The 115,343-nt window shown below is 39.6% G+C and carries 102 protein-coding genes and 1 tRNA gene (1 of these 103 running past the window's edge); 44 read left to right on the top strand and 59 right to left on the bottom strand.

Annotation, left to right across the window (positions count from 1 at the left end):
* A protein-coding gene (locus RIC88_RS03070) for an FG-GAP-like repeat-containing protein (RefSeq protein WP_350215997.1) crosses the window boundary here: on the bottom strand, positions 1-5,757 show its 5' portion. The gene continues 579 nt to the left of window position 1, outside the view; only the first 5,757 of its 6,336 coding nucleotides appear in the window; it begins with the start codon at positions 5,755-5,757; the stop codon falls past the left edge of the window.
* A 75-nt stretch (positions 5,758-5,832) separates the two neighbouring features.
* Between RIC88_RS03070 and RIC88_RS03065 the strand changes: the two genes are divergently transcribed.
* Complete coding sequence (locus RIC88_RS03065) at positions 5,833-8,703, top strand: caspase family protein (RefSeq protein WP_350215996.1); 2,871 nt, start codon at positions 5,833-5,835, stop codon at positions 8,701-8,703.
* A gap of 119 nt (positions 8,704-8,822) precedes the next feature.
* Here RIC88_RS03065 and RIC88_RS03060 read toward each other — a convergent pair whose 3' ends face one another.
* A complete protein-coding gene (locus RIC88_RS03060; RefSeq protein WP_350215995.1) occupies positions 8,823-9,020 on the bottom strand; it encodes a cold-shock protein in 198 nt (65 codons plus the stop codon).
* A gap of 31 nt (positions 9,021-9,051) precedes the next feature.
* Positions 9,052-9,246, bottom strand: coding sequence for a cold-shock protein (locus RIC88_RS03055; protein ID WP_089355841.1), 195 nt, complete (start codon positions 9,244-9,246; stop codon positions 9,052-9,054).
* A 473-nt stretch (positions 9,247-9,719) separates the two neighbouring features.
* On the opposite strand from RIC88_RS03055, the gene RIC88_RS03050 reads away from it, so the two are divergent.
* From RIC88_RS03050 to RIC88_RS03035, 4 genes are all read left to right on the top strand, one after another.
* Positions 9,720-10,166 (top strand): hypothetical protein, encoded by a 447-nt coding sequence (locus tag RIC88_RS03050; RefSeq protein WP_350215994.1) that lies wholly within the window; start codon positions 9,720-9,722, stop codon positions 10,164-10,166.
* A gap of 33 nt (positions 10,167-10,199) precedes the next feature.
* A complete protein-coding gene (locus RIC88_RS03045; protein ID WP_350215993.1) occupies positions 10,200-10,985 on the top strand; it encodes an MBL fold metallo-hydrolase in 786 nt (261 codons plus the stop codon).
* A gap of 69 nt (positions 10,986-11,054) precedes the next feature.
* Positions 11,055-11,492: a transcriptional regulator gene (locus RIC88_RS03040; RefSeq protein ID WP_350215991.1), complete on the top strand. Its 438-nt coding sequence runs from the start codon at positions 11,055-11,057 to the stop codon at positions 11,490-11,492.
* Positions 11,493-11,695: 203 nt separating this feature from the next.
* Positions 11,696-12,088, top strand: a complete 393-nt coding sequence (locus RIC88_RS03035) for a DUF1987 domain-containing protein (protein ID WP_350215989.1) — start codon at positions 11,696-11,698, stop codon at positions 12,086-12,088.
* A gap of 10 nt (positions 12,089-12,098) precedes the next feature.
* Here the strand turns inward: RIC88_RS03035 and RIC88_RS03030 are convergent, their stop codons facing one another.
* The gene (locus RIC88_RS03030; RefSeq protein WP_350215988.1) at positions 12,099-12,368 is read right to left on the bottom strand and encodes a hypothetical protein; all 270 of its coding nucleotides are present in this window, start codon (positions 12,366-12,368) and stop codon (positions 12,099-12,101) included.
* A 377-nt stretch (positions 12,369-12,745) separates the two neighbouring features.
* On the opposite strand from RIC88_RS03030, the gene RIC88_RS03025 reads away from it, so the two are divergent.
* Positions 12,746-13,489 carry a hypothetical protein gene (locus RIC88_RS03025; RefSeq protein WP_350215987.1) on the top strand — a complete coding sequence of 248 codons (744 nt, stop codon included), beginning with the start codon at positions 12,746-12,748 and terminating at the stop codon, positions 13,487-13,489.
* Here the strand turns inward: RIC88_RS03025 and RIC88_RS03020 are convergent.
* The 4 genes from RIC88_RS03020 to RIC88_RS03005 all read right to left on the bottom strand — a co-directional run bounded on the left by RIC88_RS03020 (position 13,486) and on the right by RIC88_RS03005 (position 20,675).
* Positions 13,486-13,950 carry a hypothetical protein gene (locus RIC88_RS03020; protein WP_350215986.1) on the bottom strand — a complete coding sequence of 155 codons (465 nt, stop codon included), beginning with the start codon at positions 13,948-13,950 and terminating at the stop codon, positions 13,486-13,488. The genes RIC88_RS03025 and RIC88_RS03020 overlap by 4 nt on opposite strands.
* A gap of 59 nt (positions 13,951-14,009) precedes the next feature.
* On the bottom strand, positions 14,010-14,855 hold the full coding sequence (locus RIC88_RS03015) for a universal stress protein (protein ID WP_350215985.1): 846 nt from the start codon (positions 14,853-14,855) through the stop codon (positions 14,010-14,012).
* 127 nt (positions 14,856-14,982) lie between these two features.
* On the bottom strand, positions 14,983-17,061 hold the full coding sequence (locus tag RIC88_RS03010; RefSeq protein WP_350215983.1) for an ATP-binding protein: 2,079 nt from the start codon (positions 17,059-17,061) through the stop codon (positions 14,983-14,985).
* 185 nt (positions 17,062-17,246) lie between these two features.
* The gene (locus tag RIC88_RS03005; RefSeq protein ID WP_350215982.1) at positions 17,247-20,675 is read right to left on the bottom strand and encodes an ATP-binding protein; all 3,429 of its coding nucleotides are present in this window, start codon (positions 20,673-20,675) and stop codon (positions 17,247-17,249) included.
* A 251-nt stretch (positions 20,676-20,926) separates the two neighbouring features.
* Between RIC88_RS03005 and RIC88_RS03000 the strand changes: the two genes are divergently transcribed.
* Positions 20,927-22,534: an ABC-F family ATP-binding cassette domain-containing protein gene (locus tag RIC88_RS03000; protein ID WP_350215981.1), complete on the top strand. Its 1,608-nt coding sequence runs from the start codon at positions 20,927-20,929 to the stop codon at positions 22,532-22,534.
* Positions 22,535-22,583: 49 nt separating this feature from the next.
* On the opposite strand, the gene RIC88_RS02995 is transcribed toward RIC88_RS03000, so the two are convergent.
* The 17 genes from RIC88_RS02995 to RIC88_RS02915 all read right to left on the bottom strand — a co-directional run bounded on the left by RIC88_RS02995 (position 22,584) and on the right by RIC88_RS02915 (position 41,462).
* On the bottom strand, positions 22,584-25,328 hold the full coding sequence (locus RIC88_RS02995; RefSeq protein ID WP_350215980.1) for a TonB-dependent receptor: 2,745 nt from the start codon (positions 25,326-25,328) through the stop codon (positions 22,584-22,586).
* A 61-nt stretch (positions 25,329-25,389) separates the two neighbouring features.
* The gene (locus RIC88_RS02990; protein WP_350215979.1) at positions 25,390-26,187 is read right to left on the bottom strand and encodes a hypothetical protein; all 798 of its coding nucleotides are present in this window, start codon (positions 26,185-26,187) and stop codon (positions 25,390-25,392) included.
* A gap of 5 nt (positions 26,188-26,192) precedes the next feature.
* The gene (locus RIC88_RS02985) at positions 26,193-26,660 is read right to left on the bottom strand and encodes a chemotaxis protein CheX (RefSeq protein WP_350215978.1); all 468 of its coding nucleotides are present in this window, start codon (positions 26,658-26,660) and stop codon (positions 26,193-26,195) included.
* The gene (locus RIC88_RS02980; RefSeq protein WP_350215977.1) at positions 26,650-27,024 is read right to left on the bottom strand and encodes a response regulator; all 375 of its coding nucleotides are present in this window, start codon (positions 27,022-27,024) and stop codon (positions 26,650-26,652) included. Before RIC88_RS02980 ends, RIC88_RS02985 begins: the two co-directional genes overlap by 11 nt.
* Complete coding sequence (locus RIC88_RS02975) at positions 27,021-29,627, bottom strand: nitrate- and nitrite sensing domain-containing protein (protein WP_350215976.1); 2,607 nt, start codon at positions 29,625-29,627, stop codon at positions 27,021-27,023. Before RIC88_RS02975 ends, RIC88_RS02980 begins: the two co-directional genes overlap by 4 nt.
* Positions 29,628-29,645: 18 nt before the next feature.
* Entirely contained in the window at positions 29,646-30,008 is a 363-nt protein-coding gene (locus tag RIC88_RS02970) for a response regulator (RefSeq protein ID WP_348277838.1), read from the bottom strand.
* A gap of 80 nt (positions 30,009-30,088) precedes the next feature.
* The gene (locus tag RIC88_RS02965) at positions 30,089-30,685 is read right to left on the bottom strand and encodes a hypothetical protein (protein ID WP_350215975.1); all 597 of its coding nucleotides are present in this window, start codon (positions 30,683-30,685) and stop codon (positions 30,089-30,091) included.
* 82 nt (positions 30,686-30,767) lie between these two features.
* Positions 30,768-31,130: a response regulator gene (locus tag RIC88_RS02960; RefSeq protein ID WP_350215974.1), complete on the bottom strand. Its 363-nt coding sequence runs from the start codon at positions 31,128-31,130 to the stop codon at positions 30,768-30,770.
* A 22-nt stretch (positions 31,131-31,152) separates the two neighbouring features.
* Positions 31,153-31,956, bottom strand: coding sequence for a CheR family methyltransferase (locus tag RIC88_RS02955; RefSeq protein WP_350215973.1), 804 nt, complete (start codon positions 31,954-31,956; stop codon positions 31,153-31,155).
* A gap of 17 nt (positions 31,957-31,973) precedes the next feature.
* Positions 31,974-33,686 (bottom strand): chemotaxis protein CheA, encoded by a 1,713-nt coding sequence (locus RIC88_RS02950; protein ID WP_350215972.1) that lies wholly within the window; start codon positions 33,684-33,686, stop codon positions 31,974-31,976.
* On the bottom strand, positions 33,687-34,721 hold the full coding sequence (gene cheB / locus RIC88_RS02945; RefSeq protein ID WP_350215971.1) for a chemotaxis-specific protein-glutamate methyltransferase CheB: 1,035 nt from the start codon (positions 34,719-34,721) through the stop codon (positions 33,687-33,689). It lies immediately after the preceding gene.
* The gene (locus RIC88_RS02940; RefSeq protein WP_350215970.1) at positions 34,721-35,404 is read right to left on the bottom strand and encodes a chemotaxis protein CheW; all 684 of its coding nucleotides are present in this window, start codon (positions 35,402-35,404) and stop codon (positions 34,721-34,723) included. Before RIC88_RS02940 ends, cheB begins: the two co-directional genes overlap by 1 nt.
* Positions 35,405-35,407: 3 nt before the next feature.
* Positions 35,408-36,154, bottom strand: a complete 747-nt coding sequence (locus RIC88_RS02935) for a ParA family protein (RefSeq protein WP_350215969.1) — start codon at positions 36,152-36,154, stop codon at positions 35,408-35,410.
* Entirely contained in the window at positions 36,154-38,682 is a 2,529-nt protein-coding gene (locus tag RIC88_RS02930) for a methyl-accepting chemotaxis protein (protein WP_350215968.1), read from the bottom strand. The genes RIC88_RS02935 and RIC88_RS02930 overlap by 1 nt, the downstream gene beginning before the upstream one ends.
* 35 nt (positions 38,683-38,717) lie before the next feature.
* A complete protein-coding gene (locus RIC88_RS02925) occupies positions 38,718-39,344 on the bottom strand; it encodes a chemotaxis protein CheW (protein ID WP_350215967.1) in 627 nt (208 codons plus the stop codon).
* 115 nt (positions 39,345-39,459) lie between these two features.
* On the bottom strand, positions 39,460-39,672 hold the full coding sequence (locus tag RIC88_RS02920; RefSeq protein WP_350215966.1) for a cold-shock protein: 213 nt from the start codon (positions 39,670-39,672) through the stop codon (positions 39,460-39,462).
* Positions 39,673-39,743: 71 nt separating this feature from the next.
* Positions 39,744-41,462, bottom strand: a complete 1,719-nt coding sequence (locus RIC88_RS02915; RefSeq protein ID WP_350215965.1) for a DEAD/DEAH box helicase — start codon at positions 41,460-41,462, stop codon at positions 39,744-39,746.
* A 151-nt stretch (positions 41,463-41,613) separates the two neighbouring features.
* Between RIC88_RS02915 and RIC88_RS02910 the strand changes: the two genes are divergently transcribed.
* The 4 genes from RIC88_RS02910 to RIC88_RS02895 all read left to right on the top strand — a co-directional run bounded on the left by RIC88_RS02910 (position 41,614) and on the right by RIC88_RS02895 (position 46,570).
* Complete coding sequence (locus RIC88_RS02910) at positions 41,614-42,030, top strand: DUF2061 domain-containing protein (RefSeq protein ID WP_350215964.1); 417 nt, start codon at positions 41,614-41,616, stop codon at positions 42,028-42,030.
* Between the two features lie 93 nt (positions 42,031-42,123).
* Positions 42,124-42,936, top strand: a complete 813-nt coding sequence (locus RIC88_RS02905; protein WP_350215963.1) for a hypothetical protein — start codon at positions 42,124-42,126, stop codon at positions 42,934-42,936.
* A gap of 68 nt (positions 42,937-43,004) precedes the next feature.
* The gene (locus RIC88_RS02900) at positions 43,005-46,193 is read left to right on the top strand and encodes an ATP-binding cassette domain-containing protein (protein ID WP_350215962.1); all 3,189 of its coding nucleotides are present in this window, start codon (positions 43,005-43,007) and stop codon (positions 46,191-46,193) included.
* Entirely contained in the window at positions 46,190-46,570 is a 381-nt protein-coding gene (locus RIC88_RS02895; RefSeq protein ID WP_350215961.1) for a DoxX family protein, read from the top strand. The genes RIC88_RS02900 and RIC88_RS02895 overlap by 4 nt, the downstream gene beginning before the upstream one ends.
* On the opposite strand, the gene RIC88_RS02890 is transcribed toward RIC88_RS02895, so the two are convergent.
* Genes RIC88_RS02890 through RIC88_RS02880 form a run of 3 tightly spaced genes read right to left on the bottom strand, consistent with a single transcriptional unit; the run spans position 46,556 to position 48,238 of the window.
* A complete protein-coding gene (locus tag RIC88_RS02890) occupies positions 46,556-47,149 on the bottom strand; it encodes a pseudouridine synthase (protein WP_350215959.1) in 594 nt (197 codons plus the stop codon). The genes RIC88_RS02895 and RIC88_RS02890 overlap by 15 nt on opposite strands.
* Positions 47,142-47,507, bottom strand: coding sequence for a VanZ family protein (locus RIC88_RS02885; RefSeq protein WP_350215958.1), 366 nt, complete (start codon positions 47,505-47,507; stop codon positions 47,142-47,144). Before RIC88_RS02885 ends, RIC88_RS02890 begins: the two co-directional genes overlap by 8 nt.
* On the bottom strand, positions 47,507-48,238 hold the full coding sequence (locus RIC88_RS02880) for an MBL fold metallo-hydrolase (RefSeq protein WP_350215957.1): 732 nt from the start codon (positions 48,236-48,238) through the stop codon (positions 47,507-47,509). The genes RIC88_RS02885 and RIC88_RS02880 overlap by 1 nt, the downstream gene beginning before the upstream one ends.
* 42 nt (positions 48,239-48,280) lie before the next feature.
* Here RIC88_RS02880 and RIC88_RS02875 point away from each other — a divergent pair, with 42 nt between their 5' ends.
* A complete protein-coding gene (locus RIC88_RS02875) occupies positions 48,281-48,940 on the top strand; it encodes an alpha/beta hydrolase family protein (RefSeq protein WP_350215956.1) in 660 nt (219 codons plus the stop codon).
* Here the strand turns inward: RIC88_RS02875 and RIC88_RS02870 are convergent.
* The 6 genes from RIC88_RS02870 to rimK form a co-directional block, all read right to left on the bottom strand.
* The gene (locus RIC88_RS02870; RefSeq protein ID WP_350215955.1) at positions 48,937-50,298 is read right to left on the bottom strand and encodes a hypothetical protein; all 1,362 of its coding nucleotides are present in this window, start codon (positions 50,296-50,298) and stop codon (positions 48,937-48,939) included. The two genes, RIC88_RS02875 and RIC88_RS02870, sit on opposite strands and share 4 nt — an antisense overlap.
* A 40-nt stretch (positions 50,299-50,338) precedes the next feature.
* Entirely contained in the window at positions 50,339-51,034 is a 696-nt protein-coding gene (locus tag RIC88_RS02865; RefSeq protein WP_350215954.1) for a TIGR04283 family arsenosugar biosynthesis glycosyltransferase, read from the bottom strand.
* A gap of 63 nt (positions 51,035-51,097) precedes the next feature.
* Positions 51,098-51,466: a hypothetical protein gene (locus RIC88_RS02860; RefSeq protein WP_350215952.1), complete on the bottom strand. Its 369-nt coding sequence runs from the start codon at positions 51,464-51,466 to the stop codon at positions 51,098-51,100.
* Positions 51,463-52,074 carry a tetratricopeptide repeat protein gene (locus tag RIC88_RS02855; RefSeq protein ID WP_350215951.1) on the bottom strand — a complete coding sequence of 204 codons (612 nt, stop codon included), beginning with the start codon at positions 52,072-52,074 and terminating at the stop codon, positions 51,463-51,465. The genes RIC88_RS02860 and RIC88_RS02855 overlap by 4 nt, the downstream gene beginning before the upstream one ends.
* A 5-nt stretch (positions 52,075-52,079) precedes the next feature.
* Positions 52,080-52,925: a non-homologous end joining protein Ku gene (gene ku, locus RIC88_RS02850; protein ID WP_350215949.1), complete on the bottom strand. Its 846-nt coding sequence runs from the start codon at positions 52,923-52,925 to the stop codon at positions 52,080-52,082.
* Between the two features lie 170 nt (positions 52,926-53,095).
* Positions 53,096-53,980 (bottom strand): 30S ribosomal protein S6--L-glutamate ligase, encoded by an 885-nt coding sequence (rimK, locus tag RIC88_RS02845; protein ID WP_350215948.1) that lies wholly within the window; start codon positions 53,978-53,980, stop codon positions 53,096-53,098.
* 208 nt (positions 53,981-54,188) lie between these two features.
* Here rimK and tyrS point away from each other — a divergent pair, with 208 nt between their 5' ends.
* The 5 genes from tyrS (at position 54,189) to RIC88_RS02820 (ending at position 57,783) form a co-directional block, all read left to right on the top strand.
* Positions 54,189-55,466 (top strand): tyrosine--tRNA ligase, encoded by a 1,278-nt coding sequence (gene tyrS, locus RIC88_RS02840; RefSeq protein WP_350215947.1) that lies wholly within the window; start codon positions 54,189-54,191, stop codon positions 55,464-55,466.
* A gap of 81 nt (positions 55,467-55,547) precedes the next feature.
* Positions 55,548-55,910 (top strand): DoxX-like family protein, encoded by a 363-nt coding sequence (locus RIC88_RS02835; protein WP_350215946.1) that lies wholly within the window; start codon positions 55,548-55,550, stop codon positions 55,908-55,910.
* Positions 55,903-56,640 (top strand): DUF2071 domain-containing protein, encoded by a 738-nt coding sequence (locus tag RIC88_RS02830; RefSeq protein WP_350215945.1) that lies wholly within the window; start codon positions 55,903-55,905, stop codon positions 56,638-56,640. The genes RIC88_RS02835 and RIC88_RS02830 overlap by 8 nt, the downstream gene beginning before the upstream one ends.
* Entirely contained in the window at positions 56,631-57,398 is a 768-nt protein-coding gene (locus RIC88_RS02825) for a class I SAM-dependent methyltransferase (RefSeq protein WP_350215944.1), read from the top strand. Before RIC88_RS02830 ends, RIC88_RS02825 begins: the two co-directional genes overlap by 10 nt.
* Positions 57,382-57,783 (top strand): hypothetical protein, encoded by a 402-nt coding sequence (locus tag RIC88_RS02820; protein ID WP_350215943.1) that lies wholly within the window; start codon positions 57,382-57,384, stop codon positions 57,781-57,783. Before RIC88_RS02825 ends, RIC88_RS02820 begins: the two co-directional genes overlap by 17 nt.
* 10 nt (positions 57,784-57,793) lie before the next feature.
* Here the strand turns inward: RIC88_RS02820 and RIC88_RS02815 are convergent, their stop codons facing one another.
* Positions 57,794-58,879, bottom strand: coding sequence for an AI-2E family transporter (locus tag RIC88_RS02815; protein ID WP_350215942.1), 1,086 nt, complete (start codon positions 58,877-58,879; stop codon positions 57,794-57,796).
* Positions 58,880-58,945: 66 nt separating this feature from the next.
* Here RIC88_RS02815 and RIC88_RS02810 point away from each other — a divergent pair, with 66 nt between their 5' ends.
* The gene (locus RIC88_RS02810) at positions 58,946-59,521 is read left to right on the top strand and encodes a hypothetical protein (protein WP_350215941.1); all 576 of its coding nucleotides are present in this window, start codon (positions 58,946-58,948) and stop codon (positions 59,519-59,521) included.
* A gap of 2 nt (positions 59,522-59,523) precedes the next feature.
* On the opposite strand, the gene RIC88_RS02805 is transcribed toward RIC88_RS02810, so the two are convergent.
* Positions 59,524-59,937, bottom strand: a complete 414-nt coding sequence (locus tag RIC88_RS02805; RefSeq protein ID WP_350215939.1) for an OmpA family protein — start codon at positions 59,935-59,937, stop codon at positions 59,524-59,526.
* 138 nt (positions 59,938-60,075) lie between these two features.
* Between RIC88_RS02805 and RIC88_RS02800 the strand changes: the two genes are divergently transcribed.
* From RIC88_RS02800 to RIC88_RS02785, 4 genes are all read left to right on the top strand, one after another.
* A complete protein-coding gene (locus RIC88_RS02800) occupies positions 60,076-63,300 on the top strand; it encodes a WD40/YVTN/BNR-like repeat-containing protein (protein ID WP_350215937.1) in 3,225 nt (1,074 codons plus the stop codon).
* Between the two features lie 59 nt (positions 63,301-63,359).
* Positions 63,360-65,720, top strand: coding sequence for a penicillin acylase family protein (locus tag RIC88_RS02795; protein ID WP_350215935.1), 2,361 nt, complete (start codon positions 63,360-63,362; stop codon positions 65,718-65,720).
* 62 nt (positions 65,721-65,782) lie between these two features.
* A complete protein-coding gene (locus RIC88_RS02790; RefSeq protein WP_350215933.1) occupies positions 65,783-66,607 on the top strand; it encodes a prohibitin family protein in 825 nt (274 codons plus the stop codon).
* Positions 66,608-66,677: 70 nt separating this feature from the next.
* Positions 66,678-67,964 (top strand): citrate synthase, encoded by a 1,287-nt coding sequence (locus RIC88_RS02785; RefSeq protein ID WP_350215931.1) that lies wholly within the window; start codon positions 66,678-66,680, stop codon positions 67,962-67,964.
* Between the two features lie 60 nt (positions 67,965-68,024).
* On the opposite strand, the gene RIC88_RS02780 is transcribed toward RIC88_RS02785, so the two are convergent.
* Positions 68,025-68,519: a nuclear transport factor 2 family protein gene (locus RIC88_RS02780; protein ID WP_350215929.1), complete on the bottom strand. Its 495-nt coding sequence runs from the start codon at positions 68,517-68,519 to the stop codon at positions 68,025-68,027.
* Between the two features lie 91 nt (positions 68,520-68,610).
* Between RIC88_RS02780 and RIC88_RS02775 the strand changes: the two genes are divergently transcribed.
* Positions 68,611-69,006 (top strand): cytidine deaminase, encoded by a 396-nt coding sequence (locus RIC88_RS02775; protein WP_350215927.1) that lies wholly within the window; start codon positions 68,611-68,613, stop codon positions 69,004-69,006.
* 46 nt (positions 69,007-69,052) lie between these two features.
* On the opposite strand, the gene RIC88_RS02770 is transcribed toward RIC88_RS02775, so the two are convergent.
* The 3 genes from RIC88_RS02770 to RIC88_RS02760 form a co-directional block, all read right to left on the bottom strand.
* Positions 69,053-73,819 carry an MBG domain-containing protein gene (locus RIC88_RS02770; protein WP_350215925.1) on the bottom strand — a complete coding sequence of 1,589 codons (4,767 nt, stop codon included), beginning with the start codon at positions 73,817-73,819 and terminating at the stop codon, positions 69,053-69,055.
* 116 nt (positions 73,820-73,935) lie between these two features.
* Positions 73,936-74,439 carry a hypothetical protein gene (locus RIC88_RS02765; RefSeq protein WP_350215923.1) on the bottom strand — a complete coding sequence of 168 codons (504 nt, stop codon included), beginning with the start codon at positions 74,437-74,439 and terminating at the stop codon, positions 73,936-73,938.
* Positions 74,440-74,486: 47 nt separating this feature from the next.
* The gene (locus tag RIC88_RS02760) at positions 74,487-74,855 is read right to left on the bottom strand and encodes a response regulator (protein ID WP_350215921.1); all 369 of its coding nucleotides are present in this window, start codon (positions 74,853-74,855) and stop codon (positions 74,487-74,489) included.
* Positions 74,856-75,154: 299 nt separating this feature from the next.
* Here RIC88_RS02760 and smc point away from each other — a divergent pair, with 299 nt between their 5' ends.
* The 3 genes from smc to RIC88_RS02745 are packed head-to-tail and all read left to right on the top strand — an operon-like array spanning position 75,155 to position 80,272.
* Positions 75,155-78,676: a chromosome segregation protein SMC gene (gene smc, locus RIC88_RS02755; protein ID WP_350215919.1), complete on the top strand. Its 3,522-nt coding sequence runs from the start codon at positions 75,155-75,157 to the stop codon at positions 78,674-78,676.
* 15 nt (positions 78,677-78,691) lie between these two features.
* Complete coding sequence (locus tag RIC88_RS02750) at positions 78,692-79,615, top strand: hypothetical protein (RefSeq protein WP_350215917.1); 924 nt, start codon at positions 78,692-78,694, stop codon at positions 79,613-79,615.
* Between the two features lie 54 nt (positions 79,616-79,669).
* A complete protein-coding gene (locus RIC88_RS02745; RefSeq protein ID WP_350215915.1) occupies positions 79,670-80,272 on the top strand; it encodes a DinB family protein in 603 nt (200 codons plus the stop codon).
* Positions 80,273-80,307: 35 nt separating this feature from the next.
* Here the strand turns inward: RIC88_RS02745 and RIC88_RS02740 are convergent, their stop codons facing one another.
* The 6 genes from RIC88_RS02740 to RIC88_RS02715 form a co-directional block, all read right to left on the bottom strand.
* Positions 80,308-80,481 carry a hypothetical protein gene (locus tag RIC88_RS02740; protein WP_350215913.1) on the bottom strand — a complete coding sequence of 58 codons (174 nt, stop codon included), beginning with the start codon at positions 80,479-80,481 and terminating at the stop codon, positions 80,308-80,310.
* Positions 80,482-80,555: 74 nt separating this feature from the next.
* Positions 80,556-81,071, bottom strand: a complete 516-nt coding sequence (locus RIC88_RS02735; protein WP_350215911.1) for a uracil-DNA glycosylase family protein — start codon at positions 81,069-81,071, stop codon at positions 80,556-80,558.
* Positions 81,072-81,131: 60 nt separating this feature from the next.
* Positions 81,132-82,235 carry a fatty acid desaturase family protein gene (locus RIC88_RS02730; protein ID WP_350215909.1) on the bottom strand — a complete coding sequence of 368 codons (1,104 nt, stop codon included), beginning with the start codon at positions 82,233-82,235 and terminating at the stop codon, positions 81,132-81,134.
* 79 nt (positions 82,236-82,314) lie between these two features.
* Positions 82,315-83,070: a LytR/AlgR family response regulator transcription factor gene (locus tag RIC88_RS02725; RefSeq protein ID WP_350215908.1), complete on the bottom strand. Its 756-nt coding sequence runs from the start codon at positions 83,068-83,070 to the stop codon at positions 82,315-82,317.
* Positions 83,070-84,125 (bottom strand): sensor histidine kinase, encoded by a 1,056-nt coding sequence (locus tag RIC88_RS02720; protein WP_350215906.1) that lies wholly within the window; start codon positions 84,123-84,125, stop codon positions 83,070-83,072. The genes RIC88_RS02725 and RIC88_RS02720 overlap by 1 nt, the downstream gene beginning before the upstream one ends.
* A 7-nt stretch (positions 84,126-84,132) precedes the next feature.
* Positions 84,133-84,552 carry a DUF2141 domain-containing protein gene (locus RIC88_RS02715; RefSeq protein ID WP_350215904.1) on the bottom strand — a complete coding sequence of 140 codons (420 nt, stop codon included), beginning with the start codon at positions 84,550-84,552 and terminating at the stop codon, positions 84,133-84,135.
* 216 nt (positions 84,553-84,768) lie between these two features.
* Here RIC88_RS02715 and RIC88_RS02710 point away from each other — a divergent pair, with 216 nt between their 5' ends.
* From RIC88_RS02710 to RIC88_RS02700, 3 genes are all read left to right on the top strand, one after another.
* Positions 84,769-86,577, top strand: coding sequence for an acyl-CoA dehydrogenase FadE (locus RIC88_RS02710; RefSeq protein WP_350215902.1), 1,809 nt, complete (start codon positions 84,769-84,771; stop codon positions 86,575-86,577).
* Between the two features lie 112 nt (positions 86,578-86,689).
* Entirely contained in the window at positions 86,690-88,120 is a 1,431-nt protein-coding gene (locus tag RIC88_RS02705) for a TonB-dependent receptor (protein WP_350215901.1), read from the top strand.
* A 78-nt stretch (positions 88,121-88,198) separates the two neighbouring features.
* Positions 88,199-89,590, top strand: a complete 1,392-nt coding sequence (locus RIC88_RS02700; RefSeq protein WP_350215900.1) for a sodium-dependent transporter — start codon at positions 88,199-88,201, stop codon at positions 89,588-89,590.
* Here the strand turns inward: RIC88_RS02700 and RIC88_RS02695 are convergent, their stop codons facing one another.
* Positions 89,591-90,400, bottom strand: a complete 810-nt coding sequence (locus RIC88_RS02695) for a hypothetical protein (protein WP_350215898.1) — start codon at positions 90,398-90,400, stop codon at positions 89,591-89,593.
* A gap of 267 nt (positions 90,401-90,667) precedes the next feature.
* Here RIC88_RS02695 and RIC88_RS02690 point away from each other — a divergent pair, with 267 nt between their 5' ends.
* Complete coding sequence (locus tag RIC88_RS02690; RefSeq protein ID WP_350215896.1) at positions 90,668-91,222, top strand: DUF4136 domain-containing protein; 555 nt, start codon at positions 90,668-90,670, stop codon at positions 91,220-91,222.
* Complete coding sequence (locus tag RIC88_RS02685) at positions 91,219-92,637, top strand: Na+/H+ antiporter NhaC family protein (RefSeq protein WP_350215895.1); 1,419 nt, start codon at positions 91,219-91,221, stop codon at positions 92,635-92,637. Before RIC88_RS02690 ends, RIC88_RS02685 begins: the two co-directional genes overlap by 4 nt.
* Positions 92,638-92,640: 3 nt before the next feature.
* On the opposite strand, the gene RIC88_RS02680 is transcribed toward RIC88_RS02685, so the two are convergent.
* Genes RIC88_RS02680 through RIC88_RS02670 form a run of 3 tightly spaced genes read right to left on the bottom strand, consistent with a single transcriptional unit; the run spans position 92,641 to position 94,913 of the window.
* Positions 92,641-93,231, bottom strand: coding sequence for a tetratricopeptide repeat protein (locus RIC88_RS02680; protein ID WP_350215893.1), 591 nt, complete (start codon positions 93,229-93,231; stop codon positions 92,641-92,643).
* A 32-nt stretch (positions 93,232-93,263) separates the two neighbouring features.
* Positions 93,264-94,052, bottom strand: a complete 789-nt coding sequence (locus RIC88_RS02675; protein ID WP_350215891.1) for a DUF3108 domain-containing protein — start codon at positions 94,050-94,052, stop codon at positions 93,264-93,266.
* Between the two features lie 48 nt (positions 94,053-94,100).
* On the bottom strand, positions 94,101-94,913 hold the full coding sequence (locus RIC88_RS02670) for a 2,3,4,5-tetrahydropyridine-2,6-dicarboxylate N-succinyltransferase (protein ID WP_350215889.1): 813 nt from the start codon (positions 94,911-94,913) through the stop codon (positions 94,101-94,103).
* Positions 94,914-94,937: 24 nt separating this feature from the next.
* On the opposite strand from RIC88_RS02670, the gene RIC88_RS02665 reads away from it, so the two are divergent.
* The 7 genes from RIC88_RS02665 to RIC88_RS02635 all read left to right on the top strand — a co-directional run bounded on the left by RIC88_RS02665 (position 94,938) and on the right by RIC88_RS02635 (position 100,998).
* Positions 94,938-96,035 carry a glycosyltransferase family protein gene (locus tag RIC88_RS02665; protein ID WP_350215887.1) on the top strand — a complete coding sequence of 366 codons (1,098 nt, stop codon included), beginning with the start codon at positions 94,938-94,940 and terminating at the stop codon, positions 96,033-96,035.
* 96 nt (positions 96,036-96,131) lie between these two features.
* Complete coding sequence (locus RIC88_RS02660; protein ID WP_350215885.1) at positions 96,132-96,809, top strand: metal-dependent transcriptional regulator; 678 nt, start codon at positions 96,132-96,134, stop codon at positions 96,807-96,809.
* Positions 96,806-97,717: a metal ABC transporter solute-binding protein, Zn/Mn family gene (locus RIC88_RS02655; RefSeq protein WP_350215883.1), complete on the top strand. Its 912-nt coding sequence runs from the start codon at positions 96,806-96,808 to the stop codon at positions 97,715-97,717. Before RIC88_RS02660 ends, RIC88_RS02655 begins: the two co-directional genes overlap by 4 nt.
* Positions 97,714-98,505 carry a metal ABC transporter ATP-binding protein gene (locus RIC88_RS02650; RefSeq protein ID WP_350215881.1) on the top strand — a complete coding sequence of 264 codons (792 nt, stop codon included), beginning with the start codon at positions 97,714-97,716 and terminating at the stop codon, positions 98,503-98,505. The genes RIC88_RS02655 and RIC88_RS02650 overlap by 4 nt, the downstream gene beginning before the upstream one ends.
* A complete protein-coding gene (locus RIC88_RS02645; protein ID WP_350215880.1) occupies positions 98,505-99,791 on the top strand; it encodes a metal ABC transporter permease in 1,287 nt (428 codons plus the stop codon). The genes RIC88_RS02650 and RIC88_RS02645 overlap by 1 nt, the downstream gene beginning before the upstream one ends.
* Positions 99,788-100,630 carry a metal ABC transporter permease gene (locus RIC88_RS02640; RefSeq protein ID WP_350215879.1) on the top strand — a complete coding sequence of 281 codons (843 nt, stop codon included), beginning with the start codon at positions 99,788-99,790 and terminating at the stop codon, positions 100,628-100,630. Before RIC88_RS02645 ends, RIC88_RS02640 begins: the two co-directional genes overlap by 4 nt.
* A complete protein-coding gene (locus RIC88_RS02635; RefSeq protein WP_350215878.1) occupies positions 100,627-100,998 on the top strand; it encodes a hypothetical protein in 372 nt (123 codons plus the stop codon). The genes RIC88_RS02640 and RIC88_RS02635 overlap by 4 nt, the downstream gene beginning before the upstream one ends.
* Here the strand turns inward: RIC88_RS02635 and RIC88_RS02630 are convergent.
* Positions 100,995-101,525 carry an adenine phosphoribosyltransferase gene (locus RIC88_RS02630; protein WP_350215877.1) on the bottom strand — a complete coding sequence of 177 codons (531 nt, stop codon included), beginning with the start codon at positions 101,523-101,525 and terminating at the stop codon, positions 100,995-100,997. The genes RIC88_RS02635 and RIC88_RS02630 overlap by 4 nt on opposite strands.
* A 71-nt stretch (positions 101,526-101,596) precedes the next feature.
* On the opposite strand from RIC88_RS02630, the gene RIC88_RS02625 reads away from it, so the two are divergent.
* Together RIC88_RS02625 and RIC88_RS02620 are read left to right on the top strand one after the other, a co-directional pair.
* Entirely contained in the window at positions 101,597-101,980 is a 384-nt protein-coding gene (locus RIC88_RS02625) for a hypothetical protein (RefSeq protein WP_350215876.1), read from the top strand.
* Positions 101,981-102,045: 65 nt separating this feature from the next.
* Positions 102,046-103,677: a hypothetical protein gene (locus RIC88_RS02620; RefSeq protein WP_350215875.1), complete on the top strand. Its 1,632-nt coding sequence runs from the start codon at positions 102,046-102,048 to the stop codon at positions 103,675-103,677.
* A 22-nt stretch (positions 103,678-103,699) separates the two neighbouring features.
* Here RIC88_RS02620 and RIC88_RS02615 read toward each other — a convergent pair whose 3' ends face one another.
* On the bottom strand, positions 103,700-104,938 hold the full coding sequence (locus tag RIC88_RS02615) for an ABC transporter permease (RefSeq protein WP_350215874.1): 1,239 nt from the start codon (positions 104,936-104,938) through the stop codon (positions 103,700-103,702).
* 60 nt (positions 104,939-104,998) lie between these two features.
* On the opposite strand from RIC88_RS02615, the gene RIC88_RS02610 reads away from it, so the two are divergent.
* Entirely contained in the window at positions 104,999-106,255 is a 1,257-nt protein-coding gene (locus RIC88_RS02610) for an asparagine synthetase B (RefSeq protein ID WP_350215873.1), read from the top strand.
* Between the two features lie 33 nt (positions 106,256-106,288).
* Here the strand turns inward: RIC88_RS02610 and RIC88_RS02605 are convergent, their stop codons facing one another.
* Together RIC88_RS02605 and RIC88_RS02600 are read right to left on the bottom strand one after the other, a co-directional pair.
* Positions 106,289-106,888 (bottom strand): MiaE family protein, encoded by a 600-nt coding sequence (locus RIC88_RS02605; protein WP_350215872.1) that lies wholly within the window; start codon positions 106,886-106,888, stop codon positions 106,289-106,291.
* The gene (locus RIC88_RS02600) at positions 106,888-108,741 is read right to left on the bottom strand and encodes a putative porin (protein ID WP_350215871.1); all 1,854 of its coding nucleotides are present in this window, start codon (positions 108,739-108,741) and stop codon (positions 106,888-106,890) included. Before RIC88_RS02600 ends, RIC88_RS02605 begins: the two co-directional genes overlap by 1 nt.
* 154 nt (positions 108,742-108,895) lie before the next feature.
* Here RIC88_RS02600 and RIC88_RS02595 point away from each other — a divergent pair, with 154 nt between their 5' ends.
* Both RIC88_RS02595 and RIC88_RS02590 read left to right on the top strand, forming a co-directional pair.
* A complete protein-coding gene (locus tag RIC88_RS02595; RefSeq protein ID WP_350215870.1) occupies positions 108,896-109,990 on the top strand; it encodes a Nif3-like dinuclear metal center hexameric protein in 1,095 nt (364 codons plus the stop codon).
* Positions 109,991-109,998: 8 nt separating this feature from the next.
* Complete coding sequence (locus tag RIC88_RS02590; RefSeq protein WP_350215869.1) at positions 109,999-110,796, top strand: zinc ribbon domain-containing protein; 798 nt, start codon at positions 109,999-110,001, stop codon at positions 110,794-110,796.
* A 49-nt stretch (positions 110,797-110,845) separates the two neighbouring features.
* On the opposite strand, the gene RIC88_RS02585 is transcribed toward RIC88_RS02590, so the two are convergent.
* Genes RIC88_RS02585 through RIC88_RS02575 form a run of 3 tightly spaced genes read right to left on the bottom strand, consistent with a single transcriptional unit; the run spans position 110,846 to position 112,997 of the window.
* The gene (locus tag RIC88_RS02585) at positions 110,846-111,400 is read right to left on the bottom strand and encodes a 1-acyl-sn-glycerol-3-phosphate acyltransferase (protein ID WP_350215868.1); all 555 of its coding nucleotides are present in this window, start codon (positions 111,398-111,400) and stop codon (positions 110,846-110,848) included.
* Entirely contained in the window at positions 111,397-112,050 is a 654-nt protein-coding gene (locus tag RIC88_RS02580) for a hypothetical protein (protein ID WP_350215867.1), read from the bottom strand. Before RIC88_RS02580 ends, RIC88_RS02585 begins: the two co-directional genes overlap by 4 nt.
* A gap of 2 nt (positions 112,051-112,052) precedes the next feature.
* Entirely contained in the window at positions 112,053-112,997 is a 945-nt protein-coding gene (locus tag RIC88_RS02575) for an acetyl-CoA carboxylase carboxyltransferase subunit alpha (RefSeq protein ID WP_350215866.1), read from the bottom strand.
* Positions 112,998-113,128: 131 nt separating this feature from the next.
* Here RIC88_RS02575 and RIC88_RS02570 point away from each other — a divergent pair.
* A tRNA-Asp gene (locus RIC88_RS02570) sits at positions 113,129-113,202 on the top strand.
* Between the two features lie 292 nt (positions 113,203-113,494).
* Here RIC88_RS02570 and RIC88_RS02565 read toward each other — a convergent pair.
* Both RIC88_RS02565 and RIC88_RS02560 read right to left on the bottom strand, forming a co-directional pair.
* A complete protein-coding gene (locus RIC88_RS02565) occupies positions 113,495-114,337 on the bottom strand; it encodes a universal stress protein (protein WP_350215865.1) in 843 nt (280 codons plus the stop codon).
* A gap of 7 nt (positions 114,338-114,344) precedes the next feature.
* Entirely contained in the window at positions 114,345-115,259 is a 915-nt protein-coding gene (locus tag RIC88_RS02560; RefSeq protein WP_350215864.1) for a universal stress protein, read from the bottom strand.
* Between the last annotated feature and the right edge of the window lie 84 nt (positions 115,260-115,343).

Below are 115,343 nucleotides of genomic sequence, written 5' to 3'. Positions count from 1 at the left end.
AGACCCTGATTCCGTCCATGTAATAGTTACTTCATCATTATCTGCAACAAGTTCTCCTCCTGAAACAGTCCATTCATAATTCCCTGCAAAACGACTTGGGCTTACAAGGTGGGTTGATGATTCACCCTGACAAATTTCGAAAATTTGTTGCTCAATTTTTGGATCTACATTTATTTCAAAAGATGCTGACTGTGAAGGGCCCATTGTAGCCAGTTGACTATCAAACGATTGCACTGACCATTCGTAACTTCCGTCCGCTAAAGAATCAAGTACAACTTCGGTGGTTGAAATAACTTCATCAATTCTAGTTCCGAGTGGGATTAAGTCCTGACCATCTTTTATCAAAGAGAAAGTGTAGTACAATCCATCTCGAGCAGTTTCTGTATCCAGTGCACGATCCCACGTCAATTTAACCTGATCATTTGTAACCGTATTGGCCAGGTTTTGTGGAATTGTAGGAAACTCATTGGGGTACGGCAGGTTATTATAATGAATGTAAGAAACCGTATCACCCACCGCATCCAAACCACTAATTACAATTTCTAAATTGGTATCTCCATTCACATCGATCCAATGGACAGCTCCAAAACTTATGCCTTCATACTGGATCGGGAAGTCATCAAATTGAAGATCATTGTTTATTAAAATCTCTGTATAGTCTGGATAACTTATCATAATATCCAAATCACCATCGCTATCCAAGTCTCCCATATCTGTGCTGGTTGCACCTATGGCTAGTGGAAAAACATCGAAAATGAAATTGGACCTATTTACATACAAAGTTGCCTGGGTATCTAAATTTAGTGCCATGAAATCCATGTTTCCATCTGCATTAATATCACCGAGATGCGCTTGCGAAAAGGACGTTTCTAACAAAGACCGATTATAAAGAACTGCATTATCATTCCCGACACATAAATTTTCATAAATATTGATCTGAGTATCCTCGGATATAAATACATCGTGTTTTCCATCATTATTTGCATCCATTAATTTGAAATCTAATCCCGGATATGCATCAAAGTAGTCATATGCACCATTTACAGTTTCATACATCCAGACGATGAATGTTGATGGTTCTGCTATGATTAATTCTTTGACACCATCTAATCCCATATCTACTGCTTCTACCCTACTCGCATTGATGCCTGTAATCAATATTTCTCTGCTGCTTTCCGTAGTATTGAAATCATAAATCACCTCAACTGTGGAAGGAGTAGCTAATAGAATATCCATTGATCCGTCATTATTCAAGTCTTCCCACCCGGCATATGTCACACTTGTAAAATCATATGCATTCCGAACAAACTCATCCGCACTCTGATTATAAAGGGCGTAACCGTTAGCCTCTTTTACCAACATGTCATATTGGCCATTTGAATCGAAATCTGCCCCACTCTGGGCATCCATAAAGATTCCATCAAATGGGTTTGTCTTTCGTTCAAAAGTTTCGACCTCAAAACTGAGCTCCTCACTAAATGGGCTTGTAGCATAGCTATTATCGATTGTTTGTACAGCCCAGTAATAAGTACCGTTTTCAAGATTGGTAATGATAAACTGTTCTACATGACCAGCATTTCCCTGATCAATCAGCTTTCGCGATCCATCCGGATGGGAATACGGATAAACAATGGTATCACTTTCAGAGCGTACATAAACATTATAGAATAAACCATTTTCATGTGTTTCGGCATCAAATGCCTTATCCCAATAAATTGTTGCTTCATCAAACTCAACGATTGAAAAAAGATTGCTTGGAGCAGAAGGTGCGGTATTGATTTGACCATCGATTTCTTCAATATCTGCCATAAACCATGAATCATCTCCGTTAAATCCTCCATTTCCTGAAAGCAAATGATTGATTTTACCATCTCCATCAATATCATAATAGACACTCCACGCACTGTAATACTCTAACCTGCCCAGATGACCCGAATTGTAGTATTCTCCATTGGGAGATTGTGGAAAGTAATTACCCTCAGGATTAATTAAATCTGACCTACCATCAACATTCAAATCGATGATTGATAAAGACCCACCCTGTTGACTAATATAAAATGGTTCAGTTAGTGATCCTTCATCGTTTATAGATATGTACCCCTCTCCAACCATATCGATATACTCATCATTGTTATAATCAATGAACTCATCCACTGGAATCGTTCCGGATCTAAGACTCGTTTTTGAGAAATTATCTGGATCAAATCCATCTTTACTCCCATAATAAATTATATAGGCATCATTAATGTCATCAAAGGCAAAAGCATCCAACCAACCATCATTATTGTAATCACCAACTTTTCTTAAAAATCCTTCAATGGGAATGGAATCATATTTGACAAATTTTTCTCCATCGTTGTGATGTGTCATAATCATTATACCTGATTCTCCAAAAGCGTCATCAACTAAATCAATGTCTCCATCTCTGTCAATGTCAACCAGAAAACGTGTTGAAACATTTTGAATTCCATTCGAGTATATCAAGTCGTACTTATAGGAGTTTTCACTTTCCCATAGCGCTATTCGTTGTTGATTCTCTGTTGCGGAAAAATCTTGATAGATGATATCTAAGTGTCCATCATGATTAATATCAGACAAACCGATTATAAAGCTGATACTCCCATCTACTTCTAGTACAGAAGACTCTAAGTTAAGCGACCCATTTATGTTATTTAACAGACTTAGTTGCCCATCCACAACCTGCAATAAATCCATGTCATTGTCATTATCAAGATCTGCTCCTAAGATGTTGCTGAGTTCTATGTAATCATTGGAGTTTATAACGAAATCATAAGTATATTTTTCATGCTTATAAGCGTTCCATTCTGAAAATTCACTACCTGCCAGGGCTTTATTGATTGCCTGCACCCGCCAGACATAATATCCTTCTTTTAGGTTAGATAATTGGTGAATATTTGAAGTTGCTGAATTTCCAGACCTCCAAACTTTTCTGAAACCATCATCAAAAGCCATAGGGTGTATTAATGTCGACTGATTCAAAGAATCATAAAGGGGGGCATACAATACCTCGACATTATAAGAGTCAAAAGGTAAGTCATAATCCCAGGTCAATATGAGTGTGTCAGATTGCATAAATGAGCTCTCATTATATGGTGAACTCACATCTGTAGCAGGATTACTTGTATTTAGGTATTTAGCATTTCCATTAATTGCAACCAAATCAAGATCCAGATCTTGATCCAAATCTGCAAAGCGGATAACACTTGATTCAAACTGTTGAATGATTTCCAAAGCGTTTGCGGAATCATTTTTAATCAGATATGATTGTTTAAAGGCCTCTTCACCGAATAGCAGAATTCGATATCCTGCTATGACGTCAGTGAAGTTATCGTGATCCACATCACCCAGTTCCATATAAAAATCACTCACATGATAACCTGAATTATCATCGACAAATGGCGAAGAGAGAATGGCTTCTGATACTTTTTCAAATTGATTATTTTCATTCTCAAAATATTCAACCAAAAGATCTAAAGTGTATACCCCTTGCTCGATATCAATGGGTGCATAAACCCTGCTGAGTAGAATCATGTCCACATCACCATCATTGTTAAAGTCGGTCAATAAATGTTCATAAGATTCTCTAAAAACATCAGGTGCTAATTCAGGTATTTGGAATCCTGTACTAACGGGATTAAAATTTTCTTCTTGTCTTTGATATAATAAATCGCCATTTAGCAAATGATACATATCATTAATACCATCCATATTCAAATCTCCAAACGCAACATATTCTGAAAAGAAGGAAGATCCTTTAGTATGGGTTAGATAGTCTTTCGGTTCGGATATTTCATTTCTGATAACACCCTGAAAGTATTGATCCTGCCCCATTGGAAAAAGGTCATTAATCCCGTCGAGGTTAAAATCGAAAACATCCATTCCTAGTAAGAACTCATAAGAAACATCTACTTCTTGCTCAAAGAAATTCTGTCCATCGTCATTAATATAAACACCTTGCTCATTCACAATATCCAAGAGCTCATCGTTGGATGTTTCAACAATTTTTGAGATAAGTAAAGCCCGATCCTCAGTATAAGATGTTTCTTCATATTTTCCATCTCTAAATACAAATGCCCGTTCATTATTTAACCCATTGGCATTTCGTAAATCACTGATAACTAATAAGTCGGGATCTCGGTCATTATTAAAATCACCGACAGCAACGTCTTTCTTAAACCTAATATTCTCGTCCTCAATGGATAAAACTGAAATTTCATATGGACTTAGCTTTACAGGAAGCTCCGAAACAATCTCGAAGGTTTTTTCAGTACTAAAGTCCGATAATTGCCCATTTGCTTTAAAGGCCTGAACAGACCAAAAGTACTCGCCAGCAGGAAGTTGCTTCACCTTCACAATCGTGTCGCTTTTAAATCCCGGCCAACTCACTTGGGAGGTGTTATCAGTAAAATTGACGGATGGTTGAATAACATATCCCGTGGGCCCAATAAGCGAAATGTTGTATGCATGTGACGTGTCATTTGGGTAGCTCCACATAAGCGTTACATCATTATTGTCAACCTCAGATGTAAGTGATGCAGGAACTGCAGGTGTAAAGGATGGGTACCCGCCATCATTACGAAGTATTCTTGTTGAGTAATAGTCATTGTCCAGCGATCCGCACACAGCCAAATCCACATTGTTATCTCCGTCAATATCTCCCCAGGCCGCAGCAAAGCGTACCTTAGGTAACAATTCTGCTACATTAAAAGTGAAATCACCAGTGTTTTGATAAACCATTGCTTCTGGCTCATCGCCTGCGGCTTCATTAAGCCCTGTAATAACAAAATCTAATAAGTTATCATTGTTAAAATCAGCTGCTTCAATGTCTCCCCAATATGAGTTTCCTATTGTATCAATCAGGTTAAAATCTCCGGAACTATTAAAGTTATTCTCATAGATATAAACTCCATCAGACTCAGCATCAAAATCATATCCAGAGGCTAGTAAATCTTGATCACCATCATTATCAAAATCACCCCATTCTGTGGCGGGCAAGAACAAAGTTGTGAATTCATATGCTTCATGAAACACACCGTCATCATTTATCAAGAGTTTGGCCACTAATTCACCAAAGGCAGTTTGGCCAAAAATGGAAATATCTAAGTCTCCATCTATATCTACATCTACAAATTTGGCATCTCCATTATAAAGGTTATCTGTGAATTCAATAGGTGTAAAGACATCATTACCATCATTTCTGAACAATCTTGTTTGCACCAGCCCTTCTTCATAACTGGCAACTCCCATCCCAAGTAAATCAAGATCACCGTCGTTATCATAGTCACCAAACTCCAGGTTCCCTCGGTCCATACCAATATTTTCATCGTTCACTGCCACGAAACCTTCACCTGTGTTCTTATAAATGATTAGCTTAATTTTTCTATTACCACTCGCATCTAAATCTTTGGTTAGTCCCGTTACTGCAAAATCCACCAGGGCATCTGAGTTGTAGTCACCAACTGCGAGTGATGGTATGGAAGATAAGCCTTCCAATCCAAGGTTGAAGGCTGGCTTAAAATTCCCAGCTCCATCATTGACACTAATTCGACAAACAGGTTCATTATTATCAAAACCTGTAACAAGTAGATCTAGGTCCCCATCAGAGTCAAAGTCTATGAAAGCTACATCACCAGCTACTTGTGGGATTTCTGCAGTGGTTATATCAGTGAATTGAGCGTACGAAAATTGAATTGAAAGTACAAAAAATAGTATCAGGCAGGATCTTGTAAGTTTCAATGGCTTGGCGGTTAAAACTATAATATTAAGAATATTTTCTAACTTTTCATTCGACAATTCGACAAACCACCAAAGATGAAGAGATATATACTTTGCTTTACCGCCATATTATTTTGCTATTTTGCCATTGCGCAAAATGAAACATCAATCCTCTTAAGTTCTACCGGTCACACAGGTAAAATCAGAGATCTGGGTTTTATATACGGCACTAACGAGCTAGTGAGTGTCAGTGAAGATAAAAGCCTGAGATGGTGGAATATCGAAGAAATGTCGCTTAAAGAAAAAAAATACCTACCTGATATCATTGAGGTATCTGGCTCCAATTATGCCATTGCAATTAATGAAAATTTAAATCTGGTTGCAGTGGGATCTGCCTATAACCCATTAAAAGATTATGCACCTGTAACTATCATAAACAATAGCAATAAATCAATAACCAAAACCTTAAATGTTCACCAAAATAATATTGTTGCGATAGACTTTCATCCTACCGATCCACTGCTTATGAGTGGAGACGAATCTGGAAAATTAGTTTTGTGGGATGTTTCAGATATTCTCTCCCCAACAGAAATCAATACCATAAATCTCTCAGACAAGATTAATGAAATCTCATTTCATCCATCGCAAAATATGATAGCTGTGGCAACAGATACAAAGCTTATTGAAATTATTGAATATGACCTCACAAGCAAAAAACTAAAAAGCAATAAAACAATATCCGGCCATTTCCTTGGGGTTAATAGGGTTTCATTTTCATCCAATGGGAGGTACTTGATTTCAGGTGGACAAGATGGCTATGTCATCATATTTAGTCCGGAAGGAAAGGTACTAAAAAAAATAAGCGGACTTGGTCATGAGATTACGAGTCTAGCCATCTCAGATGATTCTGAAATGGTAATAGCGATGACAAAGGTTAGCGGTATGGGCAGAAGTTATACACTTCCTGAAGGCATTCCCATCGCAGAATTTAACGGTCACAGCAATACCGTTTATGATGCTGTGTTTCTAAAGGTTGAAAACAATAATTACCTGGTAGCTTCAGCTGGGGGTCTCGAAAATGAAATATTGATTTGGAATCCTATCAATGGAACATTGAGTGGAAAAATAGGCAATGGAAGTGCGGCTGTACACAATTTAGAACTTGTTGATAACAAACTACTCATTAATCAAACATCTAACCGACAACAATATCAGTATAGTTTTGATCTAACAGATTTGGTAATTACACCCAATCCTGATAATGTGATTTCAAAAAATAATAATGGAAGCATAAAACAACTCACCCCCTATTTATTAAAGAAAGGGTCAATAAATATTAAGAATGATAAGGATATCGATGGCCGCATTTTAAGCTATTACTCAACTGCTGATGAAAGCATTCTTGTTGGTAGTGATTTTACGCTTAGCCACTACGATAAAAATGGTGGGTATGTGGGCTCTCTTATAGGTCACACAGGTGGCGTTCGATCAATTACATCAAATGAAAAGTACTGGATTACAGGTGGTGAAGATGAGGTCATTCATTTCTGGTTAAAAGAAAAGTATGAAGATGGACCCTTTGCTAGTCTGTATATAAAAGATGATAATGAATGGGTGCTATGGAGTGCAGATGGTTATTTCGCTTCTGCGGGTCAGGGTGCTGATCATTTTGGTTGGCTCAAGCCTTCATCTAATGATTTTCAAACCTTCTTTAATGGAAGCCAATTCTTTTCAATACTCTTTCGTCCTGAGGAAGTACAGCTCTCCCTGGAACAAGGAATATCAGTGGAAAATATATTGAAAGCTCAAGGAGATCGCATTTTTTCAATAAATAACATTCAGAGGCCTGCGGTGGCACTCCTCGAGCACCCTTTTTCAATAGATGAAAATAATCGGAGTTTTTACTTGATTTCTAATGGCGAAGTGTATCAATCGGATGCCGCAAAAATCACCCTTCCTGTAAAAGCAATCGATGGTGGTTCTGGGATCAAAGAAGTAGCAGTCTATCAAAATCAAAAATTAATTAAAAGTCATCAAGTATCTTCCGATGAAAGAACATTGAATTTGGAATATGAAGCAAGTCTTCTCCCCGGCATCAATAAGTTTTCAGTAATAGCAATCAATTTTCAGGGAATTGAATCCCGCCCAGATCAACTTTCAGTGAACTATACTGGTAGTGCAATTGCTACTGGCGATTTGCATGTCTTCAATATTGGTGTGAATAAATACAAAAACACCTCATACAACCTCAATTATGCTGAACCTGATGCTAAAGCTTTCCTTGAGAAAGTTCAGGATCAATCGGGTAATATTTTTGAGAAGGTTTATGCGTATTCAATGTACAATGAGGAGGTCACCAAAGCTAATGTGATTGCGAAGTTTCAAGAAGTGATAGCTAAAGCAAAACCTCAGGATTTATTCATATTTTATTACGCAGGTCATGGAACAGTTGACCTGGAAAGCGAATTCAATGATTACTACTTGGTACCATATGATGTCACTCAGCTTTATGGAAATAATGATATGCTTAAAAAGCAGGCAATATCTGCACAGGAACTTAAAAAAATGTTATCAGAAGTGAGTGCACAGAAGCAGCTTATTCTTTTAGACGCTTGCCATTCTGGTGGAGCTGTAGAACTTTTTGCCATGAGAGCCAGCCCTCAAGAAAAAGCTATTGTCCAATTGGCACGAAGCTCTGGCACGGTTTTACTCTCCGCAAGTGGTACTCAGCAATTTGCTACTGAGTTTGATGAGTTAGGACATGGAGTCTTCACGTATGCCCTATTGCAGGGTCTGAATGGTGATGCAGATGGTGGTAACAAAGATGGGAAAATAACTGTGAATGAACTTAAAGCATACCTGGAAGATCACATCCCTGAACTCTCAAAAAAATATGGTGGATCCGCACAGTTTCCAACTGGTTTTAGTACCGGTCAGGATTTTCCAATAAGCGTAAGACAAAATTGATCATTTCAAACAAGCTATGTTTTTAACGTTGATCATATCAAATCCGGCAATAAAAAAAGGTAACCTTGCCATGCAAAATCACCTTTCTTTATTCGCACAAAGTGTGCAATGATTAAATATTAATCATTAACCAACTCTACGTTGATCGCATTCATTCCTTTCTTACCTCTTTCGGTTTCGAATTGTACTTTGTCATTTTCTCTGATTTCGTCAATCAGACCATTTACGTGTACAAATATGTCTTCGTTTGAATTATCTGGTTTGATGAATCCAAATCCTTTTTCGTTGTTGAAAAACTTAACAGTTCCTTCTTGCATTGTATTATTATTTATTGTTATTGAGTAGTGCTTAATCTATTCGCTCTACATTCACGGCGTTTAAGCCTTTTTTTCCTTCTTCTACTTCAAAAGCAACCATATCATTTTCCATGATCTCATGGATAAGGCCGCTGGTATGAACAAAGATGTCCTTACCGTTATTACTTGGGGTGATGAATCCAAACCCCTTTTCACTGTTGAAAAACTTTACTTTTCCTTCTTGCATTATTGTTTATTGTATTGTTAATGTATTCTATCCTGGTTGATAGTTACCTCTTTCTGTCAAAATCAAAATATTGGTATCCATCGCAATAATGAAGAAAAAACGATCGATTAGGACCTGCGTCTTATCAATTTGAGTGGATACGTTGGGAGGAAATTCTTAAAGGAAAATACTACTTAAACGGATACTACCTACTGTTAGGAACAGCGTACTTACTAAATTATTGGCTCAATTCTTTGATTGAGCAGTGCAAATATAGTTCTTTTATTGAATATAAAATAATTTAAAGCCAGCCTACAGTACTAGTCGTATCGCTTCAATGAATATTTCGGCAAATCTGTTCATTCAAGCGACCAAAAGTCTTCGATTGTACACTATTTGATGTAATTTCATAAATAACCAAATCGTCAATTTTTATGAAATTTTTTACGTCCTCTTTACTCCTTTTATGCATTTTTTGCTCATCCGCCCAAGATGTGGACATAGTCAAAATTGTAGATGCCCTCACCATCAAATGGGATAAGCGTGCGTCAGACCTGGAAACCTACATGGGAATGAAATATTACTGCACGGCTGATAAATACCGTAATGAAACAATTGACCTACTTGATGACATTCATCATTATGATACATTGCTGTACGGCATAGTGACAAGGAAGTACGCTGATACTAAAGACAAAGAAGCTGAAGCTACACTAAAAGATATCATAGAGTTGGAAGCGGAATATACCACGGCAAACTTCAAAGCATTTCTCTCTGAAGAATGTGAAAAATTTGCTGAAATTGAGGAAAAACGTAACGAAGGTGGTTCGTATGCCAAGGATGTGGAGAAGCTTGAAAAGGAACTCGTAAAATATGTAGGCAGTATCACCCAGAGAATTGATCTTATTGATGAACACATTCACCATTTAGATCTTGATTAACATTGCTTCATTTGAGTAAGGGGGCTCTCCTTTATGCTTTTCTTTGCGCTCTTTCTTACACTTATTCCTCCAGACCAGAGATCATTAAATGTTTGGTACCTACACCATAGTGGATGGATGGTAGAGACTGATAACCACCTACTGATATTCGATTACTTTCCTGACGAGCTTAATCAGGAAAACAAAGAGGCTGTCAGTAGCTTATTGAGCCAGATGATTGAGGGTGCAAATAAGCATGTATTATTTATCATCAGTCACGAACATAAGGATCATTACTCAAACGAAATATATCAATGGAAAGATCTGGATCGAGTTCAATATGTATACGGGTGGGACTATAATTCTGAACTTGATTCATATATTTCAGCACCTCCTGACAGCCAAAATGTCACTGTCGGGTCTTTAAAAATAATAAGATCAATCCCAGCGACCGATCTGGGGTCTGGGTTTCTAATTACTGTTGATGATGTTGTTATTTTTCATAGTGGAGATCATGCCCAATGGGCAAGTGAGTATAAAATGCAATTCCGATCCGAGGTTGATAAAGTCGCAGAGTATGATACTAAAATTGACTTGGCGTTTATGCCTATTTCCAGAGGTACATGCGGGGATGTAACTACTGATTTAACCGAAGGGGTTGTTTACACTCTTAATAAGCTAAAACCCCGATTCTTCTTCCCTATGCATGTCAGATGTGTGGACAAAATACAACTCTACCAAAGCTTTACAGATAGCATTAAGGATAGATTTTCTATGGTTCAATTTAGATATGGGACATTTCCTGGTGAAGCTTTCAGCATTAGCATGAAGCAGAAGTAGAAATACTTTCAATTTTTGATTATCAGTATTCCTAAGGATATCTATACCTTTAATAATCATTAGCTGATCATGGACGCTCATCTAGATATTGATAAATTAAATGATGCATACCTCGAAGATGAGGAAAGTTATCAGGGATTTGTAGAGCCACTTGATATTGGTGTGGGTGTATATAATTCAAATGCCTCACCAATTGCCTGTAATTCTGCTGCATACAATTTGTTAGGACTCTCAAAGGAGCAATTTATGGGCAACACCGCAATGGATCCCTATTGGAAAGTAACACATGCAGATGGAAGTAAGTTTGAAATTTATGATTTTCCGATAATAGAAGTCATTACTAACTACAAGCCAAAGTTGGGAGTGATTATGGGGGTATCCAGACCATTGCTAAATGATAAGGTGTGGTTGGAGGTAAATACACACCCAATTCTAAATTCGAACAGTACGATCGCTCACGTCTTTTGTACTTACAAGGATATTACTGATCAGTTTATTGATTATTAATGGGTTAGAAACCGACACCTCTCTGACCTACTATTTTCCTTATCAGGCAAATCTATATTCTATCCTGGCTAACTAGGAATTCAGTGACAAATCATTTATCATAATAGAAGGATAACTAAACGATCAAATTCCCTTATCCAACTAAAAAATTAAATACTTTAAGGAATTTTTAGTCTTTTTAAAGCTGTTAGAGAATGTCACCAATGGAGCCAATCAAAATTCATCCCACCCGAATAACCCCCGCCGTAATTCTTGACCCTTCAAGAGGCATATTTAGAATGTATGGCAGATCAAGTCCTGAGAATTCCGTTCAGTTCTACGAACCGATATTAGATGCATTGTCCAATAAAATGAATGTTCCCAGGGTGGACGTTCGGATTAAGATGGAGTACTTCAATACCAGTAGTTCTAAATGTATTTATGACATACTGAAAGAAATAAAAATTCTTGAGAAAAAAGGAAAGGAAGTGATGGTGCGTTGGTATTATGATGAAGATGATGAAGACATGCTAGAAGCTGGAGAAGATTACAGTGACCTACTGGATCTTCCATTCAGATTCATTGAGTATCATCCTGACGAGCAAAAAACTGCCTGACAGGCTCTTATCACTTCGGACATTCTAATATCTCTCCCATTGTGTTCATCACTAACTGAACATTCCTGACCTTGTTGTAAGCCGCGATCTCATGAAAAGGCCCACACACTACACGATAGCCGCCAAACTGAATATCCTTATAAGTTTTAATACCTAAATCTTTTTCCAAACGATGGGCAAAAGAAGAAGGCATAAAAATCTTTGTCTCTTCTCTGTTTTTAAGCGCTTCCTGGAGAATCATCTGAACCAGTAGTTTGGTAATAACCTGTTGAGCATTCATAAATGTGTGAGTTAGTGATATTGTTCAAATTGTTCTTAATGCTATAGGAAGATAGTGTATTGATCCGCTATTTGAAATACCATAAATCGGGTATTTTGATGAACACCACATTTTGATCGGTGAATATTTCAAACAGCCAATTATCATCTTCTTTTTTACAAATAGGCCATATTTTATCCTATCTGAAGAGACTTCATTCCCACTTTACACGTACGATACATCTAACTCAATTAACCTGGACTATTGATGTAATGGCTCACACTCATCTTTGTAAATATTTTCCGGTAGTTGTGTTTTGCATAACGTTCAACTCATTTGCCCAATACAAAGGTCAGTTAAGCTCACTATTCGTTCCAATAGATGAACCTGTTTCTGTAATGGAAGACAGAAAAATAGATTCCTTTAATCCGCTTGGGCCCAGGGCACGGCAGCTACATGCCGAATCCTACAAAGGAAAGTCCGTTGGTTTAAATGAAAAAGGACTCTGGATCAAATTAAATGACCAGGAATTTTTGTACCGGGATAGGAAGATTTTTACGTTCGAGGAACTGAAATGTGAATACGAAGAAGTGACTCCACGGAAGTACAGCAAGCAGCTTAATAAAACAGTGAAAGCGCTTAACTCCCTCTTTAAAAAATCATCGTATGCCCGGAATCTCATTCAAACACTTCAGAATTCTGAGAATAAATTCACAATATCGATTGTAAAATGTATCCAAAGCTATATGCTGGTGCCCATTTCAAAAGAACGATTTGGAGTACTGAACAACAATGCGTACGCCTTCCAGATATTGGAAAGTGATATGCAGATAGTGGATTATTCACCATTCAATCAAATTGGTAGTGGAGCGGAAATAAGATGGGGACCTAAGCATAAGAAGATTAAGCTAGCCCATGAGTTGGGTCATGCATTTGATGCCAATTTTGGTCTCATGGATGATCGACTGATGCAGGCATACGGATTGATCATTCCTGCCAGAGAAATTCGGGCGTTATATCATGAAAACATGATCAGAAAAGATTTAAAAAGGCCCTTACGATTAGAAGCTAATGATAGTAAGGCTCTTGTCGTGAATCGAATGCCTTACACCTACCCTCTGCCAATACCTGCCCGTTACTAATCTAGCAGTATTACATCCAGAAAAATATCTTGCGGATTAATAGAGTCTGGTTGATTGACATAGCCAAGTACATAGTTTCCCTTAACCCATTCCAGCCAATATTGACCATTATCTTGCATTCCTCCATTAGTTATCGAATCATCTAAGCTGCGATTTCCAGAATAGGTAATTACATCCGCTCCAAACCTGTTTTCATAGTTTAGGGCTGACCCGTAATAAACATTGGAAGAAATGTATAGAATAGCACCTTTTGGGGAGGTGAAGCGATATTCACAAAAGCCATGATCATCTACGGTCTTACTAAGTGTATACTTTTTAGGGACAGATAGCTCAATTTTCGAATAGCCTAAATCAGGCCCGCAATCTTCGAAGTTAAGGGTAATTATAGAGGCGCCCTCATATCTAGACGTTTTACACCCTAAAACAGCCAGGATAACTGCGATGTAAAAATTCCTCTTCATTTTAACAATCTAAAATAAGATGTAATGAACTAAAAACAGCAAATCAGTCAAATAGTACTTTATTGATCAAGGATTTTGTAAACCAGGATCGGAATCTTTGATTCGTTCACCACATCTTCGGCAATTGACCCTCCTATTATGTGGTCGATCCCTTTCTTACCATGTGTTCCTAATACGATCATTCCTGCTTCTTCCTCTTCTGCAAACTTTACGGCACCCTGGTCTGCATAGTCAGCTTCTATTGAGTGAAGGGTAAAATCTTTAAGATGGTTTCTTTCTGCAAAATGCTCGAGCTGCTTTTTAGCTTGGGATTCATCCAGCCAATTGTAAGGCGTCTTTACTTTAACCAGGTGCATTTTCAGGTTTAACATTTCTTGTATGTCTTTGGCATGATTCGCGACCAGATCTTGTTCTTTGCTTAGGTCTGAAGCAAATGCCATGCTCTTGATGTCTTTGAGATGTGTTTCTCCTTTGATGATGAGAACAGGGCAATGTGCATGCCTGATCATCCGCTCAGCATTTGACCCAATGAAAACCTCTTTTAAACCGGAGGCTCCTTTAGACCCCATCACAATCCAGTCGGCTTTTTCTTCAGAAATCAATTTGCTGATATTGGTGAATGCATTTCCAAAATTCATATGTACGGACACTTTCTGGCCCATATCCTGCACGCGTTTGGCCCACTCATCCAGTTTGTTGTGTGTTCCCTTTATAAACTCACCGGTATAAAAGGCCTCCATTCCTGAAGTACTTACTTCCCCAGTAAAGCTCAAATGCCCCACAGGTATTTCTATCACATGAACAAGCACAATCTCACCATTAACTTTTTCACTAAACTCCATAGCAAAATTGAGCGCATGGGATGCCATTTCAGAAAAATCGATAGGAACAAGTATTTTCTTCATGAATTATTGATTTTTAAATTGTCTGATACCACAGGCCTAGTTTCTTATTCAGCTTTTCGATGGGACATCTAAGTTAACTGGTTTTTCTTCTTTTATAAGGTTCAGGTTGGTACCAGGTAGATTAAAATTACTTACAATTCAGTGTGATGGTAAAAGTGGTTCCTTCTCCTTTTATTGATTCTACATCCATCATGCCCTTATGTTCATCAATGATCATCTGTGTGATGAAAAGGCCCAATCCTGTTCCCTCTCCGGGATCCTTAGTTGTATAGAATGGATCAGTCATTTTTTCAACTTCTTTTTTACTCATCCCTACTCCTGAATCAGAAACCTGAACGCAAACTGATTGATCAATATTTTTAGTGGTTATCTCAATGATCCCCTCTTCTTCAATTGCCTGCTCAGCATTGGTAATAATATTGGTGAAAACCTGGTGAAGCTTTCCTTCATTGCCTTTTACTGTAGATTTATGAGCAAGGTATTGTGTTTTAATTTCAATTTTCTTTTTACGAAACCTATTTGTTAAGAGTGTGAGGCTGTTTTGCAGTACCTCATGAATATTGCATGTCTCATCCATCGTGTCACCAGTCCGGCTAAAGTGAGATAGCCCATTTACAATCTGGACGGCCCTCCTAACCCCCTCTTCTATGGCATTGAAATACTGATCATATCCTTCCAAATCACTGCTTTCATGTAGTTTTTCCTTTAGTGCAATTGCCCCATGTTTAATGAAATTCAAAGGATTGTTTATCTCATGGCCGATTCCAGCTGATAATATCCCGAGAGATGCCATTTTTTCTGCCCGAATTAACTGCTGTTGCGTGGATTTTAGCTTTTCATACCCCTCCTTCAATTCGCTATTTTTTTCTTTAAGTTCCCTGGTCCGATCTTGAACTTTGTTTTCCAAATCCTTATTCAGGAGCTCCAATTGTTTTTGATAGCTCCTTATTTCTGAGATGTCTTCTGCAAACAGGGTGAACCCGACAACCTTATCATTATCATAAACCGGATTGTAAGTGGATTTAAATATTATGTCACCTTTTGGGCCTGGATATGCAATCTCGGTTTGAAATTTTTCTCCCGAAAGAGCTCTATTAAAGACCTTTTTAAAATAATCTATTTGACTTTGATGCCTTATCTCTGAAAGTAAGTTCATTCCTTTTTCCAAAGTCAGATCATCAGTCAACTTGGCTGACAAAAAGAAAGCTCGATTAAACTCCACCAACCTTTTTTGAGTATCAAAGAGGCCAACAAGGTCCGATGTGCTTTCAATTATTGATTTAAAATTAGCTCTCTCCTTTCGCAGCGTTAATATCGAAGATTCAAGATTGCGTTTGAGATATCTATAAAGCAAAATTGAAGCAATAACCAAGAGTAAATAGACAATAAATACGAATTTAAATCTATCCAACACTTCATAGATTAAAACCGATTTATCAATAGAGATAGTCAAAGAATGATCAACATTGTCTATTAATATGGAAACACAGATTATGTCTGTGCCTGAAATTGGGTCTATTGCTGATGTGACGTATGCATCTTCCAACACTTCAAGTGTATCTACTTTAGTGTATATAAGTTTGTCAGAACCCAACACTCCATCATAGTCAGTCTGATCCATTGGGTAAAGGATTTGAGTTGTTTTGAATTCATTGTTGATCAGATGAACTTTATATTTTGTGCCGGCCACAAACCGATCCAGCTCCTCAATCATGGTGCTATAATCAATGGCCGAAGTATTGACCGCCACTATTTCACCATTTTTATCCCTAATCGGTACTCTAATCGGCAATATCCAATCTGAAACATTCTGAAAATAGTAACATTCTCCAAGCGTAAGCCCGCCTTTTTTTAAGGAAGATTCAAACGATCTTCTTGTCCTTTCAGATAGTGATAAATTTGGAAGTGAATCGTTCACCAGCCTACCTGTAAATGTGATTACCTGACCGTCGGGATCAGCCAGACCAAAAGCTAAAAGCTCCTTTTTATATACCTCAAGTGCGCGATTAGCATAATCCAGTCGTTCTTGTGGGTCTTCAATTTCGACAAGCCGGATACCTAAACTAAGCAAACTCAACTCCCACTGGTGAAAACTGAGCTCATAGTAGCTCTCAATCACCTTGGCTGTATTAGCTAAATCATTTATCCTATCCCTTTTGGCGTCCTCAAGGATATAAAGAAAGGCGGCTCCAGCTAGGGTGGTCATACTTATCACGAGAAGAAAAAATATTCTTCTCAAGGACCTTATTTCTGATACGGATTTCAACCGTTCGTAATTTAATTCAATAAGTTAATCTAAAAATCCTGATAAAGTAGGTTCAATCTGATAAAGGGGCTCTATTACGTCGAACTCAGGTTTATTTAATTAAGTGGTTGGATTATTGAATTCTTCTATACCAGATGGATTTGAAGTTTTTCAATCTCTTCTTCAACTTCATCCAAAAATGAAGGTAACTTTTCCCAAAAGTCTTCCGACTTATAATCTGGCATTCTACCAGCCAGATCTTTTTGATCGACATTCGCCAAATTGGATTTCATCTTATGTAAATAGTTATAGGTCTTTTCCCTATCCTGGGCAGGCAGGCTATCTCTACTTCCTCTCAAATCATCATTGATAGATTTGATGGCCATTGTAGCAATCATCATTACCTTGTCATTGTCATCGCCTAAAACTTCCGTCAGAAATTTAAAATAGGAACCTTTTGATTCTTCCATTTCGGCCACTTTCACTTTCTTTTTCTTTACTGATTTTCGTCCAAGTCTACTTACCTTTTCGAATAAGTCATCCGGATCGAATGGTTTGGAGACTATCTCATCCATTCCAGACTTTTCCATCTTATATCGTGATTCCGCAAGGGTACTGGCTGTTAGCGCTATGATGGGTATCTCTTTAAAATAGTGATCTTTCATTGCCCTTATTCTTTTGGTGGCCTCATATCCATCCATCACAGGCATCCGTACATCGATAAGCATCAGGTGATAAACTTTTGACTTGATCTTTTCAATCGCAACTTCTCCGTTATTTGCTACGTCTACTTCAACTCCCCATCGATTCAAAAACCCCTTGGCAATTTCTTGATTTGCTTGATTATCTTCAACCAAAAGCACTTTTAAATTAAGAGAGGCTTTTGCTACTTTTCTCACTTTTACAGGTGTGCTAGTCACTTGTGATTTTCCTAGTTTGACTGTAAAATGAAAATTAGTACCAGTACCAACTTTAGAATCCACCTTAAGCTCTCCTCCCATGATATCAACCAATTTTTTACAGATCGATAAACCTAAGCCCGTGCCACCGGCTTTTTGAGTGTGCGCATTATTTATTTGTTTGAAACTTTCAAAAATAGTTTCAAGGTTATCCTCAGGAATACCGATACCGGAATCCTTAACTGAGAAATGTATTTTTCCACCATTGGCTGGTTGTACTTCCAATTGCACTGTACCTTTTTCGGTAAATTTTAATGCGTTACTTAACAAATTGTTCAAGATCTGCGTCAACCGTACTTCATCACCTCTATAATAATCTGAAAGTTTATCAGAGAAGTGACAACTCAACTCCACTTTTCCTGATTGTGGAACAGCTCTCCAGGTATCGATGATATTTCCAATAAGTTCACGGAGGTTTAAATCTTCTTCGACAATATCAAGGTTTCCAGATTCTATTTTTTGAAAATCCAGAATGTCATTAATCAATGAGAGCAAGTTGCTGCTGCCAAATTTTAACATGTTCAAGCGATCATTATCCTGGAGTTCCGGATGCTCCATTTCCAATAAATGAGTAGTGCCAATAATAGCATTGAGTGGCGTCCTTATTTCATGGCTCATGGTAGACAAAAACTGCTCCTTAATCTTACCTGCAGCCTCTGCCTCTTCTTTTGCTTTCCTAAGCTCCAGTTCTTGTTTTTTCATACCGGTGAGGTCGTTGGTAAATATGATTATTCCTCCGATTTTCTCCTTGGATGTATACCATGGGTGAATTTCTCCCTGTAACCATTGTACTGTTCCATCTTTACGCTCAAACTTCTCAATACCAGGCTTGACTATCTCGCCGGAAAGTGCTCTTTTATGCATCTCTTTCCATTTTTTTGGAATCTCAGGAAATACTTTGTAATGCGATTTGCCTATGATATCACCGACTATGTTTTGATCTACAACCCATTTTTCACTTGCCGAAATGTAATTCATATGCTTATCCAGCATTGCAATGGCTGCCGGGGCTCTGGAAACAAATGTTTTTAGCAGGTTTTGTTCTTCTAGCAGCTTATTACGGCTTTCCTTCAATTCCATTAAGGTGCCAACCCATCTGGCTACCAATGTTATAAAGTCAATTTCATAAGCTGAGAATGGTTCACTTCTGGCTTTTTTGCTTGTAAAATTCACGGTTCCCGCTACTTTTCCATTTACACGATATGCAGCCCCAATGTATGATGCCAATTGGAAGCTCTTGAAGCAGGGATGTTCTTTATACTCTGAACTAGCCATATCGTCGATCCCCAGTACCTTACCCTTTTGTCTCAAGGTTATATCACAGTAGGTGTGTCCCAAAACAAACTTTTGATTTTCCTCAAGTCCACAGTCTTCGGGCCAAAAGACAGCAACATTGTATTCATCCATCCACGTTTTACTAACTATACCAACTTCCAAGCCCAAAAATTCGCAACAAAGCTTTAAGCCATATTTCAGCCTATTGTTTATTGAAAGTTCAGATTTCGCATTCAATTCATTAAGTAGACGCAACCCCTCTTTGTACTTCTCTTCTTTTTTGGCCGCTTCTATCATGCTGGTGATATCCCGAGCAATGTTGTACACCTTGCTCACCTTTCCATTCTTATCATAGCTAAAGTCAGAACTTTGTCCTATCCATCGTTCCTCGCCTAAACTAGTGGTTATTGGAAATTCCTTATAGGTAGATTTTGTCCTATTTTGGTACATTTCCTGATAGAAATCAACTATTTTTTTTCTTTGTGTTTCGGAAATAAGTCCAGGCCAAGTTCTTTCGTTTGCCTGCTTTAATGAAAGTCCGGTTAACTTTTTGAAAGCTGGATTGGTATAGATGTATTCCCCATTTCCGTTTAATTGATATACAATTTCTTGTGTGCTTTTTATCAAGCTTTCATATTGTGCATTGGAATCAAACAAGTCATTGAAATATATCTTATTTGCGTTAATTCTTACTCGAACCAATTTGAGCGTAAAAAACAAAACCAGTAGCGCCGCTATCACCACTGTAAACCCAATTTGCCAATACTGTCGGGAAATAGTTTCCTCCAACTCTCGATTAACAACAAAAACCATGTCCTGATATGCTGCAATCATATGATTCATCATTGGAAGAAATGACTCTTCTTGGCTTAATATTCTACTCTTGAAAATTTGAGTGTTGTTACTTTCCTGAATTCCATAACTGCTTCTGATCATGGAGGAAAGTGATGGTGTGATCAAAGCGTACAGGCTATCAATAACAGCTATATCCAAATGTTTGGAAAGGCTTAACCTAGCGTTGGCTTGTTCCAATGATTTGTGATTTCGATTGAAAATAAACAACGCTGAATCCAACATGGAAATGGACGACCGGCTCTTACCTGAATCATTCGCCAACAGCAAAACATTTTTTGACAGGAATTGGCTTAAGGTTTGTTGCTCACTACAAGTATTAAGGATCTCATTGAGTGTAGTATTTATTTCAGCATATTGTTTTACCTTTTTATTGGAAATGTAGGCAATGATCAGAACGGAAGTAACCCCCGCCAGAAACACGAGTACTATGCGAGAGAAGAGCTTTCGAATATTTAGCTCATTTAAAAAACCTGCCTGTTCTTCCATCCGGGATCAATAATAATGCGAGTATCCTATTTCCTATGTTGGTTCGGATGGTAAGTTAAATTATCTCAATCCTATAAAGCGTCCCTTTCGACAGACCAAAGTGTTCATTAGATGTAGGTACATGCTCTTAAGACAAGGAATTTAACCTTTTATAATTTAGCTATAAATTATCATTAATTACGTCAATTAAGGATGAATTCTTTAACATGGCAATAATTCTTTCTAACTTCGCGGCTTAATTAAAGTGGCACATGATTTCAACTGAAAACATCTCTCTACAATACGGAAAAAGGGTACTTTTTGATGAGGTGAACATCAATTTTACACCTGGCAATTGCTATGGCATTATTGGAGCCAATGGTGCTGGCAAATCCACTTTTCTAAAGATACTTTCTGGCGAGATAGCTGCTAACTCCGGATCGGTGAAAATAGAGCCCGGAAAACGAATGGCAGTGCTTAAACAGAATCATCATGAATATGACGATGTTCCTGTATTGGACACAGTGATGATGGGCCATAAAGAGCTGTGGAGCATCATGAAAGAAAAGGATGCCATTTATGCTAAACCGGATTTCTCAGAAGCAGATGGAAACCGGGCTTCAGAGCTGGAAGCCAAATTTGCAGATATGGATGGCTGGAATGCTGAATCTGACGCTGCAGCACTCCTCAGCGGACTTGGGATTAGCGAGGCAGATCATTATCGGTTGGTAAAGGAACTCAATGGAACCGAAAAAGTACGAGTTCTTCTGGCCCAGGCATTATTTGGTAATCCGGACATTCTTATCCTGGATGAACCAACAAACGACCTGGATATCAATACCATTTCCTGGCTGGAAGATCACTTGCTTGAATTCAATAACACACTGATCGTAGTATCACACGACAGGCACTTCCTGGACACAGTATGTACCCATATCGCTGATATTGATTTCGGTCAGATAAAGCTTTATACCGGAAACTATTCATTCTGGTATGAGTCTAGCCAGCTTGCGCTAAGTCAGCGTTCATCTGCCAACAAAAAGGCTGAAGAAAAGAAAAAAGAGCTACAGGAATTTATTGCACGTTTTAGTGCTAATGCATCCAAATCAAAGCAAGCAACCAGTAGAAAAAAACTACTTGACAAAATCAATGTTGAGGACATCCAGCCTTCAAATAGAAAATACCCGGCCATCATTTTTAACCAAAGCAGGCAGGCGGGTGATCAAATATTGGAAACGAAAGGACTCAGCAAAGAGGTAGATGGAGAGTTCCTTTTTAAGGATCTGGATCTGTTTGTGAATAGAGGGGATAAAATTGCGGTGGTTGGTGATGAAAGTACGGCCATCACTACTTTCTTTCAAATTTTGATGGAAGAGCAAAAGGCAACCTCAGGGACATTCAAGTTTGGACAGACCATTACACATGCGTACCTACCTAATGATAACTCCAAATATTTCCAGTCAGATGATAATCTCATTGACTGGTTGAGACAATATACTGCGGATGATGAAGATAAAGACGAGGTGTATATAAGAGGATTTCTGGGTAAAATGTTGTTTTCAGGACAGGAGACATTGAAGAAATGCAGTGTGCTTTCTGGGGGTGAAAAAGTGAGGTGTATGCTTTCCAGAATGATGCTTCAGGGAGCTAATCTTTTAATTCTTGATGAACCGACAAACCATCTTGATCTCGAATCAATTACGGCACTGAACAATTCATTAAAAGACTTTCCTGGCACCATTCTATTCACTTCTCATGACCACACATTTACCCAAACAGTGGCGAATAGAATATTGGAATTGAGACCTGATGGGTACTTAGACACTCTGAGTACTTACGATGAGTACCTCGAGAAAAAGAAAGCTTTAGAAATGGCATAATAAAAGCCGATCTTAAATTTAGGATCGGCTTTTTTGATAGGATGATTTTTTAGAAGTTGAAACCAATTCGACCAAAGAAATAGGCTCCATCTGAACCCATCTGAACTGAGTCAGACAGTCCTCCCTGATCAGTCCAAGCATCAAACTGTGGTGTCGGGTACGTATTGAAGATATTATTGCCTCCCAGGGTGAACCGAAAGCTATCAGAAAATGAGTAAGACAGACTTAAATCCACTGTGGTAGTTGCTTCGTAAACGTCGGTAGCTACAGGAAATAGTGCATTAGCTTCTGCTTGAGTCGTAGCAGGTGAATCTACCCACTGAAAATCTTGCAGGATAACCTCACTAAACCGTGTGACAAAAAGATTTGCACTGAACTTGTCAAGCGTATATCCAACACTGGCCCCCACCTTATAATCAGGTGCTGCTGCTTTTAGATAAGCTTGTGAGAACGGCCCAAAGAACGTGAACTGATTCAGACTACCATTCTTGATCTTATCAATAGTTAACTCATTGAAGTTACCAGAAACGCTAATATTTAAATTGCTGTTTGAAGCTAATTCATACTTGTAACCAAGAACCACATCAATCCCCTTTGTGTTGGTGTCCACACCATTAGCAAAGAACTGCGCAGCATCTACTCCCAATCCAAGGCCTGAAGCATCAAAATTGTCTGTAAGGACGATTCTATCTTCAACTGAAATTGAATAAGCATCCACTGTAAGATTAAATCCTCCGGCATTATAGGTAAAACCAATTGAGGTGTTTGTTGCAGTTTCCTCCTGAAGCGGCCCAATTCCAAATGCCTTGGTCACAGTACTTGTATTTGCTGAAAGTAAGGATGGAACAGATGCACCTGCAACAATATTGTTAAATATTAAATTGTAGTGAATCTGTGCCAAAGAAGGTGCTCGAAATCCCGATGAAACCGAACCTCTAACAGCTAAACTCTCATTTACATTATATCTTGTTGCCAGTTTAAAATTAAATGTTTCTCCAAAGTCACTATATTTTTCAAATCTAACAGCACCACCTATCAGAAAATCATCTGAAAGATTAATCTCACTATCTAAATAAAGCCCAAGGTTTGTTCGGCCTCTATCTACAACATTGTCTGGGCTGTATCCCGGAAATCCCTGGGAACCTCCCGGAAGTTCTTCACCGTTGCTATCAGTTGCAGGGGATTGGTCCGCCGGATTTCGTATAGCAACTCCATTATTATCGTAAAGGGCGTATGATCCTTCCTCTCCTGCAAAGATTGTAAACCTTTCCGTTCTATACTCCATACCGTACGCCAGGTTGAAACCTGCAGCTATGCTCTTATAGAATTTATTAAAATCAAGATTGGTTACATTCTGAGAAAGGTTATGACCACCAGCATCAAAATCTGTTGGAGATGCAGCCTTTAGCGAAGCATTATTTGTGTTTGTGATGTAATAGTGAAAATTATTTTTCCCATAAGTGTTACTGAAATCCACATTCCATCCATTATCCATTTTATGTCTAAAACCTGCTGAAGCAGATACATCGGTAATGTCTGATGTGATATGCGGTGTAAACCCATTAGGATAAAGGCTAGGAACACTTCTATTATCGCTAGCGTCCGGATCTCCATCAACATAGGCATCACGTGAAAATGCGTAAGCATCTGTATGTCTGAAGCTTCTGCCACCAAAGGCATAAAAACTGGTTTGTTCTGAAATAGGAACCTCTGAGTTTATCATGAAATTGAAGCCATCCACTGCTGCCGTTCCATATCCTTTTCTCCAGGAAAAACCTGGCCTTAGGGTGCGATCTTTAGAAAGAAACTCGGTGGTAATGTTGGCAAACCCTCCCTTCTCACCAATGGGCAATCCATAGTTGAAATCCAGCTTGTAAGTGTTTCCGTCAAAGCTTTTATCTTCGCCATCTAATCTGTTTTTTCCTTCAACATTATACAGCGTTTCTCCCGTTTCCTCTTCCCATCCTTCTCCAATGGCTGTACTATAAGCTCCGTAGGTTACACCACCGGAAACACCTTCATCATTTCTTAAAACAATGTTGATAACACCTGCAATAGCATCTGAGCCATACTGAGCTGAAGCTCCATCCCTTAGAATTTCAATTCGTTTAATCGCTGAGGCCGGAATCGCATTCAGGTCAGTGCCTGAGTTTCCTCTTCCTCTAGTACCAAAGACATTCACCAATGAAGATTGATGTCTTCGTTTACCATTAATCAAAACCAGGGTTTGATCAGGTCCTAAGCCTCTAAGTGATGCCGGGTCAATGTGGTCAGCACCATCTGATCCGGATTGCTTGGTAGCATTAAATGATGGAGCAGCATACTGTAAAATCTGATTGATTTCTACCTTACCATTGGTTGCAGCAACATCCGCCACATCTATGACATCAATTGGCACAGGAGAATCAATTACCGTTCTGTTCTGATTCCTACTTCCAACAACTACAATTTCAGAAAGCTGCTCTGCAGAGGGAACTAATGAGATATCATAATTGCTTTGTGCTTCAATCACATCAAAAACAACTCGCTCATATCCTACATAGCTCACTGCTATTTTGTCACCAGGTCTAGCAATCAATGAGAATCGACCATCAACACCGGTAACATCACCCGTAGTGGTACCTTGAACTACCACCGTTGCTCCAATAATTACCTCTCCGGATTCATCATCAACTATTTTTCCACTTATAGTTTTAGACTCTTGGGAGTGACCGAAAAAGGCTCCAAACATCATGATTGAAATGTAAACGAACCGAATTCGGCTCATCACTAATTGAATTAATCTCTTTCTCATATTCATAATTTTAAGTTAGATCAACAGAATCTAATCAAAATATGAACAAAAAGAACAATTTCTAAGCTTTGAAACCGATGACCATTATATCATCATTTTGACGGTTGGCACCTGTCCATGTGGCGAGATAATCCTCTGTCAATCGTTTTTGATCCAACAAAGTATCTTTTCTGTGTTCCCTTAAATATTCTGCCAGCTGCTCCTTGGAAAGCTTCTTGAAGTTAGGACCGCCAATCAAATTGAAAACCCCGGTACTGCATAAATAAAAACTTGAGTCTGCAGCATCTTCCAGGGAAATCGAGGTGTAATTGGATCGCAGCTCGCGTTTCTCTCCCACTTGCATTTCTTCTCCCTTCACTATTTTGATTCCACGTCGATGCACTTGCAATAAATCCATATTGGCACCCGCAAACTCCATTTCCTTAGTCTTCGTGTTTAATTTGACAATGCCAACGTTGGCATTGGTATTTAAAAGAATGTTGTTCTTATCCTTGAACCTGGCCTGGACTTCCCGATGCAGAAATTGCAAAATAGATCCTGTGAAATCAATGGAATAGCCCTCTACCATCTTCTTAAGTGCATTCATGTAGATACGGATCATCATGCTGGCGAGGTGCCCTTCTCCTACGCAAGTGAATAATGCCAGATACACATCATCACCATGATTGTGTAACCAAAATCCATCACCTCCTACACTGCCTTTGGGTTTGTTGATAACGAATGCCTCTGAGAAAAACTCCATTAATCGATTCTCTTGAGGAAGAACAGAAAAATAGTTTCTTCTCGTACTGTCTTCAATTTTATCAAAATTGATGATCCAGTTTGATTTATTATCTGTCTTTTTTCTCGAGTCGCTCATCACTATCAATCTAAACCTAAAACAACAAATGCTTCATGGTTATTCCACTTTATGGGAATCACATACATGGAAACATCCTCAGGAATATGTAATTCTTCCGGCATCCCTTCGAATACTGTTGGAACTGAAATCATAAAATTGGCTCCAAGATTTGCTCTTACATTCCCAGCCACCACGTTGGAAATTTCACCTGCCATGTCGAGAATATCCTCTTCTGATGGATCTTCTATCCCAATAAAAAGATTGATGAGATCAGCGAACATTTCCCTGTTTGCGGATATATATACGAAACCTTGCCTGCTGCCGGATATCCCGATCATTCCGGTAAAATCCTTTAGCACCAAACCGTCTGACTCTTTCAGGTATGGCACCTTCATATCTGAGTCAATTTCCGTTAGGTGCTTAAAGTAATTGCTCACCGAATTAATGAACAGGTTACAGGTTGCCTCAAATTCTTCTTTCCTACTCTCCATCCCTTTTCAGTAGTTTATCAAATGCCCTCGAAAGATCGTTCGCATTCACTGGCTTATACATAAAACCCCTGGCGCCCTTATCCAGGGCAATGAGACCAGTTAGCTTGTCTGCTAATGCCGTTATAATCATCACCTTGGTTTCCGGGTTTATCTTCATGATCTCCTCCAGGCACGCAATTCCATCCATTTCAGGCATGGTGATGTCCAGTGTAACCACATCAGGTTTTTTTTCCATTACCATCTGAACCGCTTGAACTCCATTGGCTGCCTGCCCAATTATTTCTAAATCATAATCTGCCAGGTTCTTCTCTATCGTGCGCCTCATCACAGAAGAATCGTCTACGATCAACAGTCTCTTTTTCATTGCTCAGCCTCTTTTTCCTGATTAAGAATCGGGAGCTTTATTATCATTTCAAATGATTTTCCCGGGGTTGAATTTATTTCGTGTGCTCCTTTGAAATCTTTCAGAATGGATTTTACCAGATGCATGCCTTGCCCCCTTCCGGCATGGCTGTCAGATTTATCCGCCGTGGAAAACCCCTCGTGGAAAATCAATTCCTGTATTTCAAAGTCTTCCATCCCTTTCAGTTTTGTCTCCGTCACAACACCATGTTCAACAGCTTTGATCTTAATCTGTTCCAGATCTAAACCTCTTCCGTCATCTTTATACCTGATGAAAACTTCATCATCACTTTTAGACAACTCAATGAGGATTTCTCCCATAATGACTTTTCCGTTATTCATCCGCACACTTGGTGCCTCAATACCATGTACTATCGAATTTCGGATCAGCTGGATCATCATATCCTTGAAAGGATTGATATAGGTCTCAGGTAGTACTACATTTTCAATGTTGTCAAATGTCAGATTTACTGATTTGCCAACTTCTTTTGCGATTAGCTCAGCACCGCGTTCAAGGGAATCAATAACCATGATATTGGAAACTGAATCGCCCTCGGCCGGGAACTTCTTGTAAATATTGATGATCTTAAATAGCATTTCGGCGATTTCTGCAATCATCCGATCAGCTTCGTCAACCTCATAAAGGATAGCTAAAAAGTCTTTTCCTCTTACTTCTTTTGCCTGTAATGCGGTAATCGCATCCTCTATCTCATGGAATTTATTCGCCATTAGCTCCATACCAATCACTACCGCATTTCCTTTGAGATTGTGAATCACATCGAATGTGAAGCTTAAAAGATCAGAGTATTCATCATCGTCATTCTTTTCATAGCGCTCCGATATGCTTTTCAGCATTTTACGAGAATTATGAAGGAATCCTCTAAGAATAGAAGGATCAATTTTCAATATACTAAGTACTCTTTCGGTTTCCTGCTGTTTCTTCTTCTCTGCTTCACTTAAGTGCTGCTGCAGTAAGATAGACTCGGTTTCATCAGATACAGTTACCATGATGTTTTGAATCTTTTCTTTCCTGAAAATACGTGTGAATTCTACCCGAATGTACTTTGTGGCCACAATGCCATTTTGCTCGGTATGAATCTTTACCTGATCAATCGGGTTGAGCTGATTTACCACTTCTTCGTCCATATCCTCATTAAAGAGGTGTCGCATGAACATTTCCAAAGCCTCAAGTTCCCTTGGAAGTATCAGCGGACGCATGAAATTGGTGAAGTTTTCTCCGGCAATTCGATCATTGCTGAAGATTTCCTTCATGGCCTTAGAATGAAATTTAGAGATTTTAAATTCCTTATCTAACAGAAAAATACCTTGTTCAATGTTTTCAAAAACTACTAGCGAAACACCATAAATATTCTTGTATAGGAACTTTGCTTTATCCCGTTGCTTTCTTAATTCAAATTGAGATTTACGTATCTCTAACACCATCTTATTAAAGGTGTTTGCATATTGACCTAGCTCATCTTTTGTAGGAATAACCACCTTTTTTGAAAGATCACCTGCAGAAATTCTACGTGTGAATGCCTCTAGTATACTCACATTCTTTAAAAGGTTAGTCACCAGAGTGGTCATTAGCCAAAATGCGATAATGCCTATTGTTATGTCAAGAATTAAAAACGTCCAAAAATTGCGAACAGAGTTGCTGGCAATTACTTCTGTCCTTTTCTGGATATTATCCGACATGTAATCTTCCACCCTTTTCAGCAAGTTGATTTTGGTGGTAGCTACTTCGTACCATCGATCCGGGTTTTCAGTCAACGTATCATTTTCAAAAACAACTTCTCTCATGCGCTCTACCTCATCAACCTCATCACCTTTTACAATCGTATTATAGTATTCGATTGACTCTTCATTTGCAATGATTTTGAAGGCATCCAGATAGGAGTTTTGCCTGGCAACAAGCGTTGTAAATCGATTATATAGATCAAATCCAATATGATTGTGGGTGAACGCCTGAGTTCCTATGGCTCGCTCAATGCTTGCGTATTCTTTAGATTTCAGGAAGTAGATGATCGCATGGATTTGTTGAGCTATTTCTTTATCCCTTGTCTCATCAATCAACTTTATTACAGTATTCAATCCCATGTCGTTGATCTCAGAAAAACGATCGATTGACGCTTCCGAAGAAATCCTATGTTGGTCAATGCTCTTGCGTAGTGAACTAAGCTTATCAAAATATCCGTTCAATTCATCTAAATCCGTGCGATGAAGGGCCATCAAATCTTCCAGATCTTCGCTGGTTATTTCATTGTAATACTGCTGCAGCGTACTATCAGTTCGCTGACGCTGTTGATTAAGCTTTACACCAAAGCTCTCGCCTTCATTCGCCAAAAAACCAGAGGAGATGCTTCTCTCCTTCTGAATCTCGTGTACAACGTGATTAATTTCAATCCCTACGGTAATCGCCTTATTTAAGCGTACACTATCTGAATAATCCAGGTAGTGATACCTCACCTGCAGGTAATCGAAAGCCAAAATGATAACTATAAGCGGGATAATAATAACCGCAAATTTTTGGCGTATGGGTAGGTTGGTTAGTCTTTTTATCATGAAGCGTGCATATGTATACTATGCAAGTACTTTTTCTACTACCTTGAGTAAATCCTCTTCGGTAAATGGTTTAACAATATATTCAGATGCACCTAAGGATAGCCCTTTATTTACAACTGTCTGCTGTCCTACAGCACTTACCATAATCACCTTGGACGGTACTTCTTCATCTTTTAGCACTTTCAGGATCTCAAATCCCATCATATCAGGAAGAATATTATCCAATGTTATTAAGTCCGGCTGTAATTGAACTGCCAGGTCGATGGCACTTTCGCCATTTTGGGCTTCACCCACTACCTCAAAACCTGCACCTTCCATTGCAGTTTTTATCAATGATCGCATGTAGATTGAATCATCTACAATTAAAACTGTCTTGCTCATTTTACTTTTTATTACTGTTTTATCACTTTATTTAAACGATTGAGTACCACTTTCATGGTACATAGGGTGATAATGAGTAACTAAACCAGATTCTTTATTTTATCCACGAATTTATTGTGGAACACCCAAATAAAATCCGGACAAATATCTAGTTCTTTTCCATGAAAAACTGCCTTGAAATGAATAATTGATTCAAATTCGCTGGATTCTTTAACAATGAAATCATTCAATTCAGTTGCTTTTAATACTTTTAAAGATGGAACATTTCCATATATCTCAACATCTAATTTATTAGAGAACTCCGTTATAACTGCAGCAGATACCATATTATCTATTTCAGTCAGAAACCCCATTTTCATGATCTTACTTTCCTTGGAATCGTCTTTGGCGATTTTTTCAGGTAGGCATGCTTCATAAAGCTTGGCTACTTCATTTTCAGAGAAGATTAGATGGCTGGTTCCCTTCAGTTCACCCATCAACTCTGTTTTGATTAGGTGAACATCCTGATTTGGACCTCCAAAACGCTCCATATCAAGTTCTGCACTTACGTAATCAATTTGCTCAATGGATATCGGACTTTGAAGAATCTGCTCCATAGATGACTTGGCCATCGAAAGCCCATCGAAAATAAGCTTGGTAGCCACCTTCATTTCACTATCATTCAAATCTGCAATCATATTTTTCTATAAAGTAGGTTGTACGGTTTTTTGGTCAAAATAGTCCAATATTCTTAATCTTATTAAAGTTTTAGGCGAACCATCAGGATTCTTCATCGAGTTCCTTCAAAATAGCGATTAACTCTGAATTGTCAAACGGCTTTACCAGATAATGTTTCGCTCCATTAGACATTGCATCAACGATAGCAGACTGTTGCCCCACGGCACTTATCATTATCACTGTTGATTCGAATTGGTCATCATTTATTGTTTTCAACACATCCAATCCGGTCATGTCAGGTAAAATATTGTCGAGCGTTATTACATCCGGTCTTAGTTCCAGCGCGAGATCGATGGCCATTTCACCATTTTTAGCCTCTCCTACTACATCATACCCATGCTCCTCCAACAGCGACTTTAGACTGGATCTGATATATGTTGAATCATCTACTATTAATACCCGCATAAGCAAATTATTTAGAATATCATTATTTTTTCTTATAAATACGTGTCTTCACATTGTGAATAGCAAACTTTGATTTACCATACTCAGGCATTATATCATAGTAGCCAATAATCAGATACCCGTCATCTTTCAGGCAGCTGTGCAATAGGTCTAAAACCCTGTGTTTTAGCGTTTCATCAAAATAAATCATCACATTTCGACAAAAAATGATGTCAAACTTGTCTTCCATCTTATCCATCACCAGGTTGTGGATTTTGAAACTCACATTGGTCTGGTACTTTGATTTTATGTTCGCATGCTTGTCATGAAAATCAAAGTAATCTTTCATATCCTTGTCCGGGAAGAACTTCAAAAAGGGAACAATGTATTGTTTAAGTGTAGCTAGTGAATAGTGTCCCTTTTTGGCTTTATTCAGTGCTGTTTTACTCAAATCAGTAGCAACAAGCTTAGCCCTGCTAAGCATATTGAGCGTTTCCAATACAATATTCATGGTGTAAACCTCTTCACCGGTTGAGCACCCCGCATGCCAGATTTTCATTGACTTATTTGAAATCTCAGGTATGATTTTATCTCTCAGTTGAATCCAAACATCGGGATTTCGAAAAAGCTCTGTTAGGTTTACCAATAGATCATCTATGGCATTCAGGAAGAATTCATTGTCTTTCAAGATCAATGACCACAGCTCAATGATAGATTCCATATTATGCTTCATCATCAAGCGAACGATTCCTCTTTTTAAGGATGTTCGTTCATAGTTGGTGAAATCCAGCCCATAACGATTGTTTATTGCTTGCATGAGAGCGGTTAGCTCTTCATCGCTGATCATATCGGTTGTTATGGTTGCTATGACTCTAAGGTTTTAGTTGCTGATTGAAACAAGATATCCATAATTGAGGCCACATCTAGTACTGGACATACATTTCCTGAACCCAAAATCGTTGTTCCACTCAACAACTTGCTGCTATCCAGTGGTTTAGGGAGTTTTTTCTCGATGATCTCTTTTTGTCTTTGCAGCTTATCCACCACAAGGCCTAAAAGCCTGCCTGAATGAGTGGTTACGATTACATTTATCTGGTCTTGATTTCCAATATTTTGTAAGTAGTTCTGACCAATTTCCATTTGATCTATGTTGGAAGTATCCGGTGTGTCAAGAAGACCTTTAAGAAAAATGATTGGGAGTGAATGCTCCTGGTAGTCAACCATCAAACTATCTCCTACCTGATGAATTTCTTCTTTCTTTAAGTAAGCCACCGAATCAATATATGCTAATGGAATAGCATATTCCTGGTTATCTACTTCGAATAGTAAAGCACCTTTAAGAGCCAATGATGATGGCAATACCAGATGAATGGATGTTCCCATTCCCAACTCCGTATCTACCAGAACTTGTCCCCCAATAGATTCAACTGCCTTTTTCACCACATCCATTCCAACTCCCCTTCCTGAAATCTCCGTTACCTTTTCGGCACTTGAGAAACCGGGTTCGAATATATACCTTATGATTTCTGTTTCTGACAGACGGTCTGCAACGTCTTGACTGACCATTTTTTGTCGCACAATCTTTTCTTTAATCTTGACAGTGTCTATGCCTTTTCCGTCATCTGAAATAGTTATTACAACACTATCCTTTTCCAGGTTTGCTGAAAGGGTGACTTTTGCAGTGGGTGGTTTTCCTGAATCTCTCCTTTCCGGTGCTGATTCAATTCCGTGACCGACAGCATTCCTAACCAGGTGAACCATGGAATCACTAATAATTTTGAGGATATTTCTATCGATTTCAACCTCAGTTCCCTGAAGGACCAACTCCACTTTTTTCTTTTCAGTAGAAGCAGCGTCACGTAAGATTCGATGAAATTTATTAAAAAGGAAGCCCATCTGAACCATTCGAACGTTCATTATCCCATAATGCAGATTTGATGAGATACGTTTTATTCGCTCGAACTCAAGCGTACTTCTTCCCTCCGACCCAAACAGGGCAATTAGCCTGTCTCTTTCGATAACCAGCTCGCCGACCATGTTGAGCAAGTCATCCATTTTCTTTACAGGAATCTGAACTACATCAGCAAATTGAATATTAGTCCCGCTTTCTTCTACTTCTTGTTCAGGGACTGGGAGTTCCTGGTCTAAAGAAACGTCTTCCGGTTTAGAGTCAGGTTTGTCAGCATTCTCTTCCCTGGCATTTTTAAGATAAACAGCAAGCTTTGTTTTAATACCCAGGTAGCTGACCTTTTCACCTGTAGTTACAGCATTTATTAGTCCACCTAGTTTGTCATTGGCCCTAAAAAGTCCATCAACCAGTTCACTATCTAAAGGAACTTCTCCATTCTTAATGGCTCCAAAAATATCTTCAACGGTATGGGCTAAATCGGCAATTTTATCGTACCCCATCCCCATGGCATTGCCCTTAAGGGTGTGAACAATCCTGAATATATTGGCAATTGCTTTCCTGCTGGAGTGGTCTTTTTCTAGCTCCACAAATAGCCGGTTGAGCTCTTCGAAGTTCTCGAGGGCTTCCGTCAGGAATAATTGGCGATATTCTTCTTCTTTTGATGCCACTTATAAATCGTTAACCAAATAGTTTCCAATGTCTTTTATGTCAATCACTTCGTCCACTGCGCCTGCCTCATATGCTGCTTTCGGCATGCCGTATATCACACTACTTTCTTTATCCTGCGCTATGGTCTTACCACCCACTTTGTGAATAGCCATCATTCCCTTCACACCATCCTTACCCATTCCTGTCAGCAGCACTCCAACCATTTTTTTCCCATACACTTTTGCTGCACTTAGCATCATTGCATTGATGGATGGATTGTTATATTCCTGATATACCTCATCAGTAAAATCGACTACCGCTTTATCAGAACCTTTGACCAAAATCAGGTTGGCATGGCCCGGGCAAAATATAACGACTCCTGGAGTTGGTTCCATTCCATGTGTGGCTGAGACCACCTCAAGTTCCGTCAGTGCTCCTAGCCTTTGAACAAATTGAGGTATGAAAGTCGCTGGCATATGTTGGCAAACGATGATGGGAATGTCAAAATCCCGAGGTAGTGAACATATCACGCGCTCTATGGCGGTTGGCCCACCGGTAGAAGCTCCAATTGCGATCAGGTCATAACTCGATGACTTACGTTTGGTTTTTGGAGTGACCACCTTGACCTTAGACTTGATGACAGCTTTTTTAGGCTTGGCACGTGAGGCACTTTTTATTTTTTGAATGAGCTCTTTTTGAAGCTCGCGCATTTTTGATTTGTTCCTGTCCGGCTTATTAATATAGTCAACAGCTCCGTTCTTAAGCGCTTCAAAAATGGGTTGTAAATCTGTATTCCCAACAGAACTAAGGATCAGTATCGGTGTGGGGCGTTCATCCATGATGCCTTTTACAGCATAAAGACCATCATATTCTGCCATGTTCAAGTCTAAAAGAACAACATCAGGATGAAGCTCTTTCACCTGGTCGATTGCTTCAAGTCCATTAGTTGCGGTCCCGATAACTTCAATTTGAGAATCTTCTGATAGTAAATCAGTAATGAGCAACCGCATAAAAGCGGAATCATCAACTACCAATATTTTGAGTTTTGCTGCCATCAATTTAATAGTTCATCAGGTACTACGATGGCTTTATCACTTGCTATTAGCTCATTGAGGTCTAAGTAGAAGATAAGTCTTTCATCAAGTTGAATAATCCCTTTTATATAGCTTAGATTTTTTGTTGCTGTGTCCAGCATTGTAAGGTCTGAAGATACATCATCACCACTAACTTTTAATGTGACCGGAAGGCTCTTGAGTAAAAATCCTACAGAGTTTCCTGTGTTGTTCAGGGTAAGTAGATATTTAGCCTCGGTTCTAAGGCTTTTGTTAAACTTTGTGGCCAGGTCCATGGCAAGAAAAGTCTTTTCCCTAACTGATGCAATTCCTTTTATGTGTGCCGGTGTTTCTGTACTTGGAGCCTCGGAAAGCTTAGGCACCACTACAACCTCCCGAATCGCCGAGATATCTAAAGCATATTCTTCAGAACCAATTGTGATGATAACGAATTGTACTTGCCGACCGGAAAAAGCGGCTATTTCTTTTACATGAGTTTCCCGAAGTTTCTTCTTACGCTCTTGTTCCTTCTCCGTGATATAATTGACTACTTCCTCTTCCCTGGATGGTTTCCTCTTTTTCTTCTCACTTGTGATAAGCTTCTTCTTTACCACCTTTTTGGTGGCTTTCTTCTTTTTCTCTCCCGAGATTAGTTGCTGCTTTTTTAAGTTTTTCCCCAATGCCATCGCTTACCTATTTAGCTCTAAAACTTCGTCCGCAAACCGCATATAATCAACTGCACTATTAGATGTAGGCTTGTAATTAATTACACTTTTGCCAAATGACGGAGCTTCGGAGGCTTTAACATTGCTCCGAATCAGTGAATCAAAGATTCTGAGGTCATAGTTATTCTGGATATATTCCTTTACCTCCTGACTCAGCTTTCGTCTCTTATCTACCATAACCGGCAAAACCCCATCAATAGTTATCTTTTTTGAAAATGTCTTCTTTACCTTTTCAATAGTCTGAACGATCTGATCAAGTCCCTGAAGACTCAACACCTCCATTTGCATCGGTATTATCACCCGGTCTGAGGCTAAAAGTGCATTAATGGTGAGCATTGATAGTGATGGCGGGCAATCAATCAGGATGTAATCAAAACCAGAAAGAGACTTGACTAAGTTAGCCAGCGCTTTTTCTTGTCCCTCGCTTCTGGCAAGTGACAGCTCTGTGTCTGCCAATTGATTGTCAGATGGAGCCACGGTTAGTGATTCTCTTTCCTGCAAAATGTCATTGATAGTACACTCGCCCAGAAGGGCATCTGCCATTGACTGGTCAAAATCATTTATCCCCAACGAATAACTCAAATTTCCCTGAGCGTCCAGATCAATTAGTAATACGTTTTTAGCACGTCTATTTAATGCAGCACCCAGATTGATTGCTGTGGTGGTTTTGCCTGTTCCTCCTTTTTGGTTTATAATGGAATAAACGACCATTATTCATCACCTTTCTTTGACAACTTAAACATTCCAACCTTCTCTTTGAGCATCCTTGCGATCTCAGTAACCTCTTCCGATCGCTGGGTGTAGCTTTCCATTCCAGCCGACAATTCTGTAGCTGAGCTGGCCACCTGTTCTGTACCAGCGGCAGTTTCTTCAGCAATTACGACAATGCCTTCTGTGATGCTCACCACATTTCGAATGCTATCCATTTGATCCTTGGTGGCTTCCAGGATTTGCTTGGAAATTTCCAGGTTTTGATTGGATGAAGAAGCGATTTCCCTAAATGCCTCCGATGCATCATTGGAAGCACTTTCTCCTCCTAATATGCTTTCATTCATTACTTCAATGACTTTAGCAGCTGCTGCAGTATCATTCTGAACATCCGTAATCAGTTTCTCTATTTCTCTTGCTGAAGTCCTGGAATCTTCTGCCAGTTTGCGTATTTCTTCTGCTACGACAGCAAATCCTCTTCCAGCATCTCCTGCCTGAGCTGCCTCAATCGCTGCATTCAGAGCGAGTAAGTTTGTCTGTGACGCGATATCGGTAATAATTCCAAGTACGCGGGTGATTTCCTTGGATCGCTCAGTCAACACCTGAATGGATTGATTGGTGTCATTGGCAAACGCCTTAATATCTTTCATGCTGAAACCAACCTTGTTCACCATTTTCAAGCCTGTCTCTGAACTTTCTGAAACTTTATGTGCAGCCGCATTGATGCCCTCTGCCTGACTACTCATGCTGTTTGCCGCACGCTGAATATTTTCAACCAGATTTGAAGATTCGTCAACTTTACTCACCTGTGTTTGAGCACCACTGCTCATCTCTGCGATAGCTGAAGCAATCTCACCTGTGTTCGTATTCATTTCCTCACTCGCGGATAGCATCTCCATAGAGGCATCACCGATGATATTGGCATTTTTTACGATACCGTCAAGCAACTCATCCAGGTTCTGTAAAGCCTTGTTTAAGTTTTCAGCCAGATTTAGGATATCTCCTTTTGCCTCGGCAGTGTATCGTACGGTGAGATCACCTTCTGCCATTCTATTTGCCATTTCATTTAAAACCGCAAATGGTTTGGATACAGATTCCAGCAAGTTGTTAATGGACTCACTCAGCTCTTTCCAGGCACCTGACTTATCGGCTGGATTCATTCTTGAATTAAGATCCCCTTCACTTTCGGCAAGTTTTACCACACCTTTGGTTTCATCGATCACGGACCTCAGATTGTTCCTCATCATAATTAAAGAGGCACCTAGAATATCATTTTCGCCGGATATTTCAAAATCAGCATTTAAGTTTCCTTCACCAACTTGCCTTGAGAACTCCGCTTTCTTGCGCAGCTCTTCTAAAAGTATATTAACAGATTGAGCTATTTCGCCTAATTCATCACTTGATATTTTTTTGATGACTAATGAGTTATCCAGAACACCTTTAGCAAGGTTTTTCAATAGCGAATTGGATTCATCCAGAGAGTCAGTGATTCTATTTGCCAACTTCCATATCGTATAGGTTAGAAGAACCAAACCTATTAAACCAATAAGGAGGGTGTATCTGAATGTCGAATTAAATGTTGCAGTGATTTCAGAAACAGGAACTACAAAAACTGCCCACCAGGAATGTTTGGTCCTTCCTATAGGAATACTTGCAAAGGATACATAAACATCATCATTAAGGGATCTGTCAAAAGCCCTGTATGAAAACGGCTCGCCAATATTCATCCTGGCAGCAACGTCGAATGGACTATCCTTTATAATATTCAATGTATCCATGGGTTGATTGAATAGTCCTGCGTTCTTATGAGCTGTAATAACTCCTCCGCTGGAAATCAGTAAGGCATAAGCATTTTTGTAAAAATCAACCTCAGAAATACCCTGAAAATCGTCAACCGACATATCTGTACCAATTACTCCTGCAAACTTTCCATCTACTTCAAGACGAACTGTGGGTGAGATTCCCAGCAGTGAATCACGTGTATTAGAAGAGTAGTCATAATCAAGATACCAGTAGGGTTCACTGAGCAACTCTTCCATGTTGTCATCTGCCTTGAACTCTTCATAAATTGCACTTGCTTTCCTTCCGTCAAGTTCTGCTAATTCCAAAGAAGATTTGATTTCATTCCCATCCATGTATGAGTTGAATCGTTCCCTTCCGTAGCTTTTATCCCAGGTAGGATCAATGAATTCAAGCTGCCAGCTCATCCATGTCGCATCATATTTTGGATAAAGCATTAATACCTTTTCTAAGAAGGTTTTTCGAAGCTCATTTCGCTGTGCATCCGGCATGTAAGTATATTCTTCCACTGCTTCTGCCATGATCCGAGCAACAGCCAAATCTTCATCAATAATGGTTTTTATCTCATTGGCCTTCTGTGTGGCATATGAGTCTGCAAGCTTTTCAGCCTCTGAAATTGCATTATTGCGAAGGTTGTAGCTTATGTATCCAAGTGTGATCACGTAGATAATGACCGTCAGTCCAAGTATGAACAGCATCATTTTTCTGCGTATAGTAAAGTTTTTAAGCATCTTGGTATTGGTTAACTATTCTGATAACAAAGCATTTAGCTTTTTACGGTGAATTTATCGCTGGAAATCATTCCTAATATATCGAATAGGATGATCATACGGCGATCTTTTTTAATAATTCCTTTTAAGTACTTCTGACCAATTGTCGACTTGAGTCGAGAGGTAGATAGTTTTTCAATCATTTCTTCACTTACGAGAAGTGTATTTGGAACTTCGGGAATTGCGATTCCCATTTGGAATATATCATGATCTAAAACCATAAAATATTTCTTCTCGAGACTCCCCGATTCCAGCTTAGAATTAAAAAATAGATTAAGATCTAGAACACCATAGATATTTCCTCTGACATTAGACATACCCAACAGATATGGGGGCATCTGAGGTACCTTGGCGACTTCAGGATATGGAACAACTTCTTTTACAAGATGGATAGGAATAGCATACTCTTCATTGCTCGACTTGAAAACACAAAATTGCTCAAAAACTGCTGCTTCTTTAGTCTCATCAATACCTTGAGCCGCAACTGACAGTAGTGGGGTGTCTTCATGAGTTTTTTTAGAGCTATCCACATCACCAACATGTCCCTTGTCTGATGTTTTCACTTCAGAATCGGGATCATTCTCTTTCGTTTTATGCTTGGTAAGGTTCTTTCCTAATGCCATCACTCTATGTACATGTAAAAATGAGTGATCTAAGAAACTAAATACAAATGAATTTTACTTAAAAATGACTCAGTAAAATGATGAGTCAATCCCTGAACGTATTCAGGATTAATTATCACTTCTTTGAATTTTTTGGATCCTTAGGCTCTTCAGGCTTTTCATCCACAATATTTCCAAACTCATCAACGTAGGCTATCATGTCAGAAAGATCCCCTCCTTTTGCATTATTTTCCTGGCGCTCTTTTTTACGCTCTTCCTTCTCTTTCTTCTTTTGCTGCTTCCTCTTTTCCTTTTGGTTTTTGATGAATTTGTTTTGTGAACTTGACATGTATTGCTTTTAGATTTAAAAAATAGACGATCGGCAATTCGCCTCTAAATTTCGAAGTTAGGCAAAATCAACTACCTTCTTTTTCTTCTACCGGATTTTCTGGCGTCTCTTCTGCCAGAAGGCCTCTCATGCCTACTAGATTTCTTTTTATGAAATGAAGCTTTTTTATCAGATCCTCCACCTGGTCCATTATCAGGATGTACCCTAACACTACGTCCTTCCAACTCCACTCCTTCAAACTTTGTACTAAACCCTGTATCGTGGGCCTTATCCACTTCAATATATGATCGATTGTTTAGAATCTTAATGTTACCAAAATGCTGTTTATCTACTGCCGAAAGATCTGCAAGCAGGTGGATCATATCGCTTTTTGTAAAACCATCTACCGAGCCAATATTGATAAAATATTTCCTGTATTGACTATTATCCCTGCTATCCCTTCTTTCTGAAGAACCTCCTCCTGCAGTTTCATTTAAGTCGCTTTCCTCTTCGGATCTCGAATTGACATTGGCAAATTGAGCACTTATCAGTTTTTTAAGGATATCCTCTTTACTGAACTCATCAAAAGATTGAGCGACTTGTGCGTAAAGTTCGTCTGCAGACTTTTCAATCTTAATAGCTGATAGTTGATCTGCCCAATTTTTGATTCGAGAAGATTGCATTTCATCAATGCTTGGCACCTCTAGCTGATCAAATTTCACATTGATCTTTCGCTCTATCTCAGATATTTTGCGAGACTCCCTGGGGTTAATAAATGCCAATGAAATGCCTTTATTACCCGCGCGACCGGTTCTACCACTTCTATGTGTATAGCTTTCCAGTTGATCTGGAAGAGTATGATGAATGACATAAGTCAGGTCATTTACATCTATTCCCCTTGCTGCAACATCAGTTGCAATTAACAATTGCATTGATTTCGCTTTAAAACGCTTCATGACCGCATCTCGCTGAGCCTGAGATAAATCACCATGTAATGCCTCCACACCATAACCTATGTTACTGAGCTCATCTGAAATTTCCTGCGTTTCCCTTTTTGTCCTGCAAAACATGATGCCTCTCATCTCAGGTTCCCTATCAAGAAACCTCTTAAGGGCAGGAAGTTTATTTTTCACTTTAGTGATGACAAACTTGTGAGCAATGTCTTTATTGCTCTTTTCAGCAGAATTAACTGATACCTCTTTAGGGGAGGTCATGTATTTCTTAACAATTCTTCTGATCTCAGCAGGCATAGTCGCTGAAAAAAGCCATGTAACCCTCTCCGGTGGAGTATGGGATAAAATATCATCAATGGCTTCCTGAAATCCCATATTGAGCATTTCATCAGCTTCGTCGAGAACGACATATCTAACCTGATCAAGTTTAATTGCCTTCCTTTTAATAAGGTCAAGTAGTCTTCCCGGTGTAGCTACCACGATTTGGGTAGGCTTCTTCAGTGCTTTAATCTGATTTACAATAGCTGCACCTCCGTATACCACTTCTACATTTAACCTTCGGTCACTTGATGCAAAGTCTTTTAATTGTTTGGCAGTTTGCTGACCCAACTCTCTGGTTGGTGCCATTATAAGCGCTTGTGTATGACTACTTCCGGAATCAATTAAATCTATCAAAGGAAGCCCAAAAGCTGCTGTTTTGCCTGTTCCGGTCTGTGCCAGACCAATAAAGTCAGTGGGATTTTCTGTAAGTAATAATGGAATTGATTGTTCTTGTACAGGGGTTGGGGTTGTAAATCCCATTTTTTCCAGGACATCAGTAATTGACTGTGAAAGCCCCAGGGATTGAAATTTATTCAAAGAGCGTGTTTTAAAATTTGCGCAAAGTTACTCGAATAGTGAAGATTCTTGGCAAGAAAAAAAGATTATATGTGTTCAACCATGAGGTTTTGATCGAAAAAATAGTACAGGTAACAATCCAAACATATTTTTGCCGCCGACTTAATAACATATGGATACTAGGAAAAGACACATAGCCAAGACCATAACATGGAGAATAGTAGCGACGGGTACAACTTTCATACTAACCATGTTCTTCTTTCGTGAGGATCCCAACGCTACTGAGAAGGCGAGCTGGGTTGCTCTGATTGAGACTATTTTTAAAATGGCGCTGTACTATTACCATGAAAGGATTTGGTTTAGTTACAGTACGAAAATGAAAAGTACTGTACGTCATTTGTTCAAAACAATTACCTGGAGGGTTACAGCCTCCGTAACAACTTTTATCATTGCATATACCATCTTTAGGGAAGATCCAAGTGCAATGGAAAAAGCAACCGGTATTGCCCTTGTTGAAAGTGTTCTAAAAATGCTCTTCTACTATTTGCATGAAAGAGCATGGCATGCATCAAAATTTGGCCTTAAATAAATCTTAATAAGGGAAATTGGCGTAATAAGAGTTTGATGAATGTAATTAATAGATTAATCTTGAATCTGAATTGACGATAAACATACCAATCTCATGAAAAAGAATTTCATACACCTTTCATTAATTTTTTCAACATTCTTTTTAATCTCCTGTAGTGGTGGAAAGAAGGCTGAAGAGTCCAACACTGAGAAGAAAGAAGAAATTGAAAGCTTTGTTGAAAAAGAATTTACTTATCCGCTACCTACGGCGTTTGAGGTTTCGCAAATGCTGGGCAATGCCAACACTTCATTTTCAAAAGAAATTGTAAATGATCCATCCAAGGCAGATCAATATGTTGCTACATGGCAAAAAGCGGCAAACCTTGGCGTTTATGGAGCTGATCTAAGCTATGCTGCTACTTTTGATAAAACTCAGGAAACAATTGATTTTCTTGATGTTTCAAAAAAGTTAATTGACGACTTGAATATAACTTCGGCATTCAATGAATCCATGGCTCAAAGAATTGAGAATAACATGGATAATATTGACTCACTGATTTTTATTGTAACAGAATCATTTTATGATACATACAACTATCTAAATCAGAATGGCGAAGAGAAAACTTCAATTCTGGTTATTGCAGGTAGTGTCATCGAAGGCCTTCACATCACCTGCGAACTTGTAAAAATGAGTGAAAACAAGGGCGAACTGATGGCCGTTTTAGCTAACCAGAAAGCACAAGTAGTAAAACTTGTAGAGCTTATGGAAAATCATCAGGATGATGAAAATGTAAGCAAAGTGCTTCCTAACCTCCGATATATCAGCCTGGTTTACGACCAACTTGGCGAAGGGACAGAAATGACAGAAGGGCAATTCAACGATATTGCGAATAGCGTGAAAGAGATGAGGGATCACATCGTTGGATAATCACATTTGAACATATATTTTTAGAGCCTCAACCTTCGTTGGGGCTTTTTTTATCTTCACAATAAAATATGACCGAATCAATCATTAATGCATTAGTACACCTTTTTGCTATCATCGAAAGCGCGAAGGAAGATACTGGTGTTGTTGATTCCGGCGAGTTGGTCATTCGTCCCTACCTGCAAAAAAATCTGAATAATGATGCGTTAACGGCGGAATACATCAAGCTTTTTTACGATTACCTCAATTTTTACAAGGAACAGCCGCAAGCCAAAGATGCTCAGGGACTAACTATTGATAGTACAAGTATTTTGCAAATTGCAAAAATCTGCAACCAGTTAAATAAGGAACTGCTCCGGTCTGAACGCCTCATTGTATTTATGCAACTGATGGAACTCATCCGTGCAGATGAGAAAGTGACTGCAAAAGAAGAAGAGTTTGCCGCACTCGTCGCTCTGAATTTCAATCTCGATCAGGAGGATGTTTTAAACCTTAAAAACCTCATTTTAAAACCTGATGAAAAAGAGATCAACAAGGATAAAATCCTGATCATTGATAACAAACAGACGGAATGGCCCGAGGAAATGGCCTGGATCATTCGTAAAAAGAAGACTCAGGAAACCAAACATCTGTTTGTTCAAAACCTCTTCGGAAAAATAACGGTACTTTACCTGAAGAGTGTAGACACTTTTGTTTTTAGATACGATGGGCCACTGAACCTATTTCTTGAAGGAATTAAGATCATACCTGCAAAATCTTACATCCTCAAACCAGGGTCAATCATCAAAGGCCCGAATATTTCTTCTATCTACGAATCAGAGGTTACCCGCAAATTCATTCAGGATGAATCAAGCACCAGAGTGGTGTTGGCTGGAGATAATATTGAGTTTAAATTCAAAAACAGCAGCAACGGGTTAAAAGCGTTTTCATTTTCTGAAGATTCAGGAAGACTTGTGGGTATCATGGGAGGTAGTGGAACAGGCAAGACCACTTTGATGAATATCCTTAATGGAAAAATTCCCTTAGATGCTGGCAGGCTGCATATAAATGGATTTTCGCTGGAACAAGCAACTACGGAAGGGGTCATTGGTTACGTACCTCAAGATGATCTCTTATTTGAGGAATTGACAGTATATCAAAACCTGTACTTCAACGCTAAAACCTGCTTTAGTGATTTTTCAGATGAGCTAATCGATCGAACGGTGTATAAAGTGCTTGAAGATCTGGATCTTGAAGATATTAAAGATCTAAAAGTTGGCGACCCGCTCAACAAAACCATCTCTGGCGGACAAAGAAAACGGCTAAACATTGCTTTAGAGCTCATGCGTGAGCCTTCTGTCCTATTTGTTGATGAGCCAACCTCCGGACTTTCCTCCATGGACTCAGAAAAGATGATGATGCTTCTAAAAGAATTAACCCGGAAGGGGAAATTGGTGGTAGCTATTATTCATCAGCCATCCTCTGAGATATTCAAACTTTTTGATCGGCTCTGGATATTAGATAAGGGGGGATACCCGATCTATAACGGAAACCCTATTGATGCTGTCGTGTACTTCAAAACAATGAACACACAAGTAAATGCGGCGGAAAGCGAATGTCCCAGATGTGGCAATGTAATTCCTGAACAAATTCTTCAAATAATTGAAGCCAGGGAAATCGATGATCGAGGAAGATCTACCAAAAAAAGGCGAGTAAACCCTTCGGTTTGGTATTCAAAATACAAGGAAAATATTTTGCCCAAATTGGTTCGGCTAAAATATGAGTCTGTTCTGCCTCCTACCAACTTCCGTATTCCGGATAGTTGGAATCAGTTCAAGATATTCAGCAAAAGAAACCTTCTCTCAAAAATTTCCAACCGCCAGTATGTGCTTATTAACATGCTGGAAGCTCCGTTACTTGCGTTTATACTGGGGTACTTTTCAAAATACTCGCCGGAAAAGGTTTATGCCTTTTCTGAAAACATAAACCTACCTGTATATCTGTTTATGTCCATAGTGGTCTCCTTATTCATGGGCTTGACGGTCAGTGCTCAGGAGATTTACAAGGATCGGCAAATATTGGAGCGTGAATCGTTTCTGAATTTATCAAGGATGAGTTATATCAATTCGAAAGTGGTTTACCTCTTCATCCTTTCGGCCATTCAGACGCTTTCGTTTGTATTGATTGGCAATTACATTCTGGAAATCCATGGAATGACCCTTTATTATTGGGCAGTTCTATTTACCATTTCCTGCTTTGCAAACCTCATTGGTTTGAATATTTCTTCCGCGCTTAACTCTGTTATTAATATCTATATTCTGATCCCTTTCATCCTTGTTCCACAGCTGCTTTTGGGTGGTGCAATGATCAAGTTTGATGAACTTCATCATTCAATTAACAACCAGAAGAATGTTCCAATTGTAGGTGATATGATGGCATCTCGATGGGCTTATGAAGCATTGACTGTTGCACAGTTTAGGTACAATGAATACGAAAAACATTTCTTCGATGTAAATAAAGAGATAAGCACAAACTCAGTTTACCGTTCATTCATGGTCCCTGAAATGATGAATATCAATAGAGAGATTCTACGGGATAGTGCGGATTGGAGTGATAAACAGCGATCGTTTAGAATATTAAGAAATGAGGTAAATAGCCTGAGTGCGGTTCACGGGTTAAGACAGTTTCCATATCTGGAACAGATCGATCCTGAATATTATAGCACATCCATCGCAAAAAGATTGGATAATTATCTTCTCAATGCCAAAGACCACTTTGCCAAAGAATACCTGGAAGCGCAATCCGCCAGAGATGAATTATATGAAGAGCTGGTGACCGAATTAGGTCGTGAGGGATTTGCTGAACTTGAACAAAAATATCACAACCAGTTTCTAGCCGATTTACTCATGAATCGGGCTCATCTGGATATGGTTTATCGCGGTGAGGATCAGCTGATTCAAAAAAAGGACCCAATCTATATGAGGCCTTACTCCCACATTGGAAGGGCTCACTTCTATGCTCCTTTTAAAATTTTTGGAAGCTATGAGGTGCCAACCTTCTATTTCAATATTGCTTTCATTTGGTTCATGACCATTTTACTTTATTTGACTTTACTTGATAATACACTCAAGAAGATTATTAAATTCTTTGAGGCACGGGAAAAAGATGAAAGCAAGCCAAATAATTGGGTGAGATTTTGGGATACCTTCCTTATCATCATAAGTTCACCTAAGGTTTACAGAAGAGCACTTAAAATAAAAAAGTCTACAGGTTCGGAATGATTTATTCAAATCTTGCATCACTTATTCTACGATTAGGACTCAGTTCCATGATGTTAACACATGGTTTGGGAAAATTCAACAAACTCATCTCAGGGAATTTATCATTCTCTAACCCAATTGGAATTGGTGAGGGTCCAAGTCTTTTCCTGGCAGTCATTGGCGAATTTGTATGCCCTATTCTTTTGATCTTAGGATTTAAATCAAGGCTGGCTGCCATTCCACCTGCGATCACCATGTTGGTTGCTGCACTTATCGTTCATGCAGATGATCCTTTCAGGAGACAAGAATTTCCGCTTGTTTACTGCCTGGGGTTTGTAGCTATATTCTTACTAGGAAGCGGGAAGTATTCTCTTGACTGGCGATTAAAGAAGGTTTAACCTTTTATATACCACTTTTTCGCTGATCTGCGTGATCTCTCCGGACATTAAAGGTTCTAATCTTAAATCCTCGATTGCGACCCGAAGCAGCCTTAATGTAGGATGACCGACTTTTGCCGTCATCCGTCTGACTTGTCGGTTTTTTCCTTCAGTAAGCGAAATCTGCAGCCATGTTCTTTCCGGATGCTTTTGATAATTGACAGGAGGATTTCGCTCTGGTATATCAGGTGTTACAATCTTAATCTTCGCAGGCTTAGTACGATGTTTCTTTCCACTCACATTGATCTCAACACCTTCTTCGAGTAGTTGAATGGCTTTTCTATCCGGTTTTCCATCTACCTCTACCCAATAGGTTCTTTTGTGTCCATGATTTGGGTTCAGAAGCTTATTATTCAATGCTTTATCATTGGTCAATATCAAAAGTCCCTCACTATCCAGATCCAGCCGGCCTACTGGATAGACATCTTTTGGAAGGTCTTTATAAACTTCTCCTAAACCAATATTATCACCTTCATTTGAGAATTGACTCAATACTTTAAACGGCTTATGGATAATGAAATAGAGTTTCTTTTTAGCCACGCACAAAGAGTTTAAAAAGTCCATAACCAATCAAAACACCCAGCATATTTGCTAACGCATCGACCCACTCAAAAACCCGAAATTCAAAGAACAAGTACTGCACCAGCTCCAATGCAAAACCATACGCACTTGTTACTATTACCAGTACAAGAGATGATTTTTTACTTAGTATTTCTGTTTTACGGAAAGCAATCAAAAAGCTAACCACCAAAACTAAGTAGGCAAAACAGTGCTCCCATTTATCAATATGGCTCACTCCTTCTATCTGAATTGGAATAGCCAATACTGTAGATAGGAGCAGAATACCTAATGCAACCATTCCAGCTGGGACAAACCAAATGAATTTGTTATTTAACACTAGATTGAAAGTTTTTGACCATCAGATAATCGATTGATTTTAAGGTCTTTGGCATCTATTACCTCATCTGCCATGTGAGTAAGCCAAAGTTGTTTGGTGTCGAACAATGAACGCTTCTCCAATAGTTCAGAGTAGCCCAAATGCCCGAAGCTAACCTTTTCTAAAAAATTGCATTCGCATATAAAGAGGTCCGTTCCTTTTGAGAGAGGAATTAGATTATCAGTCCATGAAGTGTCTCCGGAGAAAGCAATACACTTCCCCCTCCATTCTAGACGAAAAGCATGAGGGATCGAAGGCAGGCTGTGGTCAACTTCCCAGGCATGAATCACCTTATCTCCAATGACAATTGGTTTCCCTTGCTCATACTCGTAATAAGTCAAATCCATCTCCAGAGTCTTAGCAGCTGTACCGGCATACATGGCTTCCAAAAGGTCATAGACACGTTTAGCTACTCCAACAGGTCCAACGATAGCTAATGGCTTTTTTCGTGGCTTTTCAAACATGCTGCTGATTAAAAAGAAAGGGATGCCTCCAAAATGATCCCCATGAAAATGAGAAATGATTATCGTAGAAATTGATTCTAAATCGATCCCTTCATATTTCAGACGAATGAGTGTACTAGCCCCGCAATCCAGCAAAACGCTCTCATTCTGATCAGTCACAAGGAATGAAGTGTTATTTCTACCCCCATTCCCAAAAGCATCTCCACAGCCAAGTACAGTCAATTCCATTTTAAATTCGATTCTTTTTATGGCACCTTGTAAATTTACCCTATGGAGCTATTCTTAAATGACAAACTTGGAAAAATCACTGCGGAAATAGATGAAGCTGCAAAAGCTCAGGCCATCCTAATCCTTGCTCACGGGGCAGGTGCGGGTATGCGTCACCCCTTTATGAATGGGGTTGCAAGAAACATCTCAGAACAAGGAGTAACCGTAGTTCGATTCAATTTTCCATACATGGAGCAAGGACGAAGATCTCCGGGATCACCTAAAGCAAATATTGAAACATGGAAACTGGTGATTGATCACATACACACACAGTTTCCGGGCTTACCAATTTTCATCTCAGGTAAATCTTATGGTGGGAGAATGGCTTCTCACCTGATGGCGGAAGAACCTCACCCAAGTGTTAAAGGCCTAATCTATTTTGGTTTCCCACTCCATGCTCCGGGAAGAGATTCAAAAGACCGGGCCGTTCACCTTAAAGAACTGGCTCTTCCACAGTTATTTCTCCAAGGAAGCAATGACAAACTCGCAAACATTCACTTGATCAAAGAAGTGTTAACTGAGCTACCGAAACCTACACTATTGGAAATTGAGGATGCCGATCACTCATTTAACGTGCCCAAGAAAAGTGGCAAAACGAAAGATGAAGTATTGGAGCTCCTAACCTCGACCACTGCAAAGTGGATCAAAGAACGGATCGATTAGTTTGGGTTGTACCAAAACGGAACCTGCACAAAATCGGATAAGTTTCTTACTCCAGCAGAGTCTATTCGGACTTTTTTGATGTCAAGCTGATTTTCACCAATTATGAAATGATCTGTTGAAACCACTGTCAATAAACCTTTTTGCTTTTTGTGTGGGTGGATGTAAAATCTGAAAGTGAGATCGGAGTAAATTGAGTCATTTATAGAAATTTGATAAATCGAAGAATGACATCTAAGAAGCATGGCAAAATCTTCATTGGAATAATCTTTATCTCTTATATGAAAATTTCCATCACCTGATATTATGCCCATTCGTGAGTTTATACCATCATCTTTAAGTGGCTGAAAACCAGGGCAGCTGGATCGAATCAATGGATTATCCGCCGGACTATATCGGAGGAATAGGGGAAAGAATGGCTTATCAATGTATTTTGAAGGGATACTTATCTTTTCTATATAATCCTCATCCGGTCGCTCGTCATTATAGGCATTTGAGGGCGCGATGAATTCATTGTCAAATTCAGGGAAATACTGATGCTGATCAAAATCGAATAAGAACAAGCACAATACAATCCCCCCTAAGGTCGAAAACACTATTCGAATTCTGTTCTTTGAAAATTTGCTGATTAGATAATAATAAATGCTTTTACTAAGACGTGATAAAGTGATGGCGTTAAACAATCTGTAAAACGGATAATAGATTCGAATCATCCATTTTAGCTTTTTGAAGAAACCGAGTGTGAGGTAATCGATCATGTAGATAATACCCATGATAAGATAAACCAAAGCGACTACAGCAGCGAAAACAACTCCAACCATCGTGATAGCATCCGGCAGTAATCCCACCACCTGAGTAAGGATAAATCCTAATAATCCAAAACTGATTAGGTACATTCCAAATGCTATGAGTACGGAAACAATGAGAAAGGAAAATGCGAAAATGACACTACATATTTCGTCCAGTTTAACCACCATTCGATCCAAACTTATCACTCCGTTCTTTCTCAACTTATCTGTAAAAAACTCATTATACTTTAGTTTTTCAAAATCAACAGAAGATTGGACAGACCTTAAACCAATGGTTCCAATCCAAAAGCCACGAAGCATAAGGTGAATAACCAGAGAAATAATCAGCGCTTGAATAGAGTTTTTGATTATCAACAGAAATAAACCAACTATACTCAGAACCCCAGACATGTTGTACTTGAAGTTTAGGCCTAATAGAAACTCATCAAAGGCAGTGTTGGCTCCAAGTAAAAGGAATATGGTAAATGCTGAAACAAGTAATTCTAGCTGCCAGCTTTCGCGCTCCAACTTTTTCAGCCAGCTTTCAATTTGAGTCTTTGGAGTGTCGCTCATAGGTAATCAGGTTACCTAAATTTAATCCATCCATTTTAAACTAACCATTCAACGTAGCGCAGTAAAAATTCTTGATCTCAACTGGACTAACTCCATTCCTATACATCCGCATAGCTTTTAGATTGGTAAGTTGCACTTTAAGGTATGAGTTCTTCTCATATTTTCTGGCGGATACTTTTACACTTTTTGGTAACACCATGAAAGGAACGTTTTGCCGCTCTAATCGATCAAGAAGCTCGTAATCTTCCATGATTACGTAATGCTCATCAAAGCCTCCTAATGATCCAAACAAATCCTTTTTGATAAACAAAGTTTGGTCTCCTCCCCTGCACCATTTAAACGGAAAGCGGGTAAAGTAGCCATTGATATGAAGTAAGGGATTTTTTGGCTTATAAAATTTGAAACGATAACAGCCGGAATTAGCTCCTGCTTGTATGGCTGTCTCAATATCATCTACAAAACTGGGAATTAGTTGTGTGTCCGCATGAACAAAATAAAGCACGTCACCCTTCGCCAGTTTCGCTCCTTCATTCATCTGATGAGCGCGGGATTGTATAGTTGTGGAAGTAAGTCTACAATCATATTCTTTAACAATTGTGGCTGTGGCATCAGTACTTCCACCATCAACCACAATTATTTCAAATTGATCTTTGAGAGGATGAGAAGAAAGAAACGTTAACAACGTGCCGATGTAATTTTCTTCGTTGAGGGTAGGTATGATGATGCTAATGACCAATGAATGTAGCTTTTCAGCTATTTACGAAGAAAACCTGAAGTATGTATTTCTATTCCTGAAAAATCACATAGCCTGACGACCCTTGTTCTCTTTCTGAATGGCTCCTTTTGCTTTCTCCATAGGCTTCTTCGCCTTCATAATCATAAACTTGGCTGCTTTGTTCAGCAACTCCGGTTGGCCGGAATAGCTATAGCCTAGCACTTTTAGCTCTTCAATGATCTTGCTGTATTCCTCAGCTTTTGACAAGGAAAAATTGTCACTGTTTTGAAGGTATACAGCTTCTATTACACCCAGTGAATGTTTCAACATTCGAAATAGCTTTTGATTCTTGGTTTCCCGCTCCTCCCGAAAATGCTTGGCATAAACATCGGGCATAAGCTCCTTTAATCGCTCAAAATGCTCACTGAGTACTGGGTGTTTGTCTTGGGTCATGTGGCTATGGAGTTTAGAGTTTTAATTAATTCATTAGCTACCTTATGCTCTGTGCTTGGAGCTAATTCAACGAATTTATTGATGCTTTGGATGGCATCTTTGTATTTTTTTAATGAGATCAATACCAATCCAAGGTTGTAATAACTATTTGGGTATTCAGGCTCAATCTGGGTGGAGAGTTCATAATGAACTTTTGCAAGTTCCAGGTTGCCTAAATCCGAATAAACATTGCCCAGATTATAATGCGCCTCAAAGTGTCTGGGGTTCTTCTTCAGGCATTGTGTTAAGTAATCGATTGCCTTACTCAGGTCGCCCTGACCGGATTTTAAAATACCCAGATTGCAATAAGCATCCTCGATGGACTGATCATTTTCAATGGCTAATAAATAGTATTTCTCAGCTTCAGATTTCCCATCCTCATCCAATTGAAGTGCTTCCTCAAAAAAAGATCCCGCTTTGGGAAGAGAAACCACAGGCGTATTGTCCGGTAATTGATCAAACATGTTGAGCTGTCCATAATCTTCCGGATTAGGTTTTCTTCTCCTGCGAACCTTCTTCGGTCCGAGTTTTTCGGGAGGATTAACCGGAAATTGAACTACCTTAGTCATCTATTTTAGCTTGCTTTTCGTTTCATATCTTTCTCCTCATCCTTCTCCTTCTTATCAGCCTTTTTCATTGGCTTCTTAGCTTCTTTTGCCTGATCGATGCTGGCTTTCAATGCCGTCATGATATCCACCACTTCTGGCTCTTCTTCTACGTATGACACAATCTCATTGCCCTGAATCTTGCTGTCAATCATCTCCCTCAGCGCTTCATTGTACTTATCTTCCAGCTCAATCTTTTTAAACTTCTTGGTCATGGATTTGATCAGCATGTTGGCAAGTTTCAGTTGCTCTTCATCCGCATCCTCTTCAATGCGCACATTTGGAACATCCTTGATGCTTCTTACCTCATTCGGATATCGCAGCTTATAGATCATAATACCACGATCATGAGGGCTGAGTAGCACCGCACTTTCACGATCTCTCAAAACCACTTTACCTACAGCAACTTTTCCTGATTCACGCAAAGCCTGACTCAATAGCGCGTATGTCTTACTCGCTACATCTCCATCCGGTCCTGCAAAGTACGGTGAATCATAAAGTGTCTCATGAACTTCAGTAGCATCCACAAACCCTTCAATCTCAATCACCTTGGTACTTTTCAACTTTACTTTCTCAAAGTCTTCCGGCTCTACAATCACAAACTGACCCGGCTCATACTGGTAGCCTTTCACGATATCCTCCTGGCGAAGCACATCTCCTGTAACCTTATCTCTTTTTTCGTATTTAACAGGATTGTTAGTCTCCTTCGAAAGGAGATTGAATTGCACCTTTTGAGCCGTGTCAATGGCATTATAAATTCTGATCGGAATCGTCACCATTGAAAATCGAATATGTCCTTTCCAGATTGCCCGCATACGTATGAATTTACTGAATTAGGTAGAAATTTAAAAATCTTTAATCTTTAATACAAGTAAAGCTTGTTAACTAATTGATTATTAATTTTTTATAAAAACATAAACCTCGATACCAAAGAAAGTTCTGTCTGAACTATTTCAAATTCAAGCTACTGATAATCAATAATTTATCAATCATCATAGTCAGCATTACGCTCGATGTACTTGATGATCTCCCCTGCTATATTTTTTCCGGTTGCCGCTTCAATTCCTTCCAATCCTGGCGAAGAATTCACTTCCAGAATAAGTGGCCCCCTGGATGATTGCAGCATGTCCACTCCGGCCACCCCTAGTCCCATTGCTTTTGCTGCCTTAAGTGCAGTCCGCTCTTCCACGTCTGACAACTCAACAATCTCAGCTGATCCCCCACGATGAAGGTTGGATCGAAACTCACCTTCTTTGCCCTGTCGTTTCATGGCGCCTACTATTCTGTCTCCAATAACAAACACTCGAAGATCAGCACCGCCAGCTTCCTTGATAAACTCTTGCACAATTACTCTGGCCTGCAACCCATTGAAAGCCTCCAATACTGATTCTGCCGCTTTCTTGGTCTCCGCTAATACAACGCCCAAACCTTGAGTTCCTTCCAGCAACTTTATGACGCAAGGTGCTCCACCCACTGCAGCAATAGGTGTCTCTACATCTTTAGAGTAATTCGTGAATACGGTCTTGGGAAGGCCTAAACCTGCCCGCGACAGAATTTGTAAACTTCTTAGTTTATCTCTGGACCTCACCAATGCCACAGATTCAGTGGTTGAGAATACATTCATCATTTCAAATTGACGAACGACAGCCGTACCGAAAAAGGTAACAGACGCTCCAATACGTGGTATGATGGCATGTACACCGGTAACCTGTTCACCTTTATAATAGATCTTTGGTTTCTTTTTTTCGATTTCAATATTGCATCGTGTGTGGTCAATGATCAACATTTCATGACCTTTCTTTTCTCCTGCTTCAACAAGTCTTTTAGTTGAATACAATTTTGGGTTTCTGGATAGTACGGCTATGCGCATTTCTTTGGCTTCTATTGATGATGCCCTCTTTTTGTGGGCTGATTATTTAAGGCAACAAATATAGGATTAGCCACAAATGTTGACGGTAGTATTGAAAGTTAATTAAATAAATCACCAACAAGATTTACTTTATCACATATATGCGTTGATTTTGTTGACCTGAACAGATAACCCTCCTATTTTTGCCAGCTCATTTTAACTGAACACAATGAAGGATTTTGTAGAAGAACTGCAGTGGCGCGGAATGGTGCATGACATGATGCCGGGGACTCAGGAGGAGCTCAATAAAGGCATGACAGCTGCGTATATTGGTTTTGATCCGACGGCAGATTCTCTTCATATCGGAAACATGGTTCAGATTATGACATTGGTCCACTTTCAAAGATGTGGACACAAGCCTTTGGCATTGGTGGGTGGAGCTACAGGAATGGTGGGCGATCCTTCCGGGAAATCTGCAGAAAGAAACCTGCTTGATGAGAAAACCCTAAATCACAATCTTTCATGCGTGAAGAAACAGCTGGAGAGCTTCCTGTCCTTCGAAGGAGAAAATGCGGCTGAAGTGGTGAACAACTATGATTGGTTTAAGGAGTTTGGTTTTCTTGAATTCATCCGGGATGTGGGCAAGCATATCACCATCAATTATATGATGGCGAAGGACTCTGTTAAGTCCCGATTAGAAACAGGGCTGTCTTTTACTGAGTTCTCTTATCAGCTGGTTCAGGGGTATGATTTCTACTACCTGTGGAAGCACAAGAATGCCAAACTGCAGCTCGGAGGCTCAGACCAATGGGGAAACATTGTTACGGGTACAGAGCTCATCAGACGGAAAGAGCAAGGCACAGCTTTCGCCATGACCACCCCGCTCATTACCAAAGCGGACGGTTCCAAGTTTGGTAAATCAGAAGGCGGCAACATCTGGCTGGATGCCGAGAAAACTTCTCCTTATAAGTTCTACCAGTATTGGATCAACTCTTCTGATGAGGATGTGGAGAAATACATTAAAATATTCAGCCTGAAAGATCGTGAAGAGATTGAAGGGTTAATTGCTGAGCACAGAGAAGCACCTCACCAGCGATTGTTGCAACGAACCCTTGCCGAGGAGCTAACCGAACGGGTGCATTCAAAAACGGATTTGGAAACAGCTATTAAGGCGAGTGCTATCCTTTTCGGGAAATCAACAACTGAAGATTTGGAGAGCCTGGATGAGAAGACACTGCTTCAGGTTTTTGAGGGAGTTCCACAAACGGAGGTAAGCAAAAGCGATCTTGGTGGAAATGATGTGACTACTTTCCTCAGCGAGACTACTCAGAATGTTATATTCAAATCAAAAGGGGAAGCTAGAAAAATGATCCAGGGTGGTGGTGTAAGCATCAATAAAACCAAAGTTGAAGCACACGATCAGGAAGTGAATTTCAGCTTGCTACAAGATAAATATCTGCTGGCGCAGCGCGGAAAGAAGAATTATTATTTGATTAAGGTGGTCTGAGGCTGAGTGAAGATTCTTGTATTATTCTTTGCTTCGAGATAAACGTTCTCTTATTGATTCAATTTGAAAAATCCCAGTCGAATGCATCGAATCATAAAAGTGCTGATTGCCTGCATTTGGCTAGTCAATGGATTATTTTGCAAAATTTTGAATCTTGAACCAAGACATCAACAAATTGTTGAGCAAATTTTAGCTACTGATTATTCAAGAATATTGACAATTCTTATTGGAACTACGGAAATTGTAATGACAATTTGGATTCTTAGTAACTACAGACCGAAATTAAATGCTGCAACTCAGATTGTAGTTATTGGAGCCATGAATATTCTAGAGTTCCTTCTAGTACCTAATTTACTAATGTGGGGAAGATTGAATATCATTTTCGCTTTAATGTTTATTGCCTTGATTTACTATAATGAATTCAAACTAAAGAAGAGTGCTTAGTTACCTTAAAAACCATCCTTTTCCTGTCGAAGCATTTTTTGAAAGATCTCTGGTATTAACTTTTGCTGTTCCAAAAGAACAAATTGAGCCATTGATCCCTTGTCCGCTAACTCTAGACACCTTTCAAAATGAGTGGGCATTTATTGCTGTTGCTATGGTTCAAACCAATAATCTAAGACCAAAAGATTTTCCTAGTGTTCTCGGTAATAACTTTTTTCTTATTGGTTACCGAGTATTTGTTCGATATCGTAACCTAGCTAACAAAAACCTTAGAGGACTATTCATCTTAAAGTCTGAAACAGACAAAAAGAAAATGCAATATCTGGGGAATATTTTCACTCATTACAATTACACAACAACTGATATTCATATTAGCAATCAAGGTCAATCAGAAACCATCCAATCCAATCGTTCGAACTTCGAAGTGAACCTGAACATTGAAAGACAAGACTTGACTCTACCTGACTCTAGTCCCTTCGATTCATGGAAGGAAGCCAGAAGGTTCGCTGGTCCGCTTCCTTTCACCTTCACTTGCAACGAACAGGAAAGAACTGTGATAATCATTGAGGGAGTTCGTAACAACTGGAAGCCTGAACCTGTTCATGTAACTGACTATCATATTGGCTTCTTAGAACGGCTTGAGTTAAAAACCTATAAGCTTGCAAGTGCTTTTGAGGTTAAGAATATTCCATATTATTGGAAGAAAGGAAAACTTGAAAGGTGGGGATAGAAAGACGACCATTTCAAGGATTAGCAAACGTTCTACGTTTTAACTGGCATTTTTATGCCATTGCAGCATTTGGAATTGTGATTTTTCTTTTCATATCAACCAATTTGTATAATTATTGGAAATGGATTTTAGTAGGCCTTGCGCTCACAATACTAATAACCACACTAATTTCAATTGTGACAACCTATTATGTATATGATCAATCAAAACTCTATGAGTTAAAATGGCTCGACGGATTGTCAGATAAAGGTGATAAGAAAATACTAAACATAAATGCAGGTTTTGATGAAACCAGTTTAATCATTGCAAAAAAATTTAAAGAATCAGAACTACATATTTGTGATTTTTATGATCCAAAACAACATACTGAAATATCTATTAAACGAGCAAGAAAAGCATACCCTCCTCACCCAAAGACTGTGATAGTAAAAACAGGATCTTTACCGTATTCAGATAGTCAATTTGAACTGGTCTGTGTGACGTTTGCAGCACATGAGATTAGAAACTTAAAAGAACGAAAACAACTTTTTAAAGAGCTCAGAAGGGTAACTAAGTCAAATGGAAAAATCTTTGTGACTGAACATTTAAGAGACGTAAATAACTTCTTTGCCTACACTATTGGTTTCTTGCATTTCTATTCTCGAGCTTCGTGGATAAACGTTTTTTATGGTTCAAATCTAAATTTGATTGGAGAACAGAAAACCACTCCTTTCGTGACAACATTTATTCTAACTCCAAATAATGGAACTTCACATTAAGATTATTGGAGTCCTCCTGATTGTCCTGGGCTTAATTCATATAATATTCCCAAAATACTTTAATTGGAAAGCTGAACTTCAGTCTCTTTCATTGATTAACAGGCAAGTAATGATGGTGCATACTTTTTTCATTGCTTTAACTGTCATCTTAATGGGATTGCTTTGTCTTACTTCTACCAATGAACTTGTGAAAACAACACTGGGTAAAAGAGTCTCATTTGGTTTTGGAGTTTTTTGGAGTTTCAGACTTCTTATTCAACTATTTGTATATTCTGTTCACCTCTGGAAGGGGAAGAAGTTCGAAACATTTGTGCACGTCATATTCACCTGTGCATGGATATATCTTAGCGTTGTATTTATTACTGTAGGAATAACGAGCCAATGAAAACAGTAAACTAAACCCTCTCCTTCTTCACCAATTGCTTCTTCTCCATCAACCGAACGAGCACCCCCGCGTCAGACATATTCTCTAAAATCACCTTAAAGAGAAAGGTGAGCGGAACCGCCAGCAGCATTCCGGCAGTTCCCCAAAGAAACGCCCAGAATACAAATCCAAACAGCACGGAAACCGTGTTCATCGAGAAAGAGTCTCCCATCAGTTTTGGCTCCACGATGTTTCCCATAATGAGCTGAACCCCTTCCAAACAAACAAATATGACCAGCACCTGTGAAACCGAACTGGAATCGATAATTCCGAGTACCAACGGAGGAATGATGGCAATCAAAGATCCTATGTAGGGAATGTAGTTAAGGACAAGTGCTAAAAAGCCCCATAAAAGCGCATAGTCAATTCCAAAAAACCAGCACAGCAAACCAATGGCGATACCTGTCATCACACTCACCAGCGTCTTTACTTTGATGTACGATCCCACTGAATCCCTTACACGCTTGAAGGTTTTCAGAGACTTCTCTTTGTCCCTGCTTGAAGCACCAATTAAATATGATATGGTACTATCATATTGTGTAATCGCTCCTAATAAGCCAGCGAAATATAGAATGGTCATCAACAGCTCTGCTGCCATACCGCTGAGACTATTGATAAATGATCCTGATGCCGACCAGAACTGACCGGTTTGCAACATTTCCACTACCAACTCCCTTAGTTCGCCCTCTTGAAAGGTTACACCGAAATAAACCGTGTAGTTGTTGATGAAAGGTCTTAATTCAGTGGAAATACTGTTTAGAATGGTTTCACTGTTTTCAATAAGCGCTTGAATTACATTAAAAATTCCAACGCCAATGAAGAAAAAGATGGTCATCGTCAAAAGTGTGGTAATGGCGATGCTGACATTTATTGAAAAGAATCTTTGCAATAAATGCACAACAGGTTGAAAAAGAATAGCGAAAAACAAGGCGAAAAACAGCGGAACCAACAAGTTCGCAAGCTCCCTCATCAGGTAAAGCGTAGCAATACCTAAGAAAATCATGAGGATAATCTTAATGTGTCGAAGTGATCGTTCCATGTCTGTTGGTGAACTCATGATCGCAAAATAATTGAATTACTGCAGGAAACGGCTATCTTTAAGAAAGATTCAAAAAGTCAAAACATGAAAAATCTCACTTCACTATCCCTTTTGTTTTTGCTATTGTTAAGCTGCACCGGTCAGGAAATTCCTAACAAAGAATATCAGCTAAAGACGGCAGTTCTTGCAGCTCCAGAGCATCAAAGAGCAGAAGCAGCTGTTTTAGGTTTTAACAAAGATGGTGAGCTGGTATCACTACGGGAAGGAACCAACGATTTTGTTTGCATTGCAGATGACCCGTCGAAAGATGGTTTTAGTGTAGCTGCCTATCACAAAAGTTTGGAGCCATTTATGACCAGAGGCAGAGAGCTGAAAGCGCAAGGGCTAGATTTCAAACAGGTATTTGATAAACGAGAAGAAGAAGTAAAAGCAGGCACATTGGAAATGCCTGACAAAGCAACTCTTTATGTAACTACAGGTGATCCTAATGAAGAAACTGGTGAGATTGACAACTTATATACCCGCTATGTGATTTACATCCCATATGCTACTGAAGAAAGTACAGGCATGCCACTTAGTCCACCAGCTCCCGGAGCACCATGGATTATGGATCCCGGAACACACAGAGCGCATATCATGATTAATCCGCCGAAGAAATAAACTCACATAACAACTGGCCAGAAAATAATATCTACTCTACGATTTCTGCGCCTGCCCTCCCAGGTGTTGTTATCATAGACAGGATTGAACTGTCCAAAATCACGCTTTTCAATTTGATTGGACTTGAATTCAAGAAAAAGCAATTTCTCAATTACGGCATCACCCCTCATCTGCGACAGCCATTCATTATAGGCAGCCCCTCCGATATTATCCGTATGGCTGTGAATTGTGATTGTGTAATCGCGGATATCCTTTACCGAATCAATAAGATGCTTCAGCTCTTCATACTGATACTCATCTACATAATAGCTCCCACCACCAAAATAAATACTCTTAAGTATATAGGCATGAGGCTCATCCTGCGCATAGCTTAATGTGCCGGAAAATACCAATAATATGATCGTTAGGAAACGCACGTCATAAAATTAACGGAGATACGGTATGCTTGTTTCGGGCATCCATCTTTCCATTCAACCATTCATCAATATTCACGCTATTCGTCTCCCTCTTAATTTTTAAATTACCGCAACTCTTTAACAGAAAACCTAAAAGATATGAAGTACAAATTACTCACTATGCTTTTAACCATCTGCTCAATGGCATTCGCCCAGAAAGTAGATATGGAAGCACTTAAAAACATGGCTCCCCGAAACATCGGTCCTGCAGGAATGTCTGGCAGGATTACGGCCATAGATGTTGTAACTGATGAACCGGACGTTATGTATGTCGGCTCTGCATCCGGTGGGGTGTGGAAATCTACCAGCGGCGGAATTGACTGGAAACCCATCTTTAATGATCAAACCACGGCATCTATTGGGGCAGTGGCTATTCAGCAATCCAATCCATCGGTTGTATGGGTAGGAACCGGCGAAGGAAACCCAAGAAACTCACTGAACGGCGGAGACGGCATCTACCGAACGCTGGATGGAGGAAAGACCTGGAAAAAGATGGGATTGGAAAAGACCCGTCACATTCACCGGATTATCATTCACCCGAATGATCCAAATACAATTTATGTAGCGGCAATTGGTTCTCCATGGGGCGAGCATGAAGAACGAGGTGTTTATAAAACCACTGACGGTGGTAAAACCTGGAATCGGATCTTGTTTACCAACATCCGCACGGGTGCAGCTGAACTGATCATGGACCCAACAAATCCCAACAAGCTTATTGCCGCCATGTGGGAACACAAAAGAGATCCCTGGTTCTTCAAATCAGGTGGGCCGGGATCCGGTCTATATGTGACGTTCGATGGTGGTGAAACCTGGGAGCAAAGAACGGATGAAGATGGACTACCAAAAGGAGAACTTGGAAGAATAGGCTTAGCAATTGCCCCTTCCCGACCTAATGTGGTTTATGCAATAGTGGAGTCTAAAAAGAATGCCCTGTATCGCTCAGATGACGGTGGATTCAAATGGAATAAAATCAATGATGGTGACGATATCGGAAACAGACCTTTTTACTATTTTGAGATCTATGTTGATCCGGTAAATGAAAACCGGGTTTACAGCATATTCACTTATGTGAATGTATCTGTAGATGGAGGTAAATCCTTCACGCAACTCATGCCTGCATACGGCGTAGACAATGGTGTTCACCCCGATCACCACGCATGGTACATTCATCCAAATGATCCCAATTTCATGATGGATGGTAACGACGGTGGCCTGAACATCACAAGAGATCGTGGAGAAACCTGGAGATTTATTGAAAACCTGCCTGTAGGTCAATTCTATCATATCAATGTTGATAATGAAACACCTTATAATGTATATGGAGGAATGCAAGACAATGGCTCCTGGGCTGGTCCGGCATACGTTTGGAAAGCGCAAGGAATCAGAAATCACTATTGGCAGGAAATTTCCTTTGGTGACGGGTTTGATGTACTTCCCGATCCAAGAGATAGCCGATATGGTATCTCTACTTCTCAGCAAGGTTTCGCTTCGATCTACGATCGTAAGACCGGCTACAATGAAACAGTACGACCAACCTATCCTGAAGGTGACGTTGAGCTAAGGTTTAACTGGAATGCAGCGATGGCGCGTGATCCTCAAAATCCTGGTACCGTCTATTTTGGAAGTCAGTTTGTGCATAGAAGTACTGATGGTGGTCAAAACTGGGAGATCATTTCTCCGGATTTAACCACCAATGATCCTGAAAAACAGAAGCAGGGAGAAAGTGGCGGGTTGACGATGGATGCAACCGGAGCAGAAAACTACTGCACGGTCATCGTAATTGAGCCATCCCCATTGAATTCAGATTTACTTTGGGTTGGAACGGATGACGGGAATGTTCAGCTTTCCAGAAATGGCGGTGATAGCTGGAGTAGCATCGGGAATAATCTACCGGGACTACCAAAAGGAACCTGGATCACCCAAATCAAAGCTTCAAACAAAAATGAAGGCGAGGCACTTTTAGTCGCCAACGATTACAGAAGATTTAATTATACGCCTTATGCCTATAGAACAAAAGACTATGGTCAAACCTGGGAACGAATCGTAGACAGCAATGATGTGGTTAGCTATGCGCTTTCCATTGTAGAAGATCCTGAAGAGTCAAGGTTGCTTTTCCTTGGAACGGATGACGGACTTTATGTTTCTATCGATGCAGGTACGAACTGGACTAAATGGGATGCTGAAGGCTTCCCTACTACCAATGCTTATGACCTGGTCATTCACCCGGAGGAGCATGATTTGGTCATTGGAACATTTGGAAGATCCATTTGGGTCATGGATGATATACGTCCATTAAGAGAAATAGCTAGAAATGGCTCGTCTACATTGACTAAAACATTGAATGTTTATGATCCTCCGGTTGCCTATGTAGCATCGAACCAGCAACCAAAAGGATCAAGGTTTGGTGGTGATGCCCTATACAACGGGGAAAACAGACCATATGGTGCTATGCTTTCTTATTCGATCAATCGTCCGGAAAAAGAGAAAAAAGAAGAAGCTGATAATGGCAAGAAGAAAAAGAAAAGCGAAGAACCGGAAGAAGAAGATAAGGAAGATGAAGACAAGGTTTCTTTTGATTCCCTTACCGTTGAAATTATCAATGGTGACGAGGTGATCCGAACGTTAAAATCCAAAGCACCAGAAAAAAATGGCATCCATAGAACCTTCTGGTATATGGATGAAAAAGGTACCGATCGAATGAGCAGAAGAGATCGAAGAGGAAATCGTGAGTCGGGTGGTGTTACCGTTTTGCCGGGTTCTTATAAGGTCAGGTTCACTTTCGGTGATCAGAAAGACTCAACTAACGTGGAAGTTAGATACGACCCTAGAATTGAAATATCTGATGCCGCTATCAGAGCACAATACAATGCACTCAAAGATTTAGAATCTAAGTATGCAATGGGAGTCAAAGCAGTGGATCGACTAAAAGAAAGCATCGATATTGCTAAAGGCATCCAAGGTGATTTGAAAGAGAAGGACAAGGAAGGATACAAAGAGCAGATCGAATTGTGCAAAACAACCATTGACACGCTGAATAGCATGCTTGATGTATTCTTAGGCGAGGAAGATGACAGACAGGGAATCACCCGAGGAACGCCGAATAGTGTAAATAACTCATATTTTGCTGCATCCAGATATACATCGAATGCCCTTCATGCACCTGGTGCAACAGAGCAAAAACTGATTGACAAGTTTGAGAAAGATCTGAAAGAAGCGATGGAAATGGTTAACGGATTTTATTCCAAGAATTGGCCGGAGTTCAGGTCAGCGGTTGAGGGACTGGACACCTCCCCTTTTAAAGACTATGAAGAAATAAAAGAATAGTAACAGAAAGGCCGTCTCATTGTGAGGCGGCTTTTTTATTTTGCTCCAAATTAGACTCAATGAAAATCCTCAAAATTCTTGGAGCACTCATTCTTATCCTTATCATAGGAATTGCTGCTTATTTTTTCTCCCTTAAAAACAGCCTGACGCCCTCCTATTCAGGTCAAATCGATCTTTCCGGTTTATCAGAACAGGTGGATGTCTATTTCACTGAGTTTGGTATTCCGCACATCTACGCAAACACAGAAGTTGATTCTTATAAGACACTTGGCTACATCCATGCTAAAGAAAGGTTATGGCAGATGGACCTACTGAGGCATGTTGGTAGTGGGCGACTGTCGGAGCTGTTTGGACCGGATATGATTGGAAATGATGAGTTCCTGAGAACGATGGGGCTAAGCTCTTATGCAAAGCAGTCAGCTAAGGATTACATTCAAAGAAATCATGAAAGCCTTCCGCTCGTTCAGGCCTACGTTGATGGGATTAATGATTACATCCAAAACAACCCTAAACCAATAGAGTATACCATTTTAGGTCTTGATGTGGAGCCCTTTGAAATTCAAAATGTATTTGAAACGCTCACATACATGTCATTCAGCTTTTCGAATGCCCACATTACGGACCCTGTGTTAACAGAGCTTTCTCAAAAACTGGATTCTGGCTATTTAAATGATTTAAACATCTATCACTATAAAGGAGAATCTACCTTACCCTCGTACGACGATCGCTACAGTGAGCAGGCTAAGAAGACAATAGCTGTTCTAAACAGCATTGGTGTACCTGAATTCATTGGCAGTAACAGTTGGGTACTTTCTCCTCAAAAGACTGAAAACGGAAAGGTTATTCTGTCTAATGATCCTCACATTGCATTTTCACAGCCTTCAGTATGGTATGAGTCACACTTAATTAGCCCGGAAAATGAATACTATGGCTATCATATTCCCGGAGCTCCCTTCCCCCTACTCATGCATTCAGACCGGCAAGCGATAGGGATAACCATGTTCGAAAATGACGATATGGATTTCTATGTGGAAGAAATTCACCCGGAAGATTCCATGAAATACATGCACCGGGGTGAATGGAAAGACATAGCACTAAAAAATGAAGTCATAAAGGTGAAAGGTGAAGAATCTGTTTCTTTTAACATCCGATCAACTGTTCATGGCCCTATCGTTTCAGACATTCTAAAAGAAGAGTCACTGGAAGATATCGTTTCGATGTATTGGGTCACCTCAAGCAATCCAAATCATATGATAGAGGCGGTATATGGATTTATTCAGGCTGATGAGATGTCAGATATCGAAAAGGCTGCATCGATGATCCATGGCCCGGGCCTAAACATCATGTATGGGGATTCGTCCGGTAATGTAGCCTGGTGGGCAGTAGGAAAGCTGATCAAACGAAGAGATGAACGAACGAGCAAAACATTCTATGACGGATCAACCGGTCTTGATGATGCGGACAGCTCCTATTCATTCAGCAGAAATCCACATGCAATAAACCCTCCCTGGGGTTTTGTTCACAGTGCCAACAATCAGCCTGATACCGTAGATGGCGTCCTCTATGCTGGTTATTACCTTCCGGATGATCGTGGAGAACGAATAACTGAAATCCTGAATGCCAACCCTTCTGTCTCGGTAGAAGACATTAAGCAAATGCTACTTGACAATAAATCAATGATGCATGTGGCAACTAAAGAGATATTGCTAAGTGCCGTTCGGGAAACAGATAAAACTGAGCTTATGAAATCATTGAGTGAATGGGATGGTACTTTTCAGAAAGATGACTTTGAACCCTTGATTTTTCAGAGGTGGGTAAACGAAATTCTAAAGGCTGCTCAAAAGGATGAAATTGGCGAAGGTTTATGGGGTATGTACAAGCGAACTCACACATACAAAGTGGCAGCTGAGCATTTGATTAAGAATGAAAATACCCGCTGGTGGGATGATATTAACACTGAAAAGGTGGAAACAAGAGGCGATATTATAATAATCGCCTTCGAGACAACAATTAATTCACTCTCACAATATTGGGGTGAGGATTACACCAAATGGAAATGGGGAAATGCCCACCTGCTAAGACACAAACATGCCATGGGTGATGTTATTAGCTTTTTAAATGTAGGAGACTTTCCGGTATCCGGAGCTAATGAGGTGTTAACCAACATGGGTTATACATATCAAGATGCTAAAAATCAATCCATCAGTTTTGGCCCGTCCACCCGAAGAATCGTTGATTTTTCAGATGTGAGAAATAATAGCTGGAGCATACTCCCTACGGGTCAATCCGGCAATTACTTCAGTCCACATTATAATGATCAGGCTGAGATGTATGCAGAAGGTAAATTCAGACAAATGCTTATGAACCATGATCAAATCAAGCGATCTGAAAATAAACTTGTGCTTAAACCATTAGAGTGAACCCTGAGGTCATCCTGACATGTTACCTTTACGCAAAATCAAAACAACTTTAATCTAAAGTCATGGACAACAGAAAGTTTTTACCGTTTATCATTATTGGAATTGTAGCGTTTATAGTGCTACTATCAGCCTTTAATAGAATATTTTATCGGATAGAGGCATCAGAAAGAGCAGTACTATTTAGATCACTAAGTGGAACTTTGGAAAAGGAAAATATCATTGGGCCAGGTTGGCATGTGAAAGCACCTTGGAATGACGTCTACATCTATGAAGTTTCTGAAAGTAAAATCGAAGAAACCATGGATGTGCTTGACAAAAATGGTTTGAGCATCAGCGTGGATGTGACAGTCCGCTTTCATCCAAAATTTGATGCTATCGGTACCATTCAGGAAAATTTCAGAGGTGACTATATTCAGCGCCTGGTGATACCGGAAGCTCGATCTACTGTCCGTCAGGTAATGGGAAGATACACAGCTGAAGAAATCTACTCCACAAAAAGACCGGAAGTAGAATCGGCAATAAAAGATGAAACCAAAATGGTGCTTGGTGCTCCGGGGAATGAGGTAGAAATGAAAAGCATGCTGATCCGCTCAATCAAACTACCAGAACAAATTAAAACTGCCATCGAAAACAAATTGAAGCAAGAACAAGAAGCATTGGCTTATGAATTCAGATTGGATCGGGAAAAAAGTGAAGCAGAAAGAAAGCGAATTGCAGCTGAAGGTGAAGCAGCAGCCAACAAGATCATTAACAGTAGTTTAACGGACGAACTATTGAAAATGAGAGGAATCGAAGCTACCATGAACATTGCTAACTCACCCAATTCGAAAGTGATTGTAATTGGTGGGGCAGATGGAGGCCTGCCGCTTATCCTGAATGGGAACTAACCCTTCAAAATCTAGATTATAATCATTAATTTCGAGGAAATTTTAAATCAGCAAAAGAAGAATATACAACATGTCAAAAACCGCCCAAATAACCATTGACGGTCAAACCTACGAACTTCCGGTTGTTGAAGGATCGGAGCAGGAAAAGGCCATTGATATCAGTGCTTTCAGAGGCCAGTCTGGTGTAATCACATTAGACAGAGGCTTCAAAAACACTGGTTCATGCGAAAGTGCAATCACTTTTCTTGATGGTGAGAAAGGAATTCTTCGATATCGAGGATACCCGATCGAGCAATTGGCGGATAATTCAACGTTTTTGGAAGTGGCTTATTTGCTGATCTATGGTGATCTGCCAAGTAAACAAACACTTGACAAATTTGCTGGTGATATTACTCATCACACACTTGTGAATGAGGATATAAAGAAAATCCTAGACGGTTTCCCATCTGCTGCACATCCAATGGGTGTTCTATCTTCTTTGATTACAGCACAGACTGCCTTCTACCCTAACAGCCTTGATCCAAACAGATCTAAGGAAGAGACCGAGCTTAGCATCATTCGACTTTTGGCAAAAATGCCAACTTTTGCTGCGTGGGCATTCAAGAAAAAGGTTGGTCACCCGGTAATCTATCCGAACAACAAAATGGATTATTGTGGCAACTTCCTAAACATGATGTTTGCCCTGCCTGCTGAGGAATATGAGGTTGATCCGGTGGTAGCCAACGCACTGGACAAGTTATTGATTCTCCATGCAGATCATGAGCAAAACTGTTCAGCTTCTACAGTGAGAATTGTTGGGTCAAGCCAGGCTAGTCTTTGGGCTTCTATTTCTGCCGGCATCAATGCACTTTGGGGACCACTTCATGGTGGAGCTAATCAGGCTGTGATTGAAATGCTGGAAAACATCAAAAATGATGGTGGGGATACGAAGAAGTGGATGGCTAAAGCCAAAGACAAAGATGATCCATTCAGGCTGATGGGCTTTGGACACAGGGTTTACAAGAACTTTGATCCAAGAGCACGAATCATCAAGAAAGCTGCAGACGATGTATTGGAAAAACTTGGTGTCACCGATCCGGTATTAGACATTGCAAAAGGGCTTGAAGAAGAAGCGTTGAGAGATGATTATTTCGTGGAAAGAAAACTATACCCTAACGTTGACTTTTATTCAGGTATCATTTATAGGGCATTGGGAATCCCAACTGATATGTTTACAGTGATGTTTGCCCTTGGAAGACTACCGGGATGGATTGCACAGTGGAAAGAAATGAGAGAAATGGGTGAACCTATTGGAAGACCAAGACAGGTTTACACAGGTAAAAACGAAAGGGATTACGTTGATTTAGGCAAAAGATAAAATCAATTAAAAACATAACAAACCCTGATCCGTCATCTGATTGATCAGGGTTTTTTGTTTCTACTCAGCTGATTCTTCGCCAGCCATTGGGAATCGTTCTTCCTTTACGCCACTCACGTGACTATTAATCGCTTTCCAAGCACCATCCACTTTGATCACTACATTACTAGACTTATATGTGGTGATGTACGCTTCTCCCCCATCAACACCTTTCATGGTACCTGTGCCTGAGATCACTGCCGTCCCATTATCAAAGATATCGAGACGGGTTATCTCAAAATTAAATTCATCATAAGTAGGACCATATTTAGAAATGTACTCCAACTCATCCGCCTTGGTGTACTTGTCCCCATTATCATCCACCATTTCAAAGTCTTCATGTAACATCCGGTTTAATAATGCAGTATCCTGATCTGCATAAGCTTTGGGCCATAGCACAGTCTTAAATTCACGAAGGGCAGCTTCGTCTTCGTTTGTAAGGACAGTAGGATTGGTTGCCGGAGTGGTGCAGCCGATTAGTACCGCTGCAAATGTTAACATCAAAAAATATTTCATACGCTCTGGTTTAAATTATACTGTAAACTACAAAAAATACGCAGCTAAAAATTGATAGGATCGTTAATTAAGATTTCATTAACATTGAAGTATGTCAGAAAACAAACTCAAAGAAATGGCTATTGAGGCAGCAACCAAAGCATATGCGCCATACAGTAAGTTTAAAGTGGGCTGTGCATTATTAACCACTTCAGGTAATATTTATACCGGATGCAATGTGGAAAATGCGTCATTTGGCTTAACCACCTGCGCCGAAAGAAACGCCATTGCAAATGCGGTCAATTCCGAGGGTGCTATTGGGATCCTGAGCATTGTTGTTTACACATCTACACCAACACCTACCCCGCCATGCGGAGCATGCAGACAAGTCATATATGAATTTGCCAAGAACACAACGACTATTAGTTATTGTGATTCAGAAGAAGTATTTCATCATTCCATTAACGATTTGTTGCCAGGTGCTTTTGAGTTTAAAAACAAAAAATAAGGCCCTCCACTATGGAGAGCCTCTTGCTGCCTATTCGCAAAGTAAACTACTCTACGATCAGACGGCTAGTACCGATAGTCACATCTCCATCTTTTAGGATAAGAAGGTATATTCCTTTAGAAGATTCTCTCAGATCAATTTTTTTGTTTTGATTTATTGTATAATTACCAATCAACCTCCCATCTAGTGAACGAATTTCTAAATTTCTCATTTTTCCATCTGATTGAACAGTTAAGAACCCCGACACAGGATTAGGATAAAAAGAAACCTCTAACAATTCGTTAATATCAGTTCCTAACGCCTTGTCTACAATCAGGGTGCCTTCAATTCTTTCAACGATTAAGTAGTTGTTATCCTCTCCTCCAGCCAATGTAATTGGATATTCTCCAATAGGACTTGCAGAGCTCGCAGTTGTAGAAATCGCAGGAGGAATGTCTATATCAGAACCACTGTCATTATTTACTAACCCAACATAGCTGATTGTTAATTCCGGAACGAAATCGCCCTCCCTCATAAACTGATCGTCTGCAACAGCAGTGAGGTCTCTTTTGGTCACCTCCAAAACACCCTCAATCCTTTCTAGTTCATAATTGTCTGCCGACCCCCCCTGTAATGTGATTGAATACTCACCTACCACTGAGGTTGCATCTGCTTCTGTGTTCACAGTAGGTTCCGTATTTAAAACAGATTCATCTTCGTTATTTACAAAACCATCATAAACCACCGTTAATGTTGGGTTGGCATCACCATAAACTTTAGTTTTATCTTCTGCGGTTACCGAAAGTATTGCCGGATTGACTACTAAATCTTGTGTCACTTCATCTGCCGGATCAAAAATTTCATCACCATCCTGATATGCGGTGATCGTTGTAGTTCCAACACCTACAATGGTAACCAAACTTCCTGATACCTGAGCCACATCCTCATCAGAGCTTAAATACATGACCTCCAATTCGGACGAAGCAGTTGCCGTCAGATTGAAAGCTGCATCACCATAACTTACAGATTCCAGTTCTCCGAATTCAATACTTTGCGAGGGATCATATACAGTAAAGGTTCTTTCAACATCTTCTGCGGGTTCATAATTCTCGTTTCCTGCTTGTGAAGCAGTAATCGTTACGGTTCCAGCCCCAAGGATTGACACAGTGTTTCCATCTATTTCAGCTATAGTGATGTCAGAAGATGAGAAAGTGACAGGATTGCCAGAGTCTCCTCCGGTGGCACTTAATTCAAAATCTGGATCTGTAAGCTTCCTATCAGGTATTTCACCAAAAACAATTACCTGCAAAGGCTTGGTTACCGTCAAAACTTGCTCAACATCCGCAGCGGCATCATAATCATCATTGCCTGCTTGTGATGCAGTAATAGTGGTTGATCCTTCACCAATAATAGATACCAGTGAGCCGGTAACTGTTGCGACATCTAAATTAGAAGAAGTGAATGTCACCGGATTCCCTGAACCTCCTCCAGTAGCCTCTAACTCAAAATCTTCATCCAAAACTGTTTTGCTGGCGAGCTCCTCAAATACAATGGTCTGCCCTAGTTTTGTGACAGTAAACGATTTAACAACCGAAGGTGCTGGATCATAATCAATGTTTCCCGCTTGTCTAGCCTGGATTTGAACAGGTCCACCTCCAAGAATTGAAACGGTGGAGCCATCACCTACCAATTCAACATTTCCGGAAATGACCTCAAATGAAACCGGGAGACCTGAAGTTGCAGTCGCTTCCAACTCAAAATCCGGGGCATCTAGCGGCATATCAGGAATATCAGTAAAGTCGATTGTTTGACTTAAGCGATTGAATGTCCAACCTGAAACATTCCCATTATCTATTGAGCTAAACGCATTAAAAGTGGCACCTCCGGTTGCTGTTATATCCTGGAGCTCAAGGTAATAAGCATCTACCGTTCCTGAAGCCTGTGAAATTGTAGCTGTCGTTCCTTCAGTTTGTGAAATGATGGTTATTGGATCATCTGCAGTTCCTACTGCTATTAATTCATTGGTGGTAATTGTAATCCCTGCTCTTAACTCAATGTCTGTGTTTGCTTCAAAAGTCAGTTTATTGAATGTCATATCTGCACTAAGGATTCCTTCATCGGTTGAATTGTAGCGAGTGAATGTAAATTCATTAAAAGAAAAAGTATTATCACTACCTCCTAATGTGGAGAAAGAAGAGCTGCTGCTTATAAATGAGTTGCTTCCGTCAAAAGTCAAGTTGCTAGCACTTCCGATGCTCAATGATCTGGTGAAGAAATCGGAAGCACCTAGTGTCATCGTTTTTGCATCCTCTCCAAAAAAGTCAGTTCGGAAATCTACAAGTACTTTATTTCCATTGATGTCAATATCTCCGCTGTACTGATGTAATTCACGAACAGTAAATCCACTGTTAAATGTCCAGCTTCCACTTCCGGTGAAATAAAAATATGCACTCGTTCCAGGTTCATCATCTTGCAGTGTAATAGTTTCTGCTTCTGTGGATACAAAATACACGTCGTTGAGTTGGATAGATACGCTAGGATCAAAATCCATCGATCCATACACGTTTAAGCCGTTTCCGTCAGAATCAAATGAAGGATTATTGGTAACGCCCGTCCAATCCATATCATGAAAACTGATATCGCCACCATCAACAGTTACCGTCTGATCGGTAAGCGTAAATGAATTAGCATCAAAATACACTTTGTCCAAAACCCCAGGCGCATCGGTATGCATCGTGCTTCCACCTGATGTTGTTGCCCAATGATTCTCAAAATCAGACCAACTTCCTCCATCTCCTACCCAATAGTAATCGAGCGCTGTAAGTCCTGTTATATTCCATCCTGTATTGTTTCCATTGTCAAGCGTTTGAGTTGCATTGAATGTCGCACCACCAGTAGCGTTTATATCTTTCAATGTCAGGTAAATAGCATCAATTGTGCCGCTGGAAACTGATATTGATGATTGTGTTCCAGCTTCGTCAGAGGACAGACTAATTGGACTTGATTTCGTCCCCTGTAAGGTTAGTGTCTGATTAATTGTTTGAGTCTCACCTGCATCTAAAATGGTGTTAACTCCAGGCTGAATTTGAAGGATTTCAAAAGTATTTGATCCTAGTACATTACCACTTCCAGATAGGGTTACTTCATAAAATTGAACTCCATTGCCTTCAAAGTTTCTTTCAACTGTTAAACTTGGTGTACCAGTAATAGTAGACGAAGAGCTATTATGCGTGAAGTCGCGACAGGTAATGGTTGCACTACCAAAATTTGCAACGAGTTCATTGTGTCCTAAATCAAAATCAATGGAACAATCAATGGAAACTCCATTATAATTAACAGTACCGCTTCTTTGAGTAAAAACACCCACACTTATATCAGATAACAAATCATATTCACCCTCGCCCTGAATGGATAGAAAGGTGATACTTCCGGATCCGGACATATCTAACAATTGTCCTGTTTCATTTCCCAAAACATCGAACCCGTATAAATCCCTTGACATACCATCAATGAATATTACCGAACCATGCGCTTTTAGGTTAAAACTGTAGGAAGAACTTAGTGACGGGCTGTTGAGTGCTCCGGTCCAGTCCATATTACCAAATGAAGTTCCACCTTCTATATCTTGAATTACGGTTTGTCCTTCTATAGTAAATGAGTTCTCGTCAAAATATACATCATCCAGACTATTTGGATAATCCGTGTGCATGGTTGATCCTCCAGATGTTGTAGCCCAGTGATTCTCGTAATCTGACCAATTACCGCCATCGCCAACCCAATAATAATCCTGGCCTGCATATTCATTTATTGTCCATCCGGTATTGTTTCCATTATCAATTGAGTTATTCGCTGAGAATGTAGCACCTCCTGTTGCTGAAATATCTTTCAGCTTTACATAAGACCAATCAACTGAGCCTGAAGATTGACTTATAATGGCTGCCACACCTTCCGTACCCGCTTCAACCTCAATAAAAGAATGCTTAGTTCCTATTGCCTCAATTTCATTTACTGTAAAGGTGCTCCCGCTTTCCAGGCTAATTGACAGTCCTTCAGGAATAGTTATTTTATTGAACGAAGCAGTATTTCGCAGGTCTCCATAATTATCAAATACCACGTCATAATAGTTATAAGGTCCATCACCATTGGTATCTCCATAAAATGATGAAACAACAATTGTGGACGTACCTGCATTTATGGTTTGATTGGTTCCCTGAACCCACCACCTCTCCGCTATTATTTCAGAAGATCCCAGGTTAATTACCTTGCTTGATGAGCCACTTGTATTGAATCTGGCACCAGCATCAATTCTATGATTGTTTGTAGTTAGTGTTCCGGCAACAACGTAAAGATTGTTTGTTTCAAGATTGTCTTGCAATGTCCATTCTCCCCCAATTCCGTTAAATCGAACGGTGGAACCTGATCCAAAATCTACTCCGTTGGAAGTAATCGTATTTCCACTTGTGGTTGATTCAAATTCAACATCGCTTAAATCGGCCGTCATGTCACTAGCAAGAAGTAGTGAACCATATATGTTTAAGTCGATATTATCGCTTGTAATAGATGGGAAATTGGTTACGCCTGACCAGTCCATGGATAAGCAATTGGCTTCTTCATCTAATGTCACAATTTGACCTGATGATGAAAACGAATTCACATCGAAATAAACATCATTGGAGCTTGTTGGAACTGAGGTATGAAAAGTGGATCCTCCAGATGTGGTAGCCCAATGATTTGCATAGTCAGACCAGTTGCCTGAACCACCTACCCAGTAATAATCCTGGGCAAATAAAACTATACAGCAAAATGTAAGAAGAAGTGATAATATGTGTCTCATGATAGCAGCATTTAATAAAAACTAGAACAATTAGGATTATTCTAATTTCAACAATTAAATGCGCCCTTAAAAAGAAAATGAGTGAACGACCGTAATTTTGAGCGAACGACTAATTATTAATACTTCCTGGTCAAGATTTCGCTGTAAATGACAGCTTTCTTCGCCTCAGACGTATTTAACCCATCTCGAATTTCGTCTGCAATTGACCATTCTTTCTCTTCTGTTTCTTTATCCAGTCCTTTAAAGAGCCTAGGGGTTTTATAGTGTTCATCCGGTTCAAATTCTAACTCAGCACCTTCTGCCATTTTTATAGACTCCTCGTAGACTTTCCTACTTTCAGCATCGGCAAAAACCCTCCGTTCACCTTCTAGCCTACGGCTATCTTCCTCTTCCTCCGAAACATCTTTTATTTCAACAGGTTCTTGCTTAACCGGTTCAGGTTCTTCTTGTCTTCCTTCAGTTATCTCCCTTAGAAGATCTTCAAAAGACTTAGGTTGAGTTTTAGGTGGATTGTTTTCAGATCCGGGACGAGAATTGGGCTGCTCTTTCTTCTTCTTTCCCCGAGTGAGAAAATAAATAACTGCCGCTATAATGTACCACCAGAAACTAAAATCATCCATTTAGCTAAATTATAGAATATGACAGGATTTGTGCTATCCAACAGGACTTATTCGTTGATAGTAGATTTCAATGTAGTGATTATGTTCTCTTTGTCGAACGGTTTGCTGAAGTAACCAACAATGAGGTTTTGATCTATTGCATCAACAACTTCTTGCGCTCCCCCATATCCGGTCAAAAGAAAGCATGGAAGGCTTTCTCTGGTTTCCTTCACTTTGGTGATGAACTCTATTCCGTCCATTTCCGGCATTCTCACATCACTAACAATTGCACGGATTTCATCATGATTTTTAATCAAATCTAGTGCTTCTGAACCAGAAGTAGCATTTAGGATTTCAAACTCATTCTTAAAGTTGAATTCAAATAAGGTGATATTGAACTGATCATCGTCTACGTAAAGAATGGTCGGTTTCTCCATATTAAATATTTCCTTGCTATCTGGTCAAATAAAAATAAGTGACTTTTATCAAAAAGTTAAGCTAAAGTAATAATTGCTTTGTGTGTACTACAATAATGCAACTAAGATTTGAAATAGTCTGCAATCATTCGATTAAACTTTTAAATAATTACATGAATAATTAATCTTTGACTATTTAATACGAAACTGGGGAAAAATGGTGGATAATTCACCCAAACAATTTCAGAATCTAATCCTCCAGTTGCCGTCGAATCTTATATTTTTGTCCGCTTCACCCGAAAGGAATGAATGTACTTTAAATGCAATTAACAAAGTTAGAAATAAAGGGCTTCAAAAGTTTTGCTGACCGTGTGGTCATCAACTTTGATGAGGGGATAACAGGGATCGTAGGTCCGAATGGGTGTGGTAAATCCAATGTAGTGGATTCGATAAGGTGGGTCTTGGGGGAACAAAAATCCCGGGTGCTTCGATCTGATAAAATGGAGAATGTTATTTTCAATGGCACGAAAGCACGCAAGCCCACACAACTTGCTGAAGTTTCACTGACCTTCAATAACACCAAAAACCTAATTCCAACAGAGTACACGAATGTAACAATCACTCGCCGGTACTATCGCTCAGGAGAGAGTGAATACTTATTGAATGGTATTACGTGCAGACTCAAGGACATAACAAACCTTTTCCTGGATACGGGCATTGCCTCGAACAGTTATGCCATCATCGAACTTAAAATGGTTGATGACATCCTGAACGATAAAGACAACTCACGAAGAGCACTCTTTGAGGAAGCTGCAGGTATCTCAAAATTTAAGATCAGAAAGAAGGAAACACTTAAAAAACTAAGCGATACAGATGCTGATCTGGAACGTGTAGAAGATCTGCTTTTTGAGATAGAGAAAAACCTCAAATCACTTGAAAAACAAGCATCACAAGCAAAGAAGTATTATGAGCTAAAGGATGATTACAAAAACTCCAGCATTGCCATGGCGAAAAAAGCCATGAATAATCAACAGGAGCATTTCGATACTATCCAGGAGTCCATTCAGGAGGAAAATGATAAAAAACTTGCCTTAAATGCATTGGTAAATGAAAAAGAAGCCGCTATTGAAAAGGCAAAAGCTGACCTTATAAATAAAGAGAAACTCCTATCCTCCCGCCAAAAATCACTGAATGAGCACGTAAGCACAATAAGACAATACGAGAGTGACAAGAAGATTAAGAACGAGCGTCAGAAGTTCTTAAATGATAAAATAGAGACGCTCAAAGAACAGATCAGTCATGATAAGCAAAGTAGCGAACGAGCTGCTGTTTCACTGGAGGGGTTAAGAAATGAAGCTCGCGAAGCAGAAAAGGATGTAACGGCTATTCTTTCTAAAGTCGAAGCTTTAAAAGCAGATTATGAGTCTCAAAAAAACCTAACGACTGAAGCACAGGAAAAGCTTAACTCCCTGAACACTTATTACTCAGAGAAAAAAGATCATCAGTTTCAGCTTAGTAAAGAAATTGAAATCAAGGATATTCAGTTGAAGTCCATGCTGAGTGAACTCAATAAAACCAGTGAAGACACCAGTGAAAAGAGTGCCAACATTGAGGAGTTTAAAAATCGCCTCGCTGAGATTTCAAAAGAAAAAATAGAGAAACAATCTGTATATGATCAGTTAAAAGCAAGCGAAGAGAGCTTAAAAGAACAGATCACCGACGCGGAAGAAAGAATATCGGCTGCAAGAGAGGAATTAACCAAAATCAACAGAACACTTGATGCTCGTCAGAATGAGTTTAACCTGACTAAATCATTGGTAGACAATCTGGAGGGGTTCCCGGAAGCAATCAAGTTTCTGAAAAAGAACCCACAATGGAAAGATGCACCTCTCCTATCAGATGTTCTCAGTTGTCCGGAAGAGTACCGTATATCCATTGAGAACTTCCTGGAGCCATTCATGAACTATTATATCGTAGATTCCCATGATGATGCTTTGAAAGCGGTGAATCTATTGAGCGAGTCCACCCGGGGGAAAGCGAATTTCTTCATCCTTGAGAACCTGAAACAGTTTAAATCCGAAAGCATTCCAGCTCCTTTCGGAAGTAAGTCAGCACTAGAATTGATAGATTATGATGATAAGTATGAAAATCTGATCAAACATCTTCTTTGGAATGTATACATAGCAGATAATCCTAAACGAGCGGGTGAAGGAAATGTGGTGCTGTTGGATAAAGAAGGAAAGGTCACTTTCAGGAGATATAGCATTTCGGGAGGTTCAATAGGACTCTTTGAAGGAAAGCGAATAGGACGGGCGAAAAATCTGGAAAAGCTTGAAGTTGAAATAAAAGATTTAAAAAAGAAGCAAGGAACATACGAGCAAAGCATTTCCAAGTACCAGTCTCAGCTAGAAGAACTTAAACGTTCTTCCAAAGCACCACATCTGGAAGAGGTGAAAGAGGAACTTTCAAGAATAAAAGAAGTAGAGGTTTCCGTACAGACCAAGCAAGATCAGTTCATCGAGCTACTCACTTCCAATAAGAACCGAAGAGAAGATATTCAGCAACAAATAGTAGGACTCGAAAAAGCGCTGGAGTCTCTCAAACCGCAAGCAGAAAAGGAACGTAATGAGCTTCTGGAGTTAGAAGGAAAGGTTGAAGCAAAAAAAGAAGAAGCCCTCACGCTTCAGGAAGTATTAGATCAAAAGTCTTCGGCCTATAACGAGGAGAATGTTGTGTTTCACCAAAAGCAAAATAAGCTCAATAGCATTTTGCAAGAAATATCTTTCAAAGAAGAGTCTTATCAAAACTCCCTTGAACGTATTGAGAAAAATCGTGAAGAACTAGAAGGGGCTACAACTAACCTCAATGAATTAGTCAGGAAAAGTACTGCAAGTGATGATGAACTTGTGGCCATGTATGAAGAAAAGGAATCGCTGGAGTCGGGGGTAAATGAAGCTGAGAAAGAATACTATGAGGCCAGGGGCATCATTGATGAAGAAGAAAAAAACTTAAGGGAAACACAACGGAAAAGAGAAGGTATAGATCACGCCTTGATGGAGTGGCAAAACAAGCTCAACGATGCAAAAATGGGTCTCAACTCGGTGAAAGACCGTCTATCTGTGGAGTTTAACATTGACCTGCAAAAGATCAAGGAAGAAGAAATTGCAGACTATAAAAAATTTACAGAGGAAGAGCTTAGGGATAAAGTTGACAAACTTAGAAATCGTTTGGATAACATGGGGCCAATCAACCCAATGGCCATGGAAGCTTTTGAAGAAATACAAGAGCGACATACGTTTATCACAGATCAAAAAGAAGACCTTATCAATGCAAAAGAATCTTTGCTGACGACCATCGGAGAGATTGACGAAGTAGCCAAGGAAACCTTTATGGAAGCTTTTCAGCACATCAAGGACAATTTCATCAAAGTGTTTAGAACACTCTTTACTGAAGAGGACGATTGTGACTTAATTTTGACCAACCCGGAACAGCCTCTTGAAAGCTCAATTGATATCATAGCCAAGCCAAAGGGCAAGCGACCACTCACCATCAATCAATTATCGGGAGGTGAAAAAACACTGACTGCCACTTCTCTTTTGTTTTCAATATATTTATTAAAACCTGCACCATTCTGTATTTTTGACGAGGTAGATGCTCCGCTTGATGATGCCAATATTGATAAGTTTAATGAGATCATTCGTAAATTTTCAAAAGAATCACAATTCATCATTGTCACCCATAATAAGCGAACAATGTCGAGTACGGATGTTATTTATGGTGTCACCATGCAAGAACAGGGTGTTTCTAAAGTTGTTCCTGTAGATTTGCGTGAACTAGCTTAATCGGTTAAAAACAGAATGAAGCTTTTATACCATTCCTGCATTATTTTCATCATTGTCTGTAGCTGTGGCACCAATCAATCTACCAAGGAGAAAAGAGCTTCTGGACCAGCAGTTGAACAGCAAGAAGTTGATAAAGCTTTTAATTATGAGCCTGAAAAGCCCCAAAAAGGGAAACTTAATGCTGTCATCGAACTAGGAGCTCTTGGACTCAACTATTTCATCATTAGCATAGATGCTCAGGGCAGATGGGACCTCAAAAAGGCCAAGTACGGCAGAAGCAATCTCATTTATGGGGTCAATAGCACTGCTGAAATAACTGCTAAAATCAATGAATTTAAGAATGAAATTATAAATTTCGGCGTTGCAGGAAAGGACATTCATTTACTTGCCAGCTCCAGTGTCGTGAAGACCGATCAAGTCTCAGTCCTCAATGAAAAACTAAAAAGCCTTAATCTAAAGATTAAAAGCATTAATGCAGATATGGAGGCCCAATATGCACTAATGGCTACTATACCACGAGAATTCATTGAAGAATCCTTTCTTGTGGACATTGGCTCTGGCAATACCAAAATTTCATGGGTACAGGATACAGATACACTTAGTATTGAAATACATGGCTCCAAATATTTTTTAAGTGATGTCCAAGATACTACCGTGTTTAGGGAAGTGAGAGATGCTATATTGGAAGTACCCACTCAAAATAGAAACTTATGTTTCGTATTGGGCGGTATGATTTATGAATTTGTGAAAGATGAGATAAACAGTAGTGAAAAAAGATATTTTGTGCTGGATCCACCGGATGCCTATCCGATAGATAATGAAAAGCTTAAAGCAGCTTATGTGATTTACAATGCATTATATCTGGAGCCAACCTACTCTTATATTTTCGATAGTAAATCGAATTTCTCCATTGGCTACCTGATAAGTTTAAAAAAATAACAGCACCAGTCCTTTTTTGCCTCTTAGCTTCGTCATAATTATAAACACATAATTATGAAAAGATTAACGACTACACTAGCGACAATTTTTATTGCGCTTCTTGCTACAGCACAAACTACCATCGATAAAGATGAGCGAAAAAAGGCTCTAGAGCATTTGAAAAAATCTCAATCGGACTTGATCGATTTGGTAAATGACTTAAACGCCGAACAAATCAATTTCAAACAAGGCGAAGACTCCTGGTCCATTGCTGAATGCATGGAGCACATTGCTATCTCTGAAAAGAATCTGATCGGAATGGTTCAGATGAGCCTGAAAGAAGAAAGTGACCCTTCTAAAAGAGGTGAAGTTGCAATGACCGATGACCAGATTATTGGCTTAATAACTAGCAGAGAGCAAAAGGTTAAAACCAGAAAAGAGTTTGAACCTACCAACAGTTTCGGAGATTTTGATGGCACAGTTAGAGCCTTCAAAGAAAGAAGAGAATCAAACATTAAGTTTGTAAAGTCAACAGATGCTGACTTGCGAAATCACTATATGCAATTTCCATTTGGGTTAATCGATACGTATCAAGGAATTCTTTTTATGTCAGGACATACACAGCGACATACAGATCAAATCCGGGAAATAATGAACAACGATGATTTTCCAGGATAAAAATAAAGGCCTGAAAATTCAGGCCTTTATTTTTTTTAAGAAGCTAGTTTCTTTTTCAGCTTCTCAATGCCATCAACCGATATGTAATGACTGTTTTCAGGTGATTGAAGGTGCTCTTCTGCCAGTTCAAGGAGAATTTTGGATATCTTTTTCGCCCCAAACTCAGTAGATCTTCTTTTTCCGTATGTTGATATTATTGATACATTCATAGCCTTGTAATTAGATAACGCTAATTTCATGGCTAATGGAGTGATAATCAATACCCATTTTTGGGTATTTTATCCTACCGATTTTTCCTGATCAGCGTCTTTAATTCTGGAATTAAATCTTCTTCAAACCATGGGTTTTTCTTCATCCAAATTCGATTTCTGGGTGAAGGATGAGGAAGCGGCATATAGTTAGGTAAGTAATCCTTAAAGCTTCTGACGGTTTCTGTCAGAGTCTTTTTTGCGTTTTTCCCGAGGTAATACTTTTGTGCGTATTGACCAATTAAAAGGGTCAGTTGTATGGATTTACATTGAGCAAGCAGTTTCTCATGCCACAGAGGAGCACATTCCGGCCTGGGAGGCAGGTCTCCGGATTTTCCGGAACCAGGGTAACAAAACCCCATCGGAACCAGCGCAACAATTTTAGAATCGTAAAATACTTCATTCGAAAGACCAGTCCATTCCCGAAGATTATTTCCGCTGGGATCATCCCAGGGAACTCCGGATTCATGCACTTTCCGGCCTGGGGCCTGTCCTATTATTAAAATCTTTGATTGCGCTGATGCGCTAACTACCGGTCTCGGGTCATGCAAAAAAAAAGAGTTACACACTGTGCAACTCTTTATTTCTTTCAGCAAATCTTTCATCTCATTTTATCGACCTAATGAATGCAGCATCTTTCCGTGCGAAACCAATGCTGATATAAAAGTCGGGTACGATCGATATGGAATATTGTATTCTTCCGCCGTTTTCTTCACAATTTTAGAGATTTTCCTGTGATGAACATGGCAAACATTAGGGAATAAGTGATGCTCAATTTGATAATTAAGACCTCCAGCAAACCAGGAAAGAACCTTATTCTTTTGCGCAAAGTTGCATGTGGTTTTCAACTGGTGTACTGCCCAATTCTCATCAATAACTTCCTTATTTTCAACACTTTCAAACGTGTGATCTTCCATTACATGTGCTGGCTGGAATATACATGCCAGGCTAAATCCTGCTACATAGTGCATAAGAATAAAGCCTAATAGGATATGATACCAAGGCAAAGAAGTAAATAGAATTGGGAGGGCAAGAATATATGAGTAGTAAAATACTTTAGTTAAAACCAACCATACCCACGCTTTGGTGATGCTTTTAGTTTGCTTCTTTAAATGGCCATCTCTGGTATATTCAGCTAATTGGCTAAAGTCTTTGACTATGATCCAACTCATGGTCATTAAGCCATAGAGGAACCATGCATAAATATGTTGCCATTTGTGAAACGGCTTTACTGGCGTATTAGGATCAAAACGTAAAATTCCACCCTTAGGGGAAATGTCTTCATCCATTCCGGAAACATTAGTGTAGGTGTGGTGCTTCACATTATGCTGAATCTTCCAGTTAGTGGCATTGGCACCAACAAGGTTTAATGAATACCCAACTAAATCATTGACCCATTTCTTCTTAGAATAGGCTCCATGATTCGCATCGTGCATAACAGAAAGACCAATTCCGGCTTTTCCAAGCCCCATCAAAAAGGCCATTAGATAGAATACCCAAATATTTTGGACGATTCCCAAAAGAAACATAAAGTATGGAACCAAGTATAGGCAAAACATAAAAATGGTTTTAATAACCATTTCCATATTGGCATATCTACCATACTTGGAATTCTTAAAATATTGATTGACGCGTTGATTGAGTGTTTTATTAAACTCTTCGTGTAATGAGTTTTTAAATCTGACAATTTTACGGCTCATCGTTGTAACAGACATATACTGGTATTAAAAATAATAACCGTAAAGATACCCACAAGAGCATTAGAAACCGAATATTTTTGACCAATGGCTGATTTTATCTGTCGAGCCAGGTTTTAAAGTCACCGACTCTTTCTCTTGCTACAATGATCTGCTCATCCTCAAAGTGATCTATTACTATTTCCAGGCGTGAATTTGTAAACGCTATGATATCTTTAATAAAAGCAATATTTACGATGAATTTACGAGAAATTCGATAGAAATCATTTGCATTCAGTAGCTCTTCAACCTTGTCCAGGGTAAAGTCCACCAGAAACCTTTTCCCACTTGTCGTAAATAAATAAGTGCCTTTGTCCTGACTGTAAATAAGCTGAATGTCTTTTGTTTCAATGGTTTTTAGGTGCTCCCCTACTTTTACAACAAAACGCTCTTTACCCGATGGCTGTAAGGCCTTCATCAGCTTATCTAAATCACCAACAACAGGCTCATTGGCTTTTGAATTGAAGTTTGCTTCGTATTTCTTAATTGCTGTCAAAAGCTCATTTTCATCAATTGGTTTTAGAAGATAATCGACACTATTAGTCTTAAATGCTTTAAGTGCAAACTCATCATACGCCGTGGTGAAAATGATTGGTTTGTCTACCGTGATCTGATCAAAAATATCAAACGAAAGACCATCGGCCAGCTGGATATCCATAAACAATAAGTCGTATTTGAGCGCCGGCAATGAAATTGAGGCTGACTCTACAGAGTCAAATTTTGCCACGAACTCATAATTTGGTCTTAAATCATCAACCAATCCTCTCAGCCTCTTAGAGGCTAGCTGCTCATCTTCAATTACAATGTATCTCATTATTTCATTTTTAATAATGGGAGTTGAACTTCAAATATCCCTGAGTTATTATTTACAATCACCTCATGGTCAGTTAAATAACTATACCTACCTATCAAATTATTGAGCCCAATACCTGTCGAATCTTTCACCCTCTTTTCTTTGATATTGTTACGAACTACACATCGATCATCTTGAAATTCAATGTCGATTGAAAGGGGATCTTTTTCACTCACAACATTATGCTTTATGGCATTTTCAACTAAGATCTGAATAGCCAGAGGTGGGACAAAAAATTGCCCATTAGATGGAGATAGCTTGACGTTGAGATTTTCTCCGAATCTGATTTTTTGGAGAAACACGAAATTCTCTACGAATGCCATCTCATCCTCTAAGGGGATTACCTCTTCGTCTTTACTCTCGAGTACATACCTATAGACTTGCGAAAGCTTACGAATAAATTCCACTGCTTTTGCCTGATCTTCATAAACCAATGAGCTAAGGGCGTTTAGCGAGTTAAATAGAAAATGCGGGTTAACCTGATTCTTAAGACTATTATATTGCGAAGCAACCTGCTCGGTTTTTAGTTTTTCATTGTCAATAGAAACCTGTCTCCATTCCAGCAAAAAACCTCTTCCATGCATAAAGGTGTTGATTCCTAAGTTCACCATTAAAGTTGTAAACAAGGGAGCTCCGTTAAGGTCAGTAATGGCTTCAGTAAATCCTTTTTTGAAATAAAACACATCGTACATTAAATCCAGAAAGTAAACTACGAAGACGGTTAAAATGGTAATACACACCAAGCTGGACAAAAGCCTTTTTACAGGATGTTCAAACCAACTATAAAAAGAATCCAAAAACTCTACAAGGTGCTCACTCCCCTTCCAAAGCATTACCCAAAAGAATCCACTGTATGTAAAGCTGATTACAAAGTTTTCAAGATTAATTCTTGAATAATCACTCCATAGCACCAGTTGAATAGCCCCACCAAATATGTAAATAAGCGCAGCTTCTTTTAGTTCTTTCTTCCAGCTAAACTCGCGAGGCAGAAATTGTACTTTTGATCTTACTCCCATTTCTATATTAAAGGCTAATCACTATTTCTTGTGTCCCTTCCTTTATTTCAAACTGGCAGTCTTCAAAACTTGGAGGTCCAAACATTCCTTTAGCATTGTTCGAAAAAGCGTATGGCTCGGAAGGTATGCCCATAAAATTAGAATCCAGCTTACCATTGTCATTTTCATCCTGATAAATGGAAATAGCATAAACACCCTTACCTAAACCTTTGAACGAGAATTCCATGCTATTCGCATCAATTGCCCGACCATCACTCATCACCTCTTTTGATAAAAAGTGATCCTCATGATTGTAAATAGCAACCTTCAAAGATCCTTTTATTGATTTAATGTTTTCAACCTTAACACTTAGCTCACATGGATTCTCCTGAGAAAATATCTGATGAATCCCAATCAGGATTCCGAAAACGAACATTAATTTTTTCATAATTGTTTTTTTCTCAAAGATGATTTTGAAGTAACCATGCTTCAACAAAATGAGGCTGAATCGTCAGATTTTAAGGTTGAACTGTGACGTAGGCAATATTAGCCAATCACTCGATAAATTTATTTTAAAAATGTTATGCATGCAGAGTATATTCTCGTATATTTGTTATGCATGCAGAGTATATTTTACCTCAAATAAGAAACAGATAAATAAAAAATGGAAGCAGTAGCTGAAAAGACCGCATTAAAAGGCGGAGAATTCCTAATCAAAGAAACTCAGGCAGAGAACATTTTCATTCCTGAAGAATTTTCCGAAGAACAAAAAATGATGGCAGCAGCCACATTGGATTTCATTAACATGGAGATTAATCCAATTACGGAACGTATTGAAAGTATGGAAGAAGGTGTGATGTCAGGCCTTATGGATAAGGCTGGCGAGCTTGGTCTTTTAGGTGTAAACGTACCTGAAGAGTACGGAGGACTTGGTATGAGCTTCAATACAGGAATGCTGATTGCGGATATGATGGCTTCAGCAGGCTCGTTCTCTACAGCTTATGGTGCTCACACCGGCATTGGTACCCTTCCGATTCTTTATTACGGAACGGAAGAGCAAAAGAAAAAATACTTACCTAAACTAGCTAGCGGTGAATGGAAAGCGTGTTACTGTTTGACTGAGCCTGATGCCGGATCCGATGCTAATTCGGGGAAAACTAAAGCGAAACTTACGGATGATGGCAAACACTATGTCATCAATGGACAAAAGATGTGGATCTCAAATGCAGGATTTGCTGACTTACTAATCATCTTCGCTAAAATTGATGATGACAAAAAACTTTCAGCTTTCATTGCGGAACGCACATGGGATGGCATTACCATGAATGACGAAGAAAAGAAACTTGGCATTAAAGGTTCATCTACACGACAGGTGTTTTTCAATGATCTGAAGGTTCCTGCTGAAAACCTGCTCTCAGAAAGAGAAAATGGCTTTAAAATCGCTGTTAATGTTTTAAATGTTGGAAGAATCAAATTAGGAGCCGGATGCATCAATGGATGTAAAGACGTGGCTTCAAAATCTACTCAATACGCCAATGAGCGTAAGCAATTCGGTGTTTCCATATCCAGCTTTGGTGCTATTAAGCAAAAGTTAGCAAAGATGGCTACCAAAACTTACGCTACAGAATCAGCTTCCTACCGAGCGGGTCAAGACATTGAGGACTTAATTGCCAAATTGGAATCTGACGGGCTCTCCCCTTCTGATGCAAAACTTAAAGGCGTAGAGCAGTATGCAATAGAGTGCGCTATGATTAAGATTCACGGATCTGAGGTTCTTGACTTCTGCGTCGATGAGGGTGTTCAGGTGTATGGAGGTATGGGGTTCTCCGAAGAAGCACCTATGGCCAGGGCTTACAGAGACGCACGTATTACTAGAATCTATGAGGGCACGAATGAAATTAATAGAATGCTCATCGTAGGCATGATGTTCAAGAAAGCTATGAAGGGAGAAATTGACCTTCTTGGACCTGCAATGGAAGTAGGCAAAGAATTAACCGGTGTACCATCATTTGACAGCCCGGATCTTTCAGCGCCTTTGGCTAAAGAGAAAGAAGTAATTAAGAACCTTAAGAAAGCTGTGTTAATGGCATCCGGAAAAGCAGCAGAAAAATTTGGGCCGAAGCTGGATCACGAACAGGAAGTGCTGATGAGCCTTGCTGATATGTTGATCGAGGTGTACGTAGCAGAGTCTACTCTATTGAGAACAGAGAAGCTCATGAGTTTGTATGGTGAAGAGGGAAGTACACTGTATCAAAACATGGCAAAGCTTTATCTCTATGAAGCAGTAACAAAAATCAAAAATGCTGGTGACGAAGCAGTGGCGTGCTTTGCCGAAGGAGATGAACTTCGTGTAATGCTGATGGGAATGAAGCGATTCACTAAAATGGATCCGATAAATACCAAAGTACTAAGGCAGGAAGTAGCAGATGTAATGATTAAGGAGAATAAATTTCCTTACTCATTATATAACTAAGCCATACACATTACGTACAGAACAAAACCGGCCATTGGTCGGTTTTTTTGTATACAGTTTGTTTTGGAGATAATTCAAAATAGCTTTGTGATGGACGCAGAGCATCCGGAGGATGGAAGAATTTAACAAGAAATTAACAACCAAAGAGAAGGCTTTACAGCTGAATCTCGATACGCGAATTTACGGGACAGTTGCCGAAATTGGTGGAGGACAGGAAGTAGCCGCATACTTTTTTAAAGCCGGAGCAGCATCTGGCACCATTGCAAAAACCATGTCTGCTTATGACATGACGTTTAGTGATGCTATTTATGGCAAGTGCGATCGGTATGTCTCGAAAGAGAAGTTGCTGCGAATGCTGGACAGGGAGTACTCCCTGTTGGATCAACGACTTACACAAAGGGCCAAAAAAAGCACCTTCTTCGCCTTTTCTAATACAGTAGAGACTATCAACTACAACCGAAGCAACGTTGGTCATGGCTGGCTTGGTATTCGTTTTCAACGTCATTCAGGTACAGATCCCAATGAATGCATCATTCATGTAACGCTTAAGGACCGGGATGCAGAATGGCAACAACAGGTTTTGGGTATCGTCGGGGTTAACCTGATCCATTCGTGCTATACCCTAAACACTCCCGAAGAAATCATTGATTCATTGGTTGACAATGTCAGAAAAGATCGATTAGAGATTGATATGTTTAGTATATCAGGTCCTGATTTTCATCATGTAGACAATCGGTTGATGACACTAAAGCTTGTTAAGAATGGCTTGACTAAGGTGGCCATGTTTGGTCCGGATAAAAACGTGATTCTTCCTTCTGATATCATCTATAGGAAAAATGCGCTTGTTCTAAGAGGACGCTTTCGCCCCGTTACCCATGTGAATGTGGACATGATGATAACTGGCATGAGAGCTTTTAAGAAAGAGCTTGGGCATGCAAAAGATATTCTATCAGTGGTCGAGATTACACTGAAAGACCTGACACTTGCAGGCGAATTGGATGAACAAGATTACTTAGACCGGGTAGACTTACTGTGCTCTTTGGGACAAAATGTGATGATCTCAAATTACCAGGAACACTACAAGCTGGCCAGCTACTTGTCGCAGTTTATCAAGGATAAGACGCTGGGAATTATCATAGGTCTTAATAACCTGGCTCAGATTTTTGATGAAAAATATTACCAAAACCTGGATGGAGGTATTTTGGAATCCTTCGCAAGGCTATTTGGTAGCAATGTGAAATTGTTTGTCTATCCTATTATAGACTCAAAGACCGGTGAGATAAGAACCGGAAATGACTTTGAGCCAGACAGGCACCTACAGAGCCTATTTTATTACTTCATTGAAAATCATAAAATTCTAAGTATTCCGGATGCCAAAACGGATAACCTTCATATCATCTCGGACCAGGTACTGGATATGATCCAGGAAGACAAAGAGGGATGGGAAGAAATGGTTCCAAACCGCGTGTCGGAAGCGATCAAAGCCAATCACTTGTTCAACTATCCTTATGAAATAGAATTGGACGAAGAAGACATGTCTTAACCACTAATGAAAAAAGACTTTGCGGGTACCCTCCTTTTGCTATATTTGGCGCTTTAACCAAATCTAAAAACATAGTATATGAGCGCTCGGGGAAACTTTTCCAGTAAACTTGGTTTCATTTTGGCAGCCGCCGGATCAGCTGTCGGACTTGGTAATATTTGGAAATTTCCCTTTGAAGTGGCCGATGGTGGTGGTGCTGCATTCGTACTGATATATTTAGCCTTTGCTTTCATTCTATGCTTCCCGGTAATGGTGACTGAAATTGCCATAGGCCGAAAAACACAAAAAAACCCCGTAGGTGCATATGCTTCGCTGGGATTTAAGAACTGGAAGTTTTTGGGGCTAATGGGGATTTTGAGCGGAGTGCTAATCCTCTCCTTCTACAATGTAGTAGCTGGCTGGGCCTTTGGGTATTTCCTTGAGATGGTAAAGGGAAATTTTGGAATTGGTCAAAACTTCTCCCAATTCACAAATGACGTTATAAACGTGGGATTATACGGTCTTGTGTTCATGGGCGTTACTGCTTTTATCGTATCAAAAGGAATCTCTGGAGGTATTGAAAAAGCCGCAAAGTTCCTAATGCCATCATTGGTAATAATGATCCTACTTTTGACCTTTTATGCGTCCTCATTGCCGAATGCGATGAAAGGCATTTCTTATTATTTGATTCCGGAATTTAGTGAGGTAACCCCGGAAGTAATCTACAATGCACTTGGACAGGCTTTCTTTTCACTTTCATTGGGAATGGGAGCTTTGATCACATATGGTAGTTATATCTCTAAAGAAGACAACATCGTTTCTTCTGCTGCATACATCACATTAACTGATGTTGGAATTGCATTCCTTGCCGGGCTTATGATGTTCCCATTTGTAGCCTATTTAACTGACGGAACCATGGAAGGCTTCACAGGAGGCCCGGGATTGATTTTCATAACTCTGCCGGGGGTTTTCGAATCTCTTGGATCGACCCTAGGGATGGTAGTAGGAGCTCTGTTCTTCCTGCTATTATCATTTGCAGCACTTACTTCCACAGTTTCGCTACTTGAGGTACCAGTTACCTATGTAGTAGATGAGTTTAAGGCCAGCAGAAAAACGTCTGTATGGGTAATTGCTACGCTTATTTTCCTTCTGGGTGTTCCATCTTTAATCTCCAATGGATACTCAGAGCTATTCTCTAATTTCATCACGTACATTGGAGCTTCAACCCCTACCAATTTTATGACTTTTGTTGAACATGTTGGGTCAGATACTTTGTTGCCACTTGGAGGAGTGTTGATAACCATTTTTGCTGCTTATGTTTGGAAGAAACATAACCTGATTGAAGAGCTTAGAATTGGGAACCCAAAACTGGCAGGAACCTGGAAAGAAAAATATATTGATTTTGCTGTTAGTTACCTCTGCCCGATCCTACTCACGCTGGTATTCATATTTACGTTCCTGGGTAGGTTCTTCGGAGTGAATTTCTTCTAGTTATTCCTTTATAAAAGTTCCCGGATCTTTTCCATTGAAATAGATAATGTACCGTCCTTGGCGAAGGACAGTTACATCAACGACCTTGCCTTGCCCTTCCAAAACCAGTTTTTGACCGTCATTGTATATTTCATAGTGGGTAGATCGGGACAGGTAAAGCTTTGTTTTAGCTGACTTAGGATTAAATTCCACAGGAACCGGATAATAATCATAATCTACTTCCCAAGAATAAAGGTGAGATGCCCTGCTCCCTCTCGGGAAATTATACCTTACACGATATTTATTAGCACCTTCTTCAAGGTTCGGATAATAAGTATACTCTGCACCTTCGTATCTTCCTAAAGCCTCACGCACATCCTGGTCAACCCAAATTCCGTTCATAAGCTTTTCAATTTCAAATTCACCTCTTCCTGTCTCGCCCCTTGTGCGCCACACCAAAGCACTGTCCGTGAGTGAGACATCATCAAATCTAAAAATGGTGTGGAAGAGGATTGCCTCCGGATTAATAATCGTTGGAGTACATAGTGTGTCTTTGTGAACGAGTCGAATTTTTACCGGAGTATTGAGATCATAGCCTGCAAAATCTAGCTTAATAGCACTCATCTTATAGTTTATATTAACTTCCCTTTCATTGATATATACCTTCTCAACACAAAACTCCCGGACTGTCCTATCGAATGGATTTTGAATAAATAGAGTCTTTCCCTGGAAAACACCCGCCAGGTTAGTTTCAACTTTCGGAGCAACCTGAGAGAAAATGGTACCAGACACCAATAGTATAAGTGTAAATAAACACTCTCGTTTATTCATTTTAGAAATTTGGCTTTGATACTCCAAACATGATGCTAATGACACGAAAAGTATCAATTATTTCGATGAGTACACGTAATAACCTAGTGAAATATTTAGTTACTTGTATCATCCGAATATTTTTTATTCATATTTCCATTTTTACATCTTTAAAAAGAATCACCCTGTAAGAATAGATTTGTCAGAATTAGGCATTTCGTTTGCTAATGGAATAATGTACGAATAGACAGGAATTTTAATCCCTGTAAATTGATAAATTAGCCGCTCATGAATAAATGGTTACTTGTTTCCATCATCCTACTATCGAGCTGTAGCCCAAAAGTGGTTTCATACCTAAACACAAAGGCTCCATTCAAACAGTATGAAACCTATCGGGTGGTGACCGCAAAGGCCGACTCTAAAAATATCACACCTGAAAATACGCTGGTCTTTGACTTAATAAAGGAACACATTCACAATCAAATGAGGGCAAGAGATTATGAGCAATCGAACGTCTCCCCAGACCTTACTTTAAGATACGAGGTTACATCCAGTACCCGTGTGGAAAGCAACAATACTCAGAACAATCCATTCTATTTTCAACCATATCAAATCACCTCCAGAACCATTTATGAATCGATCATTTTACTAGAGCTTTTTGATAGCAATAAAAAGCTGGTTTGGCAGGGAAGCTACGATCTGAGACAAGAAAAAAAAGAAAAAAGGGTATCCAGAGCGATCGAAAAAGCAATCGGATACATCTTTACAACCTATCCTTATAAGGCAAACTCCAATCAGGTAGATGAGTCTTTAAAAACCTTTGAAAAGAAAAAGAAGAAATGACAGACTATGGTTTTTGGTCATTGATACCACCACTACTAGCAATTGGCCTGGCCATCAAAACAAAGCAGGTTGTATTCTCACTTTCACTTGGAATATTTGTGGGATATTTGATTATTCAGGATTGGGACATTTTTGAGGGACTCCTTTCCACAATCACCGCTTTTGTGAATGTATTCCAAAGCAAAGGAAACACCAGAACCATCATCCTAACATTGATTATCGGTGCGCTCATTCAGCTTATCAAATACTCCGGAGGAATCAACGGGTTCATAGACTGGGTTCAAAACAGGTTATCAGGTCAAAAGAATTTTAGGGGTAAGATTCAGGCTACTTCAGCCCTTACCGGTTTCTTGATTTTCGTGGAATCCAATATCTCAATTTTAACTGTAGGAACAATTTTCAGACCGCTCTTTGATAAACATAAAATTCCACGAGAAAAACTGGCCTACCTGGCAGATTCAAGTTCTGCACCGTCCTGTGTTTTATTTCCTCTTAATGCATGGGGTGCTTACATAATGGGGTTGTTATTGGCTTTTCCAAATGTAGATCCGTTCACCACACTCCTTTATTCCATTCCATTTAATTTCTACGCCATCCTTACGCTGGTTTTTGTCTTTTGGCTTTCGCTTTCAGGGAAAGAATTTGGTGAGATGAAAAAAGTGATGGAAAGGGATTTAAATGAAGATGATAAAATAGAAGCTAAACGTGAGGATAAGACCACATCGCCATTAAATATGGTTATACCCATTTTGATGATGGTATTATCTATGCCATTTTTTCTAATCTATGGTGGTTGGGATGTAACAGCTGAAGGAGGCTTTTTAGACAAGGTTTGGTACAGTATAAGCAATGGATCAGGCTCTGAGGCAGTCTTAAATGCCTGCTTTGCCGGCTTTTTGACTGCAGCGGCCATGTATGGTTTTCAAAAAATGATAACCATCAAAACCTTTATCGATCAGTCATTCAAAGGGATGAATGATATGGTTGTAATGGCTGTTTTGATGGTACTTGCTTTTGCGATTGGAAACCTTTGTAATGAGTTAGGAACAGGAATCTATGTTTCCAGAGTTACTTCATCCTGGTTAATTCCGGAAGTAGCACCAGCTTTGATTTTCATTATCAGTAGTTTCATTGCTTTTGCAACCGGTACATCCTGGGGAACTTTCGCCATCATGATATCCATTGGTGTTCCACTAAGCTTTGCAGTGGATGCAAATCTTTACTTAGTAATATCAGCAGTTTTGGGTGGTGGTGTTTTCGGAGATCATTGTTCTCCGATCTCAGACACCACACTTATAGCCTCAGTGGCCTCCGGATGTGATCATATTGATCATGTAAGAACTCAGCTGCCCTATGCGTTATTTACGGGTGGATTAGCAGTGATCTGCTATCTAATTTCAGGATTTATCTTTTAGGGATTATTTGCAATATTCCTTGATAGCGCCATCAGCTTCAGGAACGTCAAGGGATTTTGCAAATTTGAAATCTTCGCATGCGGATCGCATGCGATCTTTACCAACCTTCACTGCTCCACGGTAAAGGTATGCTTCACCAAAATCCCTATTTATGGTGATCGCATTGTTATAAGATTCGATCGCCTGATCAAGATAGCCCAATTGATGAGATGCTCTTCCAGCCAAGTAATGCGCCTGTGCTGAGTTTTCGTTTAAATCAAGTGCTGAGCCTGTATAGACCAATACCTTGTTGAATTCGGAATTATTGTAGGAAATTTTAGCAAGACTTAAATAAGCACTTACATGCTTAGGGTCAAGTTCTATTATCTTTTCAAAGTCCTGAATGGCTTTTTTAGATTCACCTACTTCTTCATAGGATCTCCCCCTATTGTAAAGGCTTTTTACATGTGTTGGATGTGTTGATAGATAGGAGCTGTATGCTTCAATCGCCTGAGCATACTCTTCATCGTCAAAAAAATCATCCCCACTAATGGAGTCTTGCGTGTTACACCCAATTGCTAAGACTAGGATAAATGCTTGTATTGCGTACTTCATGAATTTTATTAAAGTCGGCAAAAGTAGACTGATTAATTAAAATCAATGCCACTTTTTACGTTTTTATACGCGGTAAGTTCACAATAAGCAGTTCCGAAATTCATATCGGCCTCAACTTTGAGCGGCAATCTGTTAGCATCTGCAGAAACCCAGAATGTAACAGCATCTTCTCCTTTAAAAACGCTGTTCTTTTGCATTATCGGAACTACTTTATGGCAATAGATTTCCCCAACCTTAGTCTTGATCATTTCAATTCCATGATAAATCATTTCAAAGTCATAGAATTTTTTATCAAAAAATGCATCAAGCTGTACCGTATCTCCATTTTTCAATTTCCTGTAATCAATACTTCTCGCATACATTAAGCCACCCATCATATCGAAAACATTGGTTTTTTCTAAGTCATAAAACCTTGTTGGTCGCGGCTCTTCTTCATTGGCCGAGGAGCTTTCTACTTTTACCCGCATAGAGTCATAGTCAAAATAGACATGCTCTTCCAGATCATAGTCACCTTCAGAAAGATCTCTATATGAATAATAGGGTAAGAAATTATCCTTGTCAACAACAGCTCCCCATTGATCATCCACTTTCGAAAGAACACCAGCCAACCCGGCAGTCCGGCCGGAAACATTTATTTCAATGCATTCCTTACCATCTCTCAAAACATAATCATCTGAAATCTTAAAAGTACCTCTGCCAATTGTAAACCAGCCATAGGATAATTTAAATTGAAGTTCTTCACCGGTGTTCACAGGCTTTTCCTTCACCATGCTTTGTGCATTGGTAATCAAACCCAATAGGATTAGCGCAACTGTTTTCATGACTCTAAAAGTTGGTATGCGTTTCATCCTGCAACTAGAATGCCATAATTAAACCGATACGCTATTTTCTCTCAGCGCTTCGTTCAATGAGGTTTTTTTATCGGTGCTCGCCTTTCTTTGTCCGATGATTAGTGCACATGGTACCTGATATTCACCAGCCGCGAATTTTTTAGGTATTGTGCCAGGGATAACGACAGATCGCGGAGGAACAAATCCTTTGTATTCTTTGGGCTCAGAACCTGTTACATCAATAATTTTAGAACTGGCGGTTAATACTACATTAGCTCCTAACACTGCCTCTTTACCAATCCTAATTCCTTCTACGACAATACACCTGGATCCTATAAATGCATTATCCTCAATGATGACAGGTGCTGCTTGAACCGGCTCTAAAACTCCACCGATTCCAACTCCACCGCTTAAGTGTACATTTTTGCCAATCTGTGCGCAACTACCTACTGTAGCCCAGGTATCTACCATAGTGCCCTCATCCACATAAGCTCCAATGTTTACATAGCTTGGCATTAAAACCGTATTCTTTTGAATGAAAGCCCCATATCTTGCAATGGCGTGTGGAACCACGCGAACACCAAGCTGATCATATCCTGATTTCAATTTGATTTTATCATGGAATTGGAATGGCCCAACCTCGATAAGTTGCATTTTCATTAATGGGAAGTATAGTATAACCGCTTTTTTTAGCCATTCATTAACCTTCCAACCATCGCCATCAGGTTCGGCAATCCGACGTTTACCATTATCTAATTCTTCAATTACTGTCTTGATAGCAACCGAAACATCTTTCTTGTTGACAAGAGAGCGATTCTCCCATGCCGCCTCAATGAGGTTTTTTAATTCCATGTAATACCCAATATTTACAGTGATATGAAGAAAAAAATTGTGATTGCTTCGGTTCTAAAACCCATAGATGATGTACGGGCATACTGGAAGCTTTCCCAATCAATAGCGAAAACAAATAAATATGAAGTTAATATCATAGGAAATACTTCGAAAAAAGCAATTCGTCATGAGAATATAATGTTCCACTCTCATGACTTATTCAGAACCAACTGGATAAAAAGGATCATAGTTAGAGAAGAAATCCTTTGGAAAATACTGAAAATCAAACCTGATATTTTAATAATCACAACACCAGAGTTACTAAATGCAGCCCTTATTTCCAGAATGTTGACAGGTTGCAGAATCATCTATGACGTTCAGGAGAATTATTATATAAATGCTACACGGATAAATCCAAATCCCGCCAAAATCTTATATGGATTTATCATTCGCCTAAAAGAATTAATAGCTCAACCATTTATTGCTGAATACTGGCTGGCGGAAGCATGTTATGAACGGCAGTTAGACTTTGCCCAAGGAAAGAATATTATAATAGAAAACAAAGCATTTACTCACACCCTAAAAAAATCCAAAACTGATCAAATTAATGTGCTCTTTTCGGGTACGATATCACGATATGGAGGTGTGGAAAAAGCAATTGATTTTTACAAGGAAATACTAAAAATAAGACCTCATTCGGCGATGAATATTATCGGGCAGATTCATGACTTAAAACTCAAAGCAAAGCTTGAGTCTGAATCAAAACGTCTTCCTTCACTTTACCTGAATATTTCATTAAATCCAATCCCTTATAATGAGATTTTAGCAGCGATTGAAAATGCGAATTTGGGAATTATCGGTTACGAACCTAACCGGGTAAACGAAGAAAAAATCCCAACCAAACTTTACGAATATTCCAGATACAAACTACCATACCTTGTTCAGGCCGACACTCATTGGAGTCAGATTGGGAAACGACTTGGTGGCGCAATTCCAGTTGATTTTGATGATATTAATGTCAATGAGATATCGGAAATACTCAAAAATCCATCGAATCTGTTTCCAAAAAGCTATCCCATTGAAGCGACCTGGGAATCTGAGTCACTTAAAGTAAGTACATCACTTAATAATTTAAGTAGATAATTATAAGTATGCTGATTTTAAGATATTTATAATTAAATAAAACAGTGTTTCTAAATTTATTTTTAGATTAACCTAAATATATTTTAGCTTTACCAAATGATTTTAGAGCTTAGTTTCACTGAAGAAAACTACCTTAAGGCCATCTACCATCTTTCAGCAGAAGGAATGGAAAATGTAAATACCAATTCACTCGCTGAAAGCATGAGCACCACTCCTGCTTCTGCTAATGACATGGTGAAGAGGCTGGCACAAAAGAATTTAATCGGATATCAAAAATACAAGGGAGCAACGCTCCTATCTAAAGGGAAGAAAGTTGCCTTGAACATCATTCGCAAGCATCGACTGTGGGAAGTTTTCCTTGTGGAAAAATTAGGATTCAAGTGGGATGAAGTCCATGAAATTGCTGAGCAATTAGAACATATCAAATCACCAAATCTTATAAAAAAGCTGGACAAGTTTTTGGGCTATCCTACCATGGATCCACATGGTGATCCAATTCCTGATGAAGACGGTGTAATGAAAGAAACGGTAAGGGCTTCCATTTCCAACGTAGCAGTTAACGCTAAAGGTATTGTTGTAGCTGTCAATAATGACGACACACTTCTCCTCCAACACCTCGACTCTATAGGCATCAAGCTTGGTTCCAGAATACACGTGATTGAACGAATGGATTTTGATGGCTCGGTATCACTCACCATTGATGACGGGCCAAAACAATTTATATCAAAAGATGTTGCTGAGAATTTAATGATCACTTTAACAGATAAAAAATGAGGATAAAATTTTCGATTGTTATCCTACTCGTTTTCTTACTTGGTTGTAAGACTAAGAATGAAAAAGCCAATGATATTCCGCATGTTGTTGTGACAACAGGAATGTTGTACGATGCTGTCATTAATATTGCCGGAGACAAAATTACAGCTGAAGCTATTATGGGACCCGGGGTGGATCCCCACTTGTACAAGGCAACTCAGGGAGATTTAGCAAAATTCAACAAAGCTGACCTTATCGTTTACAATGGCATTTTGCTGGAAGGTAAAATGAGTGATATTTTGAAAAAGCTTGGGAGGCAGAAGCCTGTTGTTGCTGCTGCTGAGTCAGTACCAAAAGAGATGCTTAAATCTGCCATTGGTTATGAGGATGCTTTTGACCCTCACATCTGGTTCGATGTGAAACGCTGGAAGTTTGCTGTAAAAGCCATTAGCCAATCCTTGATCAAGCTAGACTCAACCAATAGTGAGTTTTACAAGCAAAACACGAAGACCTATCTCATGAGGCTTGATAGTTTAGACCAGTATGTTAAAAACAGCATAAGTGAGATTCCGGAAAGTCAGCGAATACTAGTAACAGCACATGATGCTTTTGTATACTTCGGTGATGCATATAACATTCGGGTAGAAGCCTTGCAAGGTATCTCGACTGTTGCAGATTTTGGACTGAAGGATATCGCCGAGATCATTGATCTGATTATCGAAAATAAGATTAAAGCCATTTTCGTAGAAACAAGTGTATCAGACAAATCCATCAATGCGGTTGTAACCGGATGCAAGGAAAAGGGACATGATGTGAAAATTGGTGGATATCTCTATTCAGATGCTATGGGCGAATTTGGAACTGAGGAAGGCACCTACATTGGGATGTTTAGAAAGAATGTTGAAACCATAGTGAACGCATTGAAATGATACAACAGGTAGAAAATCCGGTTCTTGAGATACATGATTTGACAGTCAGCTATGACAAGAAACCAGTTCTTTGGGGAATAGATCTTTCTATCCCTCAAGGGTCACTATGTGGGGTCATAGGACCAAATGGAGCCGGGAAATCCACACTTATAAAAGCTATCATGGACCTGGTTGACATGAATAGTGGGTATGTGAAACTATTCGATCAACCGCTTGATGATATAAGGAAGAGAGTAAGCTACGTTCCGCAGCGTGAATCAGTAGATTGGGATTTTCCTGCCTCTGTATTAGATGTTGTAATGATGGGACGATACGCTAGTCTGGGTCTATTTAGAAAACCCAGAAAAGCAGACAAAGAAGCTGCCATGAAGGCACTGGAAATGGTGGGAATGGATAAATACTATAAGCGTCAGATTTCCCAACTATCAGGAGGACAGCAACAAAGGGTTTTTCTTGCAAGGGCATTGACACAAAATGCTGATATCTACTTTTTAGATGAGCCTTTTGCAGGTGTTGATGCAGCAACGGAGAAAGCTATTTTTAAGATTCTTCAAAACCTTTCAAAGGAGGGTAAAACCATTATAGTAGTTCACCATGATCTGCAATCTGTAGAAACGTACTTTGAATGGGTTATTTTGCTAAACCTCAGACTAGTGGCTTCCGGGCCTACAAAAGACGTCTTCACACCTCAGCTACTGGAGGAAACCTACGGAGGTAAGCTTACACTTCTTACCGAGGTTGGTGAGCTGGTTCAAAAAGGAGAATTCGAAGCAAGGGAGAAGCAATAATGGAAACTTTGATAGAATTCTTTTCTTTCAAATACCCAAACATCAAATACGTGGTGTTTGGAACCATCCTCCTATCCATCAGCTCTGCTGTTGTAGGCTGCTTCACATTCATAAAAAAGAAATCGCTGGTTGGAGACGTGATTTCTCATGCGGTTCTTCCGGGAATTTGCATCTCATTCATGGTCTCAGGAAGCAAAGACCCTTTTCTTCTCATCATCGGTGCTTTCATATCAGGCTGGGTTTCGATTCTTGTAATGGATGCCATCATACAAAACACAAAAATCAAAGAAGATGCTGCGACGGGATTATCCCTGTCCGTCTTTTTTGGTGTGGGAATCTTGCTCATGACTTACATTCAGCATTCCGGAAATGCATCCCAAAGTGGTTTGGATACTTTTCTATTCGGTAAAGCTGCAGCCCTGATAGGAAAAGACCTCTTAGCCTTTAGTATCATAGCTGTCATCGTACTACTAACCGTCTTTTTCTTTTACAAAGAATTTAAGCTTATCAGCTTCGACCCACAGTTTGCCAGAGTAATCGGCTTACCCATAAAGCGATTAGAGATGATTTTAACCTCCATTACAGTTCTGGCGGTGGTCACGGGGATTCAGGCAGTTGGTGTGGTGCTTATGGCCGCTATGCTAATTACTCCAGCTGCCGCAGCTCGTTTTTGGACCAATAGACTGTCATACATGATTTTGCTGGCATCTATTTTCGGGGCATTTTCGGGCATCAGTGGGGCGTTTATTTCATATAGTGCTCCTTCCATGCCTACTGGCCCATGGATGGTGATGGTATTGTCGATCATCGCGCTCATTTCTTTCTTCTTTGCGCCTGGCAAAGGAATTGTGATACGGCAGTGGAGACGGTTTTCCATTCGGAGACAATTGCTTGAAGAAAACCTGTTAAAGGCGTTTTACAGAATCGGGGAAAATAGTGGAGATCATTTTAGTCAGGTCGCCGTTGATGACATTCAGCTTGTTCGAAATTTCTCTCCTGCCCAATTGGCGAAGGGGTTAAGAAAACTACGCATAAACGGCTATGTAGAACGAAACAATGGAACGTGGTTTTTGACCAACGAGGGTTTTGAAAAAGGAAAACGAATTACACGATTGCATCGGTTATGGGAATTGTATCTGACCAAGTACCTGAGAATAGCTCCGGATCATGTACATGAAGACGCAGACACCATTGAGCACGTTATCACACCAGAACTGGAAGCGAGACTTGAAAAACTCTTGGAGTATCCCACATCGGATCCTCATGAATCAACTATTCCGAAATGACAGACGCATTCTGGATCATATTGACAGGTTCTTTAGTAGCGGTAAGTTGCGCTATCCTTGGATCATTTCTGATTCTTAGAAAAATGTCCATGGTTGGTGATGCTATTTCACATTCGGTGCTTCCAGGGATAGTTATTGCCTTTTTCATTGCAGGTAGTATGCAATCTGTCTGGATGTTGGTTGGGGCCGGGATTTTAGGACTTATTACCACCTTCCTGATCGAATTCTTTCATCAGAAAGGCAAGCTGCAAACCGATGCGTCCATTGGAGTCACATTTACCTGGCTTTTCGCTTTAGGTGTGATTCTGGTTACTTACTATGCCGGAAATGCCCACATTGATCAGGATTGCATTTTACATGGTGAGATCGCTTATGTCCCGATTGATCTGATTTATAGTACCGATGGAACACCTTTGGGGCCAAAGGCTGTCATCATCCTCTCCTTTGTTTTGTCACTCATTCTGCTATTTGTATTTCTCTTTTACAAAGAGCTTTTCATAACGACATTCGATCCATCTTTTGCGAGTGCCATTGGTATCTCCACCTCTAAATGGCATTACGTGCTAATGGGACTGGTTTCTTTGACTACCGTGGCTTCTTTTGAATCTGTTGGTGCCATTTTGGTGGTTGCATTACTAATCGCCCCTGCCGCCTCAGCCTATCTCATTACAAACCAGCTCAAATCAATGCTACTATTAAGCTCTCTATTCGGCATTCTAAGTTCATTTGCCGGTTATTGGTTAAGCTATTTGTTGGATGGCTCAATTGCCGGTGCTATGGTGACCATTTCAGGTGTTATTTTCGCGATCTGTTACATAATCGTAAGACTAAAAAAATGAAAAAAATCACCTTCATACTTCTCATCATTAGCATTTCGTCATGCTATTCATCAATAACCATGGATGGGTTTGATAAAGAGCAGTGGGTGACTTATGAAGAGGATTGCAGCACTTATCGTCTGGACATTTCTGACTTAATCATTGAACAACAAGATGTCATTCTGAAAGGAACGCAAAATGAAATTGAGAGCCTTTTAGGCAAACCGAGTGAACATGAACTTTATAATCGCAACCAAAAATTCTTCCACTATCGCCTTACCCCTCCGGATGAATGTGGAGCGTATGAAACTGTGCAATACCTATCGATAAGATTTAATGCAATTGGCAGGGCTAACCTGGTGCAGGTAATGCTAAGAGAACCAACTTAATAGGTAATTAGAGAATGTACTTTTGAGTTATATCCTTTTAAAGACTCAATTCCATTTAGAAAACCAAGTTCCACCAGAAAAGAAAAGCCTACCACTTCCCCTCCCGCTTTTTTTATCAATTCTGCCGCAGCTACTGCCGTTCCTCCTGTAGCCAGTAAGTCATCGTGCACCAGCACTTTTTGCCCAGCTTTGATTCCATCTTTATGAATCTCTACTTCAGCTGAACCATATTCCAGGTCATATTTATATGAAAAAGTATCGGCGGGCAACTTTCCCTTTTTCCTTACAGGCACAAATGGGACACCTAGCTTTTGAGCCATTGCATTTCCCCAAATAAACCCCCGCGACTCAATTCCAACAATTGCATCAATAGGAAAGGACTTCCAGTAATCCGCAAAAGCTTCAGTGATATCTGCACTAAGTTTCACATCCTGAAGCAAAGGAGTAATGTCCTTAAACACGATTCCGGGCTTAGGAAAATCCGGCACATCTCGAATCGTATCTTTAATTCTTTGCTGTAAATCCATCTACAAAAGGCAGTTCGTTGAAAAATTGAGGCACAGTATTTGAAACTTCTCTGCTAAAAAACTCAATGACTATGAGAAAACTACCCTTAATCCTAATAATTCTTTGTTTGTGCATCTCAGCAGATGCTCAGAAATTGTCTAAGATGGAAGAACTGCTCCACACCAAACAAAAATGGACGGTCTTAGATGTGAAAAGCAAGCGTCCATACTTCGAAATAGGTGAAACATTTACCATTAGGATCGACAGGAAATTTTATCATGATCGGAATAACTATGCAAAGCTTGGTGGTGAATGGACACTTGATGGGAAAACGCTCATTCTGACCTATGATTCGTTTACTGAAGAGCGAAGAAGAATTCCTTATATCTATAAGATTACAAAGTGGGGAAAAAATGGCTTTAGGTTAGCGTATAGAAATAAATTCAATAAGAAGGAAAAGGTTTATTTGAAATAGTTTTGCACCTTTTAGGGGCATTTTTATTTATCTGTGACTATCAAGTTAGTACTACTTAAAGTTTTATGAACATTAGATCAGCTGTATTCTTCATTTTACTCACCGCTTTTGCTTTTGCAGGCTATACACAAGAAACCTCAGAGGAGTATTCGGACTACTCCTATTTATGGGAGGAAGATGACAAAAAGAAAAAGAAGAAAAAAAGAAAGAAGAAAGAAGAACCTGTTCTGGTTGATTCACTCAAGTTTGATAGTTTATCATTAATCCTCCAAACTGATACGCTAAAACCCGATACCCTAAAACCTGATACGACAAACATCAGTCCGATGGATACACTTCTACAAGAAGAACCAATTGAAGAACCTAAAAAGGAACGAGAGCGCGTAGAACGTCCTCCGATTAGTGATTTCAGAGAACCCATGGTACTTCCGAATGAGAATGGGAGCATCAATGGAGGCATGACCTATACTCAAATCGATGGAAAGGAATACGTCGGGATGGTATTATCTCCTGAATTCAAATTTGGAAAAGTAGGCGTTGGATTAAATGTCCCCATACTTTATGGGCTCGATGATAAATCCATACGAACCGAAATATTTGAAGATGGAGTCGGATTCGCTCGGTTGATTAAATATGTCAGATATGGTGTGCAAAGACGAGATCCGGTTTATGTAAAAGCCGGTGAGCTTACAGGGCTTATGCTGGGATATGGAGGATTGATGAACAATTACACCAACTCCACCAGCTACGAAAAAAGCAAAATAGGTATTCATGCTGATTTCAACTATGATCGATTTGTCGGTTTGGAGTTAATGTATAGTGACCTGAATCCACAATCACTCAATCTATTTGGAGCAAGGCCATATGTTCGCCCACTTTCAGCATTTCCACTTAAGATTATTAATACACTTGAGCTGGGAGCTTCTTACATCATTGATAAAGATCAAACCGATATCATCACAAGTGATTCCACGAGCACCACTTATTCATTCACAGAACCTGGAGCCAAAGCATTTGGTATGGATATGGGAATTACCCTACTGACAACACCTTTCATTCAGATCGACATGTTCGCTTCTTATTCAAAGCTGAACATTGCAAGTGATTCGCTAACTCAGCTTGCCGGTGCTTTTGGGGAAACTGATTTTAAAACCGGATCAGGAGCTTCGGTGGGAATGAATTTCAGAATGCACTTCATCGCTGATGTATTTAGCACGGACATCCGCATCGAACGATTGAATAACTCAGATCATTATATCCCTCAGTTTTTCAACGCTACCTATGAGATTAATAAGGATGCCAGAATCGCATCACTTATAGGGACAGAAGGTAAAAATGGAATTTATGGTTCTTTAAGAGGTCATGTACTTAAAAAGGTTTCTCTAGGAGGTAGCCTGATGATTCCGGATGAGATATCAGCCGCCTCTCCTGCTTTTGTGGAATTGACAGCAGACATGGAACGATTGGCAGATAAATTTTCCTTCCATGGTAGCTATGTAAAGGGTGATCTGGATGATCTGGGTGATGCATTTAAATTCGATGAACGATCATTGGCCAAAATGCGATTCATCTATCATATGAATAAATTTCTTGCGACAGGTGTGGATTACTATTGGTTGTTTACCCCAACTGCTGAAGGTGGCTATGAGGCAACCAAGTATGTAATGCCTTACTTTGGAGTGAGCATTTCCTTATAGCTATTACAGATTCGGAATTGTATTACTCAAATCTTAATGAGTCTATCGGATCCAGTTTAGATGCTTTGTGAGCCGGTATATAACCGGAAATTAACCCAACCGCTATACCAATCATTACGGCTATAAACATCCACAACCAGGGAACGATGAAGTCAGAATTAAAGAGCACGGTTGATGTAAGGTTGCCTATGCCCATACCAAGTATGATACCTCCTATCCCACCCATCTGGGTAATTACAATCGCCTCGATCAAAAACTGCTGACGAATCTTCAAAGGGGTTGCTCCTAATGCTTTTCGAACACCGATCTCCCTTGTTCTCTCAGTTACAGAAACCATCATGATATTCATTAGGCCAATTGAAGCACCTAACAATGTCAAAAAGCCAACAACAAAGCCACCTATTCGAAGATCTCCTGTAATAGAACCAATTCTTTGTGCCAATGATTTACTGGCGGATAGTTCAAATGAATCTTCCTCACCAAGTCTGTCTTGTCTGATTCTCCGCATCAATCCTCTTGCAATGGCCATAGCATTCTCCATTTGCGTAGGATCGGGAACCGACACGGCTATTTCGTAACCAAAATTTCTTTCAGGAGCGATTATTCTGGCCGTCTGCATTGGGATGATAATCGTCCTGTCAATATTCGAGGTTCCACTTGCCCCGCCTTGCTCAGCAATTGTTCCAACGATTCGGAACTTCGAGCCCATCAAGCTAATCTTCTTCCCTATAGGACTTGTATTCTCATCAAACAACTCATCTATCACATCACTCCCCACCAAAGCAACGTAGCTACCATTCAAACTTTCATTGGCTGAAAAAGGTCTGCCTTCAGCAACGTCATATCCATCAACGGTAAGGTAGTTTTCATCCCCACCCCGAACAATTTGATTCGGGTTTGTCACTTTAGATCCATGCTTCACCTCAGCTTGGGCAGTTATAACCGTGTAGATTGAGACTGTTCCCGGACCTTCATATTTTTCTTTAAATGTCAAAAGCTGATCATAAGTAACTTTCGGGTATGACTTTTCTTTTTTACCATCCGATGATCCTCGCCCTCTCCTCCTATCTTCAATATCAAAAGTATTGGCACCTAAACTGGAAAAACTCTTGTCAATTGAGTTTTGAATCCCATCGATGGCGGTAAGTATACCCACCAATGAGGTAATTCCAATGGAGATAAGTGCGGCGGTCAAAAATGTCCTTAGCTTGTTTGCTTTGATTGACTTGATACCTTCTTTGATGTTTTCGCGAATGTTCATCGATTGGTTTTAGTAAAACACACGGTTTTGATTAACGTTGTATATACAAAAGTGATGCATATGAGGGGAATATTGTTACTAATTTTCTTAAATGTCTGCATAGCCAGCCAGGCGGCATATATCCTTATCCCAATGGATGAGACTCAGACTAACCACCTGAAGGCTTATGGTATAGCCTATTGGATATTGACAAAGGATGTGGAGGTAGATTGGATGCTTAATTATAAAGGCGGAAGCTTCATGGTTAAACACCTGCAAGCATTTGAAAATGAATGTATTATCCGCGGCGTTTCATACCAGGTCATCTCAGATGCAGAGGCAAATGATATCCTGAATGTGATTGCCAGTCCCTCATCCAATATGGATGTAATGAAACTGGAGAAGTTTCCGAAAATAGCTGTGTATTCACCAAAGAGTAAGCAACCCTGGGATGATGCTGTGACTCTCGTCCTCACTTACGCCGAGATTCCCTATGATGTCATTTTTGACGATGAGATCATGGGCAATGAACTTCCAAAATATGATTGGCTGCACTTACACCACGAGGACTTTACCGGACAGTATGGAAAATTCTATCGAGCCTATCATCACTTCCCCTGGTATCAGCAGCAACAACGCGAGTATGAAGAGTCCGCAAGGAAACATGGATTCAATAAAGTTTCTCAATTAAAACTTGCCACAGTTCAACAAATCAAATCCTATGTAGCCAGTGGTGGTTTTCTCTTTGCTATGTGCTCAGCGACAGATACCTACGACATTGCACTGGCAGCAGAGGGATTAGACATTGTGGAAAGTATTTATGATGGAGACCCTGCCGATCCTAGGGCGCAATCAAAACTGGACTTCTCTAAAACCATGGCGTTTGAGAATTTCACCATAGAGCGTGATCCGATGCGATACGAGTATTCCAACATTGACAATCAGGCCAATGAGCGTGGATTGGTTGAGAAAACGGACTATTTTACCCTCTTTGAATTTTCTGCAAAATGGGATCCCATCCCTACCATGCTTACTCAAAATCATCAGCAAATCATTCATGGATTTATGGGGCAAACCACCGGGTTCAAAAAACAAATGGTAAAAGGTGACGTGATTATCATGGGACAAACGCCTAGCATTAATGAAGCCAAATATGTGCATGGAGTTTTAGGTCGAGGTTTCTGGACATTCTACGGAGGACACGACCCGGAAGACTACCAACATTTTGTAAATGAACCTCCAACTGACTTAAACCTGCATCCAAATTCTCCTGGTTATAGATTGATCTTGAACAACATTCTGTTCCCGGCGGCAAAGAAGAAGAAGCAGAAGACTTAAACGAACCCTGTTAGGGTTAAAACCCTAACAGGGTTAGTGCATCCGATCAGCTCGTGGTTCCAGGTTTTTCATAATCTCCGCCTCTTTGGCCAGAAAGTATTTCCAGCGCTCTTCGACCTGCTTCTCAGGTAAATACTCTTTAGCCAAGTCTATGAAGTTGTGATAATGACCAGCTTCTGATACCATAAGATCATAATAGAACCTTTGTAACTCTTCGTCCGCTATGTTCTTCCAAAGGAGTTTGAAACGCTCGCAGCTACGGGCTTCTATCAAGGCATTCATCAGTAAGCGTTCCACCAACTGTTCATCTCTGGTGCCGCCCTTTTTCATAATCCCATTCAATCGGGAAACGTATTCATCTTTTCGAGCTTTCCCCAACTTGAAACCGCGCTTTTTCAGGTGCTCGATTACCATTTCAAAATGTGCCCACTCTTCGGCGACTACAGGTGTTAAGACAGCTACAAGCCTTTCACGTTCAGGGAACATGATAATCAAGGAGATGCAGGATGAGGCAGCCTTTTGCTCACAGTAGGCATGATCTACCAGGATATCCTCAATATTCTTTTCAGCAATATTTACCCATCGGGGATCTGTGGGCAGTTCTAGTCCTAGTGTTGTTTTATTGGGCTCCATCAATCAAAAAACATCCATCTGATTACTAAATCAATCACTTTTCGCTGACCAGGATAATTAGGAGTAGCAAAATATCCATCATCCTGAGGTTGATTAAAATGTGTCCACTTCAGCGCAAAGAAAAACTTATCCACCTTCATATTTACGAAAAGATCTGTGGCTATATATCCAAAGACTTCCTGATCGTCCTGAAGATAAAATTGCTGAATTTCAGGTGCATAGGCATTAGCGAAATAAGAAGAACGGGCATGCGCATCTATCCCAACTTCCACCGGTACTAAGTCATCAAACCAATTGCCACTCCAAAAATATCTTCCATTGTAAAAAAGGTCTGGAATCCGAACACCTGCAGAAGCACCACCAGAAACATTTGATCCTACAATCTCATTCTCAAGATGCCATCCCTCCTTTTTATCATTTTTAAATCTAAGATTAAAATCACCTCCGAACGACGAGATCACAACATCTGTAGACTGTACTGGTTCTATATCCTGATTGAAATAAATGAAATTATTGTGTGCTGTAAAACTCAGCTTAGGACGTACTTCAATAAAGCTAAAATCTAAATTCAGCTGGCCTTCCAATTTATTGGTAAATACAGAGGAAAAGTTATTATGCCATTCATGGTGATTCCCAAAGTAATCTGAGTAGATAAATGGAACTTTGGACTTCACAGAAGTGTAGTTCACTTTTAACAAATCACTGGTAATGCTCCCGCCAAACTTGTACTCACCACCAACTAAAAATTCCGCATTCCCTTTTACTGAAAATTTATCCCGCCAGTCAAACCGAACATAGCCTCCTAAATATTTCTCTACTGTTTCTTCGCCGGGATTATATAATAAATAGTTCCAATCTACTTTCCTTAGTCTGGCATAAAACCGATAGAAGACTGATGAAAGGTCGCCTTTGAGACCTGCTTCATTAGATAAAGTTGTGAACCTGGATCGCTCATTGGTAGAGTCCGAATCAATTAAGAAATCCTGATAAAAGTCCTCATATAAATCATACTCACCTGCACCTGTACCCCCTCTACTATCCTGATAAATATTCGTTTCTTTTCTGTAATCAAAGACATGATAAAGCTGAAACTGCTCGGCTATTTGAAAATCCTGATAAATATGCCACCTGTTCGTCTTTACAATTCCCTGAGCATCTTCAAGCCGAACCAATGCATTATCAAACAAGAAAAAATCAGTTCGTAGTGAATCAAAGGTTGGACGTGCCCCTCCCAGCTCCACCACTTTATGATCCATACTTGAATAGTTCGCTAGTACCTGATAAGGAAGCTTAGCATGTTTATAGTGCGTGTACCCCACAAACGTAGAACCCACCACCTGTCTGTCCGTCTGGTTTTCAGGTGCAAGCTGCTTATTTGCTGTAATCTTTCTTATATCAAAACCAATGTTCCAGTTTTTATTAACATTTCTTGAAAACCCGATTTCCACAATGTTGCGATTGCCCCCACCGAGGTAAACCAGCATCTCGATAAACGGTGATTTTGTATCGTAGTATTTCACATCTTCAGGCAGGTAGGCATATCGACTGTATGCATTGAATCCTGAAGTGCGACCAAACTCTTCTTGAGGTGGGTAGAAAATCGGAAACAGTGCTGTTCCAAAATTTCCTAATTCCTGAAACCTTCTTCCGGAACGGTTATAATAAGACTGTCTTTCAAAAAAGTAGATTGAAGTATCTACTGGCTGATAAGACCCCATATTATTGAGAATATTAGCCTCCCTGGTGTATTCAGTGGTGGTAGGACCATAAACCAGTTTTGTAGAATCATCCACTATCTGAGCAATCGCAGTAGAAATAAATAAAACCGCTATTAATGATAAAATTATTCGCACGGGCAAATTTAATGATTGCTTTTGATGGATTGGATGCATTTCGATACCATTTACAAAAAGCATTCCGAACAGGGAGTAATAAAACGTTTTTGAACAAAAACTGCGCCTTAGATATTCTATACTTGTAGTGAAGAAACATTGAAAAGCTCTCAACGTGTTGGTAAAAAGCATAACAGATTTTCTTGAAAAATGGGCTCCACCCTCCCTACAGGAATCATACGATAACTCCGGATTATTGCTGGGTGAAAAAGAAGATGAAGTCCACCAGGCGCTGATTACACTGGACATCACTGAAGCAGTCATTGATGAAGCCATTGAAACAAGGTCAAACTTCATCATAGCACATCATCCATTCATTTTCAAGGGAATAAAGCGAATTGGTAATTCTCACTGGATCGATCGGTGCATTCGGAAAGCAATCAAACACGATATTGCTATTTATGCTATTCATACCAATCTTGATAATGTTCATACAGGCGTAAATAAGAAGATCGCTGAAAAACTACAACTGACAAAGCTATCTTTCCTTCAGCCTAAAAAAGAAACACTTTCTAAACTCACAGTCTTCGTTCCCACGGAAAACAAAGATGAGGTATTGACTGCAATGTATCAGGCTGGAGCCGGCAATATTGGCAACTATGATCATTGTAGTTTTCAGGTAGAAGGAACAGGTACTTTTCGTGGCAATGAAGTCAGCAACCCGACGGTTGGCAGTCAGGGGAATGATGAAACGGTGCAAGAAACCCGTCTTGAGGTTTTAGTTCCAAATTATCGCTTAAAGAATGTCATCTCCGCAATGACAGAAGCACATCCATATGAAGAGGTAGCGCATTACATTAATCCCCTCTCCAATATCAATCAAGAGGTTGGGTCGGGAATGATAGGCGAATTGATTGATGTAATGGATGCAAATAAGTTTATGGGATTTCTTAAAAAGCAGATGGATTTAAATATGATCCGGCATACAGAATTAGTTCATGAAAACATAAAAAGAGTGGCTATTTGTGGGGGTTCCGGAAGCTTTTTACTGAACCAGGCCAAAGCAAAGGGAGCAGATGTTTTCATAACCGGGGATTTTAAATATCATGACTTTTTTGAAGCCAATAATGAGATAATTATTGCCGACATTGGGCACTATGAAAGTGAAGTATTTACTAAAGATTTAATACTAGATGCTTTAACTAAAAATTTCACTAAGTTTGCGTTCCGTTTGTCGAAGGTAGACACGAATCCGATCAAATATCTATAGAAAACTGAATGGAAAATACAGTAGCTAAAAAGCTGGAAGCTTTAGAAAAACTACAAGCACTAGACTCAAAAATTGACGAGATAAAGAAAATAAGGGGAGCTCTCCCTGAAGAGGTTCAGGATCTGGAAGATGAAATAGCAGGATACCAAACTCGTATTGATAAGCAAAATGAAGAGCAGAAAGATATGGAAGAGGCGATCTCTGCCAATAAAACTGCCATCAAGGATGCTGAAAAGCTGATTAAGAAATACGAGGAGCAACAGATGAACGTACGAAACAATCGTGAGTACGATGCAATCACCAAGGAGATGGAACTCCAGCAGCTAGAGATTCAGATTCTAGAAAAAAGAATCAAAGAGGCTTACGAAAAGATAGAGACGAAGAAAGGAGAGATCGAGGAAACAAAAGGTATCCTGAGCGAGCGTGAGAAAGATCTCAAGAGCAAAAAAGAAGAGCTTGCCAATATCGTGAAGGAGTCTGAGGCGGATGAACAAAAAATTGAAAAAGACCGAGAAAAAGCGGCTAAGAATGTCGAGGAAAGGCTTATTAAATCTTACGACAAGGTAAGAAGAAATATGCGAAATGGACTGGCAGTAGTACCTGTGAAAAGAGGTGCGTGTGGCGGTTGTTTCAATGTAGTTCCACCTCAAAAGCAAGCTGAAATCAGGGAAAAGAAAAAGATTATCGTGTGTGAGCACTGTGGTAGAATTCTTTCTGATGTAGAGGATGTGATCGAGGAGGAAGTGAAGCCGAAAAGAAGAACAACTCGAAAAACAACCACAAAAAAAGCTACTTCTAAAAAGTAGTTAAATCAGTAAATAAGATTGAGAGGCTTCCATTGTTTGGAGGCCTTTTTTATTTCACTCCGTCTTCCGGATTTTTACCGGTAAACTGTCGAAAATAGTCCTTAATCTCTTCCATCTCCTTATCCATATCACCAGATGGGTAAAATGGCTCATCCACAAAGACAGTTTTGGTGGCATAATCGAAACCAATTTTTACAATAGGCACTTCAGCCTGAACAGCTATTCGATAAAATCCGGTTTTCCATTTTGGTGAGTAGCTACGGGTTCCTTCTGGTGTAATGGTCATCATGAATTCATCACGATCCTTATATAGGTTTACAACTTGATCCACCAGCTGCATGCTTTTACGCCTATTCTTCCTATCTACCGCGACACCACCAATCGAAGCAAGGAACCATCCTACCAATGGAATTTTAAACAGCTCTTTCTTTGCCAGAAAATTAGGGTAGAATCCTATGACATTCCGTGCTCCCCACCCGACAAAAAAATCCCAGTTGCTTGTGTGAGGTGCCACAATGATCACATACTTTTTTAGATCAGGCTTTTCCCCCTGCACCTTCCATCCTGAAAGCTTATAAAGTCTGGAAAGTATCCATCTAATCATTGTAGCGTCCTTTTCAAGGTATCCAGTTCTGCCTCTAAAATTATTGATCTCTCTGCCAAAGCCTCATATTGCCTGATCTTGTTATAAATCAAATCGCGGTAAATGATAAGCATGTTTAAAAACTCTCGATCTAATAATGAAGAGGGTTCCTGACCGATGAAGTCTGTGTTGGCCAATAGCCAGGGAAGAATTCTATCACTGTAAAACTCCACTTGTCCCCGCCCTCTATATTCGGCCTCTTTAGCTGTTACTGTGTAATATGTCGCCAAACTCATTCTTAAATCATAGTCACTCAACAAATCAAACTTTCCGGTAGCAGATGTTGAATTGAAAGTGACTGCCTGTGGAGCATAATTGGTGAATGGCAAGGCTTGTCTCACCAGATACGCAAGACTATCAGTTTCTTTATTTGAAATTAGATTAATAACGCGATCAAGGTACTCCAAACGCTTTCTATTCTCAATTAGCTGATATCTCTCATATACACCACGATCGCGTGATAGCTCCTCAGAGAAAGAATTTATTATTTGTGTTGTTTCGGTATTTAGTCTCCGCTTTTCTGCGGAGCTGTTCACGTAAAAAGCCAATGAGACGCCAAGAATGACAGCAAGAAAATTGAATAGGTGGTCAAACCAGTTTACTTGTTTCATTTCTAATTGTATGCACCCATAGAAGAGAATTTCTCAATGCGATCATTAATTCGCTCTTCTGGTTTCTTAGCAGAAAGTGCCTTTATCTCTTTTAATATTACCCTCTTCAGTTCTGCCGAAGTTTTATTTAAGTCAGTATGTGCTCCTCCTAATGGTTCCTTAATGATTCCATCAATCAGCTTATTCTTCAGCATATCATCAGCAGTAAGTTTCAATGCCTCTGCTGCCTGTTCTTTATAATCCCAGCTTCTCCAAAGGATAGAAGAGCATGATTCCGGAGAGATCACTGAGTACCAGGTATTCTCCATCATGAAGACCTTATCACCAATTGCTATACCCAAAGCACCTCCTGACGCTCCTTCTCCAATAATGATACAAATCACAGGCACCTTGAGCATCGTCATTTCTTTCAGATTTCTGGCAATAGCTTCTCCTTGCCCTCTCTCCTCTGCTTCTAGCCCTGGAAATGCTCCCGGAGTATCAATAAGCGTTACAACTGGTTTATTAAACTTTTCTGCCATCTTCATCAACCGAAGTGCCTTTCGATATCCTTCCGGATTCGCCATACCGAAGTTTCGCATTTGGCGCTGTTTAGTAGATCTGCCTTTTTGTTGGCCGATGAACATTACTGTCTCACTACCAATGGTTCCAAAACCACCAACCATGGCTTTATCGTCCTTCACTGTTCTGTCTCCGTGAAGCTCAATAAAATCATTCGTAATCTCATAGATGTAATCGAGGGTATACGGGCGCTCTGGATGACGTGAGAGTTGTACCCTCTGCCACCTGGTGAGGTTGCTAAACGTCTCCTTTTTCAATTTCAATATTTTCTTTTCTAATTGATTTACCGCTTCTGACACATCCACGTCACTGGTTTTAGCCAGTTCTTTCATATCGGTAAGTTTGGACTCTAGCTCAGAGATTGGTTTTTCAAAGTCTAATAACATAGGATTGAATTTGCGACAACAAACTTACTGTGAAAGGACTAAACGGGTTCAAAATTTTCTAAAGAAAAATAAAGCAGTAGGTATTGTTTAGGAAAAGATAAGCTCTTACTTTTGCATCGCTTTTGTAGCACGGTCCGGTAGTTCAGCTGGTTAGAATGCCTGCCTGTCACGCAGGAGGTCGCGGGTTCGAGTCCCGTCCGGACCGCTAAAAGCACAAACCCATCTCTTCTTGAGGTGGGTTTTTTTATTTAGAAATATGGAGATCGCGGGTTCGACTCTGCGCGTGCCGCTCTATACGTGTGTCGGTCCCGTCCGGACCGCTAAAAGCACAAACCCATCTCTTCTTGAGGTAGGGTTTATATATTTTGATCACCATCTTACATATTAATTATCAACTATTTAAAGCAAATAATAGGCTTAATAAAGCTAAGCTATATTCAAGATACTTTAGATAATCTTTTTCGAGATTTTAGATAAACTCAATAAGAATACTGATTTCACTTAAGAATCTTATAAACCAAAATTGGAATCTTAGACTCATTCACTACATCCTCAGCAATAGATCCACCAATCAAGTGAGCTATTCCTTTCTTACCATGCGTCCCCAATACAATAAGACCAGCACCTACTTCTTCCGCAAACTTCACAGCTCCTGTATCTGCAAAATCAGCCTCCACTGTATTCAGTGTAAAATCTTTTAAATAGTTGCGACTCGCAAAATCCTCAAGTTGCTTCTTTGCCTGAGACTCTTCCAGCCAATTGTAAGGTGTTTTTACCTTGACCAAATGCATGTTTAGTCCCAGCAACTCCTGTACGTCTTTGGCATGATGAGCCACTAAATCCTGCTCCGTACTCAGATCTGAAGCGAAAGCCATACTTTTCATACCCTTTAAATGAGTTTCACCTTTGATTATAATCACGGGACATTCTGCATGTCGGATCATTCGCTCAGCATTTGAACCAATGAAAACTTCCCGAATACCTGAAGCTCCCTTTGAGCCCATAATTATCCAGTTCGCATTTTCTTCTGCAATCAACTTACTAATGTTCGTAAAGGCATTTCCTGACTTCATGTGTACATGTACTTTATGGCCTGCATCCCGGGGGCGCTTAGCCCATTCATCCAATTTGCCATTTGTGGCTTTGAGGTATTCACCAGTGTAAAAGGATTCCATTCCGGAAGTATTTACTTCGCCCATAAAACTTAAATGTCCAACCGGCATTTCTATTACATGGACGAGAACAATCTCACCTTTTACCTGTTCGTTGAACTCAATTGCAAAATTCAGCGCATGGGATGCTTCCTCGGAAAAGTCTATTGGTACTATTATTTTTTTCATTTTAAATTTAATCTGTAGTTAAAACTTCTATTTTCTTATATTCTGGCTTGCCATAAGCCTCTTTTATACTTCTTAGGCTCAAGGATTTTTCTTTTTTATCCATCTTTAAGGACCAAACAGGGATATCGATGTGATTAACCGTATCTTCTGTGAGACTACCGGATAGCCAGTGTGAAATCCCTCTTCTTGCATGAGTTGGCATAGCAATCATATCGGCATTAGTATCGTCTGCATGCCAAAGTATGCCATCAGAAGGGAACACATTCCTCACTGTTGAAAATTCAAAGTTTGAAATACCATGCTCCTCAATTACTCTTCCTAGTTCCTGACTAACCCTTTCTTCATTTTCAATGTTGTGGGGCGTTTTAACCCATAAAAATTCAAGCTTCGCATCAAATTGCTCTTGTAGAGAAGCTACTTGATTTAAAAATGAAGCTTTAATTTCTCTGATGTCAACTGGCACAAGTATTCTTTTGACTTTAGTTGCATCAACGACACCCGGGATGGATATTACCGGACAAGAAGCATGTCTTACAATCTTTTCAGTATTAGATCCAATCAGGGCTTCCTCCAATCCGGAAGAACCTTTTGTTCCAATGACCACAAGATCATAGTGCTCATGATCTACCATGTCTTTGATTGACTGAACCAGGGATGTATCACTGATCTTGGTGTTAATTCTTCGTTTTGTGTCAAATTTTCTGACAAACTCACCTATTTTCACTCTCATTGCATCATACACCTCATCCATAAGGGTCTGGGTACTGATAAAGGACGTGAACTGATAATCTGTGAGGTAATCAAAATGAACACTGTTGAGGAAAGTGATTTCTGCATCATTTTTTTCAGCTAGCTGAAGTGCAAACTCTGCAGCAAAACCGCTAACCTCAGAAAAGTCTACGGGGACTACTATCTTTTTCATGGTCGTATTTTTTAAAGTTCCAATACAAGCCAAAAGTAGGACTGAGAAATACCTGCGGTAATGACAAATAGTAGCTTCTCCACT

The organism is Ekhidna sp. (genome assembly GCF_040220215.1).
Classification (GTDB): domain Bacteria; phylum Bacteroidota; class Bacteroidia; order Cytophagales; family Cyclobacteriaceae; genus Ekhidna.
This window is presented reverse-complemented; position numbering and strand designations above follow the sequence as displayed.

Bases quoted from the DNA above. Each gene is read 5' to 3' on its own strand.
- RIC88_RS03020 (WP_350215986.1), bottom strand. From the start codon at position 13,950: ATGAAGAGGAATTTTTACATCGCAGTTATCCTGGCTGTTTTAGGGTGT.
- RIC88_RS02645 (WP_350215880.1), top strand. From the start codon at position 98,505: ATGGAAACTTTGATAGAATTCTTTTCTTTCAAATACCCAAACATCAAA.
- RIC88_RS02740 (WP_350215913.1), bottom strand. From the start codon at position 80,481: ATGAATGTATCAATAATATCAACATACGGAAAAAGAAGATCTACTGAG.
- smc (WP_350215919.1), top strand. From the start codon at position 75,155: ATGCAATTAACAAAGTTAGAAATAAAGGGCTTCAAAAGTTTTGCTGAC.
- RIC88_RS02585 (WP_350215868.1), bottom strand. From the start codon at position 111,400: ATGATTAGATGGATACTTTCCAGACTTTATAAGCTTTCAGGATGGAAG.
- RIC88_RS02815 (WP_350215942.1), bottom strand. From the start codon at position 58,879: ATGAGTTCACCAACAGACATGGAACGATCACTTCGACACATTAAGATT.
- RIC88_RS02590 (WP_350215869.1), top strand. From the start codon at position 109,999: ATGGAAAATACAGTAGCTAAAAAGCTGGAAGCTTTAGAAAAACTACAA.
- RIC88_RS02610 (WP_350215873.1), top strand. From the start codon at position 104,999: ATGAGGGGAATATTGTTACTAATTTTCTTAAATGTCTGCATAGCCAGC.
- RIC88_RS03025 (WP_350215987.1), top strand. From the start codon at position 12,746: ATGGAAGACAGAAAAATAGATTCCTTTAATCCGCTTGGGCCCAGGGCA.
- RIC88_RS03030 (WP_350215988.1), bottom strand. From the start codon at position 12,368: ATGAATGCTCAACAGGTTATTACCAAACTACTGGTTCAGATGATTCTC.
- RIC88_RS02730 (WP_350215909.1), bottom strand. From the start codon at position 82,235: ATGTCTGTTACAACGATGAGCCGTAAAATTGTCAGATTTAAAAACTCA.
- RIC88_RS02760 (WP_350215921.1), bottom strand. From the start codon at position 74,855: ATGGAGAAACCGACCATTCTTTACGTAGACGATGATCAGTTCAATATC.
- RIC88_RS02930 (WP_350215968.1), bottom strand. From the start codon at position 38,682: ATGCTTAAAAACTTTACTATACGCAGAAAAATGATGCTGTTCATACTT.
- RIC88_RS02960 (WP_350215974.1), bottom strand. From the start codon at position 31,130: ATGCGGGTATTAATAGTAGATGATTCAACATATATCAGATCCAGTCTA.
- tyrS (WP_350215947.1), top strand. From the start codon at position 54,189: ATGAAGGATTTTGTAGAAGAACTGCAGTGGCGCGGAATGGTGCATGAC.
- RIC88_RS02905 (WP_350215963.1), top strand. From the start codon at position 42,124: ATGAAAAAGAATTTCATACACCTTTCATTAATTTTTTCAACATTCTTT.
- RIC88_RS02690 (WP_350215896.1), top strand. From the start codon at position 90,668: ATGAATAAATGGTTACTTGTTTCCATCATCCTACTATCGAGCTGTAGC.
- RIC88_RS02970 (WP_348277838.1), bottom strand. From the start codon at position 30,008: ATGAGCAAGACAGTTTTAATTGTAGATGATTCAATCTACATGCGATCA.
- RIC88_RS02715 (WP_350215904.1), bottom strand. From the start codon at position 84,552: ATGAAAAAATTAATGTTCGTTTTCGGAATCCTGATTGGGATTCATCAG.
- cheB (WP_350215971.1), bottom strand. From the start codon at position 34,721: ATGGCAGCAAAACTCAAAATATTGGTAGTTGATGATTCCGCTTTTATG.
- RIC88_RS02790 (WP_350215933.1), top strand. From the start codon at position 65,783: ATGGACAACAGAAAGTTTTTACCGTTTATCATTATTGGAATTGTAGCG.
- RIC88_RS02630 (WP_350215877.1), bottom strand. From the start codon at position 101,525: ATGGATTTACAGCAAAGAATTAAAGATACGATTCGAGATGTGCCGGAT.
- RIC88_RS02835 (WP_350215946.1), top strand. From the start codon at position 55,548: ATGCATCGAATCATAAAAGTGCTGATTGCCTGCATTTGGCTAGTCAAT.
- RIC88_RS02575 (WP_350215866.1), bottom strand. From the start codon at position 112,997: ATGTTATTAGACTTTGAAAAACCAATCTCTGAGCTAGAGTCCAAACTT.
- RIC88_RS03000 (WP_350215981.1), top strand. From the start codon at position 20,927: ATGATTTCAACTGAAAACATCTCTCTACAATACGGAAAAAGGGTACTT.
- RIC88_RS02700 (WP_350215900.1), top strand. From the start codon at position 88,199: ATGAGCGCTCGGGGAAACTTTTCCAGTAAACTTGGTTTCATTTTGGCA.
- RIC88_RS02875 (WP_350215956.1), top strand. From the start codon at position 48,281: ATGGAGCTATTCTTAAATGACAAACTTGGAAAAATCACTGCGGAAATA.
- RIC88_RS02765 (WP_350215923.1), bottom strand. From the start codon at position 74,439: ATGGATGATTTTAGTTTCTGGTGGTACATTATAGCGGCAGTTATTTAT.
- RIC88_RS02635 (WP_350215878.1), top strand. From the start codon at position 100,627: ATGAAAAAAATCACCTTCATACTTCTCATCATTAGCATTTCGTCATGC.
- RIC88_RS03055 (WP_089355841.1), bottom strand. From the start codon at position 9,246: ATGCAAGAAGGAAAAGTAAAGTTTTTCAACAGTGAAAAGGGGTTTGGA.
- RIC88_RS02965 (WP_350215975.1), bottom strand. From the start codon at position 30,685: ATGATTGCAGATTTGAATGATAGTGAAATGAAGGTGGCTACCAAGCTT.
- RIC88_RS02605 (WP_350215872.1), bottom strand. From the start codon at position 106,888: ATGGAGCCCAATAAAACAACACTAGGACTAGAACTGCCCACAGATCCC.
- RIC88_RS02975 (WP_350215976.1), bottom strand. From the start codon at position 29,627: ATGATAAAAAGACTAACCAACCTACCCATACGCCAAAAATTTGCGGTT.
- RIC88_RS02985 (WP_350215978.1), bottom strand. From the start codon at position 26,660: ATGGAGAGTAGGAAAGAAGAATTTGAGGCAACCTGTAACCTGTTCATT.
- RIC88_RS02855 (WP_350215951.1), bottom strand. From the start codon at position 52,074: ATGACTAAGGTAGTTCAATTTCCGGTTAATCCTCCCGAAAAACTCGGA.
- RIC88_RS02880 (WP_350215957.1), bottom strand. From the start codon at position 48,238: ATGGAATTGACTGTACTTGGCTGTGGAGATGCTTTTGGGAATGGGGGT.
- ku (WP_350215949.1), bottom strand. From the start codon at position 52,925: ATGCGGGCAATCTGGAAAGGACATATTCGATTTTCAATGGTGACGATT.
- RIC88_RS02655 (WP_350215883.1), top strand. From the start codon at position 96,806: ATGAGGATAAAATTTTCGATTGTTATCCTACTCGTTTTCTTACTTGGT.
- RIC88_RS02940 (WP_350215970.1), bottom strand. From the start codon at position 35,404: ATGGCATTGGGGAAAAACTTAAAAAAGCAGCAACTAATCTCGGGAGAG.
- RIC88_RS02660 (WP_350215885.1), top strand. From the start codon at position 96,132: ATGATTTTAGAGCTTAGTTTCACTGAAGAAAACTACCTTAAGGCCATC.
- RIC88_RS02925 (WP_350215967.1), bottom strand. From the start codon at position 39,344: ATGGCATTAGGAAAGAACCTTACCAAGCATAAAACGAAAGAGAATGAT.
- RIC88_RS03035 (WP_350215989.1), top strand. From the start codon at position 11,696: ATGGAGCCAATCAAAATTCATCCCACCCGAATAACCCCCGCCGTAATT.
- RIC88_RS02920 (WP_350215966.1), bottom strand. From the start codon at position 39,672: ATGTCAAGTTCACAAAACAAATTCATCAAAAACCAAAAGGAAAAGAGG.
- RIC88_RS02770 (WP_350215925.1), bottom strand. From the start codon at position 73,819: ATGAGACACATATTATCACTTCTTCTTACATTTTGCTGTATAGTTTTA.
- RIC88_RS03065 (WP_350215996.1), top strand. From the start codon at position 5,833: ATGAAGAGATATATACTTTGCTTTACCGCCATATTATTTTGCTATTTT.
- RIC88_RS02705 (WP_350215901.1), top strand. From the start codon at position 86,690: ATGGAAGAATTTAACAAGAAATTAACAACCAAAGAGAAGGCTTTACAG.
- rimK (WP_350215948.1), bottom strand. From the start codon at position 53,980: ATGCGCATAGCCGTACTATCCAGAAACCCAAAATTGTATTCAACTAAA.
- RIC88_RS03060 (WP_350215995.1), bottom strand. From the start codon at position 9,020: ATGCAAGAAGGAACTGTTAAGTTTTTCAACAACGAAAAAGGATTTGGA.
- RIC88_RS02980 (WP_350215977.1), bottom strand. From the start codon at position 27,024: ATGAAAAAGAGACTGTTGATCGTAGACGATTCTTCTGTGATGAGGCGC.
- RIC88_RS03015 (WP_350215985.1), bottom strand. From the start codon at position 14,855: ATGAAGAAAATACTTGTTCCTATCGATTTTTCTGAAATGGCATCCCAT.
- RIC88_RS02870 (WP_350215955.1), bottom strand. From the start codon at position 50,298: ATGAGCGACACTCCAAAGACTCAAATTGAAAGCTGGCTGAAAAAGTTG.
- RIC88_RS02820 (WP_350215943.1), top strand. From the start codon at position 57,382: ATGGAACTTCACATTAAGATTATTGGAGTCCTCCTGATTGTCCTGGGC.
- RIC88_RS03045 (WP_350215993.1), top strand. From the start codon at position 10,200: ATGCTTTTCTTTGCGCTCTTTCTTACACTTATTCCTCCAGACCAGAGA.
- RIC88_RS02775 (WP_350215927.1), top strand. From the start codon at position 68,611: ATGTCAGAAAACAAACTCAAAGAAATGGCTATTGAGGCAGCAACCAAA.
- RIC88_RS02620 (WP_350215875.1), top strand. From the start codon at position 102,046: ATGAACATTAGATCAGCTGTATTCTTCATTTTACTCACCGCTTTTGCT.
- RIC88_RS02810 (WP_350215941.1), top strand. From the start codon at position 58,946: ATGAAAAATCTCACTTCACTATCCCTTTTGTTTTTGCTATTGTTAAGC.
- RIC88_RS02935 (WP_350215969.1), bottom strand. From the start codon at position 36,154: ATGGTCGTTTATTCCATTATAAACCAAAAAGGAGGAACAGGCAAAACC.
- RIC88_RS02625 (WP_350215876.1), top strand. From the start codon at position 101,597: ATGAGAAAACTACCCTTAATCCTAATAATTCTTTGTTTGTGCATCTCA.
- RIC88_RS02780 (WP_350215929.1), bottom strand. From the start codon at position 68,519: ATGAAATATTTTTTGATGTTAACATTTGCAGCGGTACTAATCGGCTGC.
- RIC88_RS02695 (WP_350215898.1), bottom strand. From the start codon at position 90,400: ATGAATAAACGAGAGTGTTTATTTACACTTATACTATTGGTGTCTGGT.
- RIC88_RS02900 (WP_350215962.1), top strand. From the start codon at position 43,005: ATGACCGAATCAATCATTAATGCATTAGTACACCTTTTTGCTATCATC.
- RIC88_RS02560 (WP_350215864.1), bottom strand. From the start codon at position 115,259: ATGAAAAAGATAGTAGTCCCCGTAGACTTTTCTGAGGTTAGCGGTTTT.
- RIC88_RS02680 (WP_350215893.1), bottom strand. From the start codon at position 93,231: ATGAAGTACGCAATACAAGCATTTATCCTAGTCTTAGCAATTGGGTGT.
- RIC88_RS02720 (WP_350215906.1), bottom strand. From the start codon at position 84,125: ATGGGAGTAAGATCAAAAGTACAATTTCTGCCTCGCGAGTTTAGCTGG.
- RIC88_RS02990 (WP_350215979.1), bottom strand. From the start codon at position 26,187: ATGAGCGACTCGAGAAAAAAGACAGATAATAAATCAAACTGGATCATC.
- RIC88_RS02685 (WP_350215895.1), top strand. From the start codon at position 91,219: ATGACAGACTATGGTTTTTGGTCATTGATACCACCACTACTAGCAATT.
- RIC88_RS02615 (WP_350215874.1), bottom strand. From the start codon at position 104,938: ATGAACATTCGCGAAAACATCAAAGAAGGTATCAAGTCAATCAAAGCA.
- RIC88_RS02565 (WP_350215865.1), bottom strand. From the start codon at position 114,337: ATGAAAAAAATAATAGTACCAATAGACTTTTCCGAGGAAGCATCCCAT.
- RIC88_RS03040 (WP_350215991.1), top strand. From the start codon at position 11,055: ATGGACGCTCATCTAGATATTGATAAATTAAATGATGCATACCTCGAA.
- RIC88_RS02750 (WP_350215917.1), top strand. From the start codon at position 78,692: ATGAAGCTTTTATACCATTCCTGCATTATTTTCATCATTGTCTGTAGC.
- RIC88_RS02640 (WP_350215879.1), top strand. From the start codon at position 99,788: ATGACAGACGCATTCTGGATCATATTGACAGGTTCTTTAGTAGCGGTA.
- RIC88_RS02745 (WP_350215915.1), top strand. From the start codon at position 79,670: ATGAAAAGATTAACGACTACACTAGCGACAATTTTTATTGCGCTTCTT.
- RIC88_RS02860 (WP_350215952.1), bottom strand. From the start codon at position 51,466: ATGACCCAAGACAAACACCCAGTACTCAGTGAGCATTTTGAGCGATTA.
- RIC88_RS02665 (WP_350215887.1), top strand. From the start codon at position 94,938: ATGAAGAAAAAAATTGTGATTGCTTCGGTTCTAAAACCCATAGATGAT.
- RIC88_RS02785 (WP_350215931.1), top strand. From the start codon at position 66,678: ATGTCAAAAACCGCCCAAATAACCATTGACGGTCAAACCTACGAACTT.
- RIC88_RS02710 (WP_350215902.1), top strand. From the start codon at position 84,769: ATGGAAGCAGTAGCTGAAAAGACCGCATTAAAAGGCGGAGAATTCCTA.
- RIC88_RS02800 (WP_350215937.1), top strand. From the start codon at position 60,076: ATGAAGTACAAATTACTCACTATGCTTTTAACCATCTGCTCAATGGCA.
- RIC88_RS02955 (WP_350215973.1), bottom strand. From the start codon at position 31,956: ATGATCAGCGATGAAGAGCTAACCGCTCTCATGCAAGCAATAAACAAT.
- RIC88_RS02910 (WP_350215964.1), top strand. From the start codon at position 41,614: ATGGATACTAGGAAAAGACACATAGCCAAGACCATAACATGGAGAATA.
- RIC88_RS02580 (WP_350215867.1), bottom strand. From the start codon at position 112,050: ATGAAACAAGTAAACTGGTTTGACCACCTATTCAATTTTCTTGCTGTC.
- RIC88_RS02670 (WP_350215889.1), bottom strand. From the start codon at position 94,913: ATGGAATTAAAAAACCTCATTGAGGCGGCATGGGAGAATCGCTCTCTT.
- RIC88_RS03005 (WP_350215982.1), bottom strand. From the start codon at position 20,675: ATGGAAGAACAGGCAGGTTTTTTAAATGAGCTAAATATTCGAAAGCTC.
- RIC88_RS02675 (WP_350215891.1), bottom strand. From the start codon at position 94,052: ATGAAAACAGTTGCGCTAATCCTATTGGGTTTGATTACCAATGCACAA.
- RIC88_RS02895 (WP_350215961.1), top strand. From the start codon at position 46,190: ATGATTTATTCAAATCTTGCATCACTTATTCTACGATTAGGACTCAGT.
- RIC88_RS02795 (WP_350215935.1), top strand. From the start codon at position 63,360: ATGAAAATCCTCAAAATTCTTGGAGCACTCATTCTTATCCTTATCATA.
- RIC88_RS03010 (WP_350215983.1), bottom strand. From the start codon at position 17,061: ATGACCACCCTAGCTGGAGCCGCCTTTCTTTATATCCTTGAGGACGCC.
- RIC88_RS02725 (WP_350215908.1), bottom strand. From the start codon at position 83,070: ATGAGATACATTGTAATTGAAGATGAGCAGCTAGCCTCTAAGAGGCTG.
- RIC88_RS02995 (WP_350215980.1), bottom strand. From the start codon at position 25,328: ATGAGAAAGAGATTAATTCAATTAGTGATGAGCCGAATTCGGTTCGTT.
- RIC88_RS02650 (WP_350215881.1), top strand. From the start codon at position 97,714: ATGATACAACAGGTAGAAAATCCGGTTCTTGAGATACATGATTTGACA.